Here is a 113,859-nt window from a genome sequence, read left to right on the forward strand (position 1 = left end):
ACACGTTCCGGCGGATGTGGGAGTTCTACCTCGCGTACTCCGAGGCGGGCTTCCGGACCGGGTACCTCGACGACGTGCAGCTGCTGCTGACCCGGCGCTAACGGCGCAGGACGATCGTCTTGGCGGCGAGGTCGTGGAGGCCGCGGCGCTCGCGGTCGAAGACCACCGCGGGAATGATCAGGCAGATCAGCACGGACCGGATGATGCCGGCGAGCAGTCCGGGCGCACCGTCGTAGGTCTTGCTGTCGCGGACCGGGGCGACCCGGAGGCCGCAGAGCCGGTGGCCGATCGTGCTGCCGACCAGGCCGACGAGGATCGCGGACATCGCGAAGAACGCGGTGGTGTGCATCAGGCTGTAGTTGTTCCCGCCTGCCCACATCGGCCGGCCGGTCAGTACGGACGCGATCAGGCCGGCCAGCAGCCAGTCGATCAGCAGCGCCAGGATCCGGCGTCCCCAGGTCCCGACCGAGCCCGAACCGTCCTCGGGCAGCCCCAGCCGATTGCCCGGGTAACGGAATTCTCCGGAGGGTCCGGTTGCGGGCGTCGCGGATGATGCCATGATGGCTAGCCTACGGACACGCTTCGGGACGGTCCCCCGCGGGCCGCGATATCTCAGGGCGTGACCGGCGTACACCAGTGGGTCAGCGCGGACACGCTGGGCGTAACATCCGCGAAACATCAGGGTCACGACGGAGAAACCGGCAGGCCCTACGTTCGGATGCAATCTCTGAGCCACCCTAGGAGTACGTATGTTTTCCAGCGCGGAGGAGCTGCTCGCCTACGTCAAGGACGAGGGCGTCGAGATCGTCGACATCCGGTTCTGCGACCTGCCAGGCATCATGCAGCACTTCACCGTCCCGGTGTCGTCGTTCGGTCCCGAGGTCTTCGAGGAGGGCCTGGCCTTCGACGGTTCGTCGGTCCGCGGTTTCCAGCAGATCCACGAGTCGGACATGAAGCTGCTGCCGGACCCGACCAGCGCGTTCATCGACGAGTTCCGCACCGCCAAGACGCTGGTCGTGAACTTCTTCGTGCACGACCCGCTGACCGGTGAGGCGTACAGCCGGGACCCGCGCAACATCGCCCGGAAGGCCCAGGAGTACCTGAAGTCGACCGGCATCGCGGACACCGCGTTCTTCGCGCCGGAGGCCGAGTTCTACGTCTTCGACGACGTCCGCTTCGAGACCAAGGCGAACGGCGCGCACTACTCGATCGACTCGGTGGCCGGCGCCTGGAACACCGGTCGCGTCGAGGACGGCGGCAACCGCGGCTACAAGGTCCGCTACAAGGGTGGCTACTTCCCGGTCGCGCCGACCGACCACTTCGGCGAGCTGCGCGACGACATCACGCTGGCCCTGGAGCGGTCCGGCCTGATCGTCGAGCGCGCCCACCACGAGGTCGGCACGGCGGGTCAGGCGGAGATCAACTTCCGCTTCGACGAGTTGCTCAAGGCCGCCGACGACGTGATGAAGTTCAAGTACATCGTCAAGAACAAGGCGTGGGAGGCCGGCAAGACCGCGACCTTCATGCCGAAGCCGATCTTCGGCGACAACGGCTCGGGCATGCACTGCCACCAGTCGCTGTGGAGCAACGGCGAGCCGCTGTTCTACGACGAGTCCGGGTACGGCGGCCTGTCCGACACGGCCCGCTGGTACATCGGCGGCCTGCTCAAGCACGCCCCGTCGCTGCTGGCCTTCACCAACCCGACCGTGAACTCGTACCACCGCCTGGTGCCGGGCTTCGAGGCGCCGGTCAACCTGGTGTACTCGTCGCGGAACCGCTCGGCCTGCATCCGGATCCCGATCACCGGCTCGAACCCGAAGGCCAAGCGCATCGAGTTCCGCTGCCCCGACCCGTCGGCGAACCCGTACCTGGCCTTCGCGGCCCAGCTGCTGGCCGGCCTGGACGGCATCCGCAACAAGATCGAGCCGGCCGACCCGGTCGACAAGGACCTGTACGAGCTGCCGCCGGAGGAGCACGCGGGCATCGCCCAGGTCCCGACCTCGCTGCCGGCCGTGATCGACGCCCTCGAGGCCGACCACGAGTTCCTGCTCGAGGGCGACGTGTTCACGTCCGACCTGATCGAGACCTGGATCGACCTCAAGCGCGAAACCGAAATCGCCCCGATCCAGCTCCGCCCGCACCCGCACGAGTTCGAGCTGTACTACGACGTGTGATCCCACCGGAACGGCGGTCGACCAGTGCGCTGGTCGGCCGCCGTTTCGCTGTTCCGGGGGCGGGGCTATCGTGAAAGCGTGGCGTCGACGTCCTTGCCGCAACGTGTGATCCGCGCGGTCGGCGAAAGCCCGCTGGCCGAGCGGGTGGCGCGCGTCCAGGAGCTGGCGTACGGGCCGTTGATCGACCGGGCGCGGCGCAGCTTTCTGCATACCGACGTACTCGGTCATTCGGTGCATCCGTCGTTGACGGACGTGACCACCGGGTGCTGGCTCGGTACGACGCTTCTCGACCTCGCGGGTGGGGAGCAGTCTCGGCGCGGGGCGTCGTTGCTGGCCGGGTGCGGGCTGGTGGCGGCCGCGCCGACGGCACTCGCGGGGGCCGCCGACTGGGCCGAGCTGTCCGGGGCCGAACGCAGGATCGGCGCGGTCCATGCGCTCGGGGCGGATACGGCGACCTTCCTCTTCGTCGGCTCGCTCGTCGCCCGGCTGGCCGGCGACCACCGGCTCGGTATCAAGCTCGCCGCGGCCGGAAACCTGGTGATGGCAACCGCCGGCTTCCTCGGCGGCCATCTCGCGCTGCACCGCGGAACCGCCCGCCGGGACTAGAGCGCCTGCACCCGCACGCCTGCACTCACACGGCTGGGCTAGGACGGCTGGGCTGCGAGGTTGTCGAGTTCGGCGAGGGACTCGGCGGCGAGGTGGACGTTGGCGACGGCCAGGTTCTCCTCCAGGTGGGGGACGCTGCGGGTGCCGGGAATTAGCGCCGTGTGGTTGTCGTGGGCAAGGATCCAGGCGAGGCAGACGGCGGCCGGGGTGGTGTCGAGTTGCTCGGCGAGCCGGCGTACGACGGGGTTGTCGGTCGGGGACGGGATCTGGTCGAAGGCCGAGCCGAGGGGGAAGTACGGGACCCAGGCGATGCCGTTTTCGGCACAGACTTCCAGTTGCGGCTCGGACGAGCGGTCGAGCACGCTGTAGGCGTTCTGGACACAGACGATGCCGGCCGGCAGCGCCTGCCGCAGTTGGGCGGTGCTGACGTTGCTCAGGCCGATGCCGCCGATCAGGCCCTCGTCGCGGAGGGCGATCAGCTCGGCGAGTTGGTCGTCGATCGGGACGATCTGGTCGCCCTCGGCGATCAGGCCGGGGCCTTGGTCGGCGCGGCGCAGGTTGACGACCGGGACCTGGTCGAGGCCGAGCGAGGTGAGGTCGAGGTGGACCTGCGCGCGGAGGTCCACCGGTCGCTGCGCGAGGGCGAGCGGGACCGGGGCGTCGACACGGCGGGCGCCGACCTTGCTCACGATCACCAGGTTGTCCGGGTACGGGTGCAGGGCGGCCCGGATGTGCGCGTTCACCGTGGCGTGCCCGTAGAACGAGGCCGTGTCGACGTGGTCGACCCCGAGCTCGACGGCACGGCGCAGTACGGCGCTCGCCGCGGCGGTGTCCACGTGCTCGAGTTGCATCGCGCCGTACCCGATCCGGGCGATCTCGTGCTGCCCGAGCTTGACGGTTCCGCCTGGTCGTTCGGATGTCATCAGCTGGTGTCCTCAGGTAGAGTCATGGCTGGAAGTGGAGATTTCTCCACTTTCTCGACGATAGCACCAACTGGAGGATTCTCCACTTATGCGGGCGGACGCGGCGCGGAAACGCGAGCAGGTCGTGGCGGCGGCGGTCGACGAATTGGCCGACCTCGCAATCGCGGCACGCAACGGCGAGCCGGCCAACCTCTCGCTCGACCGGGTCGCGACGCGGGCGCGGGTCGGCGTGGCCACGCTGTACCGGCACTTCCCGACCCGGGAGGCGCTGCTCAGCGCGGTCTACCACCAGGAGCTGACCCGCCTGTGCGACGCTGCGCCCGCGATGGCGGCCGAGGGTGCCGCCGACGAGGCGCTGCTCACCTGGATGCGCCGGTACGCCGCGTTCGTCGACTCCAAGCGGGCGATGGGCGACAGCCTCCGCGCGATGGTTGCCTCCGGCGCCGTCACGCAGGCGGACACCCGGCGCCGCCTCGAGACCGCCGTCGCGCACTTCCTGGACGCGGGCGCGACCGCCGGCACGCTGCGGACCGATGTACCGGCGGGTGATGTGGTCGCGGCGATGGCCGGATCGGTGATCGCGGCCGACCCGGAGCAGCAGCCCGAGCAGAGCCTCCGGCTGCTCGAACTGCTCGTCACCGGCCTGCGTCCCTGGTCCTGACACTCCCAGGAACACCGGGACCTTCCCCGGCGCCCGGCAATCGCGGATCCTCGAAGGAGTGGACGATCGAAGGGAAAACGTTGCTGTGAGCAAGCTCGCACTGGTCACCGGCGCCACCTCGGGGATCGGCAGAGCCTTCGCCGAACGGCTGGCGTCCGACGGCTACGACCTGATCGCCATCGGCCGCGACACCGACCGGCTCGGCCAGCTCGTCCGGGCGCACCCCGGCGTACGCATCCAGCCACTCGCGGCGGACCTCTCGACGCGGGCGGGGATCGACACGGTCGCCGACGCCGCGGCCGCCGAGCCGGTCGACCTGCTCGTCAACAATGCGGGCGTCGCGCACTACATGCCGCTCGCGGACCTTCCGGCCGACAAGGCGGCGGAACTGGTCTCGGTCAAGGTACTCGCGCCCACGTTGCTGACCCGGGCCGTGGTCGGCGGGATGCAGGCGCGCGGCCACGGCGCGATCGTCAACGTCGGCGGGATGATCGCGTTCAGCGGACCGGCGCCGAGCTCGGTGATGCCGCGCCGGGCCGTGTACGCCGCCGCCCTCGCGAACCTGCTCGCGTTCTCGCAGACACTCAGCGCCGAGCTGGAAGGGACCGGGGTGAAGGTGCAGGCGCTGCTCCCCGGCGTGGTCGCCACCGAGTTCCACACCCGGCAGGGAATGGACCCCAGCGCGATCCCGCGGATGAGCGCCGAGGACGTCGTCACCGCCAGCCTGCGCGGGCTGGAGCTCGGCGAGGTGGTGACGGCTCCAGGAGTCGAGGATCCGAGTCTCCTGGAGACCGTCTTCACCGCGGACCTGGCCGCGTTCGGCGGCCAGAGTCCTGAGCTGGCGAGCCGCTACCGCTGATCAGTTGTACGTCGCGGTGACGTGGTAGACGCGGCCGCCCCAGCCGTCGTCCGGGAACGAGTCGGAGATCCGGACGTAGCCGGCCTTTCCGGTGCCGAGGTAGGGCGTGAGGTCGAAGGTGCGGACGGCCTTGTTCTGGCCGTCGTGGTACGGGGTCGTCTCGGTGGCGACCGTTGTCCAGTTCTTTCCGTCGCCGCTGAGCTGGACCTCGAACTCGTTGTCGATTGTCAACAATACTGATGCAGACGATGCCTCGGCCGGGAACGGGAAGCGGTAGACGAAGTACGAGTGCCCGTCCGCGAACCGGTTCTGGACGCCGTTGCTCTGCGACCCGTCGGCGTCGTACAGCCACGGGGTCTCGTCGGAGGTGCCGGTGTCGAAGTCGGCCTTGTGCGCGATCAGGATGTCCGAGCGGGTGCTGTACGACAGCTGCGGGCCGGACGTCACGGTCGCGGTCACCGAGTGCACGCCGTCTGGCGTACCGGCCGGAACCGTCACGTCGAGCTGCACCGATTCGTGCACGGGTACGGCGTTGCCGCGGGTCTTCAGCGTCACCGTCGAGCGCGCCGGGGTCACGGTCCAGCCCGCGGGCGCGGCCGCCTGGACGTTGGCGGTGATCCGGTCACCGACCGGACCGGTGGCCTGGACGTCGACCGTGACCTTCAGGTGGGTGGCTGTCGATGGCATCACGACCGGCAGGGCCGGGTCTGTTGTCGCGGACAACGATCGGACCGGCGGCGTGGCCGGTACGGCGGCGAGCAGTGCGCTCAGGGCGCTGGCCTGGGTCCGCCAGTCGAAGACGTTCGGGGTCGCGCCGGACCACCGCTCCCCCAGCCGGTCGGACGCGTCGCGGTCGTTGTCCCAGACGGTGGCGGCCTGCTGGGCGACGAAGTCCGTGTAGCGCCGGTCGTGCGTGGTGTCGGCGAGGTCGGTCCAGTACCGCATGAAGATGCCCTTGAACTGCTTGCCGTTGTCGTCGCACGTCCGGCCCGGCGCGTCGCAGTACTCGGTCAGCACGCCGTCGGTGACGAGTCCGCCCGGGGCGATCGCGGCGTCGGCGAGGCGGCGTACGGTCGTCAGCAGCCCGGGGTTGCGGGTCGCGCGCCACAGTTCGAGACCGGCGCCGATCGCGAGGCCCTGGTTGTAGCTCCAGACCGTGTCGCCGTTGCTCTGGCAGTTGTCCTTGAGTCCGTCGTTCACCAGGCCGGCGGAGTTGATCATGCCGCTGTTCGTGAACCAGTTCCAGCCTTCCTGCGCGCGGCCGAGCCAGCGGGTGTCATGCGGCATCCGGTTGTGCAGCTCGGCGGTCAGGCGGATCCAGAGACCGTTGGTGACGGCGTTCTTGTACGTGCGTTCGCCGTTCCACCAGACGCCGCCGCCGCAGGAGCTCGGGTCCCAGTAGCCCTCGACGTACTCCGCGATCTTCACCGCCATGTCGAGGTACTTCGGGTTCTTGGTCAGGTCGTACGCCTGGACCCAGGTGAGGCCCCACCACTCGGAGTCGTCGATCGCGCGGCTGGTGAAGTTGCCGAGCAGCTCGTCGCCGGACAGGTAGCCGGCCGGGAACTTGCCCTTGTCCTTCTCGAACGTGTTGTCCAGCTGCGACAGGTACCGGCGGTCGCCGGTGCGGTGCATGTAGTCGCCGATGGTCTGCAAGGCGACGGCCGAGTTCCACCAGCTCGACGGGAACCAGGCCTTGTTCGGTTCGTAGGAACTCATCAGCTGGTCGGCGGCCACGCGGGCACGGGCGACCGCGGTCGGGCCGGACGCGGCCTGGTCGGGGCTCGCGCCGGCCGGCGGTGCCACCAGCCCGAGGGCCAGCGTCACCGCCCCGGCGACGAGCAGGCGGAAGGTACGACGACGGACGGGCATGGGCGGATCTCCTCGAGCTTGGAAACGTTTCACCGAGCTTCGAGGAAGTATCGTCGTCGCGGCAGACAACGATGTCAATGGGTCGTGCCCTACTGCAGAATGTCAACAATCTGACGAAGCTGGGCCGCCGCCAGCGGGCCGTGCCGCAACGCGCCCGCGTTCTCCTCCACCTGGGCGACCGTCTTGAACCCCGGGATCGGGACGAACGCCTCGCTCCGCGCCCACAGCCACGCCAGCGCACCCTGCGCAAGCGTCCGCCCGTCCGAGGTCAGTACGTCACGGATCGCCTCGAGCCGGCGCAGCGACTCAGCCTGGTCGCCGGTCCGGAAGTCCCACCCGTGCCGTACGTCGTCCGCGGGCAGGGTGCTGTCCGCGGAGAACTTCCCGGTCAGCAGCCCCATCCCGAGCGGACCCCGGACGATGCTCGCCAGCCCGCGCTCCTCGCACAGCGCGAGCACGTCCGCGTTGCCGCCGAACACGTTGAAGTGCTGCTGGATCGCCTTGCAGTGCGGGCTTTTCGCGAACACCGCCGCCCGCTCCGGGTCGTCCGTACTCCACCCGATCGCCCGAACCTTGCCCGCGGCAACCAGCTCCTCGAACACCGCGAGTATCTCGTCCGCCTTCGCCAGATCGTACCCGCCGAGGTGGAACTGGTACAGGTCGATCCGGTCCGTGTTCAGCCGCCGCAACGACTCGTCACACGCCCACCGCAGGTACGCCGGATCCCCGTTCTCCCCCGGCGCCTCGCGCGTCTCCTCGACGTACGTGTAGCCCGCCTTCGACGCGATCACCACCTCGTCCCGCACGTCGCCCAGCGCCTGCGCGATCAGCTTCTCGCTGTGCCCGCACCCGTAGACGTCGGCGGTGTCGAAGAACGTCACCCCCAGCTCGTACGCCCGCCGCAACGCCCGCACCGACTCCCCGTCGTCGATGACACCCCACCCCACCGGACTCCCCTGCCGGGCATGCGGCCCCCCGATCGCCCAGCACCCCATCCCGAGCCCGCTGACCTCCACCGCACCGATCGACCGCCGCACCATCGGAACCTCCAGAACGGGAACGTTTCCAGCATCGTGCGCGCACCCCCACCCCGGAGTCCAACAACCATTCCTGCTGACGCCGACAACTCCCACTCATGAGTCATACCCCGGTCTGGGCCTCGACTCGGCCGGAGTGGACGGCTTCGGTGAAGGCTTGGTGGTCGGCGTGATTGAGGTCGGCGTACGTCGTGGCGAAGGTGGTGATTGCCTCGTCGAAGCGAGTGGACTTGCCGAGGTAGGCGGCGAGGGCGAAGCGGTCGCCGGTGCGGGCGTGGGCTCGGGCGAGGGTCCAGCCGCACATCCGGGCATAGAGGGCCATGGCCGCGGGCGTAAGGGTTTCGATGTCGGCGGAGAGTTTCCAGTCGCGGAGCTGGCGGACGTAGTAGTCCTGTTCGCCGTCGGCGGCATCTGCCCGGAGCCAGCCGAGGAAGATGTCGCTGGCGGCCTGCATCAGGCGTTGGCCGACGACGACCCGTTCGCCTTGGTTCGGCTGCGCCGCCGGGCCGGCGTACGCCGACAGGACCGACGGGCCGGCCTGTTTCGCCTGCAGGAGCAGGGCTTCGTCCGCGTTCGTCGACTCCAGGAGCATGATCCACGCGCGGGTGCCGACGCTGCCGACACCGACGACCTTGTGCGCCACGTCGGTCAGCCGGTAGTTGTCGATCAGGTGCCGGCGGTCCTGCTGCAACGTGCCGCGGTACCCCTCCATGAGGTTCTGCAGCTGCCCGAGCACGACGTCACCGTCGATGTCGGCGAGCTGGTCCATGGGAACGACCAACGGCGGGTTCGACACGATCCGGCGGTGGTCGCCGTCCGCGGCGGTGAGCTTGCCGATCGCCTGCATGCTGTTCCGCGTGTACGCCTTCGCCAGGATCCCCTCCGCGGTCTTCAGCTCCTTGCGCTTCCGCTTCCCCGTGCTGAGCGTCGCCTTGTACTGCTCGACGAGGTCCTCGATGTCGAGCCGTGCGTACCAGACCGCAAGGATCGGCTGCCCGGCGAACGCGCGCAGCGCCTCCCGGTAGTGCCGCACGACCGACTCGACGACCGTACGGCACTGCTTCGCGCTGAACCCGTTGTCGCGCCCCGCCACCACGAAGCTCGCCGCCAGCCGCTTCACGTCCCACTCGAACGGCCCCGGCAGCGTCTCGTCGAAATCGTTGATGTCGAACACCAGCCGCCGGTCCGGTGACGCGTACGCACCGAAGTTCGACAGGTGCGCGTCCCCGCACAGCTGGACGTCGAGACCGGTCGGCGTCGTCTCCGCGAGGTCGGCCGCCATCACCAGCGCTGCCCCACGGTAGAACGTGAACGGCGAGACCAGCATCCGCCCGTGCCGGATCGGGACCAGTGCGGGCACCCGCCCGTCGGCCTGGGTGAGCAGCAACCCGACCGGATCCCGGGTCGCGCTCAGTCGCACCTCGGCGTGCGCGTCCAGCGGGACCTTCTGACGGGCAGCCTTGCCCCGCGCCGCCCGCTCCTCCGCCGTCAGCCGCTCGTCCATGACCTCAGCGTGCCACGAGATCCCGGCGTCGACCACGACCCGAGACACGTCAAAGTAAACCAATCAAATAGACTTACTCTGCTGACCATGACCTTCCTCTGGTACCTCCCGAACCAGGTCGACCCCGGGCACCGCGGGGACGACACCGTCCAGGGACACAACAGCATCGAGCGGCTGACCGAGCTCGCCCGCCTGACCGAGGACCACGGCTGGGCCGGCGCCCTGATCGGCACCGGCTGGGGCCGGCCGGACACCCTCACGGTCGCGACCGCGCTGGCCGCCCGGACGACGACGTTCCAGCCGCTCGCCGCGATCCGCCCCGGGTACTGGCATCCCGCGCACTTCGCGTCCGCCGCGAGCACGCTCGACCAGCTCACCGGCGGGCGGCTGCTGATCAACATCGTCTCCGGCCAGGACAACCTCACCGCGTACGGCGACAGCGAGGGCGACCAGCCGCAGCGGTACGCCCGGACGAAGGAGTTTCTCCAACTGGTACGGCGATTGTGGACCGAGCAGGACGTGACGTACGACGGCGAGTACTTCTCGGTCCGCGGCTCCACCGTCGCGACGCGGCCCGTCGTACGGGAACGGCGTCCACACCCCACGCTGTACTTCGGTGGCGCCTCCGACGCGGCGCAGCGGGTCGCCGCGACCGACGCCGACGTCCAGCTCTTCTGGGGCGAACCGCTGGACGGCGTCGCGGCCCGGATCGCGAGGCTCCGCGAACTGGAGCACGAACTCGGCCGCGAGCACCCACCACTCGAGTTCGGCCTGCGCATCACCACGCTCGTCCGCGACACCACCGAGGAAGCCTGGACCGACGTCGAGGCCAAGGTCGCGAAGATGGCGGACACCCCCGGCCACCGCGACCCGCTCCGTGTGAAGGCCGTCGGCCAGCAACGCCTCCTCGAACTCGCCGAACGCGGCGACGTCCTCGACGACAACCTCTACACCGCCCCCGGCAAATACGGCGGCGGCGGCGCCGGCACCACCTGGCTGGTCGGCTCCCCCGACGACGTCGCCAAGTCCCTCCGCCGCTACCGCGACCTCGGCATCACCCACTTCATCCTCTCCGACACCCCGTACCGCGAGGAGACCGTACGCATCGGCGATCAACTGCTCCCCCTGCTCAGCTGAGATCTATGCGAATCGCATACAATCACCGCCATGGACCTCGAAGGAGCAATCAATCGCTGGCACCACGGCGTGAACGAGCGGCAGTCCGTCGCCGCCGTGGTGAGTGACCCGGTCGTGGTGCTCGGCCCCAAGGGCGCCGGACCGATCACGCCGAACGGGTTCGCGGACTGGGTGGAGCGGTCCGGGATCACGCTCGTACCGCGCTCGTGGCACCCGGTCAGCGAACGGCTGATGGTCGTCGAGCAGGACGCGACCTGGCCGGACAGTCCACGGCCGACGCGGGTGGCGACGGTCTTCCGGGTCACCGGCGGCAAGGTGTCGGCCGCGCTGCGGCTGCCGGATCTCCGCCAGGCCTTGGAGTTGGCGTACATCTGCCGCGAACTGGCCGCCACCGAATGAGCGCCGGCCCCGGGCAGGTGCTGTTCGAGTTCGTGCGCCACTGGTCGCGACGTACCGCACCCGACGTCGCCGAGCAGGGGCGGCTCGTGCTGGTGGTCGAGTCCGTGTACGCCGTGAGCGGCCGCCGGGCCGCGACCGTCAACGCGGTCGCGCACGAGATCGGGATCGACCAGAGCGGCGCGTCCCGGATGGTGAAGGAAGCGGCCGCCGCCGGCTATCTCGAACTGAGGTCCGCGGACGGCGACGCGCGCCGCCGCGAGGTCAGCGTGACCGACGCCGGAGCCGAACTGCTCGAACAGGCGCATGCCTGGCAGGAGCAGGTGTTCGCGCAACTCACGACAGGCTGGACCGAACGTCGGCGTGTTCAGTTCCGCCGGGACATGCTGAACCTCCTGGAGCGGTCGCACCCCTCGGACTGATTGGATGGGGTCACCGCTTGACCCCGCATGCCGTGTGTGATCGGTTGGTTACCGAGCGCCAGCAGTGGGTATGTGGCGCTGTGAGGCATGTGAGGAGCACTGATGGTCAACTATCTGCCCCGGTCCGCGTGGAACGCGCGGCCGCCGAACGCCGGGCCGGGGAACCTGGTCGCGTCGCATGTCGACGGCGCGGTCATCCACTGGCCGGGGACCGGCTCGACGAAGGTCATCCACACGCAGGCCGCGGTCGCGTCCGCGTTGCGTGGCTGGCAGGACTACCACATGGACACCCGCGGCTGGTCGGACATCGCGTACCAGATCGCGGTCGACCAGGAAGGCCGGGCCTGGACGCTGCGCGGGATGCGTACCAAGTCCGGCGCGAACGGCGACGCCGAGGTCAACGACAAGTACGGCGCGATCCTGCTGGTGCTGGTCACCGGCGAGCAGCCGTCCGCGGCGATGAAGGCGACCACCCGCGCGGTGATCGCCGACTTCCGCAAGCTCTACCCCCGCGGTACGGCGATCCGGCCGCACTCCGCGGTCCGCCCGGAGCCCACCGACTGCCCCGGCGACCCCGCCCGCGCCGCGATCGCCCGCGGCGACTTCACCCCAGGCCACCCCGGCAACTCGGAGGACGACATGACCCCGGCCCAGATGCAGGAACTCAAGAACTTCATCGAGGCCCGGACGCAGGCGTACGCGCTCTGGGTGCACAAGCAGCTCCGGCGCGACCTGACCGCGGTGGCGAAGGCGTACGCGCTCGACATCAAGAACTACGAGCGGCAGACCGACGCCGCGGACGCCGCCCGCGCGGCCGCCGCGGTCTGGGCCACCGCCCCGAAGAACCTCGCGGCCGACGCGCCGCCCCAGCAGGAGCCCCAGGTTCCGGACCCGAACACCGACGCGACGGTCGCGGACCAGGCGCTCGACCCGTTCCCGCCCGTCGACGAAGCCAAGTAACGAACCAGGCCCCACCGGCACTGTCGGTGGGGCCTGCTTTGCTGTCCGGGTGGATCTCAAGCACCTGCAGGACCGGCTGGAGAAGATCTCGGTCGGCTACGGCGAGCACCTCGGCTTCGAGCGCGACCCCGACTGGTTCCTGCTCAAACTCCAGGAGGAGGTCGGCGAGCTCACCCAGGCCTACCTCCAGCACACCGGCCGGGCCCGCGCGAAGGGCGCGACCGCGGAGCAGATCCGCGACAGCTTCCACCAGGAGTTCGCCGACGTACTGTGCCAGCTGCTCCTGTTCGCGAAGCAGCACGACGTCGACCTCCCGACCGAGATCGAGAACAAGTGGCTGGTCTACGAGGCCTGACGGGAGCGGCCCGGGCCGGCGTTCCTGATCAGCAGGACCAGGACGGCCAGCTGCGCCACCGCCAGCAGGATCACCAGCGGAATGCCCAGCCAGAGCGGCATCGTGAAGCCGAGCGGGACCATCGCGACGAAGTACACCAAGGCGAGGCCGAACGGCCAGACGAACGTTCCGGTCCACTTCTCGGCCCGGGTCCAGCGGTCCGAGGTCCACAGCAGCAAGACCCCGACGAACCAGCCGACCAGCAGCATGAACCCGCCGAGCTCCAGCAGCGTCACCGCCAGCACCTCCCGGCCGCGGAACCGCGGTGCGTACCGGTCGACCAGCACCAGCCCGTCGGTCGACGCCGCGACGAGTTCGTCCGGATCACCCAGCCGCTGCAGCATCCGCCGTACGTCGTCCTCCGACGTCGCGCCGGCCGCTCGGGCCTCGGCGATGTGTGACGTCACATCCGCCACCAACTCGGTACGCCGGGACTCGGGCAGCGGCTCGGCCGCCTTGGTCAGGTACTTCAGGTACGCATCGACCAACCGGTCGGCACCGTTCATACCCGGGCTTCCTTGATCAGTGCGAGGTAGATCGCTACCTCGATCAGGCCACCCACCACCAGGCTCAGCCAGATCGGCGGCTGGGTGAACTCCATGGCGAGCATCGTGGCATAGCCCAGCGGCCACGCGGCGGTGCCGAGGATCTTCCAGACCGTGGTCCAGCGGTTCGAGGTCCACAGCAGCCAGACGCCGACGAGCCAGCCGATCACCAGCAGGAACGGCCCGAAGAACAGCAACCCGACAGTGATCCAGTCACGCGTCCGCAGCCGCGGCTCGGACCCCTGGAGCGCCGCGCCGTTCGTCATTTCCATATTCATCCCCGTCTCCCACTCTGCAAGATCTTGTCGACCGACGCGCAGAACCGCTGCCAGTCCGCGGTGAACTCGGCCAGTGCCCGGCTGCCCTCTGATGTCGAGGTGTAGTAGCGCCGCGGTGGCCCGGATTCGGACTCCTGCCAGCTCGTCTCCACCAGACCCTCGCGCCGCAGTCGCGCGAGGAGTGGGTAGATCGTGCCTTCGGTGGTGACCAGTCCGTCGACCTCACCGAGCGCTTTGACCAACTCGAAACCGTAACGGGGCTCTCCCTGCAACAGCGCGAGCACGCAGTACTCGAGCGTGCCGCGGCGCAGCTGGGTGAAGACCTTCTCCGCTACCATGCGACACAAGGTACCTGTCCGCACCAAGATCCTGCAACCACCTCTGACCTGTCAGGCAGTCTTCGGGCGGACGCTGAACATCAGCATCAGCACGATCGCCGGAATCACCGTCATCCAGAGCTGCGGGAGGTTGAGCAGCACCGGCGCCAGGCAGACCACCAGCAGGTCGAACCCGCGGGCCGGCTGCGAGAACAGCCCGGGCGGGATCGCCCCCATCGGCGACGTGACCAGCGGACCGGCGTACGACGGCGGGCGGGCGGAGGCCTGCCGGACGGTCCCGGAGATGATGCCCGCGGCAACGGCGAAGGTCGCCGCCGCGCTGCCGATCGCCGGGTACACGCAGGCCGCCCAGACGACCGTGACCGCCGCCGGAACGACTGCCATCACGATCCGCAGGTCGCGCAGGTCCCAGCCGAGCGCCCGCACCAGGCCGGTCGAACGGCACGCCGTCCGAAGACCGTCGAGCAGCGGCCGCACGGCGATGAACCCGGCGACGGCGGCCGCGATCGGAACGAGGACGTGGAACCCGGCGCCGTGCACGGCGTACGGCACCACGAGCAGGGCGAACGCGACCGCGAGCCGCCGCGGCCAGCGGAGGATCCGCCGGAACTCGCGCTGCACGATCGCGGCCCCGTTCGCGCCCCGGCCGCGGTGCGAACGGACCCGGCCCTTCAACCGCCAGTGCCGCCCGGCGATCACGTCGCCGAGCATGCTGATGTCGAGGCTGCTCGCGGCGCCGGCCAGTCCGGCCAGGAGTTCACCGCCCGCGATCACGCTGATCCGCCCGAGCCGGTCCAGCGTCCGGGACATGAACAGCGCCAACGCCAGGCACACCACCACAGCCGCGGCCGACAGCAGCAGGAACGCACCGCTCTGATCGTCGGAGATCGCCGGGTCGGAGAAGGACAGGACCACATTGGCCGTCTGGACGTTCGCAGGTCCGGGACGCAACGCAAGCACCAGCGTCGGCACGATCGCGACCAGCAACAGCACGTCCGCGACCCGCAGCGTCCACCAGGTACGCCGTACGGTCTGCTGCGACCACACCGTCGCCACGGCCGCGCATACGAGGACCGCTCCGATCAGCAACGCCGCCTCGAAGACGTCCAGCACCGGGGCGCCGAGCAGCGCCCAGATCAGCGCGCCGACGATCACGCCCACGATCGCGACGGTCCCGATCACCAGCCGGTACGCCGGACGGAGCAAGGCGGCCCGGTTGACCGGGGTGGCGAGCAGCCAGAAGCCGGTCGCGCGGGACGCCGACACCGGGCCGACCGCGAGCAGCACCCGGAGGGTGGTTGCCAGCAGCAACGGAAGGACGATCCACGGGATCCAGGAGGTGACCTGGCCGCAGGTCCACGACCGGCAGCTGGCCGCGTTCGAGTTCAGGTGCCGGACGACGTTGCCGGCCGTCGCGCCGACCATCGCCAGCGTGAACACGACCAGGTAGACGTCCTCGAAGATCTCCCAGAACGACCGGTCCGCGTGCTTGCGCCGGGTGGTCCGCATCCACTGCCGCAGCGACCGCGACGACGGGATCGCCCCGAAGTCCGCCGGGTCGAACTGGATCGGTTCGTCCGCCGTGCTCATGGGAGCGGGGTGAGCGTGACGATGGAGTCCGCGACCGTGTCGACCAGGCTGGGGTCGTGGCTGGCGAACAGGATCGCCGTACCGGACTTCTTCTCCTGGACGAGCCGGTCGGACAGCCACTGCACGCCGCCGGTGTCGAGCCGGGCCTCGGGTTCGTCGAGCACCATCAGCTTGCGCGGGCGGACCAACGCGGTCGCCAGCGCGAGCCGGCGGCGCTGGCCCGACGACAGCGACCCGGGCAGCTGGTCGGCGGCGGGCAGCAGCCCGATGTCGTCCAGGATCGTGTCGACCAGGTCCTCCGGCTCGGCGTTGCCGTGCGCGCGGGCGAGCAGGTCGAGGTGCTCGGCCGCGGTCAGGTCCGGGAAGAAGTCGAGGTCGTCGAGCAGCGTGGCGACGTCCCGCCGGACCGCCTCGGCGCGTTCGTCGATCGGCTGCCCGTCGAGCAGGATCTTCCCGGCCGCGGGCGCCGCCGCGCCGACGATGCACTTGAGCACAGTCGTCTTGCCGGCGCCGTTCGGCCCGACCAGCGCGATCGCGTGCCCCGCCGCGAGGGTGAAGTTCAGCCCCTCGATCACCGGCCGGTCGCCGTACTTGTGCTGCAGCCCCTGCACCGTGAGCCTAGGGAGCCGCGGCGCCGCCTTCTTGCTCACTTCTTGCGGACCAGGGTCAGCCCGTCGCCGATGCCGAGCATGACGACGTCGACCCGGTCATCAGCGGCGATGTACGCGTTGAACTCCTTGCGGTCGGCCGGGCCGTCGGCGTCGAGCACCCGTCCGCCGGCCAGCGTGTTGTCGAACAGCAGCAACCCGTTCGGCCGGATCAGCGGCAGCACGGTCTCGAAGTACTTGATGTACCAGTCCTTGTCGGCGTCGACGAACGCCAGGTCGAACGTACCGTCCAGCTTCGCCGCCGACTCGTGGGCGTCGCCGATCCGCAGGTCGATCTTGCCCGCGACCCCGGCGCGCTCCCAGTACTTGCGGCCGATCGACGTCCACTCGTCGCTCACGTCCAGGCAGATCAGCCGGCCGTCGTCGGGCAGCCCGCGGGAGATCGCCAGCGCCGAGAACCCGGTGAAGGTCCCGATCTCGACCGCCCGGCGGGCCCCGATCAGCCGGGTCAGGGTGGTCAGCAGGGCGGCCTGGTCCGCGGTGGTCAGCATGCCCGCCGGGCTGCCGAGCTTCTCGGTCTCGGCGCGCAGCTCGGTCGCGATCTCGTCCAGCGGCATCCCGTGGGCGAGCATGTAGTCGTGCAGTTCCTCGGTCACCGGCACCTGATGGCCCATGGGAGTTCCGCCCTCCGTGTATTAAGTCGTCGCCTTGTAGTCTCTATGGGTTGCCCAAAGCGTCTTCACCCACCCCACCTGAGGGAGCACCTCCTATGCGAATCGCCGTCGCCGGATCGATCGCGACCGACATCCTGATGACGTTCCCGGGCCGGTTCAAGGACCAGTTCCTCGAGGAGCAGATGCACAAGGTGTCGCTGTCCTTCCTGGTCGACGAGCTGGTGGTGCACCGCGGCGGCGTCGGCGCGAACATCTGCTACGGCATGGCGCAGCTCGGGTTCCCGTCGCTGCTGGTCGGCTCGGTCGGCGCCGACTTCGCGGAGTACGGCGCGGCGCTGACGGCGGCCGGCGTGGACGTGTCGCACGTCCGCGTGTGCGAGAACGTACACACCGCGCGGTTCACCTGTACGACGGACCTGGACGCGAACCAGATCGCCTCGTTCTACACCGGCGCGATGGCCGAGGCCCGCGAGCTCGACCTGGGCGCGATCCACCAGGCCACCGGCGGCGTGGACCTGGTACTGGTCGGCGCCGACGACCCGGACGCGATGCTCAAGCACACCCAGCTCGCGAAGCAGCACGGAATCCCGGTCGCGGCCGACCCGTCGCAGCAGCTCGCGCGGATGGGGGGCGACGCGATCCGGACCCTGATCGACGGCGCGGCCTACCTGTTCAGCAACGAGTACGAGTCCGGGCTGATGGCGCAGAAGACCGGCTGGAGCCACGACGAGATCCTCGAGCGGGTCGGCGTCCGGGTCACCACGCACGGCGGCGACGGCGTGGTGATCGAGGACACAACCGGCATCCTCGCGAAGGTCCCCGCCGTCCCGGCGCCGAACCTGGTGGACCCGACCGGTGGCGGCGACGCGTTCCGGGCCGGCTACCTCACCGGCCGGGCCGCGGGCCTGGACCACGAGGCGGCCGCCCATCTCGGCTGCACGCTCGCGACCACGGTCCTGGAGACCGTCGGCACCCAGGAGTACACGCTCGACCACCCGACTTTCCTCGACCGGCTGACCAGCGCGTACGGCGCGGACGCCGCCGCCACCGCGAAGCAGGCGCTCACCGCGCGCTAGCGGGCCGCGCCGCCGCCGACCGGGCCCTCAGCGGCGCACTAGCGGGCCCAGAGTCCGCGGACGTGGCCGATGTGGCGGCGCATCAACTGCTCGGCGCCTTCGCCGTCGCCGGACTCGACGAGATCCAGCAGCTCGTGGTGTTCGGCGGCGGACGGCACCAGCCGGCCGCTCTCGACCAGCGGGGTGAGCCCGAGGAGCCGGGTCTGTGAGCGCAGGTCGGAGACCACCTCGACGAGCTTCGGGTTCCCGGAGTACGCGAGCAGCGTGACGTGGAACACCCGGTCGGCCTCGATGTACGCGATCAGGTCGCCCGCCTCGGCCGCCACCACGATGTCCTCGGCCAGCTCCCGCAGCCGCGGGTAGTCGGCCGCCGGGATCGCCGGCACGATGTCCCGGACGGTCGGCGGTTCGATCAGCTGCCGGAGCGCGGCCAGGTTGTCGAGGTCCTCGTCGGACACCTCGGTGACCCGGAAGCCCTTGTTCCGCAGCGAGATCACCAGGCCCTCGCGGACCAGGTCCAGCATCGCCTCCCGGACCGGCGTCGCGGACACGCCGAACCGCGCGCCGAGCGTCGGCGCCGAGTACACCTCCCCCGGCTTCAGCTCGCCCGAGATCACCGCGGCCCGGAGCGCGTTCGCCACGCTGTCGCGCAGGTTCTCGCGGTGCGCCAGCCGCCGTACGCTCGGCAGCGGGCCGATCGAATCGGCAGTCATCGGTTCACCTCCCTGATCGCCCATTGTGGAACACGACCGTCACCGGTCCCGGATGCCACCCCCGATGGCGGCGACCAGTTCGGTCAGGCGCTCGAACACGCGGTCGGACCCGAGCCCGTCGTGCTCGTACTCGTTGGTCACCCACGCCTGCACGTTCCCGACCCGGCTCGCGGTGTCCAGCTGCAGCCCGGAGTCGACGTACATGTCGTCGAAGTAGACCGCGGCGGCCACCGGTACGTCGTTCGCGGCGAGCTTGTCGTGGTCGTACAGCTCCGGCCAGCTCGGGCGTCGCGCAAGCAGCTCGACCGCGCCCTGGAACGGCCGCAGCCCGCGGATCTCCTCGAACATCCAGGGGTACATCATCTCGCCGGTGAACAGCAGCGGCCGCGCGTCCTCGGCGAACTCCGGGCGCCGCGCCCGCTCCGCCTCGGCCGCCCAGCCGGTCGCGCCGTCGCCGGATCCGTAGATGCTCTCCTGGAGCGCCGCGAACAGCGGATTCCCGAGGTACGACGACTGCGCCTGGACCTGGCCCAGGAACGTGTCGGACAGCTCGTCCCCGTCAAAATCCTCGTCGAACGCCTCGTCGATCAGCCAGTGGATCCGCTCGTACCCGGGCTGCATCCCGAAGTCGATCCCGAGCGACTGCAGCCGGCGGACGGTCAGCAGGTCACCGTCCGGCAGCCGTACGTCGCCCGCCGTGAGCCGGTCCGCGATCCGGCCGACCCGGTCGACGTTGTGCGGGTACCGCCGGTAGAACTCGCGGTTCTTCGCCGCGACCCGCGGGTACGTCCGCCGGTAGACCTCGACGGCCGACGGGTCGATCGACGCGAGCCCGCCGGTGACGTAGCAGGCCGACAGGCCCTCGCTCGCCTTCGAGAGATAGGTGAGCGTGAGGAATCCGCCGTAGCTCTGGCCGAGCGTCGACCAGCGCTTGCCGCCGAACACGGCCTTCCGCAGGTGCTCGGCGTCCGCGACGATCGAGTCCGCCCGGAAGTGCGCGAGGTACGCGGCGCCCTCCTCCGCGGTCATCGCGGCCATCCGCCGGCCGGTGATCGGCGTACTGCGGCCGGTGCCGCGCTGGTCCATCAGCACGACCCGGTGGGTCTTCAGCGCCTGCCCGATCCACCCGGACGCACTGACCGGCCGCGGGCCTTTCCCGCCAGGTCCACCCTGAAGGTAGACGAGGTACGGAAGGTCCTCGTCACGGCGGGCCGGATCCGCCAGCTCGCGCGCGAACAGGCTGATCGACTCCCCCGGCCGTTCCCAGTCGAGGGGAACGTCGACGGTGTGTTCCCGGACGTGCAGTCCGGGAATCGTGTAGCTCGTCATCTGCTGCCTTTCTCCCGGCGCCGCGCGTCCCACTCGGGGTTGATTCGCGGTACGGCCGCCAGCAAGGTTTTCGTATAGGGGTCGCGGGGTTCGCCGAACACCTGCTCGCGCGACCCCAGCTCGACGATTCTGCCTCGGTTCATCACCGCGACGCGCTGGGATATCTGCTGGACCACCGCGAGGTCGTGGGCGATGAAGATGTAGCTGAACCCGCTCTCCCGCTGCAGCCGCATCAGGAGTTGGAGGACCTGCGCCTGGATCGACACGTCCAGCGCCGAGACCGCCTCGTCGCAGATCACCAGCTTCGGGTTGACGGCGAGCGCGCGGGCGATGCCGATCCGTTGCGCCTGGCCGCCGGAGAACTGCGCCGGGTACCGCCGGCAGTGGTCCGGGTTCAGCCCGACCCGCTCCATCAGCTCCTGCGCGAACGCCCGCCGCGAACCGGTCGGCGTGATGCCCTGGTAGGTGAGCGGCGCGGTGATGATCCGCTCCACGGTGTACCGCGGGTTCAGCGACGAGAACGGGTCCTGGAACACCACCTGCACGTTGTTCCGGAAAGCGGCGAGATCCTTGCCCTGGGCACGGGTCACGTCCTGGCCGTCGAAGACGACCGTACCGCTCGTCGGCTCCAGCAACCGGGCCGCGATCCGGGCCGTGGTGGACTTGCCGCTGCCGGACTCGCCGACGATCGCGAGCGTCTCGCCCAACTCGACCTCGAAGCTCACGTCGTCGACCGCGGTGAACGTCGTCTTCCGCGCCCGGACGCCCTCGCCCCGGGTGACGAACTCCTTCGTCACGCCCCGCACTTCCAGCAATGTCATGACGCCACCTCGTCGTCGATGCCGTCGTCGATTCTGGGTACGGCGTCCAGCAGCATCCGCGTGTACTCGTGCCGCGGGTCCGAGAACACCTGTTCCGCGGTGCCGTACTCGACCGGGTCCCCGGACTGCATCACCAGCACCCGCTGGGCAATCGAGCTGATCACCGCGAGGTCGTGGGTGATGAAGATCATCCCGGTACCGGTCGAGGCCTGCAGCTCGGCCAGCAGCTCGAGGATCTGGGCCTGTACGGTCACGTCGAGTGCGGTGGTCGGCTCGTCCGCGATCAGCAGCGACGGCGAACAGCACAACGCCATCGCGATCATCACCCGTTGCCGCTGACCGCCGGAGAACTGGTGCGGATAGTGATCCACCCGGCGGCCGGGGTCCGGGATCCCGACCCGCTCCAGCGCCTCGATCGCGATCCGGCGGACGTCCTTGCGGGACCCGCCGCGGTGCGCGCGGTACATCTCCTCGATCTGCAGACCGACGGTGTAGTAGGGATTCAGCGACGACAACGGGTCCTGGAACACCATCGAGATCGCGTTGCCGCGCACCGACCGGAGGTCGCGGTCCGTCCGCCCGAGCAGCTCGGCGCCGTCCAGCTTCACGCTGCCCGACGTCCGGGCGCCGCGTGGCAGCAGCCCGAGGACCGCGAGCGCGGTCATCGACTTGCCCGACCCGGACTCGCCGACGATCCCCACCGTCTCGTCCCTGGCGACCGTGAACGACAAGTTCTTCACCACGTCGACCGGACCGCGACCGGTCGGCAGCGTGACCGTCAGATTGTCGACAATCAACAGTTCGTCACTCATGCCGACACCACCCGTACTCGCGGATCCAGGGCGGTGTAGAGCAGGTCGACCACGACGTTGCCGATGACAACGAAGAAGGCGGCCAGCAGGGTCACCGCCATGATCACCGGCTGGTCGTTCTTGGCGATCGAGTCGGCGGCCAGCTTGCCGATCCCGTTCAGGCCGAACACGGTCTCGGTGATCAGCGCACCGCCGAGCAGCCCGGCGAAGTCCATCCCGAAGATCGTGGTGATCGGCGTCAGCGCGGGCCGGAGCGCGTGCCGGCGCATGATCAGCGCGCCGCTCAGGCCCTTCGCCCGGGCGGTCCGGTAGTAGTTCTCGGACAGCGTGTCGATGACATTGCTCCGGGTCAGCCGTGCGTACAGACAGGCGTAGCCGACCGCCAGGACCACCCACGGCATCAGGTACGACTGGAACCAGACAATCGGATTGTCAACAAAAGACACCACCGAGGGGAACGGCAGCACCTGCAGCTTCACGACCAGCACGTACTGCAGCACGAGCGCGAGCACGTAGTTCGGCACGCTGACGCCGCCGAGCGCGAGCGCCATCGCCGAACGGTCCCACCAGGTGCCCTGCTTGACCGCGCTGATCAGCCCGCCGATCACGCCGGCGAGCAGCCACAGCACCGCGGCACCGACCGCGACCGTCACGCTGACCGGCAGCCGGGCGGTGATCATGCTCCACACCGACTCGTTGGTCTGGAAGCTGTACCCGAGACAGGGCGCCGAGCAGTGCACCGAACCGTAGTCGCGACCGGCGAAGATCCCGCTCAGGAACTCCCAGAACTGGGTCAGGAGCGGCTGGTTCAGCCCGAGCACGTTGCGAATCGAGTCGATGCGCTCCGGCGTGCAGGTCTTGCCGCAGATCATCACGGCCGGATCCGGCGACAGCTCGAAGAAGATCAGATACGTGAACAGGCAGACGGCGAGCAGGATCAGCACGACGCCGCCGAGCCGTCCGAGGACGTAGCGCGTCATGCCGCCTCCCCCTGGTCGATGCGCGTGCGGATCTTGTCGCCGAGCACCGTCAGCGACAGCACGGTGAGGAACAGGAACGCGCCCGGGATCACGAAGAACATCGGGTCCACGGAGTACCAGCTGACCGAGCTCGCGATCATCTGGCCCCAGGACGCGGTCGGCGGCGACACCCCGACGCCGAGGAACGACAGGCCCGCCTCGGTGCCGATGTACCCGGGGATCGCGAGCGTGGTCATCACCACGATCGAGCCGCGCAGGTTCGGCAGGATCTCCCGGAACACCACCTGGGTGTCCTTCGCCCCGGACGCCCGGGCCGCCTCGACGAACTCGCGGTTCGCCAGCGTCATCGTCTGGCCGCGGATCACCCGGGCCAGGTACGGCCAGCCGAACGCGCTGATCACCACGACCAGCAGCACCGGCCGGTTCCCGGACGGCAGCGACGACAGGATCGCGATCATGAAGATCAGCGCCGGGAACGCCATCAGGAAGTCCATCAGCCGGGAGATCACCTGGTCGACCCAGCCGCGGTAGAACCCGGCCAGCATGCCGAGCACCACCCCGAGGATCCCGGTCAGCAGGGTCGCCGACAACGAGATCGTGATCGACACCCGCGCGCCGTACACGATCCGCGCGAACAGGTCGCGGCCGTTCTGCGGCTCGACGCCGAACCAGTGCGAGCCGCTGATCCCGCCGAGCGCCCCGCGCGGCAGCCCGCCCAGGTCGGAGTTGATCGCCGCGGAGTCGAACTGGTACGGCCCCCAGCCGCTGAGCTTGACGATCAGCGGCGCCGCGATCGCCATCAGTACGACGATCCCGAGGAACACCAGGCAGGCGACCGCGCCCTTGTCCCGCAGGATCGTGGTCAGCAGCCGCCGGCCCGAGGTGGGCGATGCCGTCGGCACCGCCTCCTCGATCTCGGCCAGCGTGGGGCTGGTTGTCACTTGCCCGCGTCCTTCAGGCCGACGGACACCAGGTCGATCCCGCCCGAGAACCCGTCATGAAGGTAGGCGCCGCCAATGTTGCTGCCGACAAGCATCAGGACCTTTTCGTACAGCAGCGGGACGACCGGCGCGAGCGCCATGATCTGCTTGTCCAGCTCGCCGTACGCCTTGTTCGCCGCGGCCACGTCGGTGAGCTTGGAGATCTCGTCGATCTTCGCGTTCACGCCCGGGTCGTTCAGCTGCGACAGGTTCGTGTTGCCCTTCGCGGTGATGTTGCGGCCGTCGAACAGCGGCGGCAGGAAGGTCGCGCCGGACGGCCAGTCCGGGCACCACCCGGTGATCGCCGCGTCGTGCTGCTGGGACGTCGTACCGATCACCTCGTAGTACGTCGCGGTGTCGATCGTGTTGATCTTGACCGTGATCTTCAACGGCTCCAGCGCCTGCTGGATCGCGACCGCCATCGCCTGCATCTTCGGCTGCGCGCGGGTGTCGAGCGTCATCGTGAAGCCGTCCGCGAACCCCGCCTCGGTGAGCAGCTTGCGGGCCGCGTCGGCGTCGCCCTTGTGGTCCGGGCTCGGGTACGGGTCGTAGTCCACCCGGCCGGTGATCGTCGGCGGCTGGATCGTGGTACCGATCTCGGCGAGCGCCGAGCCGCCGTCCGCGTCCCGCACGGTCTGCTTGTTCACCGCGAGGTTGATCGCCTGCCGGACCTTCACGTTGTCCAGCGGCTTCTTCGTGGTGTTCAGGCCCATGTACGTCGTACAGCCGTTGATGCCGGTCATCGTCCGCTGCTTGAGCTGCGGCGTCTGCATCCGGGCGACCGTGGCCGCCTGGACGGTGCCGGCGATCGCGTCCGCGTCGGTGCCCTGGCCGGCGATCATCCGCTCGTCGATCGTCGCCGGGTCCAGCCCGAACGTCCACTGGAACACGTCCGGGTTCGCGGTCCGGACGTCGTCGGTCTTCTTGTCCCACTTGTCGTTGCGGACCAGCTTCAGCGACGCGCCCGGCTTGTAGTCGGCCACCTTGTACGGGCCGGACGCGATCGGCTTGCTGTCCAGCGCGTTGCCGGCACCCTGACCCTTCGGTACCGGCGTGAACGTGTTCTGCGCGACCACGCTGCCGAAGTCCGCGAACGGCTTCTTCAGGTGGAACACGATCGTCTTCGCGTCGGGGGTCACGATCGTTGCCAGGTCACCCGACTTGTACGGGCCCTGGTACGACGCGGGCGCCTCGATCAGGTGCTTCGCATACGGCGAGCCGATCCCGATCTCCGGGTCCCAGGCGCGCTCGACGCCCCACTTCACGTCCGCGCTGGTGATCGGCGCACCGGTCTCGAAGAACAGGCCGTCCTTCAACGTGAACGTCCAGGTCTTGCCGCCGTCGGCCGGCTTGCCGGTGTCGGTGGCGAGATCCGGGACGATCTTCGTACCGTCCGCGCCCGGCGCCGCGCCCTGGGTGGTGAGCGTGCGGTAGACCAACCGGTAGAAGTTGTTCACGCCGCCGTCGAACCCGCGGGCCGGATCCAGGTGCGAGAACGCCGCGTTCGCGAGCACCTGCAACGTACCGCCCTGTGCGGCCTTGGCACCCGGGCCGTCGGCTGCGCCCTTCGTCCCGGACGTACCGCCGCCGCCACACGCGGTGAGGGCCAACGCGGCCGCGGCCACCAGCCCGACCAGCTTCGAGGTTCTCTTCATCAGTCTTCTCTTTCGGTTCGCAGCCACACACGCATGGCCAGGGGCTGACGGTTTCCCCAGAGGAAGTACGGCGACAACGTCACCGGGACGCGCTTCGAGGCGCCTCCTTGGAGCGGCGGAGTCTGGGGTGTTCGGGTGAGGACGGGATAGAGGCCGGACGCCGGCGGCGGAGCGACGCCGGCGGTCAGGTCGAGTACGACGTGGTCGTCGTTCGTCCGCCGGGTTGCTGCCGCGACCGCCGCCGGTGCCAGCAGCAGGTCGTCGACCGGGGCGTCGACGTCTTGTTGCTCGACGCAATAGACAAGCGGGCCGCGGGCAACGGCAAGCGCTCCACGGGCCGCGTCCACGTACGGGTGCACGCCGTGCGCTCTTGGTGCCATCGGCAACGTCAACCGAACGGTGTCTCCGGCAACAAACCGCCGCCGAACAGTTGCCCATCCATCCTCAGCTTCTTGCCCACCAGTGAGCTGCGCGTCGGTTGACCAGGCTGGGATGCGGAGGGCGATGGTGCGTTCTTCTGCCGGTGCGTTCTCGATCGTGAGGGTGATTTCGCCGTCCCACGGGTAGTTGGTGGTGACGGTGACCGTGAGGTCCGCGGTGGTGAGGCGGGCGTTCGCGTAGATGCCGACGTACAGGGTGTCGTCGCGCTGGAGGGCGACGTGGTCCTGGAGTTCGGACATCCAGCGGATGATGTTGGGCGGGCAGCACGGGCAGCCGAACCAGGCGCGGCGGAGGAGTTCGCCGCCGTCCTCGGCCCCGGAGCGCTGCTCGTGGTCGGGGCGGCGTTGCAGCGGGTTGTCGTAGAAGAACGCCGTACCGTCGGCCGAGAGCCCAACAGCGTAGGCGTTGTAGAGCACCGTCTCGTACACGTCGAGGTACGGCGCCTTGCCGGTCGCGCGGAACATCCGCCACGCCCACTGCATCGTCGCGATCGCCGCGCAGGTCTCGGCGTACGCCCGCTCCGACGGCAGCTCGTACCGGTCGCCGATCGCCTCGTCGGAGTGCCGGCTGCCGAGCCCGCCGGTGAAGTACAGCTTGGTCGCGACCATGTCGTCCCACAGCCGCTCGAGCGCCGCGAGCAGCGTCGGGTCGCCGGTCTCCAGGTACACGTCGGCCGCACCCGCGGCGAGGTACGCCATCCGTACGGCGTGCCCGGTCACCGACGGCAGCTCGCGGAACGGGACGTGGTCCTGGAAGTACTCCCCCGGGAAGATCGTGTGCTTGAGCTTCCCCTGCCCGCGCCGGTCGACGAACAACCGCGCCTGGGTGAGGTACGCCGGCTCGCCGGTTTCACGATAAAGCTCGACAAGCGCCATCTCCACCTCGGGATGACCGTCGACGACCTCCTCGCCGTCCGCCCCGTACCGGCGGACGACGAGATCCGCGAACCGCCGGGCGATTGTCAACAATCTGCTGTCCGACAGTTGACGATGCGCGGCGACGGCCGCCTGGATCAGATGGCCGAGGTTGTACAGCTCGTGCCCCCAGCCGAGGTCCGACCACGGCTGCTTCGGCTGGTCCGGGTCCTGGAAGTACGAGTTCAGGTAGCCGTCGTCGGCCTGTGCCTGTTCGAGCAGTCCGACGACCTCGTCGTAGAACTCGCGCGCTCCGGCCGGCGCATCCTCACGGCCGACCTCGTACGCGAGCCCTTCGAGCGTCTTGTACAGGTCCGTGTCGAGGAACGGGTACCGCCCGCGGTACGGCCCGGCCGAAGGATCGCTCAGGCGGCGGAGGTTCTCCAGGTTGCCGGCCTTGCGGAGTTCGGCGATCGCGTGCGGGATCGTCGCGTCCCGGTTCCGCTGCTGCCAGGCATGCAGCAGTCCGCCGGTCAGCTGAACGTCGACCTCTGTACCGTGTGACATTGCACAGACCTTAAGTGCAATGTCACACCTTGCCAACCCCTGACGGAAGACGTTTACACGCCGGAAACCAACCGCCCGCCGGTCACAGCCGCGGGTCGACCGGCTCCGATTCGAGGGCAAGCACGGCGAAGACGCACTCGTGGATCCGCCACAGCGGCTCGCCCTGCGCGGCGCGCGTGAGCGACTCCAGACCGAGCGCGTACTCGCGCAACGCCAGCGACCGCTTGTGCCCGAGGTTCCGGTCCCGGAGGCGGGTGAAGTTCGCCGGGTCGGTGTAGTCGGGGCCGTAGATCAGCCGCAGGTACTCCTGCCCGCGGACCTTCAGCCCGGGCTGCGCCAGCCCCTTCGCCGTCCGTGTCAGGTTCGCCGCCGGCTTCACGACCATCCCCTCTCCCCCGGCGGCGGTCAGCTCCTCCCACCACGCGATGCCGGCGTCCCAGTTGCCGGCATCGACGTACAGCCGTCGCGTCGGCGTGATCAGCTCCGGGCCCGCGGCAACCATCCGGTCCGCGAGGTCGAGGTGCCAACGGTGCGGCCGTTCGTGGTACGTCACCCCTTCGGAGGCGAGTACCTGGAACGGCGCCAGTCGTATGCCGTCCAGCCCGTCCGTCGGCCAGCAGTACCGCCGGTACGCCGCCGTGAACCGCTCCGCGTTCGCCGTACGCCGCTCCGCCGTCGCCAGCAGCTCGCCCACGTCCAGGCCGGCGTCCCGCGCCGATCGCAGCGCGGCGGTTGCGGCAGGCAACGACGTACGGGCGGCCGCGCCGACGGCGGCGTACTGGTTCCGCAGCAGGTCCTCGGCCTTCGCGCTCCACGGCAGCAGCTCGGCGTCGAGCAGCACCCAGCACGTGTCCAGCTCCTCGAAGACACCCGCGGCGGACGCGACCGCGCGCAGCCGGAGCAGCAGCTCGTCGGTCAGCTCCGCGTCGAAGAACGACCGCCCGGTCCGGGTGTGGATCGCCCCGCGCCCGGCCAGCCCGAACCGTTGCCCGGCCACCTCGTCGTCTCGGGTCAGCAGTACGACGGCCCGCGAGCCCATGTGCTTCTCCTCGCACACCAGCTCCGTGACGCCCTGCCCGCGGTACGTCTCGAACGCCTGCCGCGGGTGCTCGAGCAGCCCCGGCTCCGGCGAGGTCGCGACCGGGCTCATCGTCGGCGGCAGGTACAGCAGGAACCGCGGGTCGATCGCGAACCGGCTCATCACCTCGAGCGCCGCACCGGCCTGTTCGGCGCGGACACTCAGCCGGCCGTGCGTCGCGGTCTCGATCACCCGGCGGCCGGTCACGTCGGTCAGCTCGAGGACATCCGGCTCGCGTTCCGGTGCGGTTGCCACATGCAACGGTTTCGCGGGCGCGTAGTACTCTTCGGCGGCCGCGACCGACACCAGCTCCCGCTCCGGGTAGCGCAGCGCGGTGAGCGAACCGCCGAACACGCATCCGGTGTCCAGGCAGATCGTGTTGTTGATCCACTCCGGCTCCGGCGTCGGCGTGTGGCCGTAGACGACCATCGCGCGGCCGCGGTAGTCGTTCGCCCACGGGTACCGCACGGGCAGGCCGAACTCGTCGGTCTCGCCGGTCGTCTCGCCGTACAGGCAGAACGAGCGGACGCGGCCGCTGGTCCTGCCGTGCATCCGCTCGACCAGGCCGGCGTGCGCGACGACCAGCTTGCCGCCGTCGAACACGTAGTGCGAGATCAGCCCGTCGATGAACGCCGCGACCTCGTCCCGGAACTCGGCCGGCTCCGCGGCCAGCTGCTCCAGCGTGGTCTCGAGGCCGTGGCCGATCTTGACGTTCTTGCCGCGCAGCGCCCGGAGCAGCTTGTCCTCGTGGTTGCCGGTCACGCAGTACGCGTTGCCGCTGGCCACCATTCCCATGACGAGCCGCAGTACGCCGGGAGTGTCCGGGCCGCGGTCGACCAGATCGCCGACGAAGATCGCACGCCGATCCCGATGCGCAGCGTCGATCGGGCGGCCCGCAGCGTCCCGGGTCAGCGTGTAGCCGAGGTCGATGAGCAGGCGTTCGAGCTCGGGACGGCAGCCGTGCACGTCGCCGATGATGTCGAACGGGCCGGTGTGGTCGGTGAGGTCGTTGTAGAGCCGGGTCCGTTCGATGCTCACGGCATCGATCTCGTCGACGCCGCCGAGGACGTGGACGGTGCGGAAGCCCTCGCGTTTCAGGCTGCGCAGACCGCGCTTGAGCTGCGAACGCTGCCGGACGACCACCTTGCTGCCGAACTGGCGGTCGGCGCGTTGCTCGTTGCGTTCGACGCAGACGCGCTCGGGCGGGTCGAGGACGATCGCGACCGGGAGTACGTCGTACTCGCGGGCCAGGTTCACGAGTTCCTTGCGCGCGTCCGGCTGCACGTTGGTCGCGTCGATCACGGTCAGCCGGCCGGCCGCCAGGCGCTTGCCGGCGATGAAGTTCAGCACCTCGAAGGCGTCCTTCGTGGCGGCCTGGTCGTTCTCGTCGTCGGACACCAGCCCACGGCAGAAGTCGCTCGAGATCACCTCGGTCGGCAGGAAGTGCCGCCGCGCGAACGTCGACTTCCCGGACCCGCTCGCCCCCACGAGCACTACCAGACACAGCTTCGGGATCTGCATCAGTTCACCACCTCGCGGCGGAAGAGCGCGAGCTGGGTGGGCGGGCCGACCTCGGCGTCGTCGGGGCCGACCGGGCGGAACTCAACCGTGTAGCCGTAGCGGGCGGCGGTTTGGTGGGACCAGGTTTGGAACTCCGCGCGGGTCCACTCGAAGCGGTGGTCCGGGTGCCGGTAGTTGCCGGCCGGGAGGGACGGGAAGCGCACGTTGTACTCACTGTTCGGGGTGGTGACGACGACCGCGGCCGGGCGTGCCGCGCGGAAGACGGAGTGCGCCAGCGCCGGGAGACGATGCAGGTCGACGTGTTCGACGACCTCCATCAGGACAACGGCGTCCAGCCCGGCGAGGCGGTCGTCGGCGTACGTCACCGACGACTGCAGGAACTTCAGCCGGTCCCGCTGCCGGTCCGGCAGGTCGTCGTAGTGCAGCCGGCGTTTCGCGGCCAGCAGGGAGCGCGCCGACACGTCCGTTGCGATCAGCTCGCCGACCATTGGATCCTTGAGCAGTTCGCCGACCAGCGCGCCCTCGCCGCAGCCGACGTCCGCGATCCGCCGCGCGCCGAGCTCCCGCAGTACGCCGGCCACCGTCGTACGACGCTCCACCGCCAGCGACCTCTCCGGGCGGGCGAGGCCGTCCTCCTCGGCCGACTCCTCCGGGAGCGTGAACCCGTCGGCCTCCGCGAGCCGTTCCAGGGCGGCGTCCGCGAGGTACCGCCGGTGCGCGAGGTAGCGGCGCGAGATCAGCTCCTTCTCCGGATGCGCCGCCAGCCAGCCCTCGCCGGCCCGGACCAGCTTGTCGACCTCGTCCGACCCGACCCAGTAGTGCTTGGCGTCGTCGAGCACCGGGAGCATCACATACAGGTGGTTCAGCGCGTCGGCCAGCCGCAGTACGCCGGTCAGCCGCAGGTCGACGTACCGCGAGTCACCCCACGCGAAGATCTCCGGGTCGAGTGGCACCGGGCGCGCGTCGACGGTCCACCCGAGCGGCGCGAACAGCCCTTCCGCCAGCTCGGCGCCACCGCGGCACGGCAGCGCCGGGACGTGCACGTCCAGCGGGATCGCCCGCGCGGCGAGTTCCGGGCGGGCGTCGCAGCGGCCGTTCATCGCCGTACGGAACAGTTTCCCGAGCGCGACCGAGAGCAGGCTGGATGCGGCGTACGGGCGGTCGTTCACGTACTGGCCGAGCGTGAAACCCTCGGTCGCCTTGCCGCGGCCGGCCTTCACCAGACCGATCGGGTCGACCTCCAGCAGTACGGCGGCCGTGCAGCGCTCGGCGGTCGCCTCCGGGTAGAAAACATGCGCCGATCCGCCGGTCACGTCGATCGCCTGCGGACGCGCCGGGTTCTTGTGCAGCAGGAACCCGAAATCGCTCGCGGGAGCCTCAACTCCGGACAGATCGGTACCAAGCGTCAGGAACACCTGACACATTCGATCACGTGTCGCGGATCGAGACACGCGGTTTAGGGTCTGGCGCGTTCGGGGGGTTTGGTTCTAGCTTGAGAACAGAAGATGAGTCGCTACAGACCGTTCTTCCCCGCTGACACTCGGTACACGTCCCCGGTTTGTGGCGAGAGCCCACCCCTGCCACTACCACAGGGCCACCACTACGGGGAAAGGATCATGGCAGCTCTCACACGCCAGACGGGGTGTCGCCGGTGAAACCCCAGACGTTCGAACTCGTCCGTTACGCCGACATCAGCGGGGTCTCCGGGACCGGCGTCGTCGCCGAAGGCTGTGTCTTCACCGACGGCTCCGTCGCTCTGCGCTGGCACGGCGCGAACCCCTCCACGGCCGTCTGGCCGGACCTGGACTCCATCGTCGCCGTCCACGGTCACCACGGTGCGACCGTGGTGCGCTGGCTGGACGTCTCCGAGATGGAACCCGTCCCGGGCACGGACCTGCTCCCCGGCGAGGTCGCCCACATCCTCGCCACCGGACGCCGCACCCACCACGCAACCCCCGCCGCCGCCTCGGCCTAGCCCCGCGAACCCTCCGACTCAGGGGATATCCCCCGAGCTGGAGGGTTGCCCCCTCAGATTCCCGATGGGCAACCCTCCAGCTGAGCGGGCAACCCCCGGGCTCAGGTGGCAACCCTCCAGCTGACGGGGCAGCCCTCCAGCTCAGGGGCAGCCCTTTCAGGTCAGGGGGTGAGGCCGGTCAGGGCGAAGAACTCGGCGCGGGAGCTGGGGTTCTCCCGGAGCGTGCCGTGCAGGGCCGACGTGACGGTGCGCGAGCCGGTCGCCCGGACGCCGCGCAGCGACATGCACTGGTGCTCGGCCTCGATCACCACGCCGACGCCCTTCGGGGCCAGGTGGTCCTGGAGCCAGTCGGCGACCTGCTTGGTCAGGCGTTCCTGCACCTGGAAGTCGCGCGCGAACAGCTCCACCACGCGGGCCAGCTTCGACAGCCCGAGGATCCGGTCGCCGGGCAGGTACCCGACATGCGCCACACCCTGGAACGGCAGCAGGTGATGCTCACACAACGACTGCACCGGGATGTCCTTCGCGAGCACGAGTTCGTCGTACCCCTCGTCGTTCGGGAACGTGGTGAGCTCGAACTCCCGTGGGGTGAGCATTTCGGCGTACGCGTTCGCGACCCGGCGCGGGGTGTCCGCGAGGTGCGCGCTCTGCGGGTCGCGTCCGAGCGCGGTCAGCAGGTCCGCGACGGCACGCTGCGCGGCCGGCAGGTCGATCTGCTCGCGGCGGGCAACGATATGGAGGGGGACGGACTCGAGGTCGGCCGAGATCGCCATCTGCACACTCCCTGAGGTATCAGCGAACAGCCATCATACTGTTTCATCAACCGAAGTTGTCGATAGAATCATTCCGTGGACACCTCGCGCGATGCCGCCGTCCAGGCGGTCGCCGTACTGGAGGAGCCGACCCGGCGCCGGCTCTACGAGTACGTCGTCGCGCACGCCGAGCCGGTCAGCCGCGACGACGCCGCGAGCGCTCTCGGGATCCCACGGACGACGGCCGCGTTCCACCTCGACCGGCTGACCGAGGAGGGGTTGCTCGAGACCTGCTACGAGCGGCGGACCGGGCGCACCGGTCCGGGCGCGGGGCGGCCCGCGAAGCTGTACCACCGCTCCGACCGCGAGATCGAGATCAGCCTCCCGGAACGCCAGTACGCCGTCGCCGGCCAGCTGCTCGCGGCCGCGATCCAGGACGCCGAGACCGGCACCGTCACGCCCCGGGAGGCCGCCAACCGGCGGGCGTACGAGTACGGCGAAGAACTCGCTCGCGGTGCCGGTGACGATGCTTTGATGCGGGTGCTGGAGACGGCTGGGTTCGAACCGCGGGTCGACGAGGACGGGATCGTCTTGGGCAACTGCCCCTTCCGTCGGCTGGTCAAGGAGCATCCGCAGCTGGTGTGCGGGATGAACCTCCAGCTGGTCGCGGGCGTGGTCGCGGGGCTCGACGCGGACCTGCGGGCGGAGCTTGCCCCCACACCGGGGCACTGCTGCGTGCGTCTCGTACAGTCGACCCGTGGCTAAGGCGAAGCAGAGCCAGGGGACGCCGGCGACGGTCGCGCTGACCAAGGCGAAGGTCGAGTTCACGACGCACGCGTACGAGCACGACCCGGCGGCGAAGTCCTACGGGCTGGAGGCCGCGGAGGCGCTCGGGCTCGATCCGGAGCAGGTGTTCAAGACGCTGCTCGTCGAGGTGGACGGGAAGCTCACGGTCGGCGTCGTACCGGTCGGCAAGCAGCTCGATCTGAAGGCGATCGCGGCCGCCGCCGGCGGGAAGAAGGCCGTGATGGCCGACCCGGCCGCCGCCGAACGCAGCACCGGGTACGTCGTCGGCGGTATCAGCCCGATCGGCCAGAAACGCCCGCTGCCAACGGTCGTCGACAGCACCGCCGCCGACCACCCGACCGTCTACGTGTCGGGCGGCCGGCGCGGTCTCGACATCGGCCTGTCCCCCGCCGACCTGATCACGGTGACGAAGGCCCGGACGGCGGCTATCGCCAGATAGACCCGAGCTGGTGGATCGTCAACTGCTCCACGACGGCCCGTCCTTCGGCGATCAGCTCCGGCCCGGTCGGGCGGACGTTGTAGCTCTGGTAGACCACGCCGTCGTTCCCGAACACGTCCAGCTGATCGCGATCCACCAGTAGCCGCAACGTGATCCGGCCGTCGACCATCGGCAGCGCAGCGCCGTCCAGCGTCTGCTCGGCCACGTCGTACGTGACCGCCCTTCCCACCTTCACCGTGAACCGCCGCGCGTGCTGGACATTGATGATCGCGTGGAGTTCGTACGTCTCACCAGCCTTTGGCTGATGCGCTCCGTCCTCCACGACCACGTCCGACCAGGTCTGTGCATCGGTGCGCAGGCTTGCGATTTCGACAATCGGATTGCAGACAATCTGCAATCCGACAGCTGTCTCCGCCAGCCGCAGCTCGACCGGGAACGACGCGTTGCCCGTCCACACCGACCCCTTGTTCTCCCCCTGCCAGGCCATCGACACGATCCGCTCGTCCGGCATGTTCTCGAACGTCAGACCCGCGTAGTACCCACTGCCCGCGAACGTCGTCGTCCGGTTGATCTTCGCCGGCGCGGTCCAGTCCGAGGTGTACGTCGCACCGTCCCAGTCGCCGACGAGGTACTCGCCGCTGCCCGAGTGCAGCACCCACCGATACCCGCCGCCGACCGGCATCCGGATCATGTTCGGGCACTCGAACAACCAGTCCGCCCGGTACCGCGACGCGAACGTCCAGTCGAGCAGGTCGAGCGAGGTGTAGAAGTCGACGCCGTTGCCGCTGTCGCCGTCATCCGACCACACGACCATGCCCCACGTCTCCGACACGGGATCCCGGAACACCTTCGGATCGCGGCTCGTTCCACCGGGCGTGACCACCGGCTTCCCCGCGGCGTACACCGTGAACGTGTAGCCACCGTCCAGGCTGTAGAACACCGTGACCCCGTTCGTCCCGGAGTACACAAGGATCGGGTCGTGGTCGCCGTTCTTCAGGCCGCTCGTATTCGCGAGATCCACCACGCCACCACCGGACCAGAGGTCACCTGGATGCACCTTCGGATCGAGCGCGACCGGGTGTTGCTCCCAATGCACAAGATCACCGCTGGTCGCGTGCCCCCAATGCATCGTGTCCCACACGAGGCTGTCCGGAGCGTGCTGAAAGTAGAGGTGGTAGACGCCGCGGTAATACAGCGGCGCATTCACATCATTCATCCACCCACGCCGACTACTGAAGTGAAACTGGCCGCGATTCTCTTCGTCGTACTCGCTCATGGCTCCACCAGCTCCAAGTGGTCCGCATCGCCCGCACTCAGGGCACAAACACCAAGCAAACCACCTCCCCCACCCCTCCCCACCACCCCACGGCGCGCCGCCCACCCCGATCCCACCGCCACCACAGCCCAGAACCAGCAACCCACCAACCAGTCCCCAAGCCACCCACCGAGCAAGCCCCTAAGCAGCCCACTGAGCAGGCCACTGAGCAGCCCACCAACCAGTCAGCCAAGCCTCCCGCTGCGCACTCCGCCGAACCGCCCGCCCGAGGACTTGCTGAGCTACCCACCGCGAGCCCGAAGAACCGGCGAGCCACCCGCCGGCACCAGCCCACCCCAAGACCGGTGAGCTGCCCGCCGAGCCTCCGCCGCCAGCCGCCCACCCGAAGACGGGCTGAGCTGCCCACCAAACAGTCCACAGTTGCGTCCAGCAGAGTGGTGTACGGCGGGGTGGCCGGCCCGCCGTACACCACTCTGCTGGACGCAACTGAACCCATCCCACTCGAAGGCCTGTGAGCTGCTCGCCGACCCCTCGCCGGGAGCCGCCCGCGAACCACCCGCCCAAAGACTTGCTGAGCTACCCGCCGGAAGCCACGGCCCGAGGACCTGGCGAACCGCCGGCCGGGAGTTGCCTGCCGAGCCCCACCGGCAGCCGGCCGTCCGAGGCCCGGGTGAGCTGCCCGCTGGGCGCTCGCGGGAGCCGCGCGCCGGGAGCCGCACGCGCAGATCGACGTACGGGCGACGCAGTACCTTCGGCGTCGCATTCAACGCCCCCGGCGCACCTCCGCAGTCAGCCCGGCTGCCCGCGGAGGTCATGCTCCACCCACGGCAATCACCCGCGCGGCTCCAGCGCCTGGAAGTCCGGCCTCACGTTCGTACTCCAGCAACTCTTCAACTGGCAGGCGTGTCGATCAACGCAAACTCAGCCGCTTCCCGAAGCGCACCTTCATCAGCCTTCCACCGCGACTTACGACCGAAGGCCACAACAGACTCACCCACCACCGACCGCCCCACAGATGCCAAGGCCGCCCCCGCACCATCCGGCACGCCCTCTCCATCCGCCCGCGACACTCGCGCCCCACTCTCAACACCCGACAACTCTGTCGTCGCCGTTGCATCCGCCAACGATTCGCCCGCCCGCTCGTCCCGGACCGGCTCGCGCCATCCAGACGACGGCTCACTCATCCGCTCGACGCGGGCAGACGACGTCTCCGCCCGCACCCGATCGCCCCAGGCAGATGGCTGCTCGACCTGCGTCTGCTCACCGCAGGCAGATGGCTGCTCGACCTGCGTCTGCTCACCGCAGGCAGATGACGGAACGGCGCGTGTTCGCTCGCCCCAGGCAGGTGGCGGAGCGGTTTGCGTCCCCCCTCGCCAGGTAGGCGACGGCTCGGTCCGAGCTCGCTTGCGCCGGCCTGGTGGTGACTCGGCCAACGCCGGCCGCGCGACCTGAACCTTCCCGTTCGTGATCGCGATCGTCCAGCGCCCAGCATGCAAATCCACGTGATGACGACGACACAACAGAACAAGGTTGTCGACCTTCGTCTCCCCACCGTCGACCCACGACACCAGATGATGGGCATCACACATAACCGGCGGCACGTTGCAGACAACACACCCGTTGTCGCGGGCGTTCAGGGCGCGGCGGATTGCCCGCGTGACAAGGCGTTCGCTGCGGCCGACGTCCAATGGTTCGGAGTTCGTACCAAGCACCAGGGGGATGATCTTCGCGTCGCAGGCGAGCCGCCGTACGGTCGCCGCCGACAGCCCGTCGCCGAACACCAACTGCCCCGTCGCGTCGGCCGCTGCTGCTTGCAGATCCCGGAAGTCGATCGTGACCGTCAGCTGCGCCTTGGCACCAAACCCAGGCACCCGCTCGCTCGCAGCCCCGGACCGGCCGGGGACCTCGGCCCGCCCAGGTACGACGTCCCCGCCGCGTACGCCGCCCTCACGCGCACCGTCCTTGAGTCCGTCGTCCCCGCGCACACCGCCCTCACGCACGCCACACTCGTGCTCGCCGTCGCCGCGCACAGCGTGCCGGCGTATGTCGCCTTCGCGCACGCCGTCCCCACATACACCGCCGTCACACACGTCACGCCCGCGTGCGCTTTCGCCGCGCGCATCGTCCCCGCACGAGCCGTCCCCGCGTACGCCGTCCCCACATGAGCCGTCCCCGCGCACACCGTCCCCGCACGCGCTGTCCCCGCACGCGCTGTCCCCGCGCACGCCGTCCCCGCGTACGCCGTCCTCGCGTACGCCGCCGTGTACGTCGCCGCCGTGTACGTCGTTCGCGCGGGCGTCGGTTTGGCTCGTGTGGGTTTGGCGGGCGGGGTTGGGCGTGTGGGGTGCGGCGTAGCCGGCGTCGGTGGCGGCTGCGGCGATGGTGAGGGTGGTGCTGAGAGCGTCGGCCTGGCGCTTTCGCGGGAGCGGGGGTCGGGGTCGCCGTCGATGGTTTTGTGGGGGCGGGCGCCGGTGTGGATGAGGGTGCGGAACAGTTCGGCGTTCTCGTTGGCCAGGTAGCCGCGGAACTTTACGCCGCGGTCGGCTGGGGTGAGGGTGAGAGATTCGCGGGCGGCGGCCTTCGCCTCCTCCGGTTCGGGACCGTCGGTGTCCAGGAGATCTCGGATCCGGGCGCCTGCCTGGCGGAGCTCGAGCGGGGACAGGTGCGCCGCCAAACCGATCAGTTCTCGTTCGGCGGCGTCGCGATCCTCGATCGGGACGTGGGTCGGGACGCGGTCCAGTGCGGACACGATCGCCTCTGCTTGGGCTGGCCGCAACAACCATCCGCCATCCTCATCCTCGGCGTCGACATCTAGGTCAGTCTCGGATTGAGGGGTGGCGGTGTCGTCGAGTGCGGCGGCCACGGATGGGTACTTTGGGAGGGCCTGGGCGAGGCGGAGGGTACGGCGGGCGGTGGTGGCGTCTTGGCGGTAGCGGAAGCGGAGGAGTTCGGCGGTGTCGCGGGCGCCGAGTTCGGTGGCATAGCCGGTGGATTCGACCGCGGCGATCACGTGCAGGCGGTAGGACTCGAGGCGGGCGATCTCGGCGTCCAGCGTGTCGAGAGTGGACAGCAGTTCGCTGCCACTCATCGACCATGCCGGTCGCTCGCCCAGGAGTTCCATACCGCTAACCCTAGATGCCTCGACCGACAGTTTCGAATCGGAATGCCCTTGTTTTGTGGACAATTCGTGGGCCCACACCAGCCCACACCCTGACTGGCGGTCGCGAGTTCCCTTGCAGGCAAGCCTCACAACACAGCTGCGACCCCGCCCTGCTCCAGGTTCGAGACCAGCCCCGTTACACGACCACAGCTCGCCTCTCGCGGCGCGAGCACGCGTGGCCCGGTGGACGACAGGTAGGCACCTCTGCAGGCAAGCATGTGAACTCTATCCGGGACGCTGGCGCTGGCGAACGCTGCTCAGGCGGTTCCTGCTGGGGCGCCCGGTCGGGCGTTGGCACATACGGCACCTGTCAGCTCTTCCCTATCCTCACCACCACAGCACCAGCACATCCCCACTGCCACAGGAGTTTTGGTTGTTAGCCGGTGATGGTGGGGTTGCCGGTTTCTAGGTGGGCGGTGAGGCGGCGGCGGTAGGTGGGGTCGTCGGGGGTTGTTATCTCGACGTCGTACCAGCCTTGGTCGGTTGGCCAGAAGAGGGGGCGGGATTGTTTGCCGCGTAGTTCGAGTGTGGTGGTTTTGCTGCCGTAGTTGGTTGCGTTGAGCTTGACCGTCAGCTGTTTGCGGGAAGTGTTGACCAGGTGGAGCTGGAGGGCGCCGGCGCGGTTTTCGATGCGTACGTCGAGGCCGGCGGCGGCGCCTGCGGATGAGCCGGCGAGTTCTGCCCAGAAGCGGTTCGGGCCTTGGACGGCCAGTTCGAACGGGCCGTCGACGGGGATCTCGACGAGGGTCGGGGTGGTGCCGGGGGTCTTGTCCGGGTTGGGGTGGTGGACGTCGTGGTGGGTCGGGGCGGGGAGTTCGCCGCCGTACGGGTAGATGGTGAAGTGGGCGGACTCGGCGCCGTGGTTGCTTAGGGCAAGCATGAGTTTGCCGTCGGCCACTGATCCCGAGACGGATGGCCCGTAAGGCAGTGCGCGGGCGGGGCGGCGGCCGGGCTCCTGGACCGGGAGTGACTGGTCGGCGGGCGGGGACGGGTGCCAGCGGTCGATGGGGGGCGGGACCGGGGCGGGCTTGTCGACCGGCGGCTGGCGGTAGCTGCGGTCGAAGTCGAAGGTCGACGTCAGGTCGCCGCAGGCGGTGCGGCGCCAGGTGCTGATGTTCGGTTCGCGGACGCCGGTCCATTCTTCGAGGAAGCGCAGTACCGAGGTGTGGTCGAAGACCTGCGAGTTCACGTGGCCGCCGACGGTCCACGGTGACACCACGGTCATCGGGACGCGCGGGCCGAGGCCGATCGGCTTGCCGGCGTACCAGTCGTCGCTGTCGCCGGAGTCAGGCTGCGGTGCGACCGGCGGTGGGACGTGGTCGAAGTACCCGTCGTTCTCGTCGAAGTTCACGAACAGGACGGTCTTCGACCAGGTGTCCGGGTCGGAGGCGATCGCGTCGAGGACGTCGTAGATCAGGTTCGCGCTGGCGACCGGGGTGGACGAGCCGGGGTGCTCGGAGTCGACCGAGGACGGGACCAGCCAGCTCACCCGGGGCAGCGTGCCGGCCTTGATGTCGGCGCGCAGCCGCGGCACCAGCGACTCCGGCTCGGAACGGTACATCGCCTTGCGGAACAGCTTCTGGTCCGCGGCCGGCAGCTTGTCGACAGCCGCGGTCAGCTGCTGCAGGGCGATCGCCCGCTCGGCGTCGCTCTTCGCGAACAGCTTGTCGTAGAACTCCTCGGTCGTCCGGTACCCGCCCGGTACGTTCGCGAGGATCCGGTGCCCGACGTCCTTGAACGTCCGGAAGTACTCGACCGCGTTGTCGGTGAAGTTGTCCCACTCCTGGTAGATCTGCCAGGACACGCCGGCCTTCTCCAGCCGTTCCGGGTACGTCGTCCACTCGTAGCCGGCGTGGTCGTAGTCGTACGCCGCGTTCGTGACCGCGCGCTCCGTCGTACCGGGTTCGTTGCCGACCGTGCCCGACCAGAGGTAGGTGCGGTTCGGGTTGGTGGAGCCGTTGACCGAGCAGTGGTACGCGTCGCAGATCGTGAACGTGTCGGCGAGCTCGTACTGCAGCGGGATGTCCTGGCGCTCGTAGTGGGTCATGGTGGCGGCGGTCTTCGCCTGGACCCAGTCGTCGTTCCAGCCGCCGGCCCAGGCCTGGGTGGCGTCGGCGAATTCGTGGGCCAGGGCGTCGAGGTACTGGATGTCGTCCGGGTTGCGGCCTGCGTCGGCGGCGGCCTTGCGGAGCGAGAACGGGAGTACCTCGCCGCCACCGGATTTCGGCTGGTGGAAGATGCTCTTGCCGTTGCGCAGGCGGAGCGGGCGGTGGTCGCCGTACCCGCGGACGCCGCGCAGCGTGCCGAAGTAGTGGTCGAACGAGCGGTTCTCCTGCATCAGGACGATCACGTGCTCGATCGCGCGCAGGCCGCCACGCCGGGCGGGTAGCGCCATCGCTGTGTGCAGCGAGGGTGGGAGCAGCGAGACCGCTGCCCCACCCACGACCGAGCCGAGCACCAGGCGCCGGGACATGTCAGTCATGGTCCGGACCTTAAAGGCAGGCTGTAGCCGACGCTAGACGCGTAGGTGAACACTCCACCCGCCCCTCGCTTCGCTCGGGGCGGGGTTGGAATGAGGTCGCTGGCGCGCGGAGGTGGCACCAGCTCGCGCGGCACGATGAACAGCCAACTGCACCACGCGAGCGCCCACCGCGGAGCGGCGCCGGGCGGCGCGGGGCGGCGCGGCGCGCCGCAGGCGCGGCTCCCGGGCGGGGCTAGCCGCGGCGGGTGAGTGCTGCGGTGTGGAGTTGTTCGAGGGTTTGGATGGTGGTGTCCCAGCCCATGCAGGCGTCGGTGATGGACTGGCCGTAGGTCAGGGCTCGGGTTGGGTCGAGGTCCTGGCGGCCTTCCTGCAGGAACGACTCGAGCATCACGCCGACGATCGCCTTGTTGCCGGCCGCAACCTGCTCGCCGATCTCCGCGGCGACGATCGGCTGGCGGGTGTGGTCCTTGCGGCTGTTGCCGTGGCTTGCGTCGACGACCACCCGCTCGGGGAGGCCGCCCGTGCGGAGCAGGTCGACCGCGCCGGCGACCGAGTCGGCGTCGTAGTTCGGGCCGCTGTCGGAGCCGCGCAGTACCAGATGGCAGTCCGGATTGCCGCGGGTGTGCAGGATCGCGGGGGCGCCGTCGTGGTCGATACCGGTGAAGACGTGCGGTACGGCGGCCGCCTTGATCGCGTCGACCGCGGTGGCGATCGAGCCGTCGGGGCGGTTCTTCATCCCGATCGGCATCGACAGGCCGGACGACAGCTGGCGGTGCACCTGGCTCTCGACGGTACGCGCACCGATGGCGCCCCAGCTCACCACCTGCGAGATGTACTGCGGCGTGATCGGGTCCAGGAACTCGCAGCCGATCGGCAGACCGAGCTCCGTGACCTTGGTCAGCAGCTGCAGGGCGATCCGCAGGCCGCGGTTCACGTCGCCGGATCCGTCCAGGTCCGGGTCGTTGATCAGGCCCTTCCAGCCGAGCGTCGAGCGGGGCTTCTCGAAGTACACGCGCATGACGACCAGCAGTCCGTCGGACAGGCGCTCCGCGACCGGGCGCAGCCGCTCGGCGTACTCGAGGGCCGCGTCCGCGTCGTGCACCGAGCACGGGCCGACCACGACCATGAGCCGGTCGTCGGCGCCGTTCAGTACGTCGGCCACCGCCTGCCGGCCGTCGGCGACGGTGCGGGCGAGGTCGTCGTCGAGCGGGAACTCGTCGTGCAGCGCCTGCGGGGTGACCAACGGGACGGTCTTCTCGATCCGGCGGTCGACGACGCGGGACTGTTCGGTCGGTTTCGGCAGGGTGTTCATGAAGGGGGACCTTTCCGCCGGTCCGCTCGCGTTGCAGCGCAGGCAGCCGGCTGAAGAAACGAGAAAAGGCAAGGACGGGTGTCCTTGCCTTCGAGCCGGCTCTGGTGTCTGCGGTGGGCGTCAGCGATCGGCTGAGTCGCCCGGCACCAAGGCCGGCCACTCAAAAAATCGCCAATAGCAACGCTTCACGGGACAGACAATAGCACCCATGAACATCCGTACCACCCACCGAGACGAACTCCCGCGTTCGGGCTGGACCCGGCGGCGCGGGTCTTCATGCTGCGGAAAGTTGCCGGGCAGTAACCAGCTGCGTTCGGTTTCGTTGACTGCTGCAAGACCGGTCGAGACTTCGGGGAGTGCAGCAGGTGGTGAGGCCGCGGACCTTCGAGTTGGTGCGGTATCGGGATCCCAGTGGTGTGTCGGGCACGGGTGTGGTGGCGGAAGGGTGTGAGTTCACCGACGGTTCGGTGGCCCTGCGCTGGCGCGGTGACAACCCGGCGACCGCCGTCTGGCCGAACGTCGAGTCCATCCTGGCCGTGCACGGTCACCAGGGCGCGACGGAGATCCGCTGGATCGACTCGCCGCGACCGCCTGGCAACCTCTTCGAAGAGCTGCATCAGGTCCGGTCCGCAAGTTCGGTAACAGATCCGCTCCAGCCGCCGCCCGGCCACCCGCGTGGATGGGCGGGGGCCCGACATCTGAGGTAGAACGTGGCCGTGATCCAGATCCACCATAGGCAGCGCCCATGCCCGTGACGCAGATCTACCTGGTCCGCCACGGTGAGCCGGACTACGAGCCGATCGACTCCCGCGGCTGGCCGGGGACGGCGGCCGACTCCGCCCCGCTCACCACCGTCGGGATGAAGCAGGCCGAGGAACTGGCCGACCTGCTCTCCGGCATCCGCGCGACGTACCTGGTCAGCTCCCCGTTCACCCGGGCCCTGCACAGCGCCGCGATCATCGGCCACCGGCTCGCGCTCGGCGTCAAGGTCGACCACGAGCTCCGCGACTGGCTCCCGGACCACACCGGGCGGTGGCGCAGCGCCGCCGACGTCCGCGCGGCGCAGGCCGAGCTGGAGGCGTACGACGGGGAGTGGCCGGAAGGCATCCAGCGTCCGTGGGAGCCGCTGACCCGGGTCCGCGAACGGGCCCTCGACGCCCTCGCCCGGCACACCGCGAGCACCGACGGACCAGTACTCGTAGTGACGCACGCGACCGTCATCCGGGCGTTGACCGGCGCGACGGACATCGCGCACGGAGCGCACGAGTACTACCGCTACGACGCCTGAAATCAGGCGTTGAAACGGCGCCTGGGCATCTGCACGTGCAGACGACTTTGCACCGATAAAGTGACCTATGTCACATCAGGTGATGACGTGAACACGCTTTCCGCCTGAAAACCGCCGATCACGGGCCGCGACGGCCCCGCGCGGGCTCTCCGCGATAACGATGCGCCCGAACTTCGAGACAACAAGGGTTGAACTACGTAAGAGATGAGCATAGTTTTCACCGAGCGCCCGTCCGCGCTTACGGTGAGTCAAGGAGGTTGCCATGTCGAGAGGGATGCCTCGCCTGCCCCGCCCGCTCATGGATCTGTGGGACTGGCAGTCACAAGCTGCTTGCCGGGACGTCAACCCGGAGCTCTTCTTCTCACCCGAATCGGAGCGTGGCGTTCGCAAACGCGCTCGCGAGATGGTGGCCAAGTCGCTGTGCGGCACCTGCCCGGTGCAGCCCGAGTGCCGGCAGCACGCGCTGTCGGTCGGTGAGCCGTACGGCGTCTGGGGCGGCACCACGGAGTCCGAGCGCGACAACACGGTGCTGCCCGAGCACCGCAAGTCCGCGTAGCGCCCGCACCTGACGGACGGAGGGCCTGGGAAATCAGGCCTTACCGTCGTCTGCGTCGGCGTCGGTCTCGCCGTCCTTCGGCTTGTCCTCCGGCTCCGGCGGCTGCACGGTGGTCCGCGGGTCCCGGTACCGGTCCAGCGACTTGAGGAAGTCCGGATCGTCGTCGGGAGCCATCGGCCGTGCGGCCGGCGGTGCCGCGGGCCGTCGTACGGCGGCCTCCGGACGCTCGACCTGGGTACGCGACACCAGCAGCCAGACGATCGGCCCGGCGAACGGGACGAACACGATCAGGAGGATCCACACCAGCTTCGGCAGGTGCGGAACGTCCTCGTCGGGCGTCTGGATGCAGGAGAACAGCGCGTACACGGTCAGTACCAGGCTGATCAGGAACGGCAGGAATCGGACCACGTTCCAACAGTACGGCCCGGGGTGTGTCAGCGTGCGGAGGCGGTGAGTCCCCGCGCGCGCAGCACGCTGTTCTCCAGCGGGCGGAAGACCAGCAGTTCGATGCCGACGCCGACCACGAAGATCAGCACGATGCCGGCGAACACCATCGAGATGTCGGACAGCGACATGCCGTTGTGCAGGAACTGCCCGAGGCCTTCGCCGAGTTCCGGCGAGGTGGCGATCAGCTCGGCCGCCATCAGCGAGCGCCAGGAGAACGCCCAGCCCTGCTTGAGCCCACCGAGGAATCCGGGCAGCGCGGCCGGCAGCAGGATGTACCGGATGCCGCCCCACCGCCCGGCGCCGAGCGCCTTTCCGACGCGCGGCAGGATCGGCGGGACCTGGTCGAGTCCGGACACGAGCCCGTTCGCGATCGAGGGCACCGCGCCGAGCAGCACGACCCAGTAGATCGCCCGGTCGTTCAGCCCGAACCACAGGATCGCGGCCGGTACCCACGCCACCGACGGCAGGCTCTGCAGCCCGGAGATCAGCGGCCCGATCCCCCGCCGGACGACCTGGACGTTCGCGATGGCCAGCCCGAGCGGGACCGCGATCAGCAACGAGATCGCGAACCCGATCACGGCCCGGTGCACCGACACCCAGAACAGCTCGAGGATCTGCCCGCTGGTCACCAGCTGCCAGATCTGTCCCCAGACGGCGACCGGCGCGGGCAGCTTGAACTCGGGCCAGAACGCCGCCGCCCACAACGCCTGCCAGATCGCCACGAACACGACGATCGCGCCGACCGGCGGCAGCACCCGGGCGGCGATCCGCCGGAGCCGCGAGCCTTCCGGCGCGTGCACCGGTGTGTCGAGCGCGTCGAGCCCCGCCTCGACGGCACCTTCCTCCTGCAGGTCAAGCGGCGGCATGGCTGCTGATCACCTTTCGCAGCGCGGTGTTGATCTCCTCGACCGTCTCGGGCGTGTCCTGTACGTCCCACTCCCGCACGACACGTCCCGGCCGCGACGACAGCAGTACGACGCGTTGCCCGAGCCGGACGGCTTCGCGGACGTCGTGCGTGACGAAGAGGATCGCCGTACCGGTGGCGCGCCAGATCCGGAGCAGCTCGCCCTGCAGGACGTCGCGGGTGATCGCGTCGAGCGCGGAGAACGGCTCGTCCATCAACAACAACGACGGCTTGCCCGCGTCGGCGCTGTCGGTCGTGGAGGCGAGCGCGCGGGCGAGCGCAACCCGTTGCCGCATGCCACCGGACAGCTCGTGCGGACGCTTGTCGCCGAGTCCCGCCAGCCGCACCAGTTCGAGCAGCTCGGCCGCCTTCGCCCGGCGCTGCGCCTTCGGTACGCCGGCCATCCGCAGCGGAAGCTCGACGTTCCCGGCCGCCGTCAGCCACGGCATCAGCGCGGCCTCCTGGAACACGACGGCCGGCCGCGACGAGTTCAGCTCGATCGTCCCGGCGGTCGGCCGGTCGAGGCCGGCGACCAGGTTCAGCAGCGTGGACTTGCCGCACCCGGACGCGCCGAGCAGGCAGACGAACTCACCGCCGCGTACTTCCAGGTCCACGCCGTCCAGCGCGACCACCGCCTTGCGGCCGCTGCCGAACGCCTTGCCCACTTGGTGAAACCGCACCGGGCTGAGCTGGTCCGGCGGCGCGTCCACGGTTGCGGTCATGGTCTTCTCCCCTACTTCGCGTCGAGGCCGGCGGCGTCGACGGTCGGCTTGCCGGCCTTGGTGAGTACGTCGTTCAGCGGGCCGAGGTCGGCGAATCCGGCGACGTTCGGCGCCTGCTTGGCGATGCCCGCGGTGACCTGGTCCTTGGCGAGCTGCGGGAACGTGCTCGCGACCGGGTCCGCGGTGATCTGGATGTGCTCGAACGCACGGTCGATGACGGCCGGCTTCAGCGCCTTGCCGGTCGCCTCCTTCAGCTGCTCGTTCACGACGGTCTTCGCGTCCGCGGTGTTCGCCGTACTGAAGTCGATCGCGGCGACCAGCCCGGTCAGCAGCGCCTTCACGGTCTCCGGGTGCTCCTGCAGGAACTGGGTCCGGACGATCAGCACGGTGGTCGGGAACTTGCCGCCCGGCCACAGCGACGCCTCGTCGAGCAGGACCTTCGCGCCCGCGTCCAGGACGAGCCGCGACGACCACGGCTCGGGCAGCCACGCGGCGTCCACGTCGCCCTTCTTGAAGGCGTCGAGGGTCTGCGCGTTCTCCAGGTTGGTGACCTTCACCTTGCCGGTGAGGTTCTGCTGGGCGAGCCACTTCTTCAGCGACACGTCCTGGGTGTTGCCGAGCTGCGGCGTGACGACGGTCTTGCCGATCAGGTCGGCGGGCTTGGTGATCGACGGCTTCACCACCAGCTGCGCACCGCCGGACGTCGTACCGGCGATCAGCCGAACCGCTTCGCCGTTGGACTTCGCGTACGCGTTGATCGCGGGTCCGGAGCCGATGAACGACGCGTCCAGCGAGCCGCCGAGCAGCGCGCCGACGGCCTCCGGGCCGGCGTTGAACTTGGTCGGCACCAGCTTGGTGCTGCCGAGCTCCTTGGTGAACAGGCCCTTGCCGAGGCCGACGAGAGCCGCGGCATGGGTGACGTTCGGGAAGTAGCCGAGCCGCAGCTCGGAGGCGGGACCCTTGTCGCTGGAGGCGGCCTGGGTGGCGTCGTTGCCGCCGGCACGGGAGCAGCCCGCGGCGGCGACGGTGAGGGCCAAGGTGGCGGCGAGCAGGCGGAGCGGACGGATGATGCGCACAGGAAAACCTTTGGCTTGGAGGAAAGTCAGGAGACGAGTTCGAGTTCGCGGCTGCTGTCCGGGACAGTGCGGCGGACAGTGCGACGGACGCCGTACGTGACGATGGCGGCCCAGCCGAGGACGAGGGCCGCGTAGACGGCGTACCGCGGGCCGGCGGTGACGTCGAGGCCGTGCAGGACGGTGCGTGCGTTGGTCAGGATCAGCACCAGGCCGACGCCGACCGAGACCAGGAACTCGGCCGCGTTCACCGACCCGACCGCGCGCCGCGGCGCCAGCTTGCCGCTGGTCAGCAGCGCGGAGTTCGCGACCGGGCCCCAGCCGCCACCGCCGGTGGCGTCGATGAACCCGGCGACCAGCCCGAGCGGGCCGAGGAACTTGCCGGCCGGTCGGCCCTCGACCACCGCGCGGGCCCTCCCGGTGCCGAACCGGACCAGGATGTAGACGCCGAGCAGGAGCAGCAGACCGGCTACCCACAGCGACGCGGACTCGGTCGACAGGCTGGACAGGAACGTCGCACCCGCGAACGCCCCGACCGCACCGGGTGCCCCGATCAGCGCCACGACTCGCCAGTCGACGTTCCCGAACCGCCAGTGCGACAGCCCGGAGGCGAGCGTGGTGCCGACCTCGGCGAGGTGCACCGAGGCGGACGCGACGGCCGGCGTGATGCCGGTGATCAGCAGGGCGGTACTGGCGGTGACGCCGTACGCCATGCCGAGCGTGCCGTCGACGAGCTGGGCGATCGAGCCGAGCAACGCGATCAGGATCAGACGACGCATGGAGGCGCTCCTGCGGGTCGGGAAGGAGACGGACGGACGGTGCTACGCCGTCGGTCGACACCCCGCCGAGTTCACCCGCAGCAGATCGACGTGCCGGCGCCGGGTGAGGGCGTCTCCGGGCGCGTTCGTGATGATCTGCATACGACTATGAAAGCGGACAAAGTCAAGCAACCTGCTCTGGTTTCGCGATGTGAGACGAGAAATCGAATGCCGGATCTGGTCAGAAAGGTTGAACCGTGGAGAGCCCGCTCATACGGTCGTCATCGTGCTGACTCCCCGCTCTCTCAAGACCGAGTACGCCGTCCAGCCGCTGGGCGTCGACGTACCGCGCCCGCGGTTCAGCTGGGTCGCCGAAGCGCCCGGGTACGGCGCGACCCAGACGACGTACCGGGTGCTGGTCGCCTCCGCGCCGGAGCTGCTGACGCCGGAGCGCGCGGACGTGTGGGACTCGGGCACGGTCGAGTCGGCGCGGACGTTCGGGATCGAGTACGACGGGCCGACGGCGCCGCGGACGACGTACCACTGGACCGTCCGGCTGGACGACGGCGACTGGGCCGAGCCGTCCTGGTTCGAGACCGGGCTCGGCGACGAGGGGTTCGGGACCGCGCAGTGGATCGGCGGCGCGACGGACAGTGCACCGCTGCTGCGGAGCGGGTTCGCGGTCGACGGGACGGTCCGGCGGGCGCGGCTGTACGCGAGCGGCCTCGGGTACGCCGACCTGCGGCTGAACGGGCACGCGGTCAGCGACGCCGTCCTCGATCCGGGCTTCACGGCGTACGACCGCACTGTTCTCTATGTGACACATGACGTGACCGGGCTGCTGCAGGTGGGCGACAACGTCGTCGGCGCCGAGCTCGGCCGCGGGTTCTTCGGGCTGACGTCGGTGAACGTCTGGCGCTGGCACGACACCCCCTGGACCGCCGACCCGCGGCTGATCGCGCGGCTGGTGATCGAGTACGACGACGGCCGCGTCGCCGAAGTGGTCACCGACGAGACGTGGCGGATCACCGGCGGCCCGACGCTGTCCGACTCGCTGTACACCGGCGAGACGTACGACGCCCGCCGCGCGCTGCCCGGCTGGGACGCGCCCGGGTACGACGACTCGTCCTGGTCCGCGGCCGCCGTCGTCGAGGCGCCGAAGGGCAAGCTGACGGCGCAGGCCCACGAGCCGATCCGGGTGATCGAGACGGTCGACCCGGTCGAGGTCACCGAGGTTCGCCCCGGCGTCTGGATCGCCGACTTCGGGCGGACGGTCGCCGGCTGGACCGCACTGACCGTGACCGCGCCCGCCGGGACCACGATCAGCCTCACGCACGGTGAGACGGTTGCCGACGGCAACGTAGCGGCCTGGAACGTGCACGTCGACGGCGACCGGATCCAGCGCGACGAGTACGTCGCGGCCGGGACCGGCGTCGAGACCTGGGAGCCGAAGTTCTCCTACAAGGGCTTCCGGTACGTGCAGGTCGAGGGCGCCGCGGCGGACGTCCGGATGCGGGTGGTGAACTCCGATGTGGCGTCGGCGACCCGGTTCGCCTCGTCGGAGCCGGCGTACGAGCAGTTCGAGCAGGCGATGCGGCGGACGGTTCTCAGCAACCTGCACGGGATCCCGACGGACACGCCGTACTTCGAGAAGAACGGGTGGACCGGGGACGCGCAGGTCGGTGCGCCGACGATGCTCGCGACGCTCGACCTGGCGCGGTTCTTCACCAAGTGGCTCGGCGACATCCGGGACAGCCAGGCCGACTCCGGGCAGCTGCCGGTGATCGTGCCGACCAGCGGGTGGGGCTTCACCGACCTCTCCCCCGCGACCGAGTGGCCGACGGTGTACCCGTTCCTGCTCCGCGAGATGTATCGCTGGTACGGCGACGACCGGCTGCTCCGCGAGCACTGGGACTCGCTGACCCGGTACCTCGGCTGGGAGCTGGACCGGGTCGAGGACGGGTTGTCGGTGAGCGTGCTCGGCGACTGGCTGCCGCCCGGGTTCGGCGACGGCCCGGCGCCGGAGGACCGCCGGCTGACCGGTACGGCGTACCTCTACCGGGCGGTCGTGGTGGCGGCCGAGATCGGCGAGGTAATTGGCCGGCCCAACGACTACCGGAAGGCCGCGGCGGAGCTCGCGGACGGGCTGAACCGGGCGTTCCTGGACCGAGAGGCCGGACGGTACCGGTCCGACGACGACCCGGACTACCGGCAGACGTCGAACGCGGTCCCGCTGGCGTTCGGGATCGTGCCGGAGGACATGGCCGACCGCGTCGCGGCAAGTCTCGCCGCCGACGTGGAGGCGCGCGGATTCCACCTGAACACCGGCTGCCTGGGCGTCGGCGTACTGCTGCCGGTGCTGACCGCGCACGGATACGGCGACGTGGCAACGAAGGTCGCGCGGCAGCGGAGCTACCCGAGCTGGGGGTACTGGTTCGACCTCGGCGCGGACACGATGTGGGAGAAGTGGGAGGACGACTCGCGGTCGCGCAACCACTACTTCCAGGGCACCGTCGTGCAGTGGATCTTCGAGAACGTCGCCGGGCTCCGGGTGGTCGACGCAGGCTGCGAGCGGATCGTCGTCCGGCCGGACGCGCGGGACGACGTGGACTCGGCGAGCATCCGCACCGAGACGATCCGCGGGCGGGTCGCGGTGTCCTGGCAGACGACCGGGCGGGTGCTGTCGCTGGACGTGCAGGTCCCGGTCGGTACGACGGCCGAGGTGCAGGTGCCGTCGGCGCGGGCGGCGGACGTCGAGGCGGTACCGCGGTCGTTCGCCGGCGAGCCGACGTACGCCGACGGGTACACGGTCTATACGGTCGGCGCCGGGCAGTGGTCGTTCACGAGTCGGTCCGCTTCGTGAAGATGAGGTCGCGGACGTCGCGGCCTTCCGCCTGGGCGCGGGACTCGAACTTGGTCACCGGGCGCCACTCGGGGCGTGGCGCCCAGCCGTCGGAGGAGTTGCGCAGGGTCGGCTCGGCCGTACCGATCGCCAGCATCCGGTCGGCGTAATCGGCCCAGTCGGTTGCCAGGTGCAACGTTCCGCCCGGCTGCAGGCGGGACGCGATCAGCGCCACGAACGGCGCCGTCACCAGACGGCGCTTGTGGTGCCGCTTCTTCGGCCACGGGTCCGGGAAGTAGATCCGGACCCCGGCCAGCGCGCCGGGGGCGACGTGATCGCGCAGGAAGTCGAGCGCGTCGCCCTGCAGCAGGCGGACGTTGTCCAGGTCGTACTTCTCCACCCAGAGCATCAGCTGGCCGAGGCCGGCCGGGTACACCTCCGCGGCCAGATGGTTCACCTCCGGCGCGGCCACCGCGAGCTGCGCGGTCGCCTCGCCCATCCCGGACCCGATCTCCAGCACCGTCGGCGCCGCGCGCCCGAACCAGCCCGCCAGGTCGACGACCCCGTCCGGCAGATCCTCCTGCGTCCGCCCCAGCACCGGCCAGTGCGACTCCCAGACACGCTGCTGCCCGGCCGTCATCCGCACACTGCGGCGAACGGTGCTGAACACACCCGCCTGCCTGACCTGATCCGTTGCTCCCACCAACAGGATTGTAGGAGAACTCAGAACTGCAGGGTGCGGCCGGTCTCCAGGAAGGTCTTCAGGTTGGCGAGGATCGGGCCCCAGCCGTTGCGCCAGCCGTCGACGGTGTCCTCGGCGATCTGGTCGTGGACGACCTCGAGCTTCACGACCGTGTCACTGCGCGGCTCGATCGTGAACGTGACCCGGCCGGGCGTCTCGTCGGAACGCTCCGCGAGGAACTCGTTCTTGAACGTGTACGCCAGCGTCTTGGGCTCGTCGTACACCAGGACCTCGCCGGAGTCGGTGAGGCTGTCGTCGGCGCTGTCGTAGAACCGGACCGCCGAGCCGACCGACCAGTCGGACTCGATCCGGCGGCCGAACCAGTACTGCTTGGTGAACTCCTCCGTGGTGAGAGCCGCCCACAACTTCTCCGGGGTGGTCTCTATGTACGTGACGTGGATCATTGCCGGTTTGCTCATGACTGCTCCTCCAGGGCTGCTTTCAGGGCGCTGAGGGCGCGGAGTTTGTCGCGCTCGTAGTTGCTCAGCCACCGTTCGGCGATCTCGTTGATCGGCACCGGGTTCAGGTAGTGGAGCTTGTGCCGGCCGCGCTTGACCGTGACCACGAGATTCGCGTCCTCGAGGATCCGCAGGTGCTTGGTGACGCCCTGCCGGGTCAGGTCGGGCAGCAGCGCGCACAACTCCTGCAGGCTCTGCCCGTTCTGCTCCCGCAACGCGTCCAGCAACCGCCGCCGGCCTTCGTCGGCCAAGGCTTTGAACACCAGCTCCACACGAGCACAATAGGCAACCAAAAAGTTGCCTGTCAAGAATTCAGTCGTCCCAGAAGAGATGCGAGACCGTGTTGTGGGCGCGCCGGGTGGTGCGCAGGTAGTCGTCGGCGAAGCGGCCCGACTCGCCGGGCGGGTAGCCGCAGATCCGGGCGACCGCGGCCAGGTCGCGCGGGTCCTGCGGGAGCGAGTCGCCGGGGCGGGCGCGGACCAGCATGATCGCGTTCCGGATCCGGCTGGCCATCTCCCACGCGGCGCTCAGCGTGTCCGCCTCGGACGGGTCGACCAGGTTCGCGTCCACCCCGGCGCGGAGCGCGCCGAGCGTACGGGTCGTCCGGAGGGTCGGCACCCGGTGCGCCTCGCGGAGCTGCAGCAGCTGGACCGTCCACTCGATGTCGGCCAGCCCGCCGCGGCCGAGCTTGGTGTGGGTGGCCGGATCGGCGCCGCGCGGCAGCCGTTCGGCGTCGACGCGGGCCTTGATCCGGCGGATCTCCATCACGTCCCGCTCGCTGATCCCGTTCTCCGGGTAGCGCAGCGGGTCGATCAGCTCGCGGAACGACCGGCACAGGTCGCCGTCCCCGCACAGCGGATCCGCCCGGAGCAGCGCCTGCGCCTCCCAGACCGCGGACCACCGGGCGTAGTACTGGGCGTACGACGCGAGCGTCCGGACCAGCGGGCCCTGCCGTCCCTCCGGGCGCAGGTCCGCGTCGATCGCGACCGCCGGATCGGCGCCGGGCAGCCCGAGCATCCGGCGCAGCTCGGTCGCCGCCTGGGTCGCGAAGTCGGTGGCCTTCTTCTCGTCCGCACCCGGCAGCGGGTCGTGCACGAACATCACGTCCGCGTCGCTGCCGTACCCGAGCTCGTGCCCGCCGAACCGGCCCATCGCCACGATCGACATCCGCGTCGGCTCGGGCTCACCCTTGGCGACGGCCTTGCGCGCGACCTCGAGCGCGGTCGTCAGCGTGCCGACCGAGATGTTGGTCAGCGCCTCCCCCACCGCCTCCACGTCGAGCACGCCGGACAGGTCGGCGGCCGCGGTACGGAACAGCTCGCGCCGGCGGACCGCGCGGATCGCCGCGACGGCTGCCTCCGGGGCGTCCTGCCGGCGGGCGGCGGCGGTCATCTCGGTGAGCAGCGCCTCTTGGGTGCGGGGCGTCAGCTCGCGTTCGTCGGCGAGCATCGCGGTCGCCTCCGGCGCGCGCTGCAGCAGGTCGACGGCGTACCGGCCGCTGGCCAGCAGGTGCGCGAGCCGTTCGGCGGAGGCACCTTCGTCGCGGAGCTGGCGCAGGTACCAAGGCGTGGAGCCGAGCGCTTCCGAGATCGTCCGGAACGCCAGCAGGCCCGCGTCCGGGTGCGGCGACTCCGCGAACCAGCCGAGCATCGCGGGCAGCAGCGCCCGCTGGATCGACGAACGCCGCGACACCCCTTCGGACAGCGCTTCGATGTGCCGCAGCGCCGACGCGGGATCGACGTACCCGAGGGCGGTCAGGCGTTGCTTCGCCGCCTCGGGCGTCAGCCGTACCTCGTCGCCCGGGATCCGCGCGACGGCGGCGAGCAGCGGGCGGTAGAACAGCTTCTCGTGCAGCCGGCGCACCTCGAGCGCATGCTTCTTCCAGGCGGCGGTCAGGTCCGTGACCGGGTTCTTCGTGAAGCCGAGCGAGCGGCCGAGCCGGCGCAGGTCGGCCTCGTCGTCGGGCACCTGGTGGGTACGGCGCAGCCGGTACAGCTGGATGCGGTGCTCCATCGACCGGAGGAAGCGGTACGCGTCCGCGAGCACCGCGCCGTCCGTGCGGCCGACGTACCCGCTCTTCGTCAGGGCCTCGAGCGCGACCAGCGTCGTACCGCTGCGGACCGACTCGTCGCTGCGGCCGTGCACCAGCTGCAGGAGCTGTACGGCGAACTCGACGTCGCGCAAACCGCCCGGGCCGAGCTTCAGCTGCCGGTCGACGTCCGCGGCCGGGATGTGGTCGATGACCCGGCGGCGCATCGCCTGGACGTCGTCGACGAAGCCCTCCCGGTCCGCGGCGGACCAGGCCAGCGCGCCGACAGTCGCGCAGTACTCACGGCCGAGGTCCGCGTCACCGGCGACCGGGCGGGCCTTGAGCAACGCCTGGAACTCCCAGGTCTTCGCCCAGCGCTGGTAGTACGCGAGGTGGCTGTCGAGGGTCCGGACCAGCGGACCTGACTTGCCCTCCGGGCGGAGCGCCGCGTCGACCGGCCAGAGCGTGCCCTCGCCGGTGTGCGCCGAGCAGATCCGCATCGCCGCGGCGGCCAGCTGGGTCGCGGTCTTCAGCGCCGGAGCCTCCGGGTCGCCGTCCAGCGGCTCGGCGACGAACAGCACGTCGACATCGCTGACATAGTTGAGCTCGCGGCCGCCACACTTGCCCATGGCAATGATCGCGAGCCGGCAGTCGGCGGCGCCGGGGTGCGCGGCGAAGTACGCGTTCCGGGCGATGTGCAGCGCGGTCTCCAGCGCCCCGCCGGCCAGGTCCGCGAGCACCGCGGCGACCTCGTCGACGAGCAGGCCCTCGGCGAGGTCGCGGGCCGCGAGCCGGAGCAGCAGCCGCCGGTACTCGACCCGGAGCGCGTCGATCGGGCTGTCCGCGTCGATCGCGGTCGCGAGCCGGGCCGCGACGTCGTCCATCGTCGGCCGGGCACCGGCCAGCGCCGGGTCGGCCAGGTCGTACCAGTGCCGCGGGTGCAGGCCGAGGTGCCGGCCGAGCGCCTCGCTGGCGCCGAGCACGAACACGAGCCGGCGGCGGAAGTCCGGGTCCATCTCGAGCGTCCGGGCGAACGCGGCGATGTCGTGCCCGTGCCGGTGCAGCGCCTCGGCCATCGTGCAGAGCCCGAGCAGCGCGAGGTCCGGGTCGGCGGACTCCGAGAGCGTCGTGATCAGCTGCTCGGTCGCCATCGGGCTGTGCGAGTCCAGCGAGTCCAGGGTCTCCAGCATCCCGGCCGCCCGCTGCGGGTCCTCGAACCCGAGCCGGACCAGCCGTCCCTCCCACGACCCTCTCCGACCCTCAGCCACCCCCGCAGGCTACCCAATCCCCGCCTTTGTGCACGCACCAACCATCTCCGACGGCGCGGAACGGTTGGTGCGTGCTCAAAGTCGCGGCGAGATCTCGGACGGATTGCGGGGAATACACGGTGTCGTGTAGCGGATTCGCTGAGTAGTCGGCATGATGGCTGTCCATGGTCATGATGACGGGGTCGCTCGCGGTGCGCGGCACGGTGGTCTGGTTGACGCCCCAGCAGGGCGGACGCGTGTCCGGGCCGCCGGAACCGGACTACGACTACGACTACACCGCAACGGCGTACCTCCCGCCGCGGACCGCGGAGGACGGGCAGGCGGGGATCGCGCTGCACCGGTTCGCGCCCGGCGCCTGGCGGACGCCCGCCGACGGGATCCTCGTCCCGGGCCCGGGCAACCGCGCCCAGCAGGTGATCCCCGGCTGCATCGTGGTGATCACCGAAGGCGTCCGCCCGGTCGGGCTGCTCACCGTCGAAGAGGTCAGCCTGCTGGCCGCCGACGGTACGCCGGTCGTCGCCGCCGTGCCCGAGTACCCGGAAGTCGTCGATGTCCCGGCGCCTGCGGAACCGCCGTACCGGCACTCGACCGCGGCCGCGCGCTGGACGTCGAAGCACGGCTCGGACCTGCAGCTGACTGAGTGATTCTGCTCATGCGCGAGTCGTCGCCGCACCCGACGATTCCGGTATGACGAAACGCATCCAGCCCCAGCAGACCGCAGCCTTCTACGCGCAGGCCGTCACGTCGTTCGGCATCTCGCTCTCGGCGATGGTGCTCGCGCTGATCTACCTGCCCGCCCAGCCGTGGGTGCGGGCGTTCCTGGCCCTCGGCCTGCTGTACGTCGTCACCTCGACGGTCGTGCTCTGCAAGGTGGTCCGCGACCGCCAGGAGGTCTCCGAGGTCAGCAGCCGCGTCGACCAGGCCCGCCTCGACAAGCTCCTCACCGAACACGACCCGTACCGGGTGGACGCGGCCTAGAGGACAGGCAGCAGCTTGTTCAGTTCGAACGGGGTGACCTGGCGGCGGTAGTCGAGCCACTCGGCGCGCTTGTTGCGGAGGAAGAAGTCGAAGACGTGCTCGCCGAGGGTCTCGGCGACGAGTTCGCTGTCCTCCATCGCGCTGATCGCCTCCGCCAGGCTGCCCGGCAGCGGCTTGATGCCGAGGGCCTTGCGCTCGCGGGCGGTCAGGGACCAGATGTCCTCCTCGACCTCCGCGGGCAGCTCGTACCCCTCCTCGATGCCCTTCAGGCCGGCCGCGAGCATCAGCGCGAACGCCAGGTACGGGTTCGCCGCCGAGTCCAGCGAACGGAACTCGACCCGCGACGACTGGCCCTTGTGCGGCTTGTACATCGGCACCCGGACCAGCGCGGACCGGTTGTTGTGCCCCCAGGACACGAACGACGGCGCCTCGTCGCCGACCGCGAGCCGCTTGTACGAGTTCACCCACTGGTTCGTGACCGCGGTGATCTCGCCCGCGTGGTGCAGCAGCCCGGCGATGAACGCCCGCCCGGTCTTGGACAGCTGGTACTGCGCGCCGCCCTCGAAGAACGCGTTCCGGTCGCCCTCGAACAGCGACATGTGGGTGTGCATCCCGGACCCGGGGAAGTCCGACAGCGGCTTCGGCATGAACGACGCGTAGATGCCCTGCGACAGCGCGACCTCCTTCACCACGACGCGGAACGTCATGATGTTGTCGGCCGTCGACAGCGCGTCGGCGTACCGCAGGTCGATCTCCTGCTGGCCCGGGCCGCCCTCGTGGTGGCTGAACTCGACCGAGATGCCCATCGACTCGAGCATCGTGATCGCCTCGCGGCGGAAGTCGTTGCCGATCCCCTGCGGGGTGTGGTCGAAGTACCCCGACGAGTCGACCGGCTCCGGCGTCGTACCGGGCGCGCCGGTGAGCGACTTGAACAGGTAGAACTCGATCTCCGGGTGCGTGTAGAACGTGAACCCGAGGTCGGCGGCCTTCGACAGCGTCCGCTTCAGCACGTGCCGCGGGTCGGCGAAGGACGCGGACCCGTCCGGCATGTTGATGTCGCAGAACATCCGCGCGGTGCCCATCGTCTCGCCGCGCCAGGGCAGGATCTGGAACGTCGACGGGTCCGGCTTGGCCAGCATGTCGGCCTCGGTCACCCGGGCGAACCCCTCGATCGCCGACCCGTCGAACCCGAGTCCTTCGGCGAACGCACTCTCCAGCTCGGCCGGCGCCACCGCGACCGACTTCAGGAACCCGAGCACGTCGGTGAACCAGAGCCGCACGAAGCGTACGTCGCGCTCCTCCAGCGCGCGCAGCACGAACTCCTGCTGCTTGTCCATCAGTCCACCTCTCATCCGGGTCTGCGGAGACTTCTCACAGTGTGCCCCGCGCTTGTTAAGCAGACGTTACGTGCCCAGCCGGACAGCGCACCGTTCAGGGCCTAGCGTGTCTCTTCGTGCAGACGATCTTCCACGCCGCCCTGATCGTGGCCGGCGTTCTCTGCCTCAGCGACCTGATCGTCAGTACCGCGCGATTCGTGCAGTCGTTACGCCGGAAACGCCCCGCCGAGCAGGACGTCCTCGGCCGTCGGTGGCTGCCGGTCCCGGAGCTCGGGTTCGGCATGGTCGCGTTCTGCTGCCCCGGCCTGGTGACGCTCGGGCTGCGGCACCAGGACGCGACCGACCTGCCGACCGTGCAGATCCTGCTCGCCGCCCTGGTCTTCGGGTACGCCGGTGCCGTGCTGTCCCGGGTCGTCCGGACCCCGGGCCCCGGCGGGCGCCGGTTCACGCTACGCGCCGGCCTGCTGCTCGGCCTGCCGGCCGTGTTCGGGCTGGTCTTCGGCCTGTCGGGCATCGCGGTCTGAGCGCCGCGCCCGGTACCACGGCACGATCCGCTCCATCGGTGCGAACGCGAGCCAGCAGACCACCGTCGGCAGGAAGTGGATGAGCAGGATCGCCGTGTTCGCGGCGTGGAACCCGAGGAAGAACAGCGCCCCGAACAGTTGCCACCGGCCCTTGAGCCAGAGGATCACCGGTGAGCAGAACTCCCCGATGATGCCGACCCACTGCATCACGTGCAGCATCCACGGGTAGTGCAGCAGCCACTCCCCGACCGGATGCGGCCGCCGCACGATCGCCCACGTCAGCACGGCGCTGCCGGGCCAGGTCAGCACCCATCCGGCACTGCGCAGTTTCGCGATCGCGGACAGGAAGTAGGTCGCGATCACGCAGAGCTGGATGCACCGGATCACCCAGCCGGCCGCCTCGGACTTCGTCCGATCGCCGTACGTCGCCCAGCCGACCGTCGGCAGCACCCACAACGCGATCACCAGCGCGAGGTGGTCGTGGTCGACCTTGCCGTCACTCATCCCGATCAGCACCCACCACGTGAACGCGGGCGCCACGATCCAGCCGGCGATCCGCGGGAAGCGGTTCGTGGCGCCGATCAGGCAGGCGACGATAAGTACGACGTACAGCACGGTGGTGTTGGTGACCGTGGGCTTCGGCAGGTCGAGCAAACGGGCCAGCAGCAACGGTTGGTACAGCCCCGGGTGCTCGCCCTTGTCGCGGGTGTCGCGGACGAAGGCGTGCATGTCGAGGATCACGAACAGGTACAGGATCGTCCGCAGCCAGGCGATCCGGGCGACCGCGATCGCGGGGGTGAACCAGTTCATCCGCGCACCTGCCAGGTCGCGATCACCTTGGACGTGGGCGGCCCGTCGACGCGGCCCTGCACCAGCTGGGTCGTGTCGCGGATCAGTTGCAGCTTCACGTACTTCGGCTTGTCCGGGTGCTTGCGTGCCCACCCGTCCGCGACCTGCTGGAGCAAAGCCGGGTTCTTCTCGATCTCCCCGGCGCGGGCCTCGATCTCGGCGCGCGCGACGCCGGCGCCCTCGATGTTCAGCGGTACGTCGACCGTCGTACCGGCGTCGGTCACCGCGCTGATCCGGGTGTAGTCGATGCTCGCGTCGTCAGGGACCGACATCGCGTACTGCGACATTGGGCCGAACGGCCAGGCGTCGTCGCTGGCGCGCACCGATCCGTTGATCAGCAGAGCGATCCCGGCGACCGCGATCAGGATCCGCACCCCTTTGCCCACCCGCCCCAGGCGGACCGGCTGCGTCCGCTCACCATCTGTCACGTGCGCCATTAGATCATTCCGGTTTGGACGGGTTCCGCGTAGGGAATTTTCCTCTACATGACCGCCCCAGAAAATATCCAACGTGCCCGGGTGTCCCGGCGTACCCTGCTCGGCGCGACCGCCGGCGGCGTACTGCTCGGCGGCACTGTCCTGCCGACAGCAGCGCACGCGGCCCCCGCGCCGCGCTGCTACACGCGCACCGAGTGGTCGGCGCGCCCGCCCAAGTCCGCCACCCAGGTGATCGGCAAGCCCGACCACATCGTCATCCATCACACCGCGAGCGCGAACGTCACCGACTATTCGCTGGCCGCGGCCTACAAGGTGCAGCACTGGATCCAGGACCTGCACATGGACACCAACGGCTGGATCGACATGGGCAACCAGCTCACGATCAGCCGCGGCGGGTTCCTGATGGAGGGCCGGAGTAAGTCGTTGTCCGCGATCAACAACGGGCAGAACGTGCTCGGCGCGCAGACCGCGAACGAGAACAGCCACACGATCGGCATCGAGCACGAGGGCATCTACGTCACCGAGAACGTGACGACCGCGCTGTTCGACACGTCCGTGCTGACCTGCGCCTGGCTGTGCACGAAGTACGGGCTCGATCCGCACGTCGCGATCGTCGGGCACCGCGACTACAACAGCACGCAGTGCCCGGGTGACGTGTTCTACGCCCGCCTCCCCGAACTACGGGATCGGGTCGCCGCGGTGCTCTGATGTCAAAGCGGCGGTGACGGCTCCGACCGTTGGGTGACACCATCCCCACAGGAGGAGCGTTCATCATGTCGCAGGTACGGATTCACAACTTCTCGGTCTCCCTGGACGGGTTCGGCACCGGCGAGGGCCAGTCCAGGGAGACCCCGTTCGGTCACGCCGGCGAACGGCTGCACGAGTGGTACGTCGGCACCCGGTACTTCCACGCGATGGCCGGGCAGCCCGGCGGCACCCAGGGTGTCGGCAACGCCTTCGCGGAGCAGCACGAGCCCGGCATCGGCGCGGAGATCATGGGCGCCAACAAGTTCGGCCCGCCCGGGTGGCAGGACGACGCCGACTGGACCGGGTGGTGGGGGCCGAACCCGCCGTTCCACACCCCCGTCTTCGTGCTCACCCATCGCCCGCGGCCGTCGATCACGATGGACGGCGGTACGACGTTCCACTTCCTCGACGCGTCACCGGCCGAGGCGCTCGCGGCGGCCCGTACGGCGGCCGACGGTGCCGACGTACGACTCGGAGGTGGCGTGACGGTGATCCGCGACTTCCTCGCGGCGGACCTCGTCGACCACATGCATGTCGCGGTGGTGCCGATCGTGCTCGGGCGCGGCGTCCGGCTGTGGGACGGGCAGGAGTCGCTCGAGGACCGGTTCGGCATCGAGGCCGTGTCGGCGCCGGACGGCGTCACACACCTGAGCTTCACGCGTAAGTGATGCGGCGGATCAGGAGCTCGAACGGGCCGCGGTAGTTCGCGCGACGCATCCGGCCGGCCAGCAGCACGGTCCCGGACCAGGTCGCGACCGCGAGGATCGCCGTCGTCGTGACGGTCAGCGTGTGCGACAGGTCGAGCAGGTACGGCGTGAACACGACGTACCAGACGACCGACTGCGCCAGGTAGCACGTCAGCGAGCGCTGCCCGACGGCCGCGATCGCCCGGGTGACCGGTCGTTCGCCGACCCGGTGGGCGACCAGCACCAGCAACGCGGCGTACCCGAAACCGCCGAACGCACCGGTTGCGTCGTGCAACGGTCCGAGGATCGTCAGCGCATGGTCGCTCGGCCGGACCAGCACGCCGCCGACCACGAGCGACATCGGCAGGGCACCGGCGACCGCGATCGAGATGCCGAGCAGGGCGGTCGTGCGGAGCAGGGTCAGGTGTTCGGCGGGACGTTCGAGGATGCGGCGGCGGCCGGCCCACAGGCCGATCAGGAACGGCGCCACGAACCCGATCCAGCCGAGGCCGGCGATCCACGGCTGGACCGTGATGCGCTCCACGAACTGGCCGAGGAAACTCGTCGGCAGCATCGACGGATCCGGGGCGTCGGCGGACGCGGCGAGCGCGTCGTCGCTCGGCAGCGCCGTCAGGACCAGGACGAACGCGGCGACGGCGAACAGCCAGCGGTCCTTCCAGTTCAGGACCACCACGCCGAGGAACAGCAGCACGCCGTACGCCGCCAGGATGTCGCCGATGTAGAGCAGCATCGCGTGCGCGAAACCGAGGACGACCAGGACGAGGCTGCGGCGCCAGAGCAGCAGCCGGATCCCCCGCTCGTCCCGGCCCGCCTCGCGCTGCCGGCGGACGATCTGCGCGACGCCGTACCCGAACAGCACGCCGAACATCGGGAACGCGCGGCCGTCGACGAAGGTCGCGATCAGTACGCCGAGGGTACGGTCGAGCGGCGTTCCGTCGGTCGGGAAGCCGCCGAAGTACGCGCTGCCGGAGACGAAGTAGTGCGAGTTCGCGAGCGCGATGAACAGCAGCATGAAGCCGCGCGCGAGGTCCGGGCCCAGTGCCCGCTCGGTCAGTCCGGCCGGGCCACCCTGGGTGCTCATGGTGCCCAGTCAACCGAAACCGCGACGGCGTCGCATCCGACGAAAGTCCCTGCCGGGTGAACCTTCGTCGTTGTTCGATGGGGTGATGCACGACGAAGCCCTGTCGCGGTGGCAGCGCGGATGGTCCGCCGCACGCGGCTGGAACGACTGGCAACGCGTCGACGACGTCACCGTGGTCCGGGTCGGCGACCCGGCGCGCCGGGTCGAGTACGTCGCGACCGAGGAGAACGCGCGCGCCGCCGCACATCTCGCCCTGACCGACTGCAACCCGCCCGGCACGTCGTGGCTGCTGATCGAGGCCGCCGACCCGGAGCAGCTGGCGCGGAAGCTGCGGCCGCTCGAATACGTCCGTACCGAATGGTTGATGACGATCTCACTGCCGCATCAGCAACTGCATCCGGTGCCGGCGCCGTACGTCGCCGAGGTGTCCGGCGGACCGTCGATCGTCGACGTACAGATCTACGGCTACGGCGAACTCGCCGCCAGCGGCCGGATGGCGGTCCTGCACACCGGCGCCGTCGCCGACATGATCCAGACCGACCCCGCCCACCTCACCGCCTCCCCCGAAGGCCGCCCCCTCTACACCTCCCTCGGCTGGACCACCCTCACCCCACTCCTAGTAGCCCGGACAACCCCACTGTGAAACAACTCATCGCCTTCACCGGACTTCCCGGCACCGGAAAGTCGACGCTCGCCGAAGCGCTCGCCACCGAAACCGGAGTGCCGGCCTTCGCCGGCGACTGGTTGCTCGGGGCCCTCGCACCGCACGGCGTCCTCACCGGCCTCGAGCGGCCGACGTTCCTCGCCATGTACTACGAGCTGCTCAGCACTTTGCTGCGGCGGCAGTTGATGCTCGGGCAATCGGCGATCGTGGATTGTCTGGTGAACGCGGAAATCGCCGCGCGCTGGGAAGAACTCGCCGCCGGGTACGACGCCCGTTTGCGGATCGTGGAATGTGTGTGCAGCGCTGAAGAAGTCCACCGGCAGCGGCTCGAAGGACGGCGGCGGGGAATTCCCGGATGGCACGAGGTCGGGTGGGACCACGTGGTGCGGATGCGGAGTGAATACCCTCGGTTGACGGGCGAGAAGCTGGTGGTCGACGCGGTGGATTCGCTGGGATCGAACCTGGATCTGGTGCGGAGCTACATTCGGCGTACGTAAGAGGTTGGTGACAGGCGTGGGGCCGGGACTGCCGACCCAGTAATGTGCTCCCGTGCCTCAGCTTCGGGTTGCTCTTGCTCAGATCGATGTGACCGTCGGTGACATCGACGGGAACACCGACAAGATCGTCGCGTGGACCCGAAATGCGGTCGAGCAAGGTGCGCACGTCGTCGCCTTCCCGGAGCTCGCGCTGACCGGCTACCCGGTCGAGGACCTGGCGCTGCGCGCGTCGTTCGTGGACGCGTCCCAGGCCCGGATCAAGAGCCTCGCGCAGCGCCTGTCCGACGAGGGCCTCGGCGACATCGTCGTCATCTGCGGCTACCTCGACCGCGCGAGCGGTACGGCGATGGGCATCGACCGGCTCGGCCGTCCGAAGGGTTCGCCGACCAACGCCGCCGCCGTCCTCCACCAGGGCACCGTCCTCACCAGCGCGGTCAAGCACCACCTCCCCAACTACGGCGTCTTCGACGAGTTCCGGCACTTCGTCCCCGGCAACACGCTGCAGGTCGTCCGCGTGCACGGCATCGACGTCGCGGTCGTGATCTGCGAGGACCTCTGGCAGGACGGCGGCCCGGTCGCCGTCACCCGGGAGGCCGGCGCGGGCCTGCTGCTCGTCGTCAACAGTTCGCCGTACGAGGCCAACAAGGACGACGTCCGCGGTGACCTCGTCCGCCGCCGCGCCCGCGAGGCCGGCTGCTCGCTCGCGTACGTGAACCTGGTCGGCGGGCAGGACGAACTCGTCTTCGACGGCGACTCGCTGGTCGCGGACGCCGACGGCACGATTATCGCCCGCGCCCCGCAGTTCGAGCAGGGCAGCATGATCGTCGACCTCGACCTCCCGGCCGCCTCCGGTACGCCGTCCGGTACCCACCAGGGCATCGAGATCGTGCACACCGTGCTGCAGTCCGGCGAACTCGCGGCGTACGAACCGATGACGCCGAGCATCGCCCCGCGGCTGTCCGACGAGGCCGAGATGTACGGCGCGATCGTCACCGGGCTGCGCGACTACGTCCAGAAGAACGGGTTCAAGTCCGTCCTGCTCGGGCTCTCCGGCGGCATCGACTCCTCGCTGGTCGCCGCGATCGCCTGCGACGCGGTCGGGCCCGAGCACGTGTTCGGCATCTCGAACCCGAGCGTCTACTCCAGCGACCACTCCAAGGACGACGCCGCCGAACTCGCCGCCCGGACCGGCCTGAACTACCGGGTGGTCCCGATCCAGCCGATGGTGCAGCCGTTCCTCGACACGCTCGGCCTGACCGGGCTCGCCGAGGAGAACCTGCAGGCCCGGGTGCGCGCGGTGATCTGGATGGGCCTGTCGAACTCCGACGGCCACCTGGTACTTGCCTGCGGCAACAAGTCGGAGCTGTCCGTCGGGTACTCGACGATCTACGGCGACGCGGTCGGCGGGTACGCGCCGCTCAAGGACCTGCCGAAGACACTCGTCTGGCGGCTCGCGAAGTGGCGCAACGAGGACGCGAAGGCACGCGGCCAGCAGCCGCCGATCCCGCAGAACTCGATCGCGAAACCACCGTCCGCGGAGCTCAGCCCCGGACAGCAGGACACCGACTCGCTGCCGCCGTACGACCTGCTCGACGACATGCTGGACGACTACGTCGAACAGGACCGCGGCAGCGCGGAGCTGGTGGCCGCCGGGTTCGACGCCGAACTCGTCACCAAGGTCATCCAGCTCGTCGACCGAGCCGAGTACAAGCGCCGGCAGTACCCACCGGGCCCCAAGCTCACGCACAAGGCCTTCGGCCGGGACCGCCGGTTGCCGATCACCAACGCATGGCGTGAGGACGCACGGAAGGCAGCCGAGCACTGAGCGACTCCTGGCGGTACCGCCCATCCCAAGAATCCGCCTGGGGCTCCACCGAGGAGCCCGGCGAGAACTCCGGCCTGCCCGGCCGCGATGTGAGCTCGTCCACAGGCGGTGGCGCTTACCCACCGCAACGGTGGGACGATGAAAGCATGGTTGACAACTACCTGTCGGCCGGTACCCCTGGCGACGACGAAGGCACGCCGTACGGGACCGGACCGAAGAACCAGGCAGCCGACGACAACCGCCGTTCGGAGTACGACGACCCTTGGCGGGACCGCGGTCTCGACCCGTCGCCGTCCCTCCCGAACGCACCCCGGACCTACGAACGCGGCCCCGTCCCGCAACAGCCGTACGTCCCGAAGCCGCCGTACCTGCCGACCGCTCCGCCACCGCCGGGGCAACCGCCGTACTACGAGGCACCGCGCGAGGAACACAACCCGTTCCGCCCCCAGCAGCCTCCACCCCAAGGCAGGCCAAGCCCCTTCGGCCCCGGCTCCACCAACACCACCCCACCCCGCCCCCCAGCCAACAACAACTGGACCGCCCCCGCCCCCCAACCAAGCAACAACCTTGGCGGCAGCACGCCTAGCGGCAACGGCGTCGGCGGCAGCACGCCTAGCGGCAACGGCGTCGGCGGCAACGGGCTTGGTAGCAACGGTGTTGGTGGCAACGGCGTCGGCGGTAACGGACCAGGTAGCAACGGGCTCCCGCCGCACCCTCCGCGTCCTCCCCAGCGCCTCCAGCCTCCCGCACCCCGAGCGCAGGACGCTCCCGAGCAACCCCGCCGCCACGAACCAGGCCCCGGCCCGGAACCCATCTGGGGCCAGTCCCCCGCACCCCGCCCACCCCAGCCGTACCGCCCCCAAGACCCCCCGTCCCACCCCGAGGACCCCACGGACGCCTTCAGCTCCCGCTGGCCCCTCGACCACCAGGACACCCCGCCCACCACCAACGAAGCAGCCCGCGCCTACGGCACCGGCCGCTCCCAAGAGGCCGCCAGAGCCTCCCAACCACCCCGCCCCCCACACGACCCCCGCGAGCCGTACGACACCCCGCACCAGTCAAGCCCCACCCAGAACGGACTGCCTTCGCGAGACAGTCGACCGCCGTACGGCGACGCCGAACAGGCGGATGGTGCTCGCGTACAGAACGGGCTCACGTCACACGACGCCGGCAGCAAGTACGACGACCCGCGGCAGCCGAACACCCCCGCCCAGAACGGGCCGCCCCCACGCGACAGCCGCCCCCAGTACGGCGACGCCAACCGCGCGGACGGCGCCCGCGAACAGAACGGGCTGACCTCACACGACCCGCGCCCGACGTACGACCCACAGCAGGCGAGCCACGCCCAGAACGGGCGGCCGCCACGCGACAGTCGACCGCCGTACGGCGACGCCGAACAGGCGGATGGTGCTCGCGTACAGAACGGGCTCACGTCACACGACACCGGCAGCAAGTACGACGACCCACAGCAGGCAAACACTCCCGCCCAGAACGGGCTGCCGCCGCATGACGCGCGTCCGGCGTACGACGACTCGCGGCAGGTGGGTGGGGCTGCTGCGGGGGATGGGCAGGGGGCGGGTGCTTCGCCTGGGGTGGATGAGGTTCGGGTTGGGGAGGATACGCGGCCTCAGGAGATTCGGCTTCGGGGGGAAGTTGCGGCTCGGGAGTCGGGGCGAGGGGCTGGAGACAGCGGGTATTTGATGGATCCGAGTGCGGAGTACGAGAGCGACTCTCCGGTGAGTGGTGGTACTGCGTCGGATGAGCAGGTGCAGGCGGGGCCGGTTGGTGCGCGGCGGCGGGCTGGGGTGCAGCAGGATGCGCCTAGTCAGGTGTCGGCGGAGCAGGTCACGTCGCATCGGGCCGCTCGGCGTGCATACCAGGCGCCGAGCGCTGGACCAGCAGGCGATGGCAGTAAACCTGAAGGCGGCCTTCCTGGCAGCACAGGAGAAGGTGCCAGCTCAGTAGGTGCGGCCGGCTCGGCTGGTGGCGCTGCGGGGGTGGTTGGGTCCGCAGGCGGCGTGGGTGGAGCCGCAGGCGCGGCTGGTACCGCGGATGCCGTGGCCGGCGCTGGTGGTAGCGCGGGACGTGGAGCTGGTCGCGCTGGTGCTGTGAGTGGTGCGGACGCTGCTGGAAACGTGGGCGACGCTGCTGGTTCCGCGAACGGCGTAGGTGGTGCAGCAGGCACCGCGGGTGGTGTAGGTGGCGCAGCAGGTGCTGTGGGCGGCGTTGGTGGCACCGCAGGTGTGGATGGCGCAGCAGGTGTGGGTGCGGCTGGCGCGGCAGGTATAGCTGGTGCTGCAGGCAGTGTTGGTGACGCGGCAGGTACGGGCAGCGCCGCGGGTGCTGGTGCGGCGGGGGGCGGTGGGGACGGCGAGGTTTCGCCTTATGGGGGGCCTGGTGCTGGGGGCGGCGGTAAGCGGCCTCGGCGGTACCGGGTGCATCATTTGCGGGACTTCAAGAGTCGTGGGGAGAAGTGGGCGATGCTCACCGCCTACGACCAGTACACGGCCGAGATCTTCGATCAGGCAGGAATTCCGGTGCTGCTCGTCGGGGACTCTGCGGCGAACAACGTCTTCGGGTACAGCTCCACTCTCCCGGTGACGGTGGACGAGCTCATCCCCCTCGCCCGCGCCGTCGCGAACGCCGCGCAGCACTCTCTCGTGGTTGCCGATCTTCCGTTCGGTTCCTATCAGGCGTCGCCTGAGCAAGCGTTCCACACGGCTGTGCGGTTCATGAAGGAGGCCGGCGTACACGCGGTCAAGCTCGAAGGCGGCCGTACGGTCGTACCGATGGTGGAGAAGCTGACCCAGTCCGGCATCCCGGTGATGGCGCACATCGGCTTCACGCCGCAGAGCGAGCACAGCATCGGCGGCTACCGGGTGCAGGGCCGCGGCGATCAGGCGGCCGGCCTGATCGACGACGCGGTTGCGCTCGCGGCGGCGGGAGCGTTTTCGGTGGTGCTCGAGATGGTGCCAGGCGAGGTCGCGGGTGAGATCACCAAGCGGGTGCCGATTCCGACGATCGGTATCGGTGCGGGCCGGGACACGGACGCGCAGGTGCTGGTCTGGCAGGACATGGCGGGGTTGCGGACCGGCACGATGCCGCGGTTCGTGAAGCAGTACGCCGACCTGCGCGGAGTCCTCACGAACGCGGCGACGACGTACGCCGCAGAGGTCGCGAACGGTGCCTTCCCGAGCGACGAACACACCTTCTGACACACAGTGATGCGACGGTAGCTCTCCGAAGGCGGGCGCCGAACCCTTGTACGGCCCGACATCGCGGGTTCACGATGTTGGGCGGCAAAGGGGAGGCCGATGATGATCCGTCGATTCATGGTTGCCGCAGGGGTTTCGTTCGCGCTGGTTGCCGGGGCACTGGCGTCGCTGCCGACAGCGACCGCCGTTCCGGACCGGGCGAAGCCGTCGGGCTACACGCCACCGCCGATCAACTGGACCACCTGCACGAACGCGGGCCTGGCCCGGCGCGGCGCGCAGTGCGGGTACGTCGAAGTGCCGCTGGACTACAGCCGTCCGGACGGCACGAAGATCAAGCTGGCGGTGTCGCGTATCACGCACAAGACACCGGACGCGCAGGCGCAGGGGCCGATGCTGGTGAACCCGGGTGGTCCGGGCGGTTCCGGTCTGACGCTGGCGTCGCTGGGCGAGTTCGTGCCGAACCACGGCGGCGATCCGTACGACTGGATCGGATTCGATCCGCGCGGTGTCGGGTCGAGCGTGCCGTCGTTGCACTGCATCGCGGACTACTCCGGGTACAACCGGCCGTTCTACATCCCGGTGACACGCCAGGTGGAGCAGGTGTGGATCCAGCGGTCGAAGGCGTACGCGAAGGCGTGTGACAACAACCAGCACGCGCTGCTCGGGCACCTGACCACGATCGACTCGGCGCGCGACATGGAGAGCATCCGCAAGGCGCTCGGTGCGCAGCAGATCAACTACTACGGCTTCTCGTACGGCACGTACCTCGGCCAGGTGTACGCGACGCTGTACCCGAACCGGCTGCGCCGCGCGGTCTTCGACGGCGTCGTGAACGCGACCCGTATCTGGTACCAGGCGAACCTGGACCAGGACCTCGCGTTCAACAAGAGCGTGAAGGTGTTCTTCGCGTACGTCGCCGCGCACGACTCCACGTGGCACCTCGGGACCACCGAGGCCGCGGTCGAGAAGCAGTACTACAAGCAGCTGCTGAAGCTCGTCGGGCATCCCGCGGCGGGCAAGATCGGCCCGGACGAGTGGACCGACATCTTCACGCAGGCGGCGTACTACGTGTACGGCTGGGTCGACATCGCGAACGCGTTCGCGGCCTGGGTGCACGACGCGAACGCCGCACCGCTGGTCGACCTGTACGGCGGTCCGCCGTTCGACGACAACCTGCTCGCGGTGTACCTCGGGGTGTCCTGCACCGACGCGAAGTGGCCGACGAACTGGAACACGTGGCGCCGCGACAACTGGAACTACTTCGCGAAGGCGCCGTTCCTGACCTGGTCGAACGCGTGGTTCAACGCACCGTGCGCGTTCTGGCCGGCGAAGGCAGGCAACCCGGTGAAGGTCGACGGCAGCCGGGTGAAGAGTCTGCTGATGATCAACGAGACCCTCGACGCGGCGACGCCGTACTCGGGTGCGTTGCAGACGCGGAAGACGTTCCCGCATTCGGTGCTGATCGAAGGCGTCGGCGGCACCACGCACGCGGGTTCGCTGTCGGGTGTCTCGTGTACCGACGACAGGATCGCGGCGTACCTGCTGACCGGCGCCCTACCGGCCCGGCGGCCGGGTAACCGCTCCGATGTGCAGTGCCCGCCGGTCCCGGCACCTCAACCAACCGCCGCAGCCGCAAAGGCCGCCGCGAGTACAGGGGTCGCGCGGCACGCGCTCACCCGGCTAGATCCACGGCAGGGCTGACCGTTCGGTCCAGTACTCCTCGGGTTGCTGCACGAACTCGAGGAGTGGACCGTCGACGCGGTACGCGAGGTTGCTGTCGAGCTGTTCGGGCGTGGTGGCTCCGCTGAGGACGATGTCCGCCCACGGTTGAGCCACCGCGGCGCCGATCGCCAGCGCGTCCGGCGCGACGCCGTGCTTCGTGGCGAACTCGTTGAACGGCGTCTCGCCCGCACGCGCCGTCAGCCGGCCGTTCGCGACCGCTTCCTTGACGACGACGAACCAGCCGGCGTCGTGCGCGTCGGCGAGCGCGGCGCCGGCGGACGTCTCCAGTACGTTCCACGTCGCCTGTACGGCGGTGAACGGCGTACCGGACGTCAACGCCTTGCGCAACGTCTCGGCCTGTCGCGGACCGCTCGTCGACAGGCCGACGCGGACGCCGGTGTCCGCGAGTTCACGGAGGCGATCCAGCAAGCGCTTGTCCTCGAGCGCGGGACTGTCGGACGTCAGGCTGTGAACGAGATAGAAGTCGGGCGGTCCGCCGAGCGCCTGCAGCGTCTCCGGCCATTGCCGCTCGAACGTCGCGAGGGTGTGGTCCTTCACCTCGTGGGTCTCCGCGTCGTGCCGCCAGTCGGCGACGTACGTGTAGCCCCACTTCGAGCCGATGGTCAGTTGACTGCGGCGTTCCGGTGTCAGCCAGCTGCCGAGGAACTCTTCGGCAAGACCGTACGAACGCGCGGCGTCGAAGTACCGAACTCCTGCCTGCCAGGCTTGTTCGAGCAGTGCGTGTGTCTGCGCACGCAGATCCTCGACCGCCCGCCGTGGCGGCAGGTCCTGGTCGTGCCCGAGGTTGATGTACCCCGGACGTCCCAGTGCCGCGAGACCCAGACCGATGGTTGCCATGTCTCCGATCGTAGGTGTGTAGGGCAACAGTTGTGAGACGCGCCGCACGACTCGACGGACGGGATGCGTTGTCCCTTAGCGTTTTGTGGTGTGACGGAATCTACGGTTCGACGGCGGACGACTGCTCGCGTACTGCCGGTGCGCCCGGACGGCAGGGTGTTGCTGCTGCACGGCTGGGATCCGCTGAGGCCCGGCACGACGTACTGGTTCACGATCGGCGGCGGAGTCGAGGACGGCGAGACCCTCACCGACGCGGCCTGCCGGGAACTGCGCGAGGAGGTCGGCATCGAGCTGCCGGCCGCCGACCTGGGTACGCCGCTCGCGTCCAACACGATCGAGTTCGAGTACGGCGGCAGCCGGATCATCCAGCGGCAGACGTTCTACGCCGTCGCCGTCGACCGCGTCGACGTGACGTTCGCGAACCAGGAGGAGATCGAGCAGCAGACGATCAGCGAACACGGCTGGTGGTACGGCGACGATCTCGAGGCGACCGGGCTGGCCGCGCACGCGACGATCCCCGGACTGCTCCGTCAGGCCACGGACGCGATCACGTTGCGCCGCGCATCCTGAGCCGGGCGTCCCTGAGCGCTCAGCGCGACCGCGCTTCCTTCAGCACCTTCTTCGGGACCTTCTTGTCGACCTTGTAGTGCACGCGATCGAGCCGCTCGGCGCAGCCTGCCTTGGACAGGCGCATCAGCACCACCGGGCACTTCTTGCACCTCGGCTTGTCCTTGCAGCACTTCTTCTTCGCGGTCATCGACGGCACCCGGCGAGCGTAGGTGAGGCATACCTAACCCGTCCAGCCGTCGAGCGCCGATCGTGGCGGACGTCACGCTGGTGTCTCGTGAGAGCCTCAGCGCTCACGAGACACCTAACTGTCCGCTCAGCACGGCGCGCGCCTCGACGAGCGACGGTCCGTACCAGGTCAGGTGCCGGCCGGAGACACAGCGTGCGGGTTTGCCGAACGCCTCCGGTCCGTCGTCCGGGGAAAACGCATAAGGCTCGTCCGGGAGTACTGCGAGGTCGTAGCCGGGTAACTCGTCCGGATCGAATCGCGGGTAGCGTTCACCGGATTCTCTCAGCGCGTTGTCGATACCAATACGGGCGAGCAGATCACCTGCGAACGTGTCCCGGCCGAGCGCCATCCATGGTCTACGCCAGATCGGTATCACCGCGCGCCGGCGCATTCCGACGTACGGCGTGCTCCACACCGCACGCGCTTCCCGCAACCAGTCCGGTTCGCTGCCGACGATCGCGGACAGCAGGCGGCCGAGTGAGTCCAGTGATTGCGGAACGGTCGTCGGCGCGGTCACCCAGACCGCGATTCCGGCTGCGCGCAACGCGTCGAGATCGACGGCGCGATTCTCCTCCGCGTTGGCGACGACGACATCCGGTGCGAGCGCGCGAATCGTGTCGAGATCAGGATTCTTGGTACCGCGGACGCGGGTCACGTCGAGGTCCGCGGGATGCGTACACCAGTCGGTCGCACCAACGATTTTGTCCGCGTCGGTGATCGCGATCGACTCGGTCAGCGACGGCACGATACTGACCACGCGACGCACCGCTCGCGGCAGTTCGACGACGTCGTGCAGGTCGTCGTACGTACTCATGGACTCCTCCTCGTCGAGGCCGTTGCCGATGACAACACTCGCCGATCCGGCACTTTCGGCGCCAAAAGTGCCGCGTGTCGCGAAGAAAATATTCCGCTGATCCGGCATGCTCGGGGCGCGGCGGAATCCCTTCATTACAAGGATGTTCGGCATTTGTGCCAGTGTACGCCGCCAGTTCCCCTTAGCCTGCGGACGTTTCCGGTGCTTTACGTAGCGCACAAGTGTTGTCATCATCATGACGACGAGGAATCCACCGTGGTTTTCCTCAGCCGCACCAAGGAGGCAGAGTGCCAGCCAAGAAGGCAGCCGCAGGGAAGGCGACAGCCAAAAAGGCTTCTCCCGCCAAGAAGACTGTCGCGAAGAAGACCAGCGCCGCGAAGACGACGACCGCGCGCAAGGTCAGCGCAGCAAAGAAGACAGCGACGAAGAAGGTGAGTGCGGCCAAGAAGACCGCGACGGTGGCGAAGAAGGCGGCCGCCAAGAAGACCACCGCGAAGAAGGCTGTCGCGAAGAAGGCTCCGGCGAAGAAGGTCGCCGCCCGCAAGACCACCGCGAAGAAGACGGTGGCGAAGAAGGCGCCGGCGAAGCGCACCACCGCTGCCAAGAAGACGACGGCTGCTGCGAAGAAGACGACGGCCGCGAAGCGGACCACCGCCAAGAAGGCGCTGGCGAAGAAGGCCACGGCCCGCAAGACCGTTGCGAAGAAGGCTCCGGCCAAGAAGGTCGCCGCGAAGAAGGCCCCGGCCAAGAAGACCGTCGCCAAGAAGGCGCCCGCGAAGCGCGTCGCCGCGAAGAAGGCGCCGGCCCGCACGGCCGCGAAGAAGGCCCCGGCGAAGCGCACCGCCGCCAAGAAGGCTCCGGCGAAGAAGACCGTGGCCAAGAAGACGGTTGCCAAGAAGGCGCCGGCTCGCAAGGCTCCGGCCCGCAAGACCGCGGCCAAGCGCGTCGCGCGCTGACGCGAACAGTTCACCAACAGCTGAGGGGCACCACCGATCGGTGGTGCCCCTCAGCTGTTTCCAAGCTGTCGACGGTGAACTCAGTCGTCGTCCCACTTCGGGTCGTTGTCCCAGTTCTCGTTGCGTTCCTGGACTTTCTCCAGCGCCCGGGCGGCTTCCTCCGGCGAGCTGTACGGCCCGAGCCGGTCCCCCGACTTGGCGCCCTGGTACGGCTCCACCTTGCCGGTCTTGGTGTTGAAGTACCACTCGTTGCTGTGATCGTCACTCATCTGGATGACCACCTCATGGGAGTCGTTTCGCAGCGCTCTCTAGAATGATCTCACCATGTCGATTCTTACTGCTGGCGTCATTTCGCCGCGCCGCGACGTACCTGCTTCCATCACCCGCCCGGAATACGTCGACAAGCCCGCGCCGACGCCGTTCGACGGTTCGTACGTGACGCCGCCGGAGCTGCTCGAGAAGATGCGGGTGGCGAGCAAGCTGGCCGCGCAGGCGTTGCAGGCGGTCGGTGCGGCGGCGAAACCCGGTGTGACGACCGACGAGCTGGACGCGGTCGGCCACGAGTACCTGGTCGAGCGCGGCGCGTACCCGTCGACGCTCGGCTATCGCGGGTACCCGAAGTCGTTGTGCACGTCGGTGAACGAGGTGATCTGCCACGGCATCCCCGACGACCGGCCGCTCGAGGACGGCGACATCGTCAACGTCGACATCACGGCGTACCTGCACGGGGTGCACGGCGACACCAACGCGACCTTCTTCGTCGGCGACGTCGACGAGGAGAGCCGGCTGCTGGTCGAGCGCACACAGGAGGCGCTGAACCGCGGCATCAAGGCGGTCAAGCCCGGGCGCCGGGTGAGCATCATCGGCCGGGTGATCGAGTCGTACGCGAAACGCTTCGGGTACGGCGTGGTCCGCGACTTCACCGGTCACGGCATCTCGACGTCGTTCCACTCCGGGCTGATCATCCCGCACTACGACGACGAGCGGTTCGACGACGTGATCGAGCCCGGGATGACGTTCACGATCGAGCCGATGCTGACGCTGGGCACGTACGAGTACGACCTGTGGGACGACGGCTGGACCGCCACCACCAAGGACAAGTCGCGGACGGCGCAGTTCGAGCACACGCTGGTGGTGACCGACACCGGCGCCGAGGTCCTCACCCTCCCGTGATCACCCCCTACATCCAGCCCCACCTCCCTGGCGTTCTCGCATTGTGCGAGGCCGAGGGCTGGCCGAGTCTGCCCGCGGACCCTGAACGCGCGCACGCCGTCCTTACCGCGCCCGGTGTCACGACTGTTGTCGCACTCGACGGCGAGCAGGTGATCGGGTTCGCGTACCTGCAGAGCGACGGCCACATCCAGGCACACCTGTCGATGATGGCCGTCCATCAGGCGTACCGCCGCAAGGGCGTCGGCCGGGCGCTGCTCGAGTACGCGCATCCGCTGACCGGCGCCCAACGCATCGACCTGGTCACCGACACCGCCGAGGACTTCTACAGCTCCTTCGAGCACCGCACCTTCAGCGGCTTCCGCATCTACCCTTCCTGAAAGCCGAGCGAACGGTAGAGCTCCATCGCCGGGGCATTGTCCGGGTCGACGCGGAGCGCGACGGTGACAGCCGAGCAGGTGCTCAGCAGCAGCTTGGCGATCCCCCGCCGGCGGTGCGACCGCGCCGTGAACAGCTCGATGACGAACGGGCAGTCGGGAGTGTCCGGCCACGGCGCGCGTTCCACCACCAGGAGCGCGCCGACGAGTTGCCCGCCGTCCCACGCGAGCTGGCTCAGCGTCAGTACGCCGTACTCCCCGGCGAACGTCAACTCGATGTCCTCCAGCGCGTCCGCGAGTGTTGCCGAGGCGACGCCGGGGTCGTACGACGCGAAGTACAAGCGGCCGAGTGCGTCGGCGTCGCTCACCGTCGGCGGGCGCAGTACGACGCCTGGGAGGTCGGGCGTCGGTACTGCGTCCGCGGGGCGGATCAGGATCATCGGTTGGCGGCACCCGTGATGAAGGCGCCGAGATCCGCGGCCTGCCGGATGCGGGACTCCTCGTGGACGTACATCATGTGGCCGGCCGGGTAGTACTTCGTCTCGATGTTGCCGGCCAGCTCCGCCGGGATCTGCAGGCGCGCCAGCGTGTGCTCGGTCGCGAAGTACGGCGTGGCGCCGTCGTAGTGCCCGGACGCGACGTACACCTTCAGGTGCGGGTTCACGCGCATCGCCTCGGCGAGCTTCTCCGCGACCGTGATCTGCTGGCCCTCGAACTCCTTGAACGACCAGTTCTTCGCGGCGTCCATGTTGATGATCTCGTACGGTACGTCGTTCTCGTACCCGAGCTCGACGCGCACGTAGTGGTTCAGCGCCGCGGAGTACGGACCGGTGATCGCGTTCATCGACGGGTCGCGGTCCGGAGTCTCCGAACCGTAGTCCGCGCTCCACCCGGTGAAGCGGCCGTCGATCCGCCCGACCGTCTGACGGCGCGACCTGAGCAGTTCGCCGAAGAACCGCATGTGCTCGATCCGCAGGTTCACCCGGTCGACGTAGTCCTCGCTGAGCCCGGTCAGCTGCGCCAGCCGGGTGACCACCTCGGCCCGGTAGTCCGCCGGGATCCTGTTGCCCTGGGCAAGCGCATTCGGGTACCGGCCGGCCGCGAACCGTTCGGCGTCCGCCAGCAGTTCGCCGAGCTCCCGGTCCGGGACCATCCCGTGGTAGTGCGCGATCGCGGCGTACGTCGGCAGGAACAGCGTGTACGGCAGGTCGTTGCCCGGCGTGAAGTCGAGCGTCCCGAACTCCAGCACCACCGAGATCAGCATGACGCCGTTCAGGTACATCCCGTACCGCTGCTGCAGGTGCGCGGCCAGCCCGGCCGCCCGCGTCGTACCGTAGGACTCCCCCGCCAGAAACTTCGGCGACATCCAGCGCCCGTTCCGCGACGTCCACAGCCGGATCACCTCGCCGACCGACTCCAGGTCCCGCGTGAACCCGTGGTAGTCCCCCGGCTTCTCCCCCTCGGCGGCCCGCGAGAACCCGGTCGACACCGGGTCGATGAACACCACGTCGCTGTACTTCAGCAACGTCTCCGCGTTGTCGACCAGGTCGTACGGCGGCGGCGCGAGCGCACCGGCGTCACCGGACACCACCCGGCGCGGGCCGAGCAGCCCGAGATGCAGCCAGAGACTCGAGGACCCCGGCCCACCGTTGAACGCGAACGTGACCGGCCGGTCCTTCGCGCCGGTGCCGTCCGGGTCGTCCAGCGTGTACGCGGTCAGGAACACCTCGGCCTTCGGCTTCAGCCCCTCGAACTTGCCGTCGGTGTACACCTCCTCGCGGAGCACGATCCGCCCGGTGGTCGCGGTGTACCGCAACTCCTGGCCGTCCACGGTCAGCGTGTGCTGCGTGGTGACCAGGTCGTCGACAGGCTCGGCGGGCTCGGCGGGCTTCGTGTCGGTCGCGTTCTGCTCCTCGGTGGCCATGTCGAGCACCCTAATCCACTAGCGTTTGCTCTATGGCAACGATTTTCCACATCGCGTTTCCAGAGCAGTGGGAGGCGGCGGTCGCGGCCGGGTGCTACCGGTGGTCGACGCGCGGCAAGAGCCTCGACGACGGCGCGACGTTCATCCACGCCTCCCGCCCGGAACAGGTCGCGATGGTCGCGAACTTCGCGTACGACGACGTCGACGGACAGCTCTGCCTGCTGGTCATCGACACCGCCCGGCTGGTGTCCGCGCTCTGCGACGAGGACCTGGACGGCACCGGGACGAGCTTCCCGCACATCTACGGGCCGCTGAACCTGGACGCGGTGACCGCCGTACGGCCGTATCACCGGGGCGCGGACGGCCTGTGGCCGGAGGTGTCCCCCGAGGCCGTATCCTGAGAGGACGGAACGGGTCGGTCGGGCGATCGCGTCGTCCCGGTCCTCGTGACCGGGGCGCCGAGGAAAGTCCGGACTCCACAGGGCAGCGTGGTGGGTAACGCCCACCCGGGGCAACCCGCGGGACAGTGCCACAGAGAACAGACCGCCAGCGGCTCCGGTGAACCCCGTGGTTCACAGGAGTGCGGGTGAGGGTGAAACGGTGGTGTAAGAGACCACCAGCTCCGCAGGTGACTGCGGAGGCTAGGTAAACCCCACGTGGAGCAAGGCCAAGAAGGGCGGTGGGAGACCACCGTCCGCGCGAGCGTTCGAGGGCTGCCCGCCCGAGCTCGCGGGTAGGCCGCTGGAGGTGCCCGGCAACGGTCACCGTAGATGGATGATCGCACTCGACAGAATCCGGCTTATATGACCGGCCCGTTCCCCCCTCCGAGAGGACCCCGATGCCCGGACGCCTGATCGGCCTCGTCGGCACCTCGAGCGTCGGCAAGTCCACCACCGCCCGCAAACTCCAGCTGCTGCTCCCGGACCCGCACATGCTGGTCGGCCTCGACCACTTCTACGACATGTTCCCGTCCGACTGGGGCGGTCACGTCCGCGGGCCTGGTCCCGGCTTCTGGCAGGAGACGGTGACCGACGAGGACGGCAAGCCGCGGATCGTGACGTACTACGGCGACGCCGGGGTCCGGATGTTCGAGGGCATGCGCGCGGCCGTCGTCGCGCTCCTCGAGACCGGGAACGACGTGATCCTCGACGAGATGCCTGTCGACGCCACGATCATGCCCGCCTGGCGTGCGGCGCTCGCGGCGTACGACGTCCGCTGGATCGCGCTGCGGGCGCCGCTCGACGTCGTCGAACAGCGCGAAGACCTCCGCACCCACGGGCGTCACCTGGGCAACGCGCGAGGGCACGAGGGTCACGGTATGGAAGGTCCGTTCGACCTGGTCCTCGACACCGCGACCCTCACACCCGACGAACGCGCCGCCGCGATCGCGAACCTCGTTAACTAGTGACAGTGGTCGTCCTTGGGGACGGAGCGGCCGGCCGGCTTCTCCCAGGGCTCCTGGCGTCCTAGCGCGGTCATGTCGAGCGCGTTGACGGAGAAGGTCATCGCGTCGGGACCACGGCCGTACGTCGAATAGGTGTGGTAGACGTCGTCGCCGACGCGCAGGAAGCAGCTGAGGCCGTGCAGGTCGAACGGCTGGTCCTGCTGGATGAAGTCGGCGTTCGGGCGCTCGTCCCACTCGGCCTTCGAGCGGTAGTTGTACTCGAACGGCACCACCGCGTCGTCGAGCGTCACGTGGTAGTCGTAGTTGAACGTCGTGCCGGCCGACGAGTACCACGGGTGCTGCCAGCAGCGCTCGGCCTTGTAGGCGGCGAGCTTCTCGTACGGTCCGCGGGAGATCAGAACGAACGTACTGTCGGTCTCGTTCAGCGCCCGCTGCGACCCGATGTCGTCGACGAACCCGGTGCAGTTCGGGCAGGCGGCGTCCCACTCCGGCGGGTACATGATGTGGTACACGACCAACTGGTGCCGCCCCTCGAACAGGTCAACCAGCTTGACCGTCCCGTCGGCGCCCGTGAACACATACGGCTCCTCCACCAGCACCATCGGCAACTCCCGCCGCCGCGCGTTCAACGCGTCCCGCTCCTTCGTGAACGCCTTCTCCGCAGCCAGCAACTCCCGCCGCGCCGCCACCCACTCGTCCCGCCCGACAACATCCGGCAAACTCATCGCAATCCTCCTTCAACCCAACAGAACACCCGAAACGTCGGAACCACCTCCCCCACTTCGACATCGCCGTACGATCAACTGCGTGGGGACCGACGAACTGCCGCGCCTGACGCTCCAGGAGCGCCCGGCCAAGAACCTGGCGGCACGCCTCGAGGGGGTACTTGCCGTCGCCTCGAACTACATCGGGGTTCAGACGGGCGACCACTTCGTCGAGGTCGCCTGGCCGCCCGGATGCACTGTCGTCAGGTACGGCCCTTCGTTCGCGGTCCTCGACAGCGACGGGTGGGTGGTCGGGAAGGTCGGAGCAGTGGTGGTGCTCGGCGGCGGATCGGCCGGGCCGGAGCGTGCGCACGCCGTGTCCCCCACCGGAAGGGCGAGGATGTTCGCCGTCGCCGGTGCGAGTGGGCTGCATCCCTGACCTGCCTCCGACGGATGTTGGTGCCCGCGTGGACCCGTCGCAGATGAGAAACTTGGTGGTATGCGGAGGCGGGTGCGTACTGGTGTCGTGATCCTGCTGCTGGTTGTGCTGCTGGGTGGGGCCGGGTATGTGGGCTGGGTGCTGGTACAGCGGTCCGAGCCGGTGTCGTTGCCGGAGCCGACCGGTGGGTTCCAGGTCGGGCGGCGGACGTACGAGTGGACCGACGGTCCGCGGCGGGATCCGTTTGCGGACGGGCCGCGGCGGCTCGCGGTCTGGCTCTGGTACCCGGTGGCGAAAAGCACGACCGGGCCGCACGTGCAGTACGCGCCGGACGAGTGGAGCGGGCTGCACCTCAAGGCACCGGCGTCACTCTTCGAGGGACCGTTCGACACCCTCCAGGACCGCGCCCTCGACCGGGTCGCGATCGCGCCGGGCAAGTTCCCGGTCGTCGTACTGATGCCGGGCATGGGCCTGTCCGCCCCGATGTACGCCGCCCTCGCCGAAGACCTCGCCAGCCACGGATACCTCGTCGCGGGCGTCACGCCGACGTACAGCGCGAACCTGACCGTCCTCGGCGGCGAACCGGTCACCAGCAAGCCGGACGCGAACCCGCCGAACCTCGGCGACGACAACGAAGGCGCCCAGCAGGCCGGCGACCACCTGGTCACGATTTGGGCCGCCGACGCCCGGTTCGCGGCCGGCATGGTCGCGAAGACGCTGCCGAACTCGGTCGAGCCCGCGGTCGGCCCGTCGTACGTCGGCCACTCGTTCGGCGGCGCCGCCTCGCTGGAGGCCTGCCGGCTCGACCAGCGCTGCGCCGCCGCCGTGGACCTGGACGGCTACCAGTTCGGCGACGTGGTGACGAAGGGGGTGCAGGCACCGATGCTGCTGCTCGGGGCCGACGACTCCTGCATCACCAGCGTCTGCGGCCCGGACGCCAAGAACGACACCGACCGCAACCGCGCCCTGTCGTTGCTGAAGGCAAGCAAGGGTACGTCGTGGTGCGCCACCGTCCCCGGCACCCGGCACTTCAACTTCACCGACTACGGCGTCTACTACCTGGCCTACCCGCTGCGCCGGTTCCTCCCGCTCGGCAGCGCCGACCCGCGGCACGCGCTGACCGTCACCAGTGGCTACCTCAACACGTTCCTCTCCCACGTGATCTACAAGACCGCCGCCCCCGGCGCCCCGGTCTGCAAGAGCTAGTGTCCGACTCAGGACACTAGAGATCCAGCTCGTACGTCTGCCCGGTGAGCTTGTCGCCCCACAGCTCGTGGGCCTCGGAGCTCACCAGCCGGAAGCCGCGCGCCAGGTAGATGTGCCGCGCCGCCACCAGCGGGTCGTTCGTCCACAGCACCATCCGCTTGTACCCGGCCGACCGCGCGAACTCCAGGCACGTGTCGACCAGCTCCGCGCCGAGCTTCAGCCCGCGCGCCGCCGGCGTCACCAGCAGCAGCCGCAGCTGTGCCGTCGTCTCGTCCGGCCCGCGCACACAGAAGATGCTCCCGGCCCGTTCCCCGTCCACCTCGGCGATCCACGCGGCCTCGCGCGCGTCGTCGTGGTCGGCGGCGTACTGCGCGACGATCTGCGCGATCAGTGTCTCGTACGCCGCCGCCCAGCCGTACTCCTGCGCATAGATCTCCGCATGCGCCTGCACCACCCAGCCGAGGTCACCCGGCTGCCCCAGTTTCCGGATCAGTTTCGTCATCAACCCTACCCGATCTACTGACACGAGTGTTTCAGTGAGCAATACTAGACCCGTGCCGACCACAACGACAGTGCTTTCTCAAAAAGATGGCCCTTCCGCGCGACAGCAAGAACTGCTGGAGCGCGCCTACTCCTATTCGCTCACCCACGGGCTGGCCGACCTGTCGCTGCGCCCGCTGGCGAGCGCGATCGGCTCCAGCCCGCGGGTGCTGCTCTTCCTGTTCGGCAGCAAGGACGGCCTGATCCGCGCCCTCCTCGCCCGCGGCCGCGCCGACCAGCTCGAACTCCTCCGCACCACGGAGCAGCGGTACGACGACCCGCCCGGCCTGCCGGTCATCACCCGCGAACTCTGGACCTGGCTGTCCGCCCCCGAACGCCGTCCGCTGATGACCTTCTGGGTCGAGGCCTACGGCCGTTCCCTGGTGGCCCCCGACGGCCCCTGGGCAGACTTCGCCCGCTCGACCGTCGACGACTGGCTCGACCTCCTCAAAGCCAGCGACCCCACCCAGTCCGACGCCCGCCGCACAGCCGTCCTGGCCATCCTCCGCGGCGCCCTGATCGACCTCCTCGCCACCAACGATCTCGAACGAACAAGCGCCGCCGTCGAGGACTACCTAGCCGACTAGTTCGAAGGCCACGGTCCGCCGGGTGATGTCGGCTTCGACGAGTTTCACGCGGACCTGGTGGCCGAGTGGCAGGGCGGGGCCGGTGACGCGGCCTTCGATGGCGGGTTCGGTGAGGACGACGATGCCGCGGTTCGGGTCCTTGTCGTCGACGTCGGTGACGACGCCGTCGAAGGTGGCGCCGAGGCGGTCGGCGACCAGGCCGGCTTCGACCATGCTGACGATCGAGCGTTCGTAGGCGTGCGCGCGGCGGTCCGCGTCGTCCATGATCTTCGGGATCTCGTCCATCGACTCGCGGACCCAGGCCGGTACGTCGGTGCCGGCCGAGAGCGCGACGCAGATCTCGCCGGTCCAGCGGTCGACGAGGCGGCGCAGCGGTGCGGTGACGTGCGCGTACTCCGCCTTCATCGCGGCGTGCTGCGGCTTGTCCGGGACGCTGCCGTCGAAGGCCGTGTAGCCGGCGCCGCGGAACAGTACGGTGCAGGCGGCGAGCATCGCGGCGTGCGCCGGGGTCGCCGGATCGAGGCCGTGGATGAACTCGGCGTACGACACGTCGGCCGGCCAGTCGATGCCGAGCGCCTTCGCGGTGTTGCCGAGCTTGCGGCGCAGGTCGTCGTGCGATTCGGGCAGAGTGCGGAGGATGCCGATCTTGCCCTTCATCATCAGCTGCGCGGCGGCCATGCCGGTGAGCAAGGAGATCTGCGCGTTCCAGCCCTCGACGGGCAGCGGCGCGCGGAACTCGAGTCCCCAGCCGCTGTCGGAGGTGACGACCTCCTGGTCGGGGATCGGGAGGTTGACGCCGCCGCGGTCGAGTTCGCGCTGCTCGCGGAGCTTGCCGACCTCGCGGAGCAGCTGGAGCGATTCGGACGCAGTACCGGCGTCGAGGTCCTTCTGGACACCGGCGTAGTTGAGCTTCGCGCGCGACTTGACCAGCGCGCGTTCGCAGGTGACGCCGGTGATCTCGCCGGACGCGTCGAGGGTGACCGTCCACAGCAGCGCCGGGCGAACCTGGTCGGGCAGCAGCGACGCGGCGCCCTCGGAGAGCTCCGGCGGATGCAGCGGGGTGCGCTTGTCCGGCGCGTACAGGGTCTCGCCGCGGCGGCGCGCCTCGGTGTCGATCGGGTCGCCACTCTGCACGTACGCCGCGACGTCCGCGATCGCGTAGTACACCGTGAACCCGCTGCCGGACCGCTCGATGTGCAACGCCTGGTCGAGGTCCATCGAGTCCGGCGGATCGATCGTCACGAACTCCAGGCCGGTCCGGTCGAGCCCCGGCAGTACGGCGCCCTCGGCAGCCTTCACCGCCGCCGCAGTCACCTCCGCGGGAAACTCCGCCGGCACCTCCTGCTCCCGGCGAATGTCCTGCAACGAAGCCCGGAAAACCTCCGGAACGTCCTCGGCGAAACGAACCCTCTGCAGCGGCATGGGCTCAGACTAGGGCAGGGTCCAGGTTGAAGGAGCGCAGGGACGCGAGGCCGTCGGCGTACCACTGGGCCTCGGTGATCGTGGCGGGGCGGAGTTCCATCCGGAAGATCGAGGACATCGGGGCCTGCAGGACCGAGCGGACCATCAGCTTGATCGGGGTCACGTGGGTGACCACGAGGACCGTCTTGCCGGGGTACCGGGCGAGCAGGCCGTCGCGGGCCGAGCGGGCGCGCCGGGCGCAGGCGTCGAACGACTCGCCGCCGGGTGGCGCCGCGGTCGTCGACTCCAGCCACGCGTTCAGCGCGTCCGGCCATTTCTCCTGGACCTCGGCGAACGTGTGCCCGTCCCAGTCGCCGAACGAGCACTCGACCCAGCCCTCGTCCACGGCAACCTCCAGCCCGAGCTCCGCGGCAACGGCAGCCGCCGTCTCCCGCGCCCGCCGCATCGGCGACGTGACGACCGCGTCGATCCCACCGAGCCGCGCCAGATACCCGGCCGCGGCCAGTGCCTGCGTCCGGCCGTTCTCGCTCAGCGCCGGATCGTCCCCGCCGGAACCGGAGAACCGCTTCTCCGCGGTGTGCGGCGTCTCGCCGTGCCGCAGGAAGATCAGCCGGGTCGGCGGCTCGGCCTGCGCACCCCAGCCTCGCATCGCCTTCTGCTGATCCGACGGCTGCGCAGCCGGCTTCGCCGCGGCCGCCGGCGCATCCGCGGGCCGCAACGGGATCGGTACGCCGTCGAGCGCGTTGTTCGCCAGGGCGTCCGCGGCCGCGTTCTTCGCCCGCGGCACCCACGTCCACTCGGTCCCGAACGGCGCCAGCCCCTGCGCCTTGATCGCCAGCGGCTGCAGGTCCGGGTGCTTGATCTTCCACCGGCCGGCCATCTGCTCGATGACCAGCTTGGAGTCCATCCGTACTTCGATCGACGCGTTCGGCGCGTACTCCGCGGCGAGCTCGAGCCCGGCGATCAGCCCGGAGTACTCCGCGACGTTGTTGGTCGCGATCCCGATCGTCTTGCCCTGCTGGACGACGACCTTCCCGGTCACCGGGTCGCGGACGAGCGCGCCGTACGACGCCGGGCCGGGGTTGCCCCGGGATCCACCGTCGGCCTCGACGATGACGTGGTCCAAGCTCATCCACGTCCTCGCTTCGCTCCGGGCGCGGATGAGGCACGGAACGCGCTGCGCTTGATGATGAGCTCGCCTCGCTCGCTCATACCGCGCTGTCCGCCGTCCGGACGAGGATGCGGCCGCACTCTTCGCACCGCAGGACGGCGTCCGGAGCGGCGGCCTTGATCGCGTTCAGGTCGGACGGGGCGAGCTCCATCCGGCAGCCCATGCAGCGCTTGCCGACCAGCGGCGCGGCGCCGATACCGCCGTTGTGCTCGCGGAGCCGCTGGTACTGCGCGATCAGGCCTTCGGGCAGCTCGGCCGCGACGACGGCGCGCTTGTCCGCGACCCCGGCGCGTTGCTCGTCCAGCTCCTTGACCGTCGTGTCGCGGGAGGTCTCCAGCTCGGACTGCCGGCCGGCGAACGCCTCGGCGCGGGTCCGCAGCTCGGTCTGCACCACCTCGGCCGCCTCGAGCTTCTCCATCACCTCGAGCTCGGCGTCCTCCAGGTCCGAGATCCGGCGGTCCAGCGAGCCGATCTCGTGCTGCAGGTTCTCCAGGTCGCGCGGCGAGGTGACCTGACCGGAGTCGAGCCGCTGCTGGTTGCGCGCGCGGCGCTGGCGGACCTGCTCGACATCGCTGTCGGCCTTCTTCTGCTCGCGTTGCAGGTCGCTGACCTCGGTGTCCGCGGTGACCAGCTCGCGGTCGACGACGGACTTCTCGGCGGCCAGGTCCTTGAGGGCCTGGTGCTCGGGCAACGACGCGCGCTTGTGCGCGACCTGGTCAAGCTGCAGGTCGAGGTCCTGCAGGTCCAGCAGCCGGCGTTGGACGGCGGGCTCGGCGTTCAGAGTCGGCTCCTTAGGTCGCGAGGTGCCGTGCCGAGTGCCGCGCAGTAGGCGCGGAACCACTGGACACGGCCTTACTCAGATCCGCAGCGTCCATGCGTCCGTGCAGAGTGTTGAGATGTGAGTGTCCACGGTACTGCCTCGGGCCGCGAGACCTTCGAGCAGGAGGCGTTCGGCGTCCGCCAACCACGGCCACTCGCTGGCCCAGTGCGCGACGTCGACCAGCGCGGGGTCGCCGTACGCCTGCGCCTCGGTCGCCGGGTGGTGCCGCAGGTCGGCCGTCAGGTACGCGTCCACGCCGGCCGCGCGGACCCTGGCGAACTCGGAGTCGCCCGCTCCCCCGACCACCGCGACGCTCTCGATCGTCCGCTCGGGATCACCGGCGACCCGGACGCCGTGCGCGGTCCAGGGCAGGCTCTCCGCGACCAGCCGTGCGAAGTCCGCGAGCGGCATCGGGGCCTCGAGTACGCCGATCCGCCCGCCGCCGCGCTCGCTCGGCAGCTCGGCCAGCTCGTAGAAGTCGTACGCCGGTTCCTCGTACGAATGCGCCGCGAGCAAGGCCTCCCGGACGGCGCGACGGTTGCGGCGCGGGAGGATCATCTCGATCCGGTGCTCCGGGACGACCTCGACGGCGCCGACGGTTCCGATCGTCGGGTTGGCGCCGTCCAGCGGACGGAACGTCCCCTCGCCGGCACCGGTCCACGCGGCCCGTTCGTAGTCGCCGATCTGGCCGGCGCCGGCGTTCGCGAGCGCGTCGAGCATCGCCTGCGTCTCGGCGACCGGGACGAACACGACGACCTTGTCCATCGGCTCGGCCGGCATCGCCTTCAACGGGCGGGTGTCGCGCAGCCCGATCGCGGCGGCGAGCGCGTCGCTCACACCCGGGTTCGCGTTGTCGGCGTTCGTATGACAGACGTGTAAGGCGACACCCGCGCGAATCAGATCGGTAATCACCCGGCCCTTGGGCGTCGTCGCGGCGACGCTGTTCACCCCGCGCAGCAACAGCGGGTGGTGCGTGACGAGCAGCTCGAAGCCGCCGTCGATCGCCTCGTCGACCACCTCGCGCATCGGGTCGACCGCGAACAGCACCCGCCGTACCTCTTGGTCCGGGTCGCCGGTGACCAGGCCGACGGCGTCCCAGTCCTCCGCCCAGGCGGGGTTGTAGAGCCGATCGAGTACTGCGAGCACGTCCGCTAGCGTCGTCACGCGCTTATCCTGACATTCCATGGATCGTGACGGGGGCAACCGCCCGGTGCCCCCGCCACGACCATGTCCGCCGGTACCGGCGACGGCGTGGGGTGCGACCGCCCCGCCGCATCCGCCACAACACCCGCACCGGCGGGAACGCCCCGGTCATACAGGGGGAGGACCGTCTCGGGACGGCCGACCGGAGCGCGTTTCTGGGGGCCTGGACCAGCTCTAGATCAGCCAGGCCGTGGTGTCGCCCGGGAGCTTGTCCCCTTCGAGCGGGCCGCTGGACAGCACGACCGCGGCGTCCGGCAGTTCGACCGGCGCGGCGCCGAAGTTCGTCACGCACTGCCAGCCGCCGGACCGGACGAAGTGCAGGACGTCGTCGTTGCCGTCGACCCAGGTCAGCTCGCTGCCGGTGCGCAGCCCCCGCCGTACGGCGAGCGCCTTGCGGTACAGGCTGAGCGTCGACTCCGTGTCGTCCTGCTGCGCCTCGACGGAGTACGCCCCGAACCACTTCGGCTGCAGCAGGTGCGAGCCGCCGGAGCCGAACCCGAACGACAGCCCGTTGACCGTCCACGGGATCGGTACCCGGCAGCCGTCGCGGCCCTTCTCGGCACCCTTCGAGCGGAAGTACGCCGGGTCCTGCAGGTTCGCGGCCGGCAGCTCGCCGACCTCCTGCAGCCCGAGCTCCTCACCCTGGTACAGGTACGCCGAACCGGGCAGCGCGAGCATCAGCAGGGTCGCGGCGCGGGCCCGGCGCAGGCCGAGCGCGACGTCGACGGTCGGCTCGGTGCCGTTGCTGAGCAGCCAGTCCTTGCCGTCCTGCCAGCCGCCCTTCGGGTTCTTCGGCAGGCCGTACCGGGTGGCGTGCCGGACGACGTCGTGGTTCGAGAACACCCACGTCGACGAGGACCCGTTCTGCTCGGCGAACTCGAGGTTCTCCTCGATCACCTTGCGGAACTTCTCGTACTCGAAGTCGGCCTGCAGCAGGTCGAAGTTGAACGCCTGCCCCAGCCCGTCGGCGCTCGCGTACCGGTGCCGGCGGGCCGCCGGTACGAAGGCCTCCGCGACCGCGGACCGCGGCGGGTCGTACGTGTTCAGCAGCGTCCGCCAGTCCTTGTAGATCTCGTGGACGCCGTCCTGGTCCCAGAGCGGGTGCTTGCCGTACGACTCCGACTGCCGCGGCAAGGTCGCCTTGGCCGGGAACGGCTCCGACAGGTCCTTCACGAGCGCGTGGGCGACGTCGACACGGAACCCGTCCACACCCCGGTCCGACCAGAACTTCAGCGTCTCCAGGAAGTCCGCGCGGACTTCTGGGTGCTCCCAGTTCAGGTCGGGCTGCTCGGCCGCGAACATGTGCAGGTACCACTGGCCGTCGTCGGTCTGCGCCCACGCGGAACCGCCGAACACCGAGTCCCAGTCCGAGGGCGGCTGGTCACCGTCGCCATCGCGGAAGATGTAGCGGTCGCGGGCCGGGTGTCCCTTGGCCGCCTCGAGCGCCTCGACGAACCATTCGTGCCGGTCGGACGTGTGATTCGGGACGATGTCGACGATCAGCTTGATGCCCTCGGCGTGCAGCGACTCGACCAGCTGGTCGAAGTCGTCGAGCGTGCCGAGCCGCGGGTCGACGTTGCGGTAGTCGTCCACGTCGTACCCGCCGTCGGCCAGCGCGGACGGGTAGAACGGGCTCAGCCAGACCGCGTCGATGCCCAGCGCCACCAGGTACGGGACTCGACTGATGATGCCGGGCAGGTCGCCGACGCCGTCGCCGTTGGAGTCGGCGAAGCTGCGCGGATAGATCTGGTACACGACAGCCTGCCGCCACCAGTCGGGATCTGTCGCGTGCGGACTCGTCACGATCGCCTCACTCGGAATCTGTTGGTAACCCAGGGTTTATATATAGGCTCTAAATTTAGAATCTGCATGTATTCTGCGGTCGATAGGACGACGAGGTCAAGGGGCTTTGATGGCGAAACCACCGGCTACCCCGCCCACGGCGACGCCGACGATGCTGCGGCGGGTGAACGCGGGCAAAGTACTCGGCGTACTGAACCGCGCACGGGTGATGACAGGAACCGGCCTGATCGAGGCCACAGGTCTCACCCGGGCGACCGTGCATGCCGTGTGCAACGACCTGATCTCGATGGGCTGGGTGGTCGAGCTCGACCCGGGGCGGACGTCGGTGGGGCGGCCGTCGCGGCGGTTCGAGTTCAACGGGCACGCCGGGTACGTGCTCGGGATCGACATCGGCGCGGCGAAGACGACCGTACTGGTGTCCGACCTGCGCGGGGAGACCGTCGCGAAGGCCGGGCGGTCGGCGGCCGGGGTGAAGGCGCCCGCGGAGCGGACCGAGATCGTGCACGAGACCGTGGTCGAGGCGCTGGAGTCCGCGGGGGTGTCGGACGCCCAGGTGCTCGCGGCGGGCGCGGGCGTCGCCGCGCCGGTGGACCGGGACGGGAACATCCTGGTCGCGGACGAGTTCTGGCGGCGGTTCGACACCGGACTGTCGCAGCGGCTGACCGAACTGCACGGCTGGCCGGTGCTGCTCGAGAACGACGCGAACCTCGCGGCCCTCGGCGAACACTGGCGCGGCGAGGCGCGCAACGTCGACGACCTCGTCGTACTGCTGGCCGGCGAGCGGTTCGGATCCGGGTTGATGGACTCCGGGCGGCTGCTGCACGGGAGCCGCGGCGGGGCCGGCGAGATGGTGTTCCTGAAGCTCGTCGAGGGCGTTGGGGACACCCACGGTATTGCGCGGATCGCCCGCGAGAACGGGACGGCGGCGGTCGCGGACGCCGCCGTACGGACGTCATTGCGTTCGTTGGCCGTCGACGGAGAGGTGACGGCGGAGCAGGTCTTCCGGGCCGCCGCCGACGGTGACAAGGTTGCCCAGGGCATCCTTCAGGACATCTCCGGCCGCACCGCCCGGGTGGTCGCGACCCTCGGCACCCTGTTCAACCCCGAACTGGTGGTCCTCGGCGGCGCCGTCGCCGCGGCCGCCGCCGCCCTACTCCCCGACGTCGAACACCAACTGGCCGGCTACACCAGCACACCCCCACGCGTCGCCGTCTCCTCCCTCGGCGACGCCATCGTCTCGGTCGGCGCCGTCCGCCACGCCCTCAACTACGTCGAGCAGCACGCCCTGGACCTCGAACTCAGCTGCCGCCCGACCTGATCAACCACACCTCCACACCCTCCGGCATTTGAGTGGTGAACCTCTCGAACTGTCCCCTCACACCACGCATGCACAGGGTGAAGGGACAGTTTCAGCGGTTAACCTCCGAAATGGGTCGGGGGCGAGGAGGGCTAGCGGGTGAGTTGGCGGGCGATTGCCTCCAGCACCACCATGTTGCGGCCGGAGGTGGTGGCTGACGGGACGCCTGCTGGAACCAGCGCCTGGTCCTCGGGGATGCCGGTGCAGAGGACGAAGACGTTGTCGGGGTGGGATTCGACGAGGTGGTTGAGCGCCGCGCGCATCCACGGGGTGCGGCCGGCGTCCTGTACGGCGATCACCAGCGGCCGGCCGTGTGCGGCCTTCGCGGCGCGGGCGATCGCGTCGTCCTGAGGCTCGCCGTCGTCGGTCAGGTGGTGCTCGCCCCGCAGGACGACACCGTCCGCCCCCGGCGCGACACGCGTGAAGATCTCCGGAAGCCCTGAGAAATAAGGGTTCCACGCCGGGTGCAGCCCCTGGGTCAGATCGACCACGTACGGCGCCGCGCCGAGCGCCGGGAACGTCTGCCCGGCCACCACCCGCGCCGCCACCTCCCGGATCGGAGCCCCGCCGAGACCCGACAGCCGGCTCCGTTGACCGAGCGAAGCCGCAAGCGTCCGAACCCTCGTGGCCGCATCGGCCACCCGCTCCGCCGGCAGCCCACCGCTCCGCACGGCCTCGACCACGCGGGCGGTCAGCGCCTGCGGGTCCGCCGTACCGACCGCGATCATCGCCAGGTCCGCGCCCGCGGCGATCGACGCGACCGCGGCGTCCTCGATCGAGCGGTTCCTGGTGATCGCCTGCATCTCGAGCGCGTCGGTCGTGATCACCCCGGTGAATCCGAGCTCCTCGCGCAGCAGCCCGGTCAGCACCCGGTGCGACAGCGTGGCCGGCCGGTCGTCGTACGCCGAGAAGATGATGTGCGCGCTCATCACGACGTCCGCGCCCGCGGCGATCGTCGCGCGGAACGGCGCCAGTTCGACCGCCTGCACCTCCTCGACCGAACGGTCCACCCGCGGCAGGTCGGTGTGCGAGTCGACCGCGACGTCGCCGTGCCCCGGGAAGTGCTTCGGGCAGGCGGCGATCCCGGCGTCGTGGACACCCTGGACGAACGCGACCCCGTGCCGCGACACGACATCCGCCGTACGCCCGAACGATCGGGTCGAGATGATCGGGTTGGCCGGGTTGCTGTTCACGTCGACCGACGGCGCCAGCATCAGGTCGATCCCGAGCGACGCCAGCGTCGCCGCCGCATCCCGGGCCGCCGCGCGGGTCAGCTCGGTGTCGTCCAGGTCGCCGAGCAGCCGCGGCGACGCCAGCGGCCACGGGTTCGCCGGCGCCAGATGGCTGAACTCGCCGCCCTCGTGGTCGATCGCGACGATCAGGTCCGGCCGCTCGGACCGCAGTACGGCGGTCAGCGCCGCCACCTGCTCGGCGTCCTCGACGTTCCGGGTGAACAGGATGACCGCGCCGAGGCCGCCGGCCACCGCGCGCCGCAGCTCGTCGGGGGCCGTCGTACCGGTGAACCCGACGACCAGCGCGCCGGCCGCGTCCCGATCCAGTTGAGCACTCATTCCCCCACCCTCTCGCAGTCGCGGTCGCCGACGCCAGTGGCGTGTCTACCGGCACTCCCAGGGGCATCGTTGTCAGGGGTTGTCATGGCAGTTAACTGCCGCCACCCTGCGGGTTTTCCATGATTACCACCTTTCACCCCTGTCTGTTCGGGCCGACTACAGATAACGTTGTCTCTCGACCTGACCGCCCTGACCGGGGGGACGATGAGCGACGACACTGGGGACGACACGTTGGTGGCGCGGGATTCCGTGCTGGGCATCGACATCGGCGGCACGAAGATGGCCGCCGCTTTGGTGTCCGCCGACGGCACGATTCTCACCGGCGACCGGATCCGGACCCCGTCCGGCGGCGCCGACCAGGTGTTCGCCGCGCTCGGTGAGCTGATCGACCGGGTCCGCGGCGACGCGACCCCGCTCGCGGTCGGCGTCGGTTCGGCCGGCCCCCTCGACCAGCGGCACGGCCTGGTCTCCCCGGTGAACATCCCCGGCTGGCGCAACTTCCCGCTCGTCGACCGGGTCCGGGCGCTGACCGGCGGCGTACCGGTGACGCTCGGCATGGACGGGCACTGCTTCGCGCTCGGTGAGTACTGGAGCGGCGCGGGGCGGGACGCGAAGACGCTGCTCGGGATCGTGGTGTCGACCGGCGTCGGCGGCGGCCTGGTCGTCGACGGCAAGCCGCTGATCGGCCAGTCCGGCAACGCGGCGCACATCGGCCACGTGGTGGTCGACCAGGACGGCGAGGCCTGCGCGTGCGGGTCGTACGGCTGCGTCGAGGCGTACGCGAGCGGTCCGCGGATGGTGGCCCGCGCCCAGCGCAAGGGCTGGCGTCCGGACGAGGACGTGGACGCCGAAGTACTGGCCGCCGACGCCGCGGCCGGGGACGAGCTGGCGTTGGCCGCGTTCGACGACGGCGCCCAGGCGCTGGCCGCGGGCATTGTCGCGACGGCCGTCACCGTGGACCTGACCACGGTCGTGATCGGCGGCGGGGTCGCGAAGGCCGGGCCGGTGCTGTTCGACCCGGTGCAGGCGTGGGTGAAGCGGCTGGCGCAGCTGCCGTTCGTCACGGACCTCACCGTGGAGCCGGCCCAGCTGGACAACGCCGGGCTGCTCGGCGCCGCGCATCAGGCGTGGGCCGCGCTCAGCTGATCCGTACACGCGGGATGATGCGGTAAAGGTTCTCCCGCACACCTTTGCGCAATTCTTACGAATCTTCGGAATCCGTGTAACGACGGACCTACGCGCAGCGATGCAACGGATGGATGGGGTGGGGGCACCGTCATCCCCGGCCGGTCGAGGGGGCTCGGACCGGACGGCTCGGAAGATCGAGGGGGGCCTTGGATCTACCGGAACATGCTGGCGGCGGGCGAGGTGACTCACCCGCCGCGAGTGTGTGATCCCAGCGGTCGGGAACCACCGTGCCTTCGGCAACGTCCGACCGATTCGCAGCGCGATCGATTCCGTGGAGGGACGGTATCGAGCGCGGGTTCTGCACCGTGAACGGCGAACGGTGGCGGCAGGAGGGGGCTGCCACCGGTCAAGCCCCGTCCACGGTGCAGAACTACGGGTCGCAGAACTCCGGGTTGCGGACCTACTGTTGCAGGCCTACGGCCTGAGCCACTCCGGTTCGGGGAGGCGGTCGCGGTCGAGGCGGCCGTTGTCGTCCAGCGGGAGTTCCTCGATCGGGATCAGGTCCGCCGGCACCAGGTAGATCGGCAGCTCCTTGCCGAGGTCAAGCATCAGCCGGGCCAGGACGGCGGGGTCGCTGTCCTCGAGTACGACGTACCCGATCAGGCAGGTGTCACCGCCCGGCTCCGTCTGCGCCACCACGACCGCGTCGACGACGCCCGGCTGGTCGGCGAGGACGTGCTCGGTCTCGCCTGGCTCCACCCGGTGGCCGCGGATCTTCACCTGGTCGTCCGCGCGGCCGAGGTACTCCAGCGTGCCGTCGACCCGCCAGCGGCCGAGGTCGCGGCTGCGGTACAGCCGCGCGCCGGGATGCCCAGGGTCGCCGACGAACGCGTGCTCGGTCTCCTCCGGCCGCCCGAGGTAGCCCTGGGCAACGGCCGCGCCGCCGAGGTGGATCTCGCCGACCGCGCCGACCGGCACCGGCCGCAGCGCGGCGTCCAGCAGCCGTACGGCGACACCCTCGATCGGCCGCCCGATCGACGGCCGGTCCTCGGCCGGGTCGACCTCGTGGATCGTGGTCACGATCGACGCCTCGGCCGGACCGTACTCGTTGAACAGCCGGCACTCCGGATGCGCGTCCAGGAAGTCCCGCACCTTGTGCGTCAGCACCATCGCCTCACCGCCCGCGACGATCTCCCGCAACGCGGGCAACTCCGGCAGCCGGCGCATCGTCGCCAGCAGCGCCGTCAACGGGCTGAACGCCATGAACAGCCGCTGTACGTCGTGATCGCGCAGCGCCGCGACGACCGCGTCCGGGTCGTACCGGTCGTCCTCGCCGATCAGCACCAGCGCCGCCCCGGACGCCAGCGTCGTGAACATCTCCTGCACATGGACGTCGAACCCGAACGAGGTCCACTGCAGCGTCCGCAGCGAGCGCCGCGTCCGCAGGTAGTGCCGGACCAGGTTCACCGGGCCGCGGTGCGGGACCACGACCCCCTTCGGGTTGCCGGACGAACCGGACGTGTAGATGCAGTACGCGATGTCGTCGGCCGCGGCGCGCACCGGCGGAGCCTGCTTGGCGCGGGCGTCGCCGTCCACCGCCGCGACCGGGACCAGCCGCAGCCCGAGGCGATCCGCCAGCGCCGCGTCGTCGCCGACCAGCGCGACCGCGGCCGCGTCGTGCACCATGAACCCCCAGCGGGACTCCGGTACGCCGGGGTCGAGCGGGAGGTACGCGGCGCCCGACTTCAGGACCGCGAGGACGGCAACGACCATTTCGGTGCCACGGGCAACACGGACCGCGACCAGCTCGCCCGGCTTCACGCCGAGGTCGGTCAGCTGCCAGGCGACGGCGTTCGCGCGGCGATCGAGTTCGGCGTACGTGAGCTCGCGATCGCCTTGTATTACGGCGATTGCGTCCGGGGTGCGGGCGACCTGCTGCTCGAACAAGGTGTGCAGTCCACTGAGTTCGCCGGCCACCACGGCGTCGCGCCGGACACGGCCGATCGGGCCGACCGGGTCCGTGTCGGACTCGAGTTCGCGGAGCGCCTCGAGGTCGGCGTCGAGCGGGAGGAGCAGCTCCGGGAGCCTGAGGTTCGGGCGGGTCGTTGCCCTGCGCAACACCTCGGCGAGGTAGTCGAGCAGCCGCTCGATGCTGCTCCGCTCGAACAGGCCGGACCGGAAGTCCGCCGTACACGTGATGTCGTCGCCGTCATGGGTCAGCCGGAACCGTACGTCGATCGGCGCCGGCAGCTCGTCGTCGCCGTCCTCGAAGTCGACCAGGATCTGGAACAACGGATCCCGCTCGAGAATCGCCAGGTCGGTCCCCGCATGCTCGAACGCCGCCGTCGTGATGTCGCGGATCCGCTCGGTCAACTCCCCCAGATCAGGCTCCCCCGACAGATCGATCCGCAACGGCAACGCCGGCGCCGCCGGCCCATCGTCCGGCCGTACCATCGCCGACCCGATCGTCACATCGTCCTGCGCCGCGAACCGCCCCAACACGGTCGCCACCGCCGCCAGCATCGTCATCGCCGGACTGAGCTTCCGCTCCCGGCTGTACGCGAACACCGCAGCCCCCAGCTCAGCCTCCAGCACCCGCCGAACCGAAACCACCGCGTCGTCCCCGGTCCCCCGCCCCCGATCCACCGGCAACACCAAAGGCTGCGCACCAGCCAAGACCCGATCCCAATAACTCAAGTCCCGCCGCCGCCCGCCCCCAACCTCCCGAACCACAACCGCCGTCCCACCAACCCCAGCCTGACCAACCCCAGCCGTGCCCTTGCCAGCCGTGCCCTTGCCAGCCGTGCCCTTGCCAGCCGTAGTCTTCCCAGCCCCAGCGTCGCCCTTCTCAGCCCCGACCGAGCTCGGCCGGTCACCCCCACCGGTCTTACCCGCCAGCAACGCAGTCGACTTCTCGCCGACACCGCTCTTACCGGCACCGGACGCGATCAGCCGCTGACCGCCGACGGTCTTACCGACCTCGGACGCACTCACCCGCGCGTCCTCGACGCCGCCCACAGCCTGCTTCTCACCTGCTGCGCGCTCATCGACTGCCGCCTCACCGAGCGCGATCACACCACCCACCGCACCCACACGCGCACCGTCGCCAGATTCCTTCCGCCCGGCTCCCCGCGCATCCCCCGGGGCGCCCACAGCCGCACCGTCGACGGACTCGTCCGACTGCTCTCCCCCGGCCGCCCGTGTGTCACCCGTCGCAGGGCTCGGGCCGAGTGCGATCGCACCACCCGACGCACCCACGCGCGCACCACCCGACGCACCCACGCGCGCACCATCCGACGTGCCCACGCGCGCACCTCCGCCGGACTCCTGCGGCGCCTCCGGCCCGCTCGTCTGCGCCTCGTTCGTACCAGCCCCCGCGGAGCCCGCACCAAGCGCGATCGCGCCCGCGACCCCACCGACGCGCACGCCCTCGCCGGACGCCTCCCTCAGACCGGACGCACCGTCGGTCGAGCCCCCCGACGACACACCCGCCGCCCCACCTTCACCGGCCGCCGTCGCGGCACCCACGTCGGCAACACCCGCATCCACGTCGCCTGCGCTCGCGTCGGATGCGCTCGCGTCGGATGCGCTCGCGTCGGTTGCCCGCGCAGGAGTTCCGCCCGTAACGGTTGCGTCCGTCCGGGATGCCTGCGCGGGAGCCGCGTCCGCAGGAGCCGCGCCCGCGGGAGTTCCCTCCCCGGCGGTCACCTCCCCAGAAGATCCCTCCCCGGGGGCTATCCCCGCGGGAGCTGCCTTCGCAGGAGTTGCCTTCGCGCGAGATGCGTTCGCGAGAGTTCCGTCGGCGGGGGTTGCCTCCGCGATGGCTGCGTCGGCAGGGGTTGCGTCCGCGGCGGTGACCTCCGCGGGAGTTGCCTCCGCGATGGCTGCGTCGGCAGTGGTTGCGTTCGCGGGAGTTGCCTGAGCGGAGGTTGCGTCGGCGGCAGTTGGCTCCGCTGCACCTGCGTCGGCCGGTGTGTCCGCGTCTGTGGTGGTTGCGTCCGCGGTGGCTACATCAGTCGTGTGTGGTGCTGTCAGCTCCTCAGGCTCGTCGTCTGTGGGCTGTTCGGTGAGGAGTGCGAGCTGTTCGCGCATCAGCTGGGTTACGCCGTCGACCAGCTGACCGGCGACCCGTAGCTGCTGCGACATCAGCGCAGCCATCCCGCTCCCCGGCAACTCCGCCGCGCCGGTCGCCGCCGCAGCCTCGTCCACCTTCGCCGCCAGCTCAGCCAACCCCGACCCAAGCACCGCCAACGCCGCCCGCGGATCCCGCGCCTCGCCAGCACCGTGCGCCGCAGCACCGTCGGCCTCAGCGCCGACAACCCGAGCACCGTCAGCTGCAACGCCTACAACCCCGGCACCTTCAACGCCGGCACCTTGAGCCCCAGCGCCTTGAGCCCCAGCACCTTCAGCTGCAGCACCTTCAGCCTTAGCTCCTTCAACTGCAGCGCGCCCAACCGCAGCATCCTCAAGCGGTACCTCGGTGTCACCAGCGCCCTCAGCCTCAGCACCGTCAGCCGACGTACCAACCTCCGCCGGCTCAGCGACCTCCGGCTCGGCCGTCTGCACGGCAACAGCCGTCGCCAGCTTGTGAGGCGTCGTGTACGTCAGGAACAAATCATCCGGCGCCAGCTCCACCTCGAACCGGCTCCGGAGCTGATCGATCACCGGCGCCATCGACGCCGGCGTCGCTCCCAGCTCCGCAAACGTGTGGTCCACCGTCAAGTCGTACGGATCGAGCCCATGCACCTCACACGTCAGATCGAGTACGACGTCCAGCGACTCCCGGTACCGCTCCGCCGACATCTCGTCGCCCGGCAACGACCCGGCCTGCGCGAGATAATCCGCATCGATCGCATGCGTCTCAGCCGGCAACGCGAACGGCGAAGCCTCCTCGGTCTCCCCGGGATCCGCCGCCTCGGCGACCGCCTCCACGGGCGGATCCAGCGGGATCCGCTTCACCGCAGCGCTCGACGGCGGCTCGAACACCACCGACTGTGCCCGCGCCGCCCGCTCGAACGCGTTCAACCTGGGCGCAACGTTGCCCCCAGCAACCGCCGTACCCGGCCCGGCAAGCACCGTCACCGACGGATCCACCGGATGATGCACGCGCCGGAACGGGTACGTCGGCAGTGGCACCCGGCCGCCGTCGGCGTACACCTTCGCCCACGCGATCTCGGTGCCCTGCTCGTACAGCTCCGCCAGCCCGTTCATCGTCGCGAGCACCGGGTCCTGCCCGAGCCGCTGCGCCGGGATCCACGTGCTGTTCGGTGCGATCCGCCGACCGGCGGGGCTGAGTACGGCGTCCGGCCCAAGCTCCAGGAACCGCCGGCACCCAGCCGCGGTGACCGCCTCGACCGCGTCTCCGAACAGCACCGGCTGCCGCAACTGACCGACCAGGTAGTCGCTGTCCAGCACCGTCCCGGACTCGAGCAGATCACCGGACCAGCTCGACACCATCGGGGTCCGCAGTGGCTTCAGCGTGATCTCACGGACGATCTCCGCGAAGTCCGACAAGATTGGGTCCACCAACGAACTGTGGAACGCCCGGTCCACATCCAGCCGCTGCCAGGCGACCTGCAGCTGGTCGAGCTTCGCCGCTAGCTGCCCGACGATCACCTCGGACCCGGTCAGTACGAACGACTGCGGCCCGTTGCCCGCAGCAACTTCCACGCCGGCGGTCCGGGCGATCTCGCGCACCCGATCGGCATCCGCCCGTACGGCGACCATTGCCCCAGGCACCGTTCCGCGCTGCATCAGTTCACCGCGCTTGGCAGTCAACCGTACGCCGTCCGCGACGGACAGCGCGCCCGCGACGCACAACGCGGCGTACTCCCCGACGCTGTGCCCCACGACCAGCGCGGGCTGCACGCCGAACGACTGCCACAAGCGCGCCAGCGCCACCTCGAACGCGAACAGCGCGGGCTGCGCCGTCTCGGTCGGCCAGACGCCTTCGGTGCCGGCAGCGGGCGTGAGGAGCAATTCGTTCAGGCTGCCGCCGGTCTCCTCGTGGTACACCCGGTCGCACTCGTCGAGCACCGACCGGAACACCGGGAACCGCGCCGCGAGCCCCGCGGCCATCCCGCGCCGCGCCGCGCCCTGCCCGGTGAACGCGTACCCGAGCGGCCCCGGCCCGCCCCGCGGTACCTCGGTCGCCGACGCGGAGCCGAGCGCGCTGAGCAGCTCCCGCTCCGTCCCGCCCGCGACCGCGATCCGGTACCGGTGCGCCGGCCGGCCGAGCGCCGCCGTACCGGCAAGGTCGATGAGCCGGTGACCGGTGCCGTGGTCGAGGTCCGTGCGGTACAGCTCGACGAGGTCGGCGAGCGCGTCCGGGTCCGGCGCGGACAGCGGCAGTACGACGGGGCCGTCGTCGCCGCGCCGGATCTGCCGCGGCGCCTCCTCGAGGATCACGTGCGCGTTGGTGCCGCTCGGGTCCAGCGCGCTGACACCGGCCCGCAGCGTCGTACCGCCGGACTCCAGCGGTACGGTCCACTCACGGACGTCGGTGCCGATCACGAACGGGCTGCCGTCGAGCGCGAGCGCCGGGTTCGGCTTGCGGTGGTTGATGGTCGGCACCAGCGTGCGGTGCTGCAGCATCAGGATCGTCTTGATCAGGCCGGCCATGCCCGCGGCGCTGTCCAGGTGGCCGATGTTCGGCTTCACCGACCCGAGCGTGCAGAACCCGACCTTGTCGGTGTGCCGGCGCAGCGCCGCCGTCAGCGCCTTCACCTCGGCGGCGTCCGCGGCCGGACTGCCGATCCCGTTCGCCTCGATGTAGCTCACCGAGTCCGCGTCGAACCCGGCCCGCTGCAGCGCCCGCTCGACCAGCTCGACCTGGTTGCCGTCGATCTTGCTGACCGCCGTACCGCGGATCACCGCGTACACGGTGTCCCCGTCGGCGAGCGCCTGGTCGAGCCGCTTCAGCAGCACCGCCGCGACACCGTTACCGCCGACCGTCCCGTCCGCGTCCGCGGCGAACGCCCGTACATGCCCGCTCGGCGACAGGATCGAGTCCGCCGTCGGCTGATAAGTCGTTGCCTGCGGCACCTGTACGGCGGCGGCGCCGGCGAGCGCGAGATCCGCGTCGCCCGACCGCAACGCCTGGCACGCCAGGTGGACCGCGACCAGCGACGACGAGGACGCCGACTGCACCCCGATCGCCGGGCCTGTCAGCCCGAGCCGGTACGCGACCCGGGTCGCGATCGAGTCGCGGGACTGGTGCTGACGGTTGTACAGGTTCATCCCGGAGCCGGCGAAGACGCCGACGCGCGCCGACGTACCGGCGTACCCACCGTGCTCCAACGCCTGATGACACACCTCGAGGAACAACCGCTGCGCCGGCTCCATCAACTCGGCTTCGCGATCGCTCAACCCGAAGAACTTCGCATCGAACGCCTCGACGTGCTCCAACCCACCCGAGACCGCAACAACCCCGTCGCCGGTGTCCGGCATCCCCCGCCGCACACTCTCCACTCCCCCGACAAGGTTCTCCCAGAACCCTTCCAGCGTCTCCGCCCCCGGAAACCGCCCAGCCACCCCCACCACAGCCACCGGCTCCACAACCCCAACCCGAGCCGCAACACCACGCCCGCCCTCAACCTGGGGTCCTTCAACCTGACCAGCACCCGCAACCCCACCCCGGCCGGCGCCCTCACCCCCGGCCCCCTCAAGCCCACCGCGCTCCTCACCCCCAGCACGGTCCTCAACCCCGCTGCGCTCCTCGAGCCCACCGCGGTCCTCAACCCGCGCGAGATCCTCAAGCCCAGGGCGGTCCTCACTCAAGCCGTCCTCTGCACCCCGCCCACCAACACCGACAGCCCCCGCCGCAACCGCCAGCACCCCACCCACAACCACAGCCGCCCCAACCCCACGACCGCCACCCTCACCGACACCGTCCCCATCAACGACGCCGGCCGCTCCAACCTCAACAAGCTCGTCATCGTCAGCACCGGCCCGACCGACAGAACCTGCCTCCCCGCCGCCCGAAACGACCTCAGCACCCTCAGCGCCTTCGGCGTGCTCTGCGTCCTCCGCGTCCTCAGCGTGCTCTGCACCTTCAGCGTGCTCGGCACCGTCAACAGCATCCGCAGCACCGTCAGACCCTGCGACACCCGCCGTCTCGTCGACAGCTTCGGCACCTGCTGCACCATCCGCCGCGACCCCAGCGCCGCCCTCCGCACGGTCGCCACTCCCCGACAGGTACTCCACGCCGGCATCAACACCACCGCCGGAACCCGCGGCACCGTCCACGCCAGCAGCATCGGCAATGTCGCCCGCAGTTACCGCATCCGCCGAATCTCCCGCACGTTCCGCAGCCGGCGTACCGTCCGGAGCGCCTGCAGGTACGTCGGCCTCCGCGTCGTCAGCGCCCGCCGTACGCGCGTCGTCCGCATCCGCAGCGACATCCCCAACCTCCGGGACCTCCGACTCGAGGTCTCCGTCCGCTACCTCTGCGTCCGACTGCTCATCAACAACGCCCTCAGAAGAGTCGTGCCCACCGACGCCGGGTCCAGAATCGCCAACGCGAGCACCGTCCTCATCCCGAGCGAGTACCCCGTCCACGCCGACAGGCTCCGCCGACACCGAAAGCTCGGCCGCGCCGACAGCTTCATCGCCAGCACCAGTCGACTCGTCAACAGCCCCGTCCCGCGCGGCCGAGTCGCCCTCATCGACAACGGCGTCGCCCCCATCAGGTACGACGTCGCCGCTCTCGGTCGGCACGATCTGGCCCACCAGATCCGGCTCGCCGGCGTCGTCACCCGCATCAGCCAAGTGGGCTTCGTCGACATCCTCGTCCCCGGCAGCCTCCGGCCGCGCAACAGCTGATTCCGCGTCGCCGAAGGCGACCTCATCCTTCGCGGAGCCGCGGTCACCGTCATCGACCGTGGCCTCGCCCCGAGCAGGTACGTCGTCACCCGCACCGACAACCGCCGTCTGACGAACGTCATCAGGCTCATCAGCCGAACCAGACTCGACAACGGCCCCACCGTCGTCAGCAACGGCTTCGTCCTCGTCAACCGTCGCCCCGACCGACACACCTTTCTCGGCATCGGCCTCGACACCCGCCACCGCAGCGTCACTCGCACCAACCGCCGCCAGCTCAGCCGCATCAGGCTCAACTACCGTGTCATCCTCGTCGGCGCCGTGGGACGCATCACCAACGCGGGACTCATCGCCCGAGTGCGACTCAACGGACGAGGTGGGCCCATCGCCCGACTGAGGCGCATCGCCCGAGTGAGGCGCATCGGCCTGGTCGGCCTGGTCGGCATGGTCCGCCCGGTCGGCCTGGTCGGCATGGTCCGCCCGGTCCGCCCGGTCCGCCCGGTCCGCCCGGTCCGCCCGGTCGGCCGCGTCGGCGAGCGACTCGGGCTCAACCGGAGCCGCGACGATCCCGTCGGCAACTGGGTCGGTTTCGCCGAGCAGGTCAACCCCGGCCGGGACCGCAGCAACCTGGTTGGGAGCTAAGTCAGCCTCGTCGGCCAGGTCGGTCTCGAACGCAGCCTCGTCGGTCTCCTCGGAAACTGCGTCAGCTGCGTCGATTGCAACGTCGCCGGACGCCGCGACCATGTCGGTCTTCGTGACCGGCGCCCCATCACCGGCAGGAGACACGTCTGCTGCATCTGCAGCAGTGGCACTCTGACCGGATTCCACGTCGGCCGCGTCGACGGCTGGACCGTCGCCGAGCACGGGCGCGTCCTCCTCGCGGGGCGCGTCCTCCTCGCGGGACGTGTCCTCGGTCGCGACAGGTTCATCCGTGGTAGCCGGCACGTCATCGGCAGCCGGCGCTGCGGCGACGGCGTCCGTCCCATCAGCTGAATCCATCGCCGCAGCCGCGGAGACCACCGCGGGGGCAGCCGACGTACTGACCGCTTCCATCGGAGCAGGCACGGAGTCGGCCGCCGGTACGTCCGTCACGCCAGAGGCGTCATCCTCGACGGGCTCGGAGGCGGCAGGTACGTCGGCGTCCTCGCGCGTCGGGTCCGTCTCGGTGATCGCGTCTGCGGCGGTGTCAGCTGTCCCGACCGGCTGTTCACCCGAACCTGTGCGCGGCTCTGGCGAGCTGGCCCCTGAGGCGTCTGAGGAGCCGCTGGCCGGATCGTCTTCGGTGTGAGGTTCGGGCTCGCCAGAGGTGTCGTTGCGTGCAGGTTCGTCGTTCTGGTGCGCGCTGGCCTCGGATGCGTTGGACTCGTCTGCGTCAGGTCGTTCAACGTCCGACAGGCTCGGCGTCTGCTGCGCCTCGTCCGTGACTTGGGAGGACATCGCGCCGGTGTGGCGCTCGGAGGTGTCTTCAGACGGAACTTTGTCGGATTCGACGGGCAGGTCGCCTGAGGTCGCCGCGCGCCCGATCGCGTTGGAGTCCTTGCCGGTACGGTCGCTCGCATCCGTGACGGGTACTGCGTCGGCGTTCGCAGACCCCGGGGTGGCCTCGTCTGAGGGTGGGGTGGCGTAGGTGATGCGGGCTAGTTCGATGGTGGCCGGTTCGTCGGTGGTTGGGTCATCCGACGGGGCGGCTGGGTGGGTGAGGGCGTCCGCGGTGGGGAGGTTTGGCTCGGGAGGGGACGTGGGAGTCGTAGCCGGCGGTACGTCGGACGGGGTTCTGGATGATGCAGGCCTGTACGTGGGCGCGGGTGCCGGTGCGGGCGCCGTGAATGGCGTGGGCTCCGCAGGCTCCACAGAAGACGCAGTTGCCGGCGAGGGGTTCGGGTCTGCGGGTGGGGTGCCCAGGGTGGGGCGTTGGGGTGGGGTGGGGATGGATTGTTGGAGTTCGCGTTTCCAGGCGAGGCGGGCGATCGGGAGTTCGGTGGTGCGCTCCGAGGGGTCCTCGTCGGCGTACGGGGTGTTCTCCGGCGTTTCTGACGGGCCTTGGCCGGTGGGGCCGCTGGCGGAGGTGGCGCCGGCGGGTTCTACGTGCGGATGGGGGGCGGAGTGCAGGGTGCCTTCCAGCCAGCGTTGCTTCAGGAGGGGGCGGAGGATCTTGCCGCCGGGGGTGGTGGGGAAGTCGCGGCGGGGGACGCCGACCACCTGGGCGGCCAGGCCCAGGCGGGTTCGGATCAGGGAGCGGATCGCCTGGTCCATGCCGGGGACCGAGTCGGTGGTGAGGGCGTAGAAGACGACCAGGCGGTCGGTGCCGGTGTCTTCGTCGGCTACGCCGCAGGCGGCCACCAGACCTTGTTCGGCGCCGACGACCGTGGCTGCGACGGATTCGATGTCGTGGGCGTAGTGGAGCTTGCCGGACATGATGATGCGTTCGCTGTCGCGGCCGGTGATGACGACCTGTCCGCCGGTGATGAAGCCCTGGTCGCCGGTGGCGAGCCATTTGCGGGCGGGCCAGTTGCCGACGGGGAACGCGAGCCGGTCCGCCTCGAGGTTGCCGAGGTACCCGGGGGTCACCCGCGCGGAGGCGACCTGCAGCTGGCCGATCCGGCCTTCGGGGAGTACGGCGCCGTTGGGCGCGACGATGCGGACCGTCGTACCGGGGGCAGGTGCCCCGACCGACACGAGCGACAGCACTCCGGGCGCCTCGACCCGCGGAGCGCCGGGTCGGGCGACCGCGACCTTGCCGGACGACGGGCGCTGGTCGACCCATTCGACGACGCCGGTCGGTGGGATCCGGACGCGGTGCACGTTCGGGGTCAGGCCGGGGCGCGCGAACGTGATCCCGGTGACCGTCTCGGTCATCCCCCACGCGGCGACGAACGTCTCCGGTACGACGCCGAACCGGTTCGTGACGCGCAGGAACTCCGACATCACCGGCACCGTGATCTGCTCGCCGCCACTGACCAGGCTGCGCAGCGCGGACAGGTCCCAGTGCCGGTCGGGCTCCCCCGCGACCGCGGCGGTCGCCAGCCGGTAGCCGAAGTTCGGCGACCACGAGTGGTTGACCCGGTGCTGCTCCATCAGGTCGAACCAGCGCAGCGGGTTCGCGAGCACCCAGTCGGTGTTCACGTGGATGTTCGTGCAGCCGGTGAACACCGGCAGCAGGTGGTACAGCAGGAACGCGCCGCTGCGGTCCAGCGGCAGCCAGTTCAGCGTCGTCTGGCCGGGGCGGACCGGGAGCATCGCCGGCGTACCGGCGGCGAACTCGACCAGTCCGCGGTGCGTCAGCTGCACCATCTTCGGCGTACCCGTCGAGCCCGAGGACAGCATCAGTACGGCGACGTCGTCCGCGGCCGGGCGGTGGAAGTCCGAGGTCGGTTCGTGGCCGGCGAGCGCGTCCGGGTCGAGGACCGGGAGGCCGAGGTCGTTCGGCAGGTCGGTCGGGCGGCCGATCAGCACCGTCCAGCCGAGCAGGTCGGTGATCCGGCGGAGCCGCTCGCGGCCTTCCTCGGTCCGGTCGCCGCCCGGGTTCGGCGCGACCAGCAGCGGGCGGACGCCGCCGAGCGTGCAGGCCCAGAACGCGGCGAAGAACCCGACCGGCTCGGTGCAGTGCACGACCGCGGGGTCACCGGCGCGTACGCCGTTCGCGCGCAGACCGGCGAGGATCCGCGCGGCCAGTTCGAGCAGGGTCGGGAAGTCGAGCTTGGTCTCGCGTCCGTCCGGGCCGATCTCGACGACGCCCGAGCCGGCGAAGTCGCGCGCCGCCCGGAGCAGCGCGCTCGGCAGGTCGCGGGGGTACCCGGCGGGAATCATCAACGCCGGCCCGGTGGAGATCGCCGGCCGGTCCGCACCACTTCTCACGCCGATGCCACCACCAGCAGCATCGACAGCAACGTCAGCACGAGCGAGCGGGGTACGCCGGGACGCGGGCAACCGCTGAGCGAGGCCGGTTGGCGACCCACGGACACGTGCCTCCCCAACTGGACGGAGCGGGACCGGGCGGACCCGCCTCACACACTTTCACACCGAGCTGTTGCCCCGTTTCCATCAGCCGGAACAGATGCCGTGACCGGGTACACCCGGTGCGTCATCGCGCCGACCGACAGCCGTGAACCCTACCAGCCGCGACCCGCCCTGGAGGAGTCCGTTCTCACCAGCCGATGGTTAAGAATCCCGCGACCACCGACATGGTTCCAACGAGTGACGAAAGCTTCCGATACGCCCCGTACGAAAGCCGTACGTCAGCGCCGTGGCGGTGCGGTGTCAGCGCTCCTGGCAAGAGTGATCCACGTCGAAAACATCACTCTCAGAAGGAGCGGGAATGTCCGTACAGGAGCTGCAGCAGGCCGCGCAGGAATTCGTCGACGCCGGGTTCGGCAGCCTCGAACTGCGGGTACACGACGAGAGCGGCGAGTACGTCGCGCGGGCCGGCATCCGGGAGCTCGGCAGCACCGAACTGCCGCCGGAGGACGGGCAGTTCCGGGTCGGCAGCGTGACGAAGACGTTCGTGTCGACGGTCGTACTGCAACTGGTGGCCGAGGGCAAGCTCGACCTGGACGGTAGGGTCGCCGACCGGCTGCCGCGTTTCCCGCTGGACGGGCGCATCACCGTACGGATGCTGCTCGACCACACCAGCGGCCTTTTCAACTACACCGGCGAGTACTACCCAGACGGCACGGTCGTCCCAGGCCTGCCCGCCACCGGCAAGGACTGGGCGGACAACCGACTGGTCGGCTACACCCCCGACGAACTCGTGGAGTTCGCACTGGCCAAGCCCGCACGCTTCGAGCCAGGCACCGACTGGAGCTACTCCAACACGAACTACACGGTCGCCGCCCTGCTGATCGAGGCGGTGACCGGCCGCACGCTGGCCGAAGAACTCGACAGCCGAATCATCAAGCCCCTCGCCCTCACCGGCACCGTCGAGCCCGGCGACCGTACCGACATCCCAGGCCCGCACGCCCACGGCTACTTCCGCTACCAGGACGGCGACGACTGGAAGGTCGTCGACGTCACCAACCAGAACCCGTCCCTCCTTTTCGCGGCCGGCAGCATGCTCTCCACCACCCGCGACCTCCAGGTGTTCATGTCCGCGTTGCAGACCGGCAAGCTCATCCCAACCGACCTGCTGGCCCAAATGCGCACACCGAACCCCAAGAGCGGCCCCCTGAACTACGCCCTCGGCCTCTTCAAGCAGGAAGCAGGCACCCAAACCCTCTACCACCACAACGGCAGCGCCCCCGGCGGCTACGGCGCCCTCATGTACAGCACCGCAGACGGCACCAAGACCCTCACCGCAGCCATCACCATGGGCGACTCAGAGGCCAACATCCTCGAGATCTTCCCGCCGGCCCTGGAGCGCCTGATCACCACAGTCTTCGCAAGCTAACAAGCAAACGCGACCACAGCGGGGGTCCGGGGGGCGAAGCCCCTCCGGGCGGGGCCCGGGGGCCACACCCCTCAGAAACACGACCAGCGCGTCGCAAGCCAACAAGCAAACGCGACCACAGCGGGGGTCCGGGGGGCGAAGCCCCTCCGGGCGGGGCCCGGGGGTCGCACCCCCGGACAACACGACGAGCGAGACCGGCCCGCGCACTCCGCGGGCACACCCCACCTACGAGCGAGTGGGCGAAGAGGGACTCGAACCCCCGACATCTTCCTTGTAAGGGAAGCGCTCTACCAACTGAGCTATCCGCCCGGATCCAGCGACCGCAGGAGTCTACCTGAGATCTCCGGCCGTCCAGACCAGCCAGGACTCCAGGGCCAGGTCGGCGATGTCCTGGAGTTCTTCGCGTCCGAGGCCGCCGGCCGCCTGGACGGCGATGCCGAACGTGACCGTCATGACGGCGTGGGCGAGGCGGCGGGGGTCGGCGTCGCGCGGCAGGTCGCCCTCCTGCACGGCCCGCCGGAAGCGCTCCTCGAGGCGTGCGGTCGAGGCGTTCCGCCACTCGGCCAGCAGGTCGTGCGCGGGACGCGCCGCTTCGCTCGTCGCCAGCGCGCCCTGGACGCCCAGGCAACCCGCCGGACAGTCGGGGCGGGTCGTGGTCCGTACGGCGCCGCACAGCATCGCCTCGACGACGGCGCGGGCGGTCGGCTCGGCCAGCGCCCGCGTCCCGTAGCCGGCCGGGCCTTCGGCGTACCGCTCGAGAGCTTTGCGGAACAGCTCCTGCTTGTCGCCGAAGGCCGCGTACAGACTGGGCTTGCTGATGCCCATGGCCTTGGTCAGGTCGGTGAGGCTGACGCCCTCGTAGCCGCGTTCCCAGAACAGCCGCATGGCGCGTTCGAGCGCCTCGTCGACGTCGAACTCCCGAGGCCGCCCCTTGACGGCGCCGCCCGTACCTGCCATGTGTGCACAGTACTCGCGGAGTACCGCCTACAGGCGCTCACCACCGGTGGCGTCGATGATCTGGCCGGTGATCCACCGCGCGTCCTCGGAGACGAGCAGAGCGACCACGTCGCCGACATCAGCCGGTTCGGCGACGCGGCCGAGGGCACGCTGCGCGACGACGGCGGCCGACGCTTCGGGGTTGCCGCGCAGCCAGTCGGCGTTCATGTCGGTGTCGGTGGTGCCCGGGCGGACGGCGTTCACGGTGATACCGCGTGGGCCGAGGTGCTGGGCGAGCGGGAGCGTGAGGGCTTCGAGCGCGCCCTTGGTCATGGTGTAGCCGATGATGCGCGGGATCGGGACGCGGGTGCCGCCGGAGGAGATGTTGACGATCCGGCCGCCGTCGGCCAGCCGCGGCAGCGCGGCCTTGATGATCAGGTACGGCGCGGTCGTGTTGATCTGCTGCTGGCGGAGGAAGTCCTCGGCGGACAGCTCCTCGATGAGGCCGTTGAGGGCGATCCCGGCGTTGTTCACCAGTACCCGGACGGGCGCGTCGCGCAACTGGCCGGCGGCCGCGTCGTAGGCAGCCCAAAACGCGGTGCCGGTATCGGGTTCGGCCAGGTCGGTGGCGAAGGCGAACGCCGTACCGCCGGCCGCGGTGATCTTCCCGACGACGTCGGCGGCAGCAGCCGCGTCCTGCCGGTAGTGCACCGCGACGGTGTATCCGTCGGCGCCGAGGCGGGTGGCGATGGCCGCCCCGATGCCACGGCTGCCGCCGGTGACCACAGCGATGCCGGTGTCGATGTCGGACATGATGCCTCTCTCTTGCCCTGGAGCGGGCGTTCGGTGGATGCCGATCAGAGAGGACAAACCTGAGCTCGAGCGATTTTTATTCCGACCGGAACAGAAATGCTCAGTGATCCCGGAGGCCCGCCAGCGCGGCGGCGTAGTCGTCGAGGTTCCTGGCCTCCGGCAGCGGGTTCACGACCGACCAACGGACGGTCCCGGAGCCGTCGATCACGAAGGTGCCGCGCAGGGCGCAGCCGCGGTCGGCGTCGAACACGCCGTACGTCGACGCGATCGCGCCGTGCGGCCAGAAGTCCGTCAGGAGGCCGAACGGCAGCGACTGGGCGTCCGCGTAGGCGCGGAGCGTGAAGAGCGGGTCGCACGAGATAGCCAGGAACTCGGCCGCGGCCAGCAGGTCGGGGCGGTCCCGGAGCGCGGCCAGCTCGCTCGTGCAGACCTGGCTGAAGGCGTACGGGTAGAAGACCAGTACGACGTTCCGGCCGGCGTAATCGCTCAGCCGGACCGGTTCGCCGTACTGGTTCTGGGTGTGGAAGGCGGGCGCCCGGCTGCCGACGGCCGGGCCGGCAGCGGGGGACGTCACCCGCGGCGACCGGACTTCGGGACCACCAACTTGGTCGCGGACCAGTCGTCGGTGACGCTCAGCGTGCTCGTGGTGGCCAGGCCGGCGACCGGGGCCGCCTCGGTGATGTCACTGGTCTCGACGTAGCCGTCGCGGCCGACCTTCGGCGTCATCAGCCAGACCACACCGCCGGCCTTCAGATCGGTCAGGATGTCGAAGAACGCGTCGACCAGGTCGCCGTCGTCCTCCCGGAACCAGAGCAGCACCGCGTCCACGACCTCGTCGGTGTCGTCGCCGACGAAGTTCTCGCCGGTGACCTCCCTGATTGCGTCACGCAGGTCGTCGTCGCAGTCGTCGTCGTACCCGATCTCCTGCACCACCCAGCCGGCTTCCAAGCCCAGCCGGGCAGCCATGTTCGGGCCGCCGCTCTTGCCGTCCGCGTGATCCGCGGTCGCGCTCACGTGTCCTCCTCCGTGGTCCCCGCTTGCCCGGGGGTAGGTGTCATAGCTCTACTACTAGCGATACAGCTAGCGGTAGTCCATCGTGACGTACCGCGTCGCGCAAGTATGCACCAGGGTTCCGTGACGTGTCCGGTATCCGCGCGCCGGGTACCGGGCGTGTCCGCTGGGCTCCCGGCCGACCAGCCGGAATCGGGCCGGAAGGGAAGGCGAAGTAGAACGCATTCCGAACAGGTGACAGGATTGCGGTGAAGACAACCAGAGAGAACGGCAGGACACCGTGGCTTCCGGACACGAACCACCAGCCATCATCACCGAGGGGATGCCCACCCAGCTCCCCGACATCGACCCCGACGAGACGCGTGAATGGGTCGAATCGCTCGACGCCGTCCTGGACGAACGGGGCAAGGCGCGAGCGCGCTACCTGATGCTCAAGCTGATCGAGCGGGCCCGGGAGCGACAGGTCGGGGTGCCCGCCCTGCGGAGCACCGACTACATCAACTCGATCCCGCCCGAGCGCGAGCCGTGGTTCCCCGGCGACGAGCACATCGAGCGCCGGATCCGGGCCTTCATCCGGTGGAACGCCGCGGTGATGGTGAGCAAGGCGAACCGCAAGGGCCTGGAGGTCGGCGGTCACATCGCCACCTACCAGTCCGCCGCGAGCCTCTACGAGGTGGGCTTCAACCACTTCTTCCGCGGCAAGAACCACCCCGGCGGCGGCGACCAGATCTTCATCCAGGGGCACGCCTCCCCCGGCATGTACGCGCGCGCCTTCCTCGAGGGCCGGCTGAGCGCGGACGCGCTGGACGGGTTCCGCCAGGAGGTGTCGCGCGGCCCGCACAACGGGCTGTCGTCGTACCCGCACCCGCGGCTGATGCCGGACTTCTGGGAGTTCCCGACCGTCTCGATGGGTCTGGCCTCGCTGAACTCGATCTACCAGGCACGGTTCAACCGCTACCTGCACAACCGCGGCATCAAGGACACCAGCCAGCAGCACGTCTGGACGTTCCTCGGTGACGGCGAGATGGGTGAGCCGGAGTCGCTCGGCGCGATCGGCCTGGCCGCACGCGAGGAGCTCGACAACCTCACGTTCGTGATCAACTGCAACCTGCAGCAGCTGGACGGACCGGTTCGTGGCAACGGCAAGGTCATCCAGGAGCTGGAGGCGTTCTTCCGCGGCGCCGGCTGGAACGTCATCAAGGTGATCTGGGGCCGCGAGTGGGACAGCCTGCTCGCCCAGGACCACGATGGTGCCCTGCTGAACAAGATGAACACCACGCCGGACGGCCAGTTCCAGACGTACTCCGTCGAGTCCGGCGAGTACATCCGGAACAACTTCTTCGGCGGTGACGCGCGGCTGCGGCAGATGGTCAGCGGGCTGTCCGACGAGGACCTGCGCAAGCTGCCGCGCGGCGGTCACGACTACCGCAAGGTGTACGCCGCGTTCAAGAGCGCGACCGAGCACGTCGGCCAGCCGACCGTGATCCTCGCCCAGACCATCAAGGGCTGGACGATCGAGGCGCTGGAGGGCCGCAACGCGACCCACCAGATGAAGAAGCTCACCTCGGACGACCTGAAGGCGTTCCGCGACCGGCTGTACCTGCCGATCGAGGACAAGGACCTCGAGGACGCGTACAACCCGCCGTACTTCCACCCCGGCACCGACTCGCCCGAGTACCAGTACATGATGGAGCGCCGCAAGCAGCTCGGCGGTTCGCTGCCGGAGCGCCGGGTGCAGCCGAAGGCGCTGAAGCTGCCGGGCGACGACGTGTACAAGCCGCTGGCCAAGGGCTCGCACGCGCCGGTCGCGACCACGATGGCGCTGGTCCGGCTGTTCCGGGACCTGATGAAGGACCCGGAGATCGGGCACCGGATCGTCCCGATCGCGCCGGACGAGTACCGCACGTTCGGTATGGACTCGATGTTCCCGACGGCGAAGATCTACTCGCCGCACGGCCAGAACTACGACGCCGTCGACCGCAACCTGCTGCTGTCGTGGAAGGAGTCCACGGCGGGTCAGCTGCTGCACGAGGGCATCAGCGAGGCCGGCGCGATGGGCTCGGTGCTCGCGGCGAGTACGGCGTACGCCACGCACGGTGAGCCGATGATCCCGTTCTACATCTTCTACTCGATGTTCGGGTTCCAGCGCACCGGCGACTGGATGTGGGCGCTCGGCGACCAGCTCGGCCGCGGGTTCCTGATCGGTGCCACCGCGGGCCGTACGACGCTGACCGGCGAGGGACTGCAGCACGCGGATGGGCACTCCCCGCTGCTCGCCTCGACGAACCCGGCCGCCGTGCACTACGACCCGGCGTTCGCGTACGAGATCCCGTACATCGTCAAGGACGGCCTGCGCCGGATGTACGGCTACGGGCTCGACGAGACCAAGCCGTACGGCGAGGACGTGTTCTACTACCTCACCGTCTACAACGAGCCGGTCGCGCAGCCGGCCGAGCCGGAGAACCTCGACGTCGCGGCCTTGCTCAAGGGCATGTACCGCTTCAACGAGGGGCACGTCGCCGACCACGACGACGCGCCGCGGGTGCAGCTGCTCGCGTCCGGCGTCGGGCTGCCGTGGGTGCAGAAGGCGCAGCAGATCCTCGCCGAGGAGTACTCGGTGGCCGCGGACGTCTGGTCCGTGACCTCGTGGAACGAGCTGCGCCGGGACGCCGTCGCCGCCGAGCAGCACAACCTGCTGCACCCGGACGAGCCGGAGCAGGTGCCGTTCGTGACCGAGCAGCTGAAGGACACGAAGGGTCCGGTCGTCGCGGTCAGCGACTTCATGCGCGCGGTGCAGGACCAGATCTCCCGCTGGGTCCCGAACGACTACACCTCGCTCGGCACCGACGGCTGGGGCCTGGCCGACACCCGGGCCGCCGCCCGCCGGCACTTCCAGGTGGACGCCGAGTCGGTCGTCGTGGCCACGCTGGAGATCCTCGCCAAGCGCGGTGACGTGAAGCCGGAGGTGGCCGCCGAGGCCGCTCGCAAGTACCGCATCGACGACCCGACCGCGGTCGCCGGCGTGAAGCAGGAGGGCGCCGGGGCCTGACCCCGAGCGTCCCTGGCACGGGCCGTCCACCTTCGGGTGGGCGGCCCGTTCTGCGGTCAGGGGGTACGGCGGTGGGCGACGACCTCGATCTCGACGAGGATGTCGCCGAGGTCGGCGCCGGCGGTCAGGCGGGCCGGGTACGGGGGCGTGAAGAACTCGGGAAAGACCGAGTCGTAGCCGTCCCAGTCGCGGTCGGGATGCTGCAGGAACGCGGTGACCTTGACCACGTCCTGCAGGCCGCAACCGGCCTCGGCGAGGATCGCGGACAGGTTGCGGAAGACCTGGCGGGTCTGCTCGGCGGCGTCGCCCGGTCCGACGAGCTCGCGGGTCGCCGGATCGAGCGGGCCGAGCCCGGCGGTGAAGACCAGGTCACCGGCGATCCGGGCCTGCGAGTAGTGCCCGCGCGGTGCCGGAGCGGCGCTGGTGGAGACGGAATCTGCGGGGGAATCTGAGGCCATGCGCACAATGCTAGAGATATCTTCGGTATTTCGGCTATAGCGATCCGATCCCGGCGAACTATTGCGGGCGGTCTGAGCACCTCCTAAGCTTCGAGAAACAGAAACTAATTCCGATATCCCGAAGGAGAGCGGATGCGTGTGGCTCTCGCGGGGCTGGGGGACATCGGTCTCACCGCCCACCTGCCTGCCTTGCTGCGCCATGCCGCCGTCGAGGTCGCCCGGGTCGTCGACCCGTCGCCGGAGCGCCGCTCGCTGGCCGCGCGGATGGTCCCGGCCGGGACGTCCGTCGAGGCCGAACTCGACACCGACGGGATCGACGGCGTCGTACTCGCCACGCCTCCCTGGGTGACCCCGGGGCTGGCGGTGCGGTACGCCGAGGCCGGGTTGTTCGTGCTGGCGGAGAAGCCGGTGGCCACGTCGGTGGAGGCCGCTCGGGTGTACGAGCAGCTGGACGACGAGCAGCGGGCGCGGGTGCAGATCGGGCTGACGTATCGCCACGATCCGGCGATCCAGCAGCTGAAGGAGTGGATCGACGACGGCACCCTCGGTACGCCGGTGCTCGTCCGCGCGCACATCTACGACGAGCCGTACGACCCCGCGAACACCGACCACACCCGGCTGATCGCCACGACACTGGAGCACGGAAGCCCGGTCGTCCACGAAGGGGCGCACCTGTTCGACTGGCTCAGCCACCTGCTCGGCGGACAGCCCGAGAGTCTCGACGACGCCTGGTCGGTGCAGACCCGCCCGGGGCTGCCGGCGCCGAACGTCGTCGGCGCCCGGCTCGGGTATCCGGGAGGGCATCGGGCGCTGGTCGAGTTCGGGTGGTTCACGGCCGCGCTCCCCCGGTGCGAGCTCACGTTCCTCGGGGACCGCGGGCTGGCGACGCTCGACGGGTTCACGTTCGACCTCCGGCTCAGCACCGCGGCCGGGGATCGCGAGGTACGGTTCCCCGGGGACCGGACGACGCGTTGCTTCGACCTGCAGGTGCAGCGGTTCGTCGAGCTGTACGACGGGACCCGGAAGGCCGGCGTACCGTCGCTGGACGACGGGATCGCCGCACTGCACACCGCGCAATGTGTCGCCGGGAGGGCCGGATGACGTTCGTCCGCTGGCAGTATTCGAACCGCCGTACGCTCGGAGAGCTGTTGCCCGAGGCAATAGTCGTGGTCCCGCTCGGGGCCACCGAACAGCACGGCCCGCACCTCGCGACCGGCACCGACTGGATCCTCGCCGAGGCCGTCGCCGGCGAGGCCGCCGTGCTGGTCCACGACCGCGCCGCGCGCCCGATCGTCCTTACTCCCCCGATCCCCTTCGGAGCCTCCGACCACCATCTCCCCTTCGGCGGCACCCTCTCCCTGTCCCCCGAGACTCTGCTCGCCGTCCTCCTGGACCTCACCCGCTCCCTGGAGTCCGCCGGCGCCACCCGCCTCGTCCTGGTCAACGGCCACGGCGGCAAC

104 protein-coding genes, 1 tRNA gene and 1 other RNA gene (2 of these 106 running past the window's edge) are annotated in these 113,859 nt (G+C 69.8%); 44 read left to right on the forward strand and 62 right to left on the reverse strand.

Features of this window, described 5'->3' with window-relative positions; genetic code table 11:
* Positions 1–101, forward strand: partial view of a class I SAM-dependent methyltransferase gene (locus tag ACXJJ3_RS07620; RefSeq protein ID WP_458169258.1) — the final stretch only. The gene continues 1,180 nt to the left of window position 1, outside the view; the window shows 101 of its 1,281 coding nt (coding positions 1,181–1,281); its start codon lies beyond the left edge, outside the window; its stop codon occupies positions 99–101.
* Here ACXJJ3_RS07620 and ACXJJ3_RS07625 read toward each other — a convergent pair.
* Positions 98–559 (reverse strand): RDD family protein, encoded by a 462-nt coding sequence (locus tag ACXJJ3_RS07625; RefSeq protein ID WP_458169259.1) that lies wholly within the window; start codon positions 557–559, stop codon positions 98–100. The genes ACXJJ3_RS07620 and ACXJJ3_RS07625 overlap by 4 nt on opposite strands.
* A gap of 190 nt (positions 560–749) precedes the next feature.
* Between ACXJJ3_RS07625 and glnA (ACXJJ3_RS07630) the strand changes: the two genes are divergently transcribed.
* Together glnA (ACXJJ3_RS07630) and ACXJJ3_RS07635 are read left to right on the forward strand one after the other, a co-directional pair.
* The gene (gene glnA / locus ACXJJ3_RS07630; RefSeq protein ID WP_458169260.1) at positions 750–2,174 is read left to right on the forward strand and encodes a type I glutamate--ammonia ligase; all 1,425 of its coding nucleotides are present in this window, start codon (positions 750–752) and stop codon (positions 2,172–2,174) included.
* A 78-nt stretch (positions 2,175–2,252) separates the two neighbouring features.
* A complete protein-coding gene (locus tag ACXJJ3_RS07635) occupies positions 2,253–2,780 on the forward strand; it encodes a DUF2231 domain-containing protein (RefSeq protein ID WP_458169261.1) in 528 nt (175 codons plus the stop codon).
* Positions 2,781–2,818: 38 nt separating this feature from the next.
* On the opposite strand, the gene ACXJJ3_RS07640 is transcribed toward ACXJJ3_RS07635, so the two are convergent.
* Positions 2,819–3,703 (reverse strand): aldo/keto reductase, encoded by an 885-nt coding sequence (locus ACXJJ3_RS07640; RefSeq protein WP_458169262.1) that lies wholly within the window; start codon positions 3,701–3,703, stop codon positions 2,819–2,821.
* Between the two features lie 88 nt (positions 3,704–3,791).
* On the opposite strand from ACXJJ3_RS07640, the gene ACXJJ3_RS07645 reads away from it, so the two are divergent.
* Positions 3,792–4,364 (forward strand): TetR/AcrR family transcriptional regulator, encoded by a 573-nt coding sequence (locus tag ACXJJ3_RS07645; protein WP_458169263.1) that lies wholly within the window; start codon positions 3,792–3,794, stop codon positions 4,362–4,364.
* Positions 4,365–4,449: 85 nt separating this feature from the next.
* Positions 4,450–5,223: an SDR family NAD(P)-dependent oxidoreductase gene (locus ACXJJ3_RS07650; RefSeq protein WP_458169264.1), complete on the forward strand. Its 774-nt coding sequence runs from the start codon at positions 4,450–4,452 to the stop codon at positions 5,221–5,223.
* Here the strand turns inward: ACXJJ3_RS07650 and ACXJJ3_RS07655 are convergent, their stop codons facing one another.
* The 3 genes from ACXJJ3_RS07655 to ACXJJ3_RS07665 form a co-directional block, all read right to left on the reverse strand.
* Positions 5,224–7,095, reverse strand: a complete 1,872-nt coding sequence (locus tag ACXJJ3_RS07655; RefSeq protein ID WP_458169265.1) for a glycoside hydrolase family 76 protein — start codon at positions 7,093–7,095, stop codon at positions 5,224–5,226. It lies immediately after the preceding gene.
* A gap of 89 nt (positions 7,096–7,184) precedes the next feature.
* Positions 7,185–8,135, reverse strand: coding sequence for an aldo/keto reductase (locus tag ACXJJ3_RS07660; protein WP_458169266.1), 951 nt, complete (start codon positions 8,133–8,135; stop codon positions 7,185–7,187).
* 100 nt (positions 8,136–8,235) lie between these two features.
* Complete coding sequence (locus tag ACXJJ3_RS07665) at positions 8,236–9,636, reverse strand: DUF2252 domain-containing protein (RefSeq protein ID WP_458169267.1); 1,401 nt, start codon at positions 9,634–9,636, stop codon at positions 8,236–8,238.
* Between the two features lie 87 nt (positions 9,637–9,723).
* Between ACXJJ3_RS07665 and ACXJJ3_RS07670 the strand changes: the two genes are divergently transcribed.
* From ACXJJ3_RS07670 to ACXJJ3_RS07690, 5 genes are all read left to right on the forward strand, one after another.
* Complete coding sequence (locus ACXJJ3_RS07670) at positions 9,724–10,773, forward strand: LLM class flavin-dependent oxidoreductase (RefSeq protein ID WP_458169268.1); 1,050 nt, start codon at positions 9,724–9,726, stop codon at positions 10,771–10,773.
* 30 nt (positions 10,774–10,803) lie between these two features.
* Positions 10,804–11,172: a hypothetical protein gene (locus tag ACXJJ3_RS07675; RefSeq protein ID WP_458169269.1), complete on the forward strand. Its 369-nt coding sequence runs from the start codon at positions 10,804–10,806 to the stop codon at positions 11,170–11,172.
* A complete protein-coding gene (locus ACXJJ3_RS07680; protein WP_458169270.1) occupies positions 11,169–11,591 on the forward strand; it encodes a MarR family winged helix-turn-helix transcriptional regulator in 423 nt (140 codons plus the stop codon). The genes ACXJJ3_RS07675 and ACXJJ3_RS07680 overlap by 4 nt, the downstream gene beginning before the upstream one ends.
* 102 nt (positions 11,592–11,693) lie before the next feature.
* Positions 11,694–12,551 carry a peptidoglycan recognition protein family protein gene (locus ACXJJ3_RS07685; protein WP_458169271.1) on the forward strand — a complete coding sequence of 286 codons (858 nt, stop codon included), beginning with the start codon at positions 11,694–11,696 and terminating at the stop codon, positions 12,549–12,551.
* Between the two features lie 49 nt (positions 12,552–12,600).
* Positions 12,601–12,906, forward strand: a complete 306-nt coding sequence (locus ACXJJ3_RS07690; protein ID WP_458169272.1) for a pyrophosphatase — start codon at positions 12,601–12,603, stop codon at positions 12,904–12,906.
* Here the strand turns inward: ACXJJ3_RS07690 and ACXJJ3_RS07695 are convergent.
* Genes ACXJJ3_RS07695 through ACXJJ3_RS07720 form a run of 6 tightly spaced genes read right to left on the reverse strand, consistent with a single transcriptional unit; the run spans position 12,894 to position 16,978 of the window.
* On the reverse strand, positions 12,894–13,451 hold the full coding sequence (locus tag ACXJJ3_RS07695; protein WP_458169273.1) for an HAAS signaling domain-containing protein: 558 nt from the start codon (positions 13,449–13,451) through the stop codon (positions 12,894–12,896). The two genes, ACXJJ3_RS07690 and ACXJJ3_RS07695, sit on opposite strands and share 13 nt — an antisense overlap.
* Positions 13,448–13,768: a hypothetical protein gene (locus ACXJJ3_RS07700; protein ID WP_458169274.1), complete on the reverse strand. Its 321-nt coding sequence runs from the start codon at positions 13,766–13,768 to the stop codon at positions 13,448–13,450. Before ACXJJ3_RS07700 ends, ACXJJ3_RS07695 begins: the two co-directional genes overlap by 4 nt.
* On the reverse strand, positions 13,765–14,106 hold the full coding sequence (locus ACXJJ3_RS07705) for a PadR family transcriptional regulator (protein ID WP_458169275.1): 342 nt from the start codon (positions 14,104–14,106) through the stop codon (positions 13,765–13,767). Before ACXJJ3_RS07705 ends, ACXJJ3_RS07700 begins: the two co-directional genes overlap by 4 nt.
* Before the next feature lie 51 nt (positions 14,107–14,157).
* Positions 14,158–15,696 (reverse strand): DUF6297 family protein, encoded by a 1,539-nt coding sequence (locus ACXJJ3_RS07710; protein WP_458169276.1) that lies wholly within the window; start codon positions 15,694–15,696, stop codon positions 14,158–14,160.
* Positions 15,693–16,346 (reverse strand): ABC transporter ATP-binding protein, encoded by a 654-nt coding sequence (locus ACXJJ3_RS07715; protein ID WP_458169277.1) that lies wholly within the window; start codon positions 16,344–16,346, stop codon positions 15,693–15,695. Before ACXJJ3_RS07715 ends, ACXJJ3_RS07710 begins: the two co-directional genes overlap by 4 nt.
* Entirely contained in the window at positions 16,343–16,978 is a 636-nt protein-coding gene (locus ACXJJ3_RS07720) for an O-methyltransferase (protein WP_458169278.1), read from the reverse strand. The genes ACXJJ3_RS07715 and ACXJJ3_RS07720 overlap by 4 nt, the downstream gene beginning before the upstream one ends.
* A gap of 95 nt (positions 16,979–17,073) precedes the next feature.
* Between ACXJJ3_RS07720 and ACXJJ3_RS07725 the strand changes: the two genes are divergently transcribed.
* Entirely contained in the window at positions 17,074–18,054 is a 981-nt protein-coding gene (locus ACXJJ3_RS07725; protein ID WP_458169279.1) for a carbohydrate kinase family protein, read from the forward strand.
* Between the two features lie 38 nt (positions 18,055–18,092).
* Here the strand turns inward: ACXJJ3_RS07725 and ACXJJ3_RS07730 are convergent, their stop codons facing one another.
* The 10 genes from ACXJJ3_RS07730 to ACXJJ3_RS07775 form a co-directional block, all read right to left on the reverse strand.
* On the reverse strand, positions 18,093–18,767 hold the full coding sequence (locus ACXJJ3_RS07730) for a GntR family transcriptional regulator (protein WP_458169280.1): 675 nt from the start codon (positions 18,765–18,767) through the stop codon (positions 18,093–18,095).
* Between the two features lie 39 nt (positions 18,768–18,806).
* On the reverse strand, positions 18,807–20,096 hold the full coding sequence (locus tag ACXJJ3_RS07735) for an alpha/beta fold hydrolase (protein ID WP_458169281.1): 1,290 nt from the start codon (positions 20,094–20,096) through the stop codon (positions 18,807–18,809).
* Positions 20,093–20,917 carry an ABC transporter ATP-binding protein gene (locus ACXJJ3_RS07740; protein WP_458169282.1) on the reverse strand — a complete coding sequence of 275 codons (825 nt, stop codon included), beginning with the start codon at positions 20,915–20,917 and terminating at the stop codon, positions 20,093–20,095. Before ACXJJ3_RS07740 ends, ACXJJ3_RS07735 begins: the two co-directional genes overlap by 4 nt.
* Positions 20,914–21,729 (reverse strand): ABC transporter ATP-binding protein, encoded by an 816-nt coding sequence (locus ACXJJ3_RS07745; protein ID WP_458169283.1) that lies wholly within the window; start codon positions 21,727–21,729, stop codon positions 20,914–20,916. Before ACXJJ3_RS07745 ends, ACXJJ3_RS07740 begins: the two co-directional genes overlap by 4 nt.
* Complete coding sequence (locus ACXJJ3_RS07750) at positions 21,726–22,709, reverse strand: ABC transporter permease (protein WP_458169284.1); 984 nt, start codon at positions 22,707–22,709, stop codon at positions 21,726–21,728. Before ACXJJ3_RS07750 ends, ACXJJ3_RS07745 begins: the two co-directional genes overlap by 4 nt.
* On the reverse strand, positions 22,706–23,650 hold the full coding sequence (locus ACXJJ3_RS07755; RefSeq protein ID WP_458169285.1) for an ABC transporter permease: 945 nt from the start codon (positions 23,648–23,650) through the stop codon (positions 22,706–22,708). Before ACXJJ3_RS07755 ends, ACXJJ3_RS07750 begins: the two co-directional genes overlap by 4 nt.
* Complete coding sequence (locus ACXJJ3_RS07760) at positions 23,647–25,344, reverse strand: ABC transporter substrate-binding protein (RefSeq protein WP_458169286.1); 1,698 nt, start codon at positions 25,342–25,344, stop codon at positions 23,647–23,649. The genes ACXJJ3_RS07755 and ACXJJ3_RS07760 overlap by 4 nt, the downstream gene beginning before the upstream one ends.
* Positions 25,344–27,206 carry a glycoside hydrolase family 127 protein gene (locus tag ACXJJ3_RS07765; RefSeq protein ID WP_458169287.1) on the reverse strand — a complete coding sequence of 621 codons (1,863 nt, stop codon included), beginning with the start codon at positions 27,204–27,206 and terminating at the stop codon, positions 25,344–25,346. Before ACXJJ3_RS07765 ends, ACXJJ3_RS07760 begins: the two co-directional genes overlap by 1 nt.
* A gap of 82 nt (positions 27,207–27,288) precedes the next feature.
* On the reverse strand, positions 27,289–29,805 hold the full coding sequence (locus ACXJJ3_RS07770) for a polynucleotide kinase-phosphatase (RefSeq protein WP_458169288.1): 2,517 nt from the start codon (positions 29,803–29,805) through the stop codon (positions 27,289–27,291).
* Positions 29,805–31,229 carry a 3' terminal RNA ribose 2'-O-methyltransferase Hen1 gene (locus ACXJJ3_RS07775; RefSeq protein WP_458169289.1) on the reverse strand — a complete coding sequence of 475 codons (1,425 nt, stop codon included), beginning with the start codon at positions 31,227–31,229 and terminating at the stop codon, positions 29,805–29,807. The genes ACXJJ3_RS07770 and ACXJJ3_RS07775 overlap by 1 nt, the downstream gene beginning before the upstream one ends.
* A gap of 227 nt (positions 31,230–31,456) precedes the next feature.
* Between ACXJJ3_RS07775 and ACXJJ3_RS07780 the strand changes: the two genes are divergently transcribed.
* Entirely contained in the window at positions 31,457–31,780 is a 324-nt protein-coding gene (locus ACXJJ3_RS07780; RefSeq protein WP_458169290.1) for a hypothetical protein, read from the forward strand.
* Between the two features lie 161 nt (positions 31,781–31,941).
* Here the strand turns inward: ACXJJ3_RS07780 and folE are convergent, their stop codons facing one another.
* Positions 31,942–32,553, reverse strand: coding sequence for a GTP cyclohydrolase I FolE (folE, locus tag ACXJJ3_RS07785; RefSeq protein ID WP_344198065.1), 612 nt, complete (start codon positions 32,551–32,553; stop codon positions 31,942–31,944).
* A 75-nt stretch (positions 32,554–32,628) separates the two neighbouring features.
* On the opposite strand from folE, the gene ACXJJ3_RS07790 reads away from it, so the two are divergent.
* The gene (locus ACXJJ3_RS07790; protein WP_458169291.1) at positions 32,629–33,297 is read left to right on the forward strand and encodes a helix-turn-helix transcriptional regulator; all 669 of its coding nucleotides are present in this window, start codon (positions 32,629–32,631) and stop codon (positions 33,295–33,297) included.
* The gene (ybaK, locus tag ACXJJ3_RS07795; protein ID WP_458169292.1) at positions 33,290–33,778 is read left to right on the forward strand and encodes a Cys-tRNA(Pro) deacylase; all 489 of its coding nucleotides are present in this window, start codon (positions 33,290–33,292) and stop codon (positions 33,776–33,778) included. Before ACXJJ3_RS07790 ends, ybaK begins: the two co-directional genes overlap by 8 nt.
* On the opposite strand, the gene ACXJJ3_RS07800 is transcribed toward ybaK, so the two are convergent.
* The 5 genes from ACXJJ3_RS07800 to ACXJJ3_RS07820 all read right to left on the reverse strand — a co-directional run bounded on the left by ACXJJ3_RS07800 (position 33,765) and on the right by ACXJJ3_RS07820 (position 42,008).
* The gene (locus tag ACXJJ3_RS07800; RefSeq protein WP_458169293.1) at positions 33,765–35,054 is read right to left on the reverse strand and encodes a glycoside hydrolase family 32 protein; all 1,290 of its coding nucleotides are present in this window, start codon (positions 35,052–35,054) and stop codon (positions 33,765–33,767) included. The two genes, ybaK and ACXJJ3_RS07800, sit on opposite strands and share 14 nt — an antisense overlap.
* 890 nt (positions 35,055–35,944) lie before the next feature.
* Positions 35,945–36,925: a DUF222 domain-containing protein gene (locus ACXJJ3_RS07805; protein ID WP_458169294.1), complete on the reverse strand. Its 981-nt coding sequence runs from the start codon at positions 36,923–36,925 to the stop codon at positions 35,945–35,947.
* Positions 36,895–38,175, reverse strand: coding sequence for a DUF222 domain-containing protein (locus tag ACXJJ3_RS07810; protein ID WP_458169295.1), 1,281 nt, complete (start codon positions 38,173–38,175; stop codon positions 36,895–36,897). The genes ACXJJ3_RS07805 and ACXJJ3_RS07810 overlap by 31 nt, the downstream gene beginning before the upstream one ends.
* Positions 38,176–38,590: 415 nt before the next feature.
* Positions 38,591–40,696, reverse strand: a complete 2,106-nt coding sequence (locus tag ACXJJ3_RS07815) for a phosphocholine-specific phospholipase C (protein WP_458169296.1) — start codon at positions 40,694–40,696, stop codon at positions 38,591–38,593.
* Positions 40,697–40,928: 232 nt separating this feature from the next.
* Positions 40,929–42,008 carry a 3-deoxy-7-phosphoheptulonate synthase gene (locus ACXJJ3_RS07820; protein ID WP_458169297.1) on the reverse strand — a complete coding sequence of 360 codons (1,080 nt, stop codon included), beginning with the start codon at positions 42,006–42,008 and terminating at the stop codon, positions 40,929–40,931.
* Positions 42,009–42,753: 745 nt separating this feature from the next.
* On the opposite strand from ACXJJ3_RS07820, the gene ACXJJ3_RS07825 reads away from it, so the two are divergent.
* On the forward strand, positions 42,754–43,296 hold the full coding sequence (locus tag ACXJJ3_RS07825; RefSeq protein WP_458169298.1) for a histidine phosphatase family protein: 543 nt from the start codon (positions 42,754–42,756) through the stop codon (positions 43,294–43,296).
* A gap of 262 nt (positions 43,297–43,558) precedes the next feature.
* Positions 43,559–43,852: a WhiB family transcriptional regulator gene (locus tag ACXJJ3_RS07830; RefSeq protein WP_134097793.1), complete on the forward strand. Its 294-nt coding sequence runs from the start codon at positions 43,559–43,561 to the stop codon at positions 43,850–43,852.
* Between the two features lie 33 nt (positions 43,853–43,885).
* On the opposite strand, the gene ACXJJ3_RS07835 is transcribed toward ACXJJ3_RS07830, so the two are convergent.
* From ACXJJ3_RS07835 to ACXJJ3_RS07860, 6 genes are read right to left on the reverse strand one after another with little or no spacing between them, the layout of a single operon-like run.
* On the reverse strand, positions 43,886–44,260 hold the full coding sequence (locus ACXJJ3_RS07835; RefSeq protein WP_458169299.1) for a PLD nuclease N-terminal domain-containing protein: 375 nt from the start codon (positions 44,258–44,260) through the stop codon (positions 43,886–43,888).
* Between the two features lie 26 nt (positions 44,261–44,286).
* Positions 44,287–45,165: an ABC transporter permease gene (locus ACXJJ3_RS07840; protein ID WP_458169300.1), complete on the reverse strand. Its 879-nt coding sequence runs from the start codon at positions 45,163–45,165 to the stop codon at positions 44,287–44,289.
* Entirely contained in the window at positions 45,152–45,925 is a 774-nt protein-coding gene (locus tag ACXJJ3_RS07845; RefSeq protein WP_458169301.1) for an ABC transporter ATP-binding protein, read from the reverse strand. Before ACXJJ3_RS07845 ends, ACXJJ3_RS07840 begins: the two co-directional genes overlap by 14 nt.
* Positions 45,926–45,936: 11 nt before the next feature.
* Complete coding sequence (locus ACXJJ3_RS07850) at positions 45,937–47,001, reverse strand: ABC transporter substrate-binding protein (protein WP_458169302.1); 1,065 nt, start codon at positions 46,999–47,001, stop codon at positions 45,937–45,939.
* 26 nt (positions 47,002–47,027) lie between these two features.
* Positions 47,028–47,777, reverse strand: coding sequence for a sulfite exporter TauE/SafE family protein (locus ACXJJ3_RS07855; protein ID WP_458169303.1), 750 nt, complete (start codon positions 47,775–47,777; stop codon positions 47,028–47,030).
* A 42-nt stretch (positions 47,778–47,819) separates the two neighbouring features.
* Positions 47,820–47,918, reverse strand: coding sequence for a putative leader peptide (locus tag ACXJJ3_RS07860; protein WP_458169304.1), 99 nt, complete (start codon positions 47,916–47,918; stop codon positions 47,820–47,822).
* Between the two features lie 124 nt (positions 47,919–48,042).
* Between ACXJJ3_RS07860 and ACXJJ3_RS07865 the strand changes: the two genes are divergently transcribed.
* Positions 48,043–50,619, forward strand: a complete 2,577-nt coding sequence (locus tag ACXJJ3_RS07865) for a family 78 glycoside hydrolase catalytic domain (RefSeq protein WP_458169305.1) — start codon at positions 48,043–48,045, stop codon at positions 50,617–50,619.
* Here ACXJJ3_RS07865 and trmB read toward each other — a convergent pair.
* The 4 genes from trmB to ACXJJ3_RS07885 are packed head-to-tail and all read right to left on the reverse strand — an operon-like array spanning position 50,597 to position 55,095.
* Positions 50,597–51,301, reverse strand: coding sequence for a tRNA (guanosine(46)-N7)-methyltransferase TrmB (gene trmB / locus ACXJJ3_RS07870; protein WP_458169306.1), 705 nt, complete (start codon positions 51,299–51,301; stop codon positions 50,597–50,599). The two genes, ACXJJ3_RS07865 and trmB, sit on opposite strands and share 23 nt — an antisense overlap.
* A 20-nt stretch (positions 51,302–51,321) precedes the next feature.
* Positions 51,322–51,759: an SRPBCC family protein gene (locus ACXJJ3_RS07875; protein WP_458169307.1), complete on the reverse strand. Its 438-nt coding sequence runs from the start codon at positions 51,757–51,759 to the stop codon at positions 51,322–51,324.
* Positions 51,756–52,070 carry an ArsR/SmtB family transcription factor gene (locus ACXJJ3_RS07880; protein ID WP_458169308.1) on the reverse strand — a complete coding sequence of 105 codons (315 nt, stop codon included), beginning with the start codon at positions 52,068–52,070 and terminating at the stop codon, positions 51,756–51,758. The genes ACXJJ3_RS07875 and ACXJJ3_RS07880 overlap by 4 nt, the downstream gene beginning before the upstream one ends.
* 40 nt (positions 52,071–52,110) lie before the next feature.
* Entirely contained in the window at positions 52,111–55,095 is a 2,985-nt protein-coding gene (locus ACXJJ3_RS07885; RefSeq protein WP_458169309.1) for a bifunctional [glutamine synthetase] adenylyltransferase/[glutamine synthetase]-adenylyl-L-tyrosine phosphorylase, read from the reverse strand.
* A 164-nt stretch (positions 55,096–55,259) separates the two neighbouring features.
* Here ACXJJ3_RS07885 and ACXJJ3_RS07890 point away from each other — a divergent pair, with 164 nt between their 5' ends.
* A complete protein-coding gene (locus ACXJJ3_RS07890) occupies positions 55,260–55,739 on the forward strand; it encodes a hypothetical protein (protein WP_458169310.1) in 480 nt (159 codons plus the stop codon).
* A 43-nt stretch (positions 55,740–55,782) separates the two neighbouring features.
* Positions 55,783–56,073, forward strand: a complete 291-nt coding sequence (locus ACXJJ3_RS07895) for a YiaA/YiaB family inner membrane protein (protein WP_458169311.1) — start codon at positions 55,783–55,785, stop codon at positions 56,071–56,073.
* On the opposite strand, the gene glnA (ACXJJ3_RS07900) is transcribed toward ACXJJ3_RS07895, so the two are convergent.
* The gene (glnA, locus tag ACXJJ3_RS07900) at positions 56,070–57,410 is read right to left on the reverse strand and encodes a type I glutamate--ammonia ligase (protein WP_458169312.1); all 1,341 of its coding nucleotides are present in this window, start codon (positions 57,408–57,410) and stop codon (positions 56,070–56,072) included. The two genes, ACXJJ3_RS07895 and glnA (ACXJJ3_RS07900), sit on opposite strands and share 4 nt — an antisense overlap.
* A 116-nt stretch (positions 57,411–57,526) precedes the next feature.
* Between glnA (ACXJJ3_RS07900) and ACXJJ3_RS07905 the strand changes: the two genes are divergently transcribed.
* Positions 57,527–57,934 (forward strand): hypothetical protein, encoded by a 408-nt coding sequence (locus ACXJJ3_RS07905; protein WP_458169313.1) that lies wholly within the window; start codon positions 57,527–57,529, stop codon positions 57,932–57,934.
* Here ACXJJ3_RS07905 and ACXJJ3_RS07910 read toward each other — a convergent pair.
* The gene (locus ACXJJ3_RS07910) at positions 57,860–58,744 is read right to left on the reverse strand and encodes a hypothetical protein (protein ID WP_458169314.1); all 885 of its coding nucleotides are present in this window, start codon (positions 58,742–58,744) and stop codon (positions 57,860–57,862) included. The two genes, ACXJJ3_RS07905 and ACXJJ3_RS07910, sit on opposite strands and share 75 nt — an antisense overlap.
* Positions 58,741–59,220: a hypothetical protein gene (locus ACXJJ3_RS07915; protein ID WP_458169315.1), complete on the reverse strand. Its 480-nt coding sequence runs from the start codon at positions 59,218–59,220 to the stop codon at positions 58,741–58,743. The genes ACXJJ3_RS07910 and ACXJJ3_RS07915 overlap by 4 nt, the downstream gene beginning before the upstream one ends.
* An 81-nt stretch (positions 59,221–59,301) precedes the next feature.
* Between ACXJJ3_RS07915 and ACXJJ3_RS07920 the strand changes: the two genes are divergently transcribed.
* A complete protein-coding gene (locus ACXJJ3_RS07920; protein ID WP_458169316.1) occupies positions 59,302–59,928 on the forward strand; it encodes a peptidoglycan recognition protein family protein in 627 nt (208 codons plus the stop codon).
* 65 nt (positions 59,929–59,993) lie between these two features.
* Positions 59,994–60,635, forward strand: coding sequence for a dihydrofolate reductase family protein (locus ACXJJ3_RS07925; RefSeq protein WP_458169317.1), 642 nt, complete (start codon positions 59,994–59,996; stop codon positions 60,633–60,635).
* On the opposite strand, the gene ACXJJ3_RS07930 is transcribed toward ACXJJ3_RS07925, so the two are convergent.
* Positions 60,622–61,755 carry a DUF418 domain-containing protein gene (locus ACXJJ3_RS07930; protein WP_458169318.1) on the reverse strand — a complete coding sequence of 378 codons (1,134 nt, stop codon included), beginning with the start codon at positions 61,753–61,755 and terminating at the stop codon, positions 60,622–60,624. The two genes, ACXJJ3_RS07925 and ACXJJ3_RS07930, sit on opposite strands and share 14 nt — an antisense overlap.
* Positions 61,756–61,840: 85 nt before the next feature.
* Here ACXJJ3_RS07930 and ACXJJ3_RS07935 point away from each other — a divergent pair, with 85 nt between their 5' ends.
* From ACXJJ3_RS07935 to ACXJJ3_RS07960, 6 genes are all read left to right on the forward strand, one after another.
* Entirely contained in the window at positions 61,841–62,398 is a 558-nt protein-coding gene (locus ACXJJ3_RS07935) for a hypothetical protein (RefSeq protein ID WP_458169319.1), read from the forward strand.
* Positions 62,395–62,916 (forward strand): AAA family ATPase, encoded by a 522-nt coding sequence (locus ACXJJ3_RS07940; RefSeq protein WP_458169320.1) that lies wholly within the window; start codon positions 62,395–62,397, stop codon positions 62,914–62,916. Before ACXJJ3_RS07935 ends, ACXJJ3_RS07940 begins: the two co-directional genes overlap by 4 nt.
* Before the next feature lie 52 nt (positions 62,917–62,968).
* Positions 62,969–64,741, forward strand: a complete 1,773-nt coding sequence (locus ACXJJ3_RS07945; RefSeq protein ID WP_458169321.1) for an NAD+ synthase — start codon at positions 62,969–62,971, stop codon at positions 64,739–64,741.
* A gap of 1,965 nt (positions 64,742–66,706) precedes the next feature.
* A complete protein-coding gene (locus ACXJJ3_RS07950) occupies positions 66,707–66,853 on the forward strand; it encodes a hypothetical protein (RefSeq protein ID WP_458169322.1) in 147 nt (48 codons plus the stop codon).
* A gap of 323 nt (positions 66,854–67,176) precedes the next feature.
* Entirely contained in the window at positions 67,177–67,956 is a 780-nt protein-coding gene (gene panB, locus ACXJJ3_RS07955) for a 3-methyl-2-oxobutanoate hydroxymethyltransferase (protein WP_458169323.1), read from the forward strand.
* Between the two features lie 99 nt (positions 67,957–68,055).
* Complete coding sequence (locus ACXJJ3_RS07960) at positions 68,056–69,657, forward strand: alpha/beta hydrolase (RefSeq protein ID WP_458169324.1); 1,602 nt, start codon at positions 68,056–68,058, stop codon at positions 69,655–69,657.
* Here ACXJJ3_RS07960 and ACXJJ3_RS07965 read toward each other — a convergent pair.
* Complete coding sequence (locus tag ACXJJ3_RS07965) at positions 69,637–70,536, reverse strand: aldo/keto reductase (RefSeq protein WP_458169325.1); 900 nt, start codon at positions 70,534–70,536, stop codon at positions 69,637–69,639. The genes ACXJJ3_RS07960 and ACXJJ3_RS07965 overlap by 21 nt on opposite strands.
* Positions 70,537–70,626: 90 nt before the next feature.
* Here ACXJJ3_RS07965 and ACXJJ3_RS07970 point away from each other — a divergent pair, with 90 nt between their 5' ends.
* The gene (locus tag ACXJJ3_RS07970) at positions 70,627–71,106 is read left to right on the forward strand and encodes an NUDIX hydrolase (protein WP_458169326.1); all 480 of its coding nucleotides are present in this window, start codon (positions 70,627–70,629) and stop codon (positions 71,104–71,106) included.
* 19 nt (positions 71,107–71,125) lie between these two features.
* On the opposite strand, the gene ACXJJ3_RS07975 is transcribed toward ACXJJ3_RS07970, so the two are convergent.
* Entirely contained in the window at positions 71,126–71,302 is a 177-nt protein-coding gene (locus ACXJJ3_RS07975) for a hypothetical protein (protein WP_458172027.1), read from the reverse strand.
* Between the two features lie 94 nt (positions 71,303–71,396).
* Entirely contained in the window at positions 71,397–72,383 is a 987-nt protein-coding gene (locus tag ACXJJ3_RS07980) for a helical backbone metal receptor (protein ID WP_458169327.1), read from the reverse strand.
* A 50-nt stretch (positions 72,384–72,433) separates the two neighbouring features.
* Here ACXJJ3_RS07980 and ACXJJ3_RS07985 point away from each other — a divergent pair, with 50 nt between their 5' ends.
* Positions 72,434–73,102 carry a histone H1-like repetitive region-containing protein gene (locus tag ACXJJ3_RS07985; protein ID WP_458169328.1) on the forward strand — a complete coding sequence of 223 codons (669 nt, stop codon included), beginning with the start codon at positions 72,434–72,436 and terminating at the stop codon, positions 73,100–73,102.
* Positions 73,103–73,182: 80 nt separating this feature from the next.
* Here ACXJJ3_RS07985 and ACXJJ3_RS07990 read toward each other — a convergent pair whose 3' ends face one another.
* Positions 73,183–73,371: a hypothetical protein gene (locus ACXJJ3_RS07990; RefSeq protein ID WP_325041281.1), complete on the reverse strand. Its 189-nt coding sequence runs from the start codon at positions 73,369–73,371 to the stop codon at positions 73,183–73,185.
* Positions 73,372–73,426: 55 nt separating this feature from the next.
* On the opposite strand from ACXJJ3_RS07990, the gene map reads away from it, so the two are divergent.
* Positions 73,427–74,275: a type I methionyl aminopeptidase gene (map, locus tag ACXJJ3_RS07995; protein WP_458169329.1), complete on the forward strand. Its 849-nt coding sequence runs from the start codon at positions 73,427–73,429 to the stop codon at positions 74,273–74,275.
* Entirely contained in the window at positions 74,272–74,652 is a 381-nt protein-coding gene (locus tag ACXJJ3_RS08000) for a GNAT family N-acetyltransferase (RefSeq protein WP_458169330.1), read from the forward strand. Before map ends, ACXJJ3_RS08000 begins: the two co-directional genes overlap by 4 nt.
* Here ACXJJ3_RS08000 and ACXJJ3_RS08005 read toward each other — a convergent pair.
* Entirely contained in the window at positions 74,640–75,089 is a 450-nt protein-coding gene (locus tag ACXJJ3_RS08005; RefSeq protein ID WP_458169331.1) for an N-acetyltransferase family protein, read from the reverse strand. The two genes, ACXJJ3_RS08000 and ACXJJ3_RS08005, sit on opposite strands and share 13 nt — an antisense overlap.
* Positions 75,086–76,573, reverse strand: coding sequence for a S10 family peptidase (locus tag ACXJJ3_RS08010; protein ID WP_458169332.1), 1,488 nt, complete (start codon positions 76,571–76,573; stop codon positions 75,086–75,088). The genes ACXJJ3_RS08005 and ACXJJ3_RS08010 overlap by 4 nt, the downstream gene beginning before the upstream one ends.
* 32 nt (positions 76,574–76,605) lie before the next feature.
* Here ACXJJ3_RS08010 and ACXJJ3_RS08015 point away from each other — a divergent pair, with 32 nt between their 5' ends.
* The 3 genes from ACXJJ3_RS08015 (at position 76,606) to ACXJJ3_RS08025 (ending at position 77,978) form a co-directional block, all read left to right on the forward strand.
* Positions 76,606–76,974, forward strand: a complete 369-nt coding sequence (locus ACXJJ3_RS08015) for a DUF952 domain-containing protein (RefSeq protein ID WP_458169333.1) — start codon at positions 76,606–76,608, stop codon at positions 76,972–76,974.
* A gap of 10 nt (positions 76,975–76,984) precedes the next feature.
* An RNA gene (gene rnpB, locus ACXJJ3_RS08020) (RNase P RNA component class A) lies at positions 76,985–77,392 on the forward strand.
* Between the two features lie 19 nt (positions 77,393–77,411).
* The gene (locus tag ACXJJ3_RS08025; protein WP_458169334.1) at positions 77,412–77,978 is read left to right on the forward strand and encodes a phosphotransferase-like protein; all 567 of its coding nucleotides are present in this window, start codon (positions 77,412–77,414) and stop codon (positions 77,976–77,978) included.
* Here ACXJJ3_RS08025 and ACXJJ3_RS08030 read toward each other — a convergent pair.
* Positions 77,975–78,703 (reverse strand): DUF899 domain-containing protein, encoded by a 729-nt coding sequence (locus ACXJJ3_RS08030; RefSeq protein ID WP_458169335.1) that lies wholly within the window; start codon positions 78,701–78,703, stop codon positions 77,975–77,977. The two genes, ACXJJ3_RS08025 and ACXJJ3_RS08030, sit on opposite strands and share 4 nt — an antisense overlap.
* 82 nt (positions 78,704–78,785) lie before the next feature.
* Here ACXJJ3_RS08030 and ACXJJ3_RS08035 point away from each other — a divergent pair, with 82 nt between their 5' ends.
* Positions 78,786–79,121 carry a hypothetical protein gene (locus tag ACXJJ3_RS08035; protein WP_458169336.1) on the forward strand — a complete coding sequence of 112 codons (336 nt, stop codon included), beginning with the start codon at positions 78,786–78,788 and terminating at the stop codon, positions 79,119–79,121.
* A 72-nt stretch (positions 79,122–79,193) separates the two neighbouring features.
* Positions 79,194–80,327 (forward strand): alpha/beta hydrolase, encoded by a 1,134-nt coding sequence (locus ACXJJ3_RS08040; RefSeq protein WP_458169337.1) that lies wholly within the window; start codon positions 79,194–79,196, stop codon positions 80,325–80,327.
* A gap of 16 nt (positions 80,328–80,343) precedes the next feature.
* Here ACXJJ3_RS08040 and ACXJJ3_RS08045 read toward each other — a convergent pair whose 3' ends face one another.
* Positions 80,344–80,829, reverse strand: coding sequence for a GNAT family N-acetyltransferase (locus ACXJJ3_RS08045; RefSeq protein ID WP_458169338.1), 486 nt, complete (start codon positions 80,827–80,829; stop codon positions 80,344–80,346).
* Between the two features lie 52 nt (positions 80,830–80,881).
* On the opposite strand from ACXJJ3_RS08045, the gene ACXJJ3_RS08050 reads away from it, so the two are divergent.
* Positions 80,882–81,454 carry a TetR/AcrR family transcriptional regulator gene (locus ACXJJ3_RS08050; protein ID WP_458169339.1) on the forward strand — a complete coding sequence of 191 codons (573 nt, stop codon included), beginning with the start codon at positions 80,882–80,884 and terminating at the stop codon, positions 81,452–81,454.
* On the opposite strand, the gene ACXJJ3_RS08055 is transcribed toward ACXJJ3_RS08050, so the two are convergent.
* The 5 genes from ACXJJ3_RS08055 to ACXJJ3_RS08075 form a co-directional block, all read right to left on the reverse strand.
* On the reverse strand, positions 81,443–82,876 hold the full coding sequence (locus tag ACXJJ3_RS08055; protein ID WP_458169340.1) for an RNB domain-containing ribonuclease: 1,434 nt from the start codon (positions 82,874–82,876) through the stop codon (positions 81,443–81,445). The genes ACXJJ3_RS08050 and ACXJJ3_RS08055 overlap by 12 nt on opposite strands.
* Before the next feature lie 4 nt (positions 82,877–82,880).
* Entirely contained in the window at positions 82,881–84,008 is a 1,128-nt protein-coding gene (locus tag ACXJJ3_RS08060) for a bifunctional RNase H/acid phosphatase (protein WP_458169341.1), read from the reverse strand.
* Positions 84,009–84,084: 76 nt separating this feature from the next.
* Positions 84,085–84,888 (reverse strand): zinc ribbon domain-containing protein, encoded by an 804-nt coding sequence (locus ACXJJ3_RS08065; protein ID WP_458169342.1) that lies wholly within the window; start codon positions 84,886–84,888, stop codon positions 84,085–84,087.
* Positions 84,889–84,903: 15 nt separating this feature from the next.
* The gene (locus ACXJJ3_RS08070) at positions 84,904–86,031 is read right to left on the reverse strand and encodes a Nif3-like dinuclear metal center hexameric protein (RefSeq protein ID WP_458169343.1); all 1,128 of its coding nucleotides are present in this window, start codon (positions 86,029–86,031) and stop codon (positions 84,904–84,906) included.
* A gap of 213 nt (positions 86,032–86,244) precedes the next feature.
* Positions 86,245–87,873: a glycoside hydrolase family 13 protein gene (locus ACXJJ3_RS08075; protein WP_458169344.1), complete on the reverse strand. Its 1,629-nt coding sequence runs from the start codon at positions 87,871–87,873 to the stop codon at positions 86,245–86,247.
* A 109-nt stretch (positions 87,874–87,982) separates the two neighbouring features.
* On the opposite strand from ACXJJ3_RS08075, the gene ACXJJ3_RS08080 reads away from it, so the two are divergent.
* On the forward strand, positions 87,983–89,191 hold the full coding sequence (locus tag ACXJJ3_RS08080) for an ROK family transcriptional regulator (RefSeq protein WP_458169345.1): 1,209 nt from the start codon (positions 87,983–87,985) through the stop codon (positions 89,189–89,191).
* Positions 89,192–89,322: 131 nt separating this feature from the next.
* Here the strand turns inward: ACXJJ3_RS08080 and nagZ are convergent, their stop codons facing one another.
* On the reverse strand, positions 89,323–90,801 hold the full coding sequence (nagZ, locus tag ACXJJ3_RS08085) for a beta-N-acetylhexosaminidase (RefSeq protein WP_458169346.1): 1,479 nt from the start codon (positions 90,799–90,801) through the stop codon (positions 89,323–89,325).
* Positions 90,802–91,005: 204 nt separating this feature from the next.
* Between nagZ and ACXJJ3_RS08090 the strand changes: the two genes are divergently transcribed.
* Complete coding sequence (locus ACXJJ3_RS08090) at positions 91,006–91,947, forward strand: ROK family protein (RefSeq protein ID WP_458169347.1); 942 nt, start codon at positions 91,006–91,008, stop codon at positions 91,945–91,947.
* Positions 91,948–92,403: 456 nt separating this feature from the next.
* Here ACXJJ3_RS08090 and ACXJJ3_RS08095 read toward each other — a convergent pair whose 3' ends face one another.
* Positions 92,404–104,604: an amino acid adenylation domain-containing protein gene (locus tag ACXJJ3_RS08095; RefSeq protein WP_458169348.1), complete on the reverse strand. Its 12,201-nt coding sequence runs from the start codon at positions 104,602–104,604 to the stop codon at positions 92,404–92,406.
* A 460-nt stretch (positions 104,605–105,064) separates the two neighbouring features.
* On the opposite strand from ACXJJ3_RS08095, the gene ACXJJ3_RS08100 reads away from it, so the two are divergent.
* Positions 105,065–106,132, forward strand: a complete 1,068-nt coding sequence (locus ACXJJ3_RS08100) for a serine hydrolase domain-containing protein (RefSeq protein WP_458169349.1) — start codon at positions 105,065–105,067, stop codon at positions 106,130–106,132.
* Positions 106,133–106,368: 236 nt separating this feature from the next.
* Here the strand turns inward: ACXJJ3_RS08100 and ACXJJ3_RS08105 are convergent.
* The 5 genes from ACXJJ3_RS08105 to ACXJJ3_RS08125 all read right to left on the reverse strand — a co-directional run bounded on the left by ACXJJ3_RS08105 (position 106,369) and on the right by ACXJJ3_RS08125 (position 108,895).
* Positions 106,369–106,441, reverse strand: a tRNA-Val gene (locus tag ACXJJ3_RS08105).
* Positions 106,442–106,462: 21 nt separating this feature from the next.
* The gene (locus ACXJJ3_RS08110; RefSeq protein WP_458169350.1) at positions 106,463–107,089 is read right to left on the reverse strand and encodes a TetR/AcrR family transcriptional regulator; all 627 of its coding nucleotides are present in this window, start codon (positions 107,087–107,089) and stop codon (positions 106,463–106,465) included.
* 27 nt (positions 107,090–107,116) lie between these two features.
* Positions 107,117–107,881 (reverse strand): SDR family NAD(P)-dependent oxidoreductase, encoded by a 765-nt coding sequence (locus tag ACXJJ3_RS08115; protein ID WP_458169351.1) that lies wholly within the window; start codon positions 107,879–107,881, stop codon positions 107,117–107,119.
* 100 nt (positions 107,882–107,981) lie between these two features.
* Complete coding sequence (locus ACXJJ3_RS08120) at positions 107,982–108,455, reverse strand: peroxiredoxin (protein WP_458169352.1); 474 nt, start codon at positions 108,453–108,455, stop codon at positions 107,982–107,984.
* On the reverse strand, positions 108,452–108,895 hold the full coding sequence (locus ACXJJ3_RS08125; RefSeq protein ID WP_458169353.1) for a DUF3052 domain-containing protein: 444 nt from the start codon (positions 108,893–108,895) through the stop codon (positions 108,452–108,454). The genes ACXJJ3_RS08120 and ACXJJ3_RS08125 overlap by 4 nt, the downstream gene beginning before the upstream one ends.
* 277 nt (positions 108,896–109,172) lie before the next feature.
* On the opposite strand from ACXJJ3_RS08125, the gene aceE reads away from it, so the two are divergent.
* Complete coding sequence (gene aceE, locus ACXJJ3_RS08130; protein ID WP_458169354.1) at positions 109,173–111,941, forward strand: pyruvate dehydrogenase (acetyl-transferring), homodimeric type; 2,769 nt, start codon at positions 109,173–109,175, stop codon at positions 111,939–111,941.
* A gap of 56 nt (positions 111,942–111,997) precedes the next feature.
* Here the strand turns inward: aceE and ACXJJ3_RS08135 are convergent, their stop codons facing one another.
* Complete coding sequence (locus ACXJJ3_RS08135; RefSeq protein WP_458169355.1) at positions 111,998–112,399, reverse strand: RidA family protein; 402 nt, start codon at positions 112,397–112,399, stop codon at positions 111,998–112,000.
* Between the two features lie 132 nt (positions 112,400–112,531).
* On the opposite strand from ACXJJ3_RS08135, the gene ACXJJ3_RS08140 reads away from it, so the two are divergent.
* Both ACXJJ3_RS08140 and ACXJJ3_RS08145 read left to right on the forward strand, forming a co-directional pair.
* Complete coding sequence (locus tag ACXJJ3_RS08140) at positions 112,532–113,500, forward strand: Gfo/Idh/MocA family protein (RefSeq protein ID WP_458169356.1); 969 nt, start codon at positions 112,532–112,534, stop codon at positions 113,498–113,500.
* On the forward strand, positions 113,497–113,859 hold the 5' portion of the coding sequence (locus ACXJJ3_RS08145) for a creatininase family protein (RefSeq protein WP_458169357.1). Its footprint extends 369 nt past the window's final position; 363 of the gene's 732 nt are visible here — the first part of the coding sequence; its start codon is at positions 113,497–113,499; the stop codon falls past the right edge of the window. Before ACXJJ3_RS08140 ends, ACXJJ3_RS08145 begins: the two co-directional genes overlap by 4 nt.

Source organism: Kribbella sp. WER1 (assembly GCF_054189145.1).

Coding starts and splice junctions, on each gene's coding strand:
- ACXJJ3_RS07625 (WP_458169259.1), bottom strand. CDS start 559: ATGGCATCATCCGCGACGCCCGCAACCGGACCCTCCGGAGAATTCCGT.
- glnA (WP_458169260.1), top strand. CDS start 750: ATGTTTTCCAGCGCGGAGGAGCTGCTCGCCTACGTCAAGGACGAGGGC.
- ACXJJ3_RS07640 (WP_458169262.1), bottom strand. CDS start 3,703: ATGACATCCGAACGACCAGGCGGAACCGTCAAGCTCGGGCAGCACGAG.
- ACXJJ3_RS07645 (WP_458169263.1), top strand. CDS start 3,792: ATGCGGGCGGACGCGGCGCGGAAACGCGAGCAGGTCGTGGCGGCGGCG.
- ACXJJ3_RS07655 (WP_458169265.1), bottom strand. CDS start 7,095: ATGCCCGTCCGTCGTCGTACCTTCCGCCTGCTCGTCGCCGGGGCGGTG.
- ACXJJ3_RS07660 (WP_458169266.1), bottom strand. CDS start 8,135: ATGGTGCGGCGGTCGATCGGTGCGGTGGAGGTCAGCGGGCTCGGGATG.
- ACXJJ3_RS07665 (WP_458169267.1), bottom strand. CDS start 9,636: ATGGACGAGCGGCTGACGGCGGAGGAGCGGGCGGCGCGGGGCAAGGCT.
- ACXJJ3_RS07670 (WP_458169268.1), top strand. CDS start 9,724: ATGACCTTCCTCTGGTACCTCCCGAACCAGGTCGACCCCGGGCACCGC.
- ACXJJ3_RS07675 (WP_458169269.1), top strand. CDS start 10,804: ATGGACCTCGAAGGAGCAATCAATCGCTGGCACCACGGCGTGAACGAG.
- ACXJJ3_RS07680 (WP_458169270.1), top strand. CDS start 11,169: ATGAGCGCCGGCCCCGGGCAGGTGCTGTTCGAGTTCGTGCGCCACTGG.
- ACXJJ3_RS07685 (WP_458169271.1), top strand. CDS start 11,694: ATGGTCAACTATCTGCCCCGGTCCGCGTGGAACGCGCGGCCGCCGAAC.
- ACXJJ3_RS07695 (WP_458169273.1), bottom strand. CDS start 13,451: ATGAACGGTGCCGACCGGTTGGTCGATGCGTACCTGAAGTACCTGACC.
- ACXJJ3_RS07700 (WP_458169274.1), bottom strand. CDS start 13,768: ATGAATATGGAAATGACGAACGGCGCGGCGCTCCAGGGGTCCGAGCCG.
- ACXJJ3_RS07705 (WP_458169275.1), bottom strand. CDS start 14,106: ATGGTAGCGGAGAAGGTCTTCACCCAGCTGCGCCGCGGCACGCTCGAG.
- ACXJJ3_RS07710 (WP_458169276.1), bottom strand. CDS start 15,696: ATGAGCACGGCGGACGAACCGATCCAGTTCGACCCGGCGGACTTCGGG.
- ACXJJ3_RS07720 (WP_458169278.1), bottom strand. CDS start 16,978: ATGGGCCATCAGGTGCCGGTGACCGAGGAACTGCACGACTACATGCTC.
- ACXJJ3_RS07725 (WP_458169279.1), top strand. CDS start 17,074: ATGCGAATCGCCGTCGCCGGATCGATCGCGACCGACATCCTGATGACG.
- ACXJJ3_RS07730 (WP_458169280.1), bottom strand. CDS start 18,767: ATGACTGCCGATTCGATCGGCCCGCTGCCGAGCGTACGGCGGCTGGCG.
- ACXJJ3_RS07735 (WP_458169281.1), bottom strand. CDS start 20,096: ATGACGAGCTACACGATTCCCGGACTGCACGTCCGGGAACACACCGTC.
- ACXJJ3_RS07740 (WP_458169282.1), bottom strand. CDS start 20,917: ATGACATTGCTGGAAGTGCGGGGCGTGACGAAGGAGTTCGTCACCCGG.
- ACXJJ3_RS07745 (WP_458169283.1), bottom strand. CDS start 21,729: ATGAGTGACGAACTGTTGATTGTCGACAATCTGACGGTCACGCTGCCG.
- ACXJJ3_RS07750 (WP_458169284.1), bottom strand. CDS start 22,709: ATGACGCGCTACGTCCTCGGACGGCTCGGCGGCGTCGTGCTGATCCTG.
- ACXJJ3_RS07760 (WP_458169286.1), bottom strand. CDS start 25,344: ATGAAGAGAACCTCGAAGCTGGTCGGGCTGGTGGCCGCGGCCGCGTTG.
- ACXJJ3_RS07765 (WP_458169287.1), bottom strand. CDS start 27,206: ATGTCACACGGTACAGAGGTCGACGTTCAGCTGACCGGCGGACTGCTG.
- ACXJJ3_RS07770 (WP_458169288.1), bottom strand. CDS start 29,805: ATGCAGATCCCGAAGCTGTGTCTGGTAGTGCTCGTGGGGGCGAGCGGG.
- ACXJJ3_RS07775 (WP_458169289.1), bottom strand. CDS start 31,229: ATGTGTCAGGTGTTCCTGACGCTTGGTACCGATCTGTCCGGAGTTGAG.
- folE (WP_344198065.1), bottom strand. CDS start 32,553: ATGGCGATCTCGGCCGACCTCGAGTCCGTCCCCCTCCATATCGTTGCC.
- ACXJJ3_RS07800 (WP_458169293.1), bottom strand. CDS start 35,054: ATGAGCGAGTACGACGAAGAGAATCGCGGCCAGTTTCACTTCAGTAGT.
- ACXJJ3_RS07810 (WP_458169295.1), bottom strand. CDS start 38,175: ATGGAACTCCTGGGCGAGCGACCGGCATGGTCGATGAGTGGCAGCGAA.
- ACXJJ3_RS07815 (WP_458169296.1), bottom strand. CDS start 40,696: ATGACTGACATGTCCCGGCGCCTGGTGCTCGGCTCGGTCGTGGGTGGG.
- ACXJJ3_RS07820 (WP_458169297.1), bottom strand. CDS start 42,008: ATGAACACCCTGCCGAAACCGACCGAACAGTCCCGCGTCGTCGACCGC.
- ACXJJ3_RS07825 (WP_458169298.1), top strand. CDS start 42,754: ATGCCCGTGACGCAGATCTACCTGGTCCGCCACGGTGAGCCGGACTAC.
- ACXJJ3_RS07830 (WP_134097793.1), top strand. CDS start 43,559: ATGTCGAGAGGGATGCCTCGCCTGCCCCGCCCGCTCATGGATCTGTGG.
- ACXJJ3_RS07840 (WP_458169300.1), bottom strand. CDS start 45,165: ATGCCGCCGCTTGACCTGCAGGAGGAAGGTGCCGTCGAGGCGGGGCTC.
- ACXJJ3_RS07845 (WP_458169301.1), bottom strand. CDS start 45,925: ATGACCGCAACCGTGGACGCGCCGCCGGACCAGCTCAGCCCGGTGCGG.
- ACXJJ3_RS07855 (WP_458169303.1), bottom strand. CDS start 47,777: ATGCGTCGTCTGATCCTGATCGCGTTGCTCGGCTCGATCGCCCAGCTC.
- ACXJJ3_RS07860 (WP_458169304.1), bottom strand. CDS start 47,918: ATGCAGATCATCACGAACGCGCCCGGAGACGCCCTCACCCGGCGCCGG.
- ACXJJ3_RS07875 (WP_458169307.1), bottom strand. CDS start 51,759: ATGAGCAAACCGGCAATGATCCACGTCACGTACATAGAGACCACCCCG.
- ACXJJ3_RS07890 (WP_458169310.1), top strand. CDS start 55,260: ATGGTCATGATGACGGGGTCGCTCGCGGTGCGCGGCACGGTGGTCTGG.
- ACXJJ3_RS07895 (WP_458169311.1), top strand. CDS start 55,783: ATGACGAAACGCATCCAGCCCCAGCAGACCGCAGCCTTCTACGCGCAG.
- glnA (WP_458169312.1), bottom strand. CDS start 57,410: ATGGACAAGCAGCAGGAGTTCGTGCTGCGCGCGCTGGAGGAGCGCGAC.
- ACXJJ3_RS07910 (WP_458169314.1), bottom strand. CDS start 58,744: ATGAACTGGTTCACCCCCGCGATCGCGGTCGCCCGGATCGCCTGGCTG.
- ACXJJ3_RS07915 (WP_458169315.1), bottom strand. CDS start 59,220: ATGGCGCACGTGACAGATGGTGAGCGGACGCAGCCGGTCCGCCTGGGG.
- ACXJJ3_RS07925 (WP_458169317.1), top strand. CDS start 59,994: ATGTCGCAGGTACGGATTCACAACTTCTCGGTCTCCCTGGACGGGTTC.
- ACXJJ3_RS07930 (WP_458169318.1), bottom strand. CDS start 61,755: ATGAGCACCCAGGGTGGCCCGGCCGGACTGACCGAGCGGGCACTGGGC.
- ACXJJ3_RS07935 (WP_458169319.1), top strand. CDS start 61,841: ATGCACGACGAAGCCCTGTCGCGGTGGCAGCGCGGATGGTCCGCCGCA.
- ACXJJ3_RS07960 (WP_458169324.1), top strand. CDS start 68,056: ATGATGATCCGTCGATTCATGGTTGCCGCAGGGGTTTCGTTCGCGCTG.
- ACXJJ3_RS07965 (WP_458169325.1), bottom strand. CDS start 70,536: ATGGCAACCATCGGTCTGGGTCTCGCGGCACTGGGACGTCCGGGGTAC.
- ACXJJ3_RS07980 (WP_458169327.1), bottom strand. CDS start 72,383: ATGATGATGACAACACTTGTGCGCTACGTAAAGCACCGGAAACGTCCG.
- ACXJJ3_RS07990 (WP_325041281.1), bottom strand. CDS start 73,371: ATGAGTGACGATCACAGCAACGAGTGGTACTTCAACACCAAGACCGGC.
- map (WP_458169329.1), top strand. CDS start 73,427: ATGTCGATTCTTACTGCTGGCGTCATTTCGCCGCGCCGCGACGTACCT.
- ACXJJ3_RS08005 (WP_458169331.1), bottom strand. CDS start 75,089: ATGATCCTGATCCGCCCCGCGGACGCAGTACCGACGCCCGACCTCCCA.
- ACXJJ3_RS08010 (WP_458169332.1), bottom strand. CDS start 76,573: ATGGCCACCGAGGAGCAGAACGCGACCGACACGAAGCCCGCCGAGCCC.
- ACXJJ3_RS08015 (WP_458169333.1), top strand. CDS start 76,606: ATGGCAACGATTTTCCACATCGCGTTTCCAGAGCAGTGGGAGGCGGCG.
- ACXJJ3_RS08025 (WP_458169334.1), top strand. CDS start 77,412: ATGCCCGGACGCCTGATCGGCCTCGTCGGCACCTCGAGCGTCGGCAAG.
- ACXJJ3_RS08030 (WP_458169335.1), bottom strand. CDS start 78,703: ATGAGTTTGCCGGATGTTGTCGGGCGGGACGAGTGGGTGGCGGCGCGG.
- ACXJJ3_RS08045 (WP_458169338.1), bottom strand. CDS start 80,829: ATGACGAAACTGATCCGGAAACTGGGGCAGCCGGGTGACCTCGGCTGG.
- ACXJJ3_RS08055 (WP_458169340.1), bottom strand. CDS start 82,876: ATGCCGCTGCAGAGGGTTCGTTTCGCCGAGGACGTTCCGGAGGTTTTC.
- ACXJJ3_RS08060 (WP_458169341.1), bottom strand. CDS start 84,008: ATGAGCTTGGACCACGTCATCGTCGAGGCCGACGGTGGATCCCGGGGC.
- ACXJJ3_RS08080 (WP_458169345.1), top strand. CDS start 87,983: ATGGCGAAACCACCGGCTACCCCGCCCACGGCGACGCCGACGATGCTG.
- nagZ (WP_458169346.1), bottom strand. CDS start 90,801: ATGAGTGCTCAACTGGATCGGGACGCGGCCGGCGCGCTGGTCGTCGGG.
- ACXJJ3_RS08090 (WP_458169347.1), top strand. CDS start 91,006: ATGAGCGACGACACTGGGGACGACACGTTGGTGGCGCGGGATTCCGTG.
- ACXJJ3_RS08100 (WP_458169349.1), top strand. CDS start 105,065: ATGTCCGTACAGGAGCTGCAGCAGGCCGCGCAGGAATTCGTCGACGCC.
- ACXJJ3_RS08110 (WP_458169350.1), bottom strand. CDS start 107,089: ATGGCAGGTACGGGCGGCGCCGTCAAGGGGCGGCCTCGGGAGTTCGAC.
- ACXJJ3_RS08115 (WP_458169351.1), bottom strand. CDS start 107,881: ATGTCCGACATCGACACCGGCATCGCTGTGGTCACCGGCGGCAGCCGT.
- ACXJJ3_RS08135 (WP_458169355.1), bottom strand. CDS start 112,399: ATGGCCTCAGATTCCCCCGCAGATTCCGTCTCCACCAGCGCCGCTCCG.
- ACXJJ3_RS08140 (WP_458169356.1), top strand. CDS start 112,532: ATGCGTGTGGCTCTCGCGGGGCTGGGGGACATCGGTCTCACCGCCCAC.